Origin of the sequence: Pseudescherichia sp. (assembly GCF_032052675.1) — a bacterium.
Taxonomy (GTDB): Bacteria; Pseudomonadota; Gammaproteobacteria; order Enterobacterales; family Enterobacteriaceae; genus Pseudescherichia.
In genome coordinates this window covers 55,366-169,408 of sequence record NZ_DAMBWA010000004.1, presented here as the reverse complement: position 1 = coordinate 169,408, position 114,043 = coordinate 55,366, and the positions used below count along the sequence as shown (strand labels likewise).

The following is a 114,043-nucleotide window of genomic DNA, read 5'->3' as shown; positions in this document are numbered from 1 at the left end:
CTGGCTACCACCTGGTGCGCACCTGCCGCGAGGCGGGGATCCGCGTGGTGCCGCTCCCTGGCCCCTGCGCCGCGATTGCCGCTCTCAGCGCCGCCGGGCTGCCGTCGGATCGCTTCTGCTATGAAGGCTTTCTGCCTGCCAAATCAAAAGGCCGCCGCGACACGCTAAAAGCGCTGGAGGCTGAGCCGCGCACGCTGATTTTTTATGAGTCCACCCACCGCCTGCTCGATAGCCTGGAGGACATCTGCACCGTGCTGGGTGAATCCCGCTATGTCGTGCTGGCCCGCGAGCTAACCAAGACATGGGAGTCGATTCACGGCGCGCCCATTGGCGAACTGCTGGCGTGGGTAAAGGAAGATGAAAACCGTCGCAAAGGGGAGATGGTGCTGATTATCGAGGGGCATAAGGCCCAGGAGGAGGATCTGCCCGCCGACGCCCTACGTACGCTGGCACTGCTCCAGGCCGAGCTGCCGCTGAAAAAAGCCGCCGCGCTGGCCGCCGAGATCCACGGCGTGAAGAAGAATGCCCTCTATAAGTATGCTCTGGAGCAGCAGGCGTAAGATTTATGAGCCGCTATCAGCCGCCGTTTACCATTACGCCGCCAATCCTGAATGTGGTGATTGAAATAGGGGAGCTTCTTGGGCACTGGGCTGCCCAGACCGGGCGCGCCTCTCCTTTACTGCGTAAAGAGAACCGGATCCGCACTATTCAGGCTTCACTGGCTATTGAGCATAACAGCTTAAGCGCTGAGCAGGTCACAGCGATTATGGACGGTAAACGTGTGCTGGCCCCGGCAAAAGATATTCAGGAGGTCAGAAACGCTATCTTGGCATATGACCATCTCTCCAGCTGGGGTAAAGGGCGGCTTAGCGATCTACTTTCGGCGCACCGCATTCTCATGGCCGGGCTGGTTGATAATCCCGGCAATCTCCGACAAAACGATGTTGGTATCTATCGCGACAGGATGCTCATCCACATGGCTCCGCCAGCCTCACAGGTTTCCCGACTGGTCAGTGAGCTGCTTAACTGGCTGGACAGTACCGATCTGCATCCGCTTATCGCCAGCTCCGTTTTTCACTACGAGTTCGAGTTTATTCACCCTTTCGCCGACGGCAACGGGCGTATGGGACGTCTATGGCAAACGCTTATCCTGAGCACGTGGCGGCCCGAAATGGCCTGGCTACCTGTAGAGACGCTGATTCATTACCAGCAGGAGCGGTATTACCAGGTGTTAGGCGAATGCGATCGAGCCAGTGACTGCACCCTATTTATCGAGTTTATGCTGGGAAACATTGCAGCGGCGCTGAAAGAGGGACTGAATTCAGCGTCAAAAATGTCGGAAGAAATGTCGGAAGAAATGTCGGAAGAAATGTCGGAAGAAAAAGTGCTGGAGTTGTCACCTAAAGCGCAGGCGTATCTTGTTTGGCTACGTCGGCATCCGACCAGCACGATTGCCGACATGGCCACACGTTTTGGCGTAACGACACGTACGGTAGAACGTCAGCTCCAGACGCTGCAAAAACAGGGCAGGCTGGAGCGCATCGGTTCAACGAAAGGCGGTTACTGGCGTCTTATTGACTAGCGTACCGTAGGCCGGGCAAGCGCAGCGCCGCCCGGCAAAAGCATCACGTCATCGGGGCGAGGTTAGATAGCGTTAAAGATGTAGCGCGATTCGTTTACCGTCAGGCAAGGTGACATCCAATGTCAACTCACCGCCCAACGCGGCCACGTAGCGTTTTAACGTTGAAAGTTTTGGGTCGTTATCTACCTTCTCCATCTTAACGACAGAAGGCTGAGAAATGCCAAGTGCGGCAGCAAGCTGTACCTGTGATACGTGCAGCTCTTCCCGGAGTTTCGCAAGGGTAATTTCCTGGCGAACCTCTGCCGCACGCGCTGCGATCCTTTTCTGGCTTTCCGGTGAGCGTTGTGCAAGCAACTGTTTAAGCGTCGCCATTTTCTTTAACCTCCAGTAAAATCAGATGCGATTTATACTCAGCATCTGCTAACTTAATCATACGTTTATAGAACATTTTTTCGTTTTCGCTCTTCTTATTACCGGCACACAAAACAATGGCTCTTCGGACCGGATCAAATACGAAAAACACTCTAAATGGATGACCCTCAACCTGTACTCTTAACTCCTTCATATTTGGATATGATGAGCCTTTAAGATGGTCCACATAGGGTCGACCAAGCATGGGTCCTTCATGCTCTAAAACTGTTAAGACAGCTAATATTTCTTCCTGAACATTGTCATTTTGAATGGCTAACCAATGATCAAACAAATCTCGCGTAACGACTTCCCACATTTTTGGTTCATCCTATAACCTGGAAGTTATAAATGCAATATAACCTATGGGTTATAATGAAGTGTTGCTTTAGGTCAAGAGCATGTGGGATATAGAAGTTAGGTTATTCAATAAGATGGGTGAAATAACGAAATTTTGTTATTAATACAAAAAGCCGGGCAGCATCGCGCTTACCCGGCCTTTGAAGTCTAAAACCGTTTTATCACGTCACCGGAGCCGGGTTAAACACGGCCAGCTGGTTGTGCAGGCCCCACTGGTCCGAGAAGGTTTTCTTACGGCCGCTGGCGACGTCGAGAATAAAGTGGAACAGCTTCCAGCCCACGTCCTCAATGCTCTCTTCCCCCGTCGCGATCGTCCCGGCGTTGATATCCATCAGATCGTACCAGCGGTTAGCCAGCTCGGTGCGGGTTGCCATCTTGATAACCGGCACTGCCACCAGGCCGTACGGCGTACCGCGACCGGTAGTGAACACCTGAACGGTGATCCCGGAAGCCACCTGCTGGGTACCACAGACAAAGTCGCTAGCAGGCGTAGCCGCGTAGATCAGTCCGCGCTTGGTTGGGCGCTGGCCCGGCGAGAGCACTTCCACGATGGCGCTCTGCCCGGACTTGGCAATAGAGCCCAGCGCTTTCTCCACTACGTTGGCCAGACCGCCTTTCTTGTTACCCGGAGAGGGGTTAGCGCTGCGGTCGGTTTTGCCCATATCGAGATAGTTATCGTACCAGGCCATCTCCTCCAGCAGGCGCTTGCCTACCTCCTCATTGATAGCGCGCGGGGTGAGCAGATGGATCGCATCGCGCACCTCGGTCACCTCCGAGAACATTACTGTCGCACCGCAGCGGACCAGCAGGTCAGAGGCGTAGCCTACCGCCGGGTTCGCCGTCACGCCGGAGAAGGCGTCGCTGCCGCCGCACTGCATCCCGACGACCAGCTCGGAGGCCGGGCAGGTTTCGCGCTGGCGAGCGTTGAGCTTGATCAGATGACGCTCGGCAACCTGAAGAATATCGTCGACCATCGAGCGGAAGCCGACGTGCTGCTCATCCTGCAGGCGCACGATGCTGGCACTGTCAACTGGGATCGCCTGCACGTCTTCCGTTCCCTGTAGCAGACGCTCCGGCTGGAGCTTTTCACAGCCGAGGCCGACCACCATCACTTCGCCGCCAAAGTTGGGGTTGAGGGCGAGGTTATGGATAGTGCGGATAGGCACCACTGCCGCCGGGGCGTTGATCGCTACGCCGCAGCCGTAGAGGTGGTTCAGACCGACCACGCCGTCAACGTTGGGGTATTTCGGCAGCAGGTCGCGCTCGATAATTTTGACCACGTAGTCCACCACGCCCGCGACGCAGTGTACGCTGGTGGTGATACCCAGCAGGTTTTTCGTCCCGACGCTGCCGTCGGCGTTGCGGTAGCCTTCAAACGTGTAACCCTCGAGGGCAGGCAGCGGCTCCGGCACCTTGGTTGCCAGCGGTAGGGTGTTCAGCGGTGGCGCTGTAGGCAACTCCACGGTGGATTCGTCGATCCAGCTGCCCCGGGCAATATCGCGCACCGCATAGCCGATGACTTCACCGTAGCGGACAATGTCACCGTGCGCGGGAATATCCACCAGCGCCACTTTATGCCCCTGCGGGATATGCTCAATGAGTTCAAGCCCATCCGGGAAACGGGTCCCGGCTCTTAAGCCATTGTCATTGACAATAATCGCCACGTTGTCGGTTTCATGAACCTTAATATAAAACGCCGTTGGCGATTCTTGTCTAATTTCGATATCGGCCATTGTCCAGTATTCTCCAGCCAGGTGTGGGATAACAAAAACGGGAAAATGATTATCGTGTTTCTTGTTATCTGAAATAAACAACATTGCTATGGAATAAATAGTGTCAGGAGTTTCACGTTAAGAATGTGATCCAGATCACTCATTATTGCTGTAGCAGGCCCGGCGGCAGGGCGAATGCCTAAATCTGTGGATCAGCGCCCAGCAACTTGTGCATATGCTCAATATAATCACTTAAAACATTTTATTAATTGAGCAAAACAACAATGCGGGACGTTCGTGCCCTGATTATACTGATTGACGATTACATTGCATCTGGTTAGTTACCTGATATTACCTGCTATCGATAAATAATCAGGAAAATACACCTCATATAATAATAAAAATAGAGTTCTGTGCCCGAGGATAAATAAATGATACTGGATACTACCGTTGAAGCAAAAAAGGGTATGCCTACCCGCTATTTAATCTTGCTCATTATCTTTATTGTTACGGCAATTAACTATGCAGACCGTGCGACGCTCTCAATCGCTGGCACCGAAGTCGCTAAAGAGCTGCAGCTTAGCGCCGTCTCAATGGGTTACATCTTCTCCGCCTTCGGCTGGGCCTACCTGTTGATGCAGATCCCCGGCGGCTGGCTGCTGGACCGCTACGGTTCAAAGAAAGTCTATACCTACAGCCTCTTTTTCTGGTCGCTGTTCACCTTCCTGCAAGGGTTTGTTGATATCTTCCCGCTGGCCTGGGCCGGTGTGTCGATGTTCATCATGCGCTTTATGCTCGGCTTCTCTGAAGCGCCCTCATTCCCGGCGAACGCCCGTATCGTCGCCGCCTGGTTCCCGACCAAAGAGCGCGGCACCGCATCGGCTATCTTTAACGCCGCCCAGTACTTCTCGCTGGCGCTCTTTTCACCGCTGCTGGGCTGGCTGACCTTCGCCTGGGGCTGGGAGCATGTATTTACCGTAATGGGCGTCATTGGCTTTGTGCTGACCGGCCTGTGGGTGAAGTTTATCCATAACCCTACCGACCACCCGAACATGTCGGCTAGCGAGCTGGAGTACATCACCAAGGGCGGCGCGGTGGTCGATATGGACCACAAAAAGCCGGGCGCGGCGGCTGGCGGTCCTAAAATGCACTACATCAAGCAATTATTGACCAACCGCATGATGCTGGGGGTGTTCTTCGGCCAGTATTTTATCAACACCATCACCTGGTTCTTCCTCACCTGGTTCCCTATCTACCTGGTGCAGGAGAAGGGCATGTCGATTCTGAAAGTGGGCCTGGTGGCCTCCATCCCGGCGCTGTGCGGCTTTGCCGGTGGCGTATTGGGTGGGGTCTTCTCGGATCACCTGATCAAACGTGGCGCAACCATTACTCTGGCGCGTAAGCTGCCTATCGTTCTGGGCATGCTGCTGGCGTCGAGCATCATTCTGTGTAACTACACCAATAACACTACCCTGGTGGTCACGCTGATGGCGCTGGCGTTCTTTGGGAAAGGGTTTGGTGCCCTCGGCTGGCCGGTGATCTCCGATACCGCGCCAAAAGAGATTGTTGGACTGTGCGGTGGGGTGTTCAACGTGTTTGGCAACGTGGCCTCTATTGTCACCCCGCTGGTAATTGGTTACCTGGTCAGCGAGCTGCACTCCTTTAACGCTGCTCTGGTGTTCGTCGGCTGTTCAGCCCTGATGGCGATGTTCTGCTACCTGTTCGTGGTGGGCGACATCAAGCGTATGGAACTGCGGAATTAAGCAACGGTTACTTCAAGGTATAGATGATGACTAACGATATCTTCCCAAACAAATTTAAGGCTGCGCTGGCAGCGCATCAGATTCAGATTGGCTGCTGGTCCGCGCTGGCCAGCCCAATCAGCACCGAAGTGCTGGGCCTGGCGGGCTTTGACTGGCTGGTACTCGACGGTGAACACGCGCCGAACGATGTCACCACCTTTATCCCACAGCTGATGGCCCTGAAGGGCAGCAGCAGTGCGCCAGTGGTTCGCGCTCCGGCTAACGATCCGATTGCCATTAAGCGCCTGCTCGATATCGGCTTCTACAACTTCCTGATCCCCTTTGTCGAGAGTGAAGAGGAGGCCGTGCTGGCGGTCGCGTCTACCCGCTACCCGCCGGAAGGCATTCGTGGCGTATCGGTCTCCCACCGCGCCAATATGTTTGGCACCGTGCCGGACTACTTCGGCCAGGCGAATAAAAACATCACCATTCTGGTACAGATTGAGAGCCAGCAGGGCGTAGATAACGTTGATGCTATTGCCGCCACCGACGGCGTGGATGGGATCTTCGTTGGCCCAAGCGACCTGGCCGCTGCGCTGGGTCACTTAGGCAACGCCTCGCACCCGGAAGTACAGCGCTGCATTCAGCACATTTTTGCCCGTGCCAAAGCGCACGGTAAGCCGAGCGGCATTCTCGCGCCGGTAGAAGCCGATGCGCGCCGTTACCTGGAGTGGGGCGCCACCTTCGTTGCCGTTGGCAGTGACCTGGGCGTATTCCGCGCCGGCACCCAGCGTTTAGCTGATTCTTTTAAGAAATAACCACCACCGAACTGAAGAGAGAGACGCACTATGACACTGAAAGTTGGTTTCATTGGCCTGGGCATTATGGGTAAACCAATGAGTAAAAACCTCATTAAAGCCGGTTACTCGCTGGTGGTTTCTGACCGTAATCATGAGGCGGTTGCTGAAGTGATTGCCGCCGGTGCAGAAACTGCCTCAACGGCAAAAGAGATTGCCGAGCAGTGTGATGTGATCATCACCATGCTGCCGAACTCCCCGCATGTAAAAGAGGTGGCGCTGGGCGAAGGCGGCATTATCGAAGGGGCGAAAGCGGGCACCGTGCTGATCGACATGAGCTCCATCGCACCGCTGGCCAGCCGTGAAATCAGCGACGCGCTGAAGGCGAAAGGCGTGCAGATGCTGGACGCGCCGGTCAGCGGCGGTGAACCGAAAGCGATCGACGGCACGCTCTCCGTGATGGTGGGCGGTGACAAGGCGCTGTTCGATAAGTACTACGACCTGCTGAAAGCGATGGCGGGCTCGGTGGTGCACACCGGCGACATCGGCGCGGGCAACGTGACCAAACTGGCAAACCAGGTGATCGTGGCGCTGAACATTGCCGCCATGTCTGAAGCCCTGAGCCTGGCAACCAAAGCTGGCGTAAATCCGGATCTGGTGTTCCAGGCTATCCGCGGCGGCCTGGCTGGCAGCACCGTGCTGGAAGCGAAAGCGCCGATGGTGCTGGATCGCAACTTCAAGCCGGGCTTCCGTATCGATCTGCACATCAAGGATCTGGCCAACGCGCTGGATACCTCTCACGGCGTGGGCGCGCAGCTGCCGCTGACCGCGGCAGTGATGGAGATGATGCAGGCGCTGCGCGCTGACGGTCACGGCAACGACGACCATAGCGCCCTTGCGTGCTACTACGAAAAACTGGCGAAGGTAGAAATCTCTCGCTAACAAGAAACGGGCGCGGCAACGCGCCCGGCATCTATGCCGCGTGCAGTAACAGGCTACTGATATGAAAATCGTAATCGCCCCAGACTCTTATAAAGAAAGCCTCTCTGCTACCGAGGTAGCCCAGGCGATAGAAAAAGGCTTCCGGGAAATTTTTCCGGATGCACACTATGTCTCCGTTCCGGTCGCCGACGGCGGCGAAGGAACGGTTGAGGCGATGATCGCCGCTACCCAGGGCGCTGAGCATACGGCGTCGGTGACCGGCCCGCTGGGCGAGCGCGTAGACGCCTGCTGGGGCATGTCCGGCGACGGGAATACCGCCTTTATCGAGATGGCCGCCGCCAGCGGACTGGCTCTCGTTCCCCCTGAGTTACGTAATCCGTTGATGACTACCTCGCGCGGCACCGGGGAGCTTATCCTGCACGCGCTGGAGCACGGCGCACGGAATATCATCATCGGTATCGGCGGCAGCGCCACCAACGACGGCGGCGCGGGCATGGTTCAGGCGCTAGGCGCTAAGTTGTGCGATGCCAACGGTACCGAGATTGGCCACGGCGGCGGCAGCCTGATGAGCCTTAACACCATCGATATTAGCGGGCTGGATCCGCGTCTGGCCTCGTGCACTATCCGCGTCGCCTGCGATGTCACCAACCCGCTGACGGGGGAGCAGGGCGCATCGCGTATCTTTGGCCCACAGAAAGGGGCTACCGACGCGCAGATCGTTGAGCTGGATAACAACCTCAGCCACTATGCCGACGTGATTAAAAAGTCCCTGCGCGTGGATGTTAAAGATGTGCCTGGTGCGGGCGCAGCGGGCGGCATGGGCGCAGCGCTGATGGCTTTCCTTGGCGCAGAGCTACGCAGCGGCATTGAGATCGTCACCCAGGCGCTGAACCTGGAAGAGCATATTCACGACTGCACGCTGGTGGTTACCGGCGAGGGTCGAATCGACAGTCAGAGCATTCACGGCAAGGTGCCCGTGGGCGTGGCGAAGGTGGCCAAAAAATACCATAAGCCGGTGATCGGCATTGCGGGCAGCCTGACGCGCGACGTGGGTGTAGTTCATCAGTACGGCATCGATGCAGTATTTAGCGTGCTGACCAGCATCGGCACGCTGGAAGAGGCCTTCCGTGGCGCATTCGACAACATCTACCGCGCTTCACGCAACATTGCCGCCACCCTGCGGGTCGGGATGTTGACAGAGGGGTGACAGCAGGACGTAAACCCTCTATACTGCGCGCCGAAGCTGACCAGACAGTCGCCGCTTCGTCGTCGTCCTCCTTCGGGGGAGACGGGCGGAGGGGAGGAAAGTCCGGGCTCCATAGGGCAAGGTGCCAGGTAACGCCTGGGGGGTGTCACAGCCCACGACCAGTGCAACAGAGAGCAAACCGCCGATGGCCCACGCAAGTGGGATCAGGTAAGGGTGAAAGGGTGCGGTAAGAGCGCACCGCGCGGCTGGTAACAGTCCGTGGCACGGTAAACTCCACCCGGAGCAAGGCCAAATAGGGGTTCATAAGGTACGGCCCGTACTGAACCCGGGTAGGCTGCTTGAGCCAGTGAGCGATTGCTGGCCTAGATGAATGACTGTCCACGACAGAACCCGGCTTATCGGTCAGTTTCACTCTTTACACAGAACCCCGCCTCGGCGGGGTTTTTTGTTTTTAGCGGTAAATAATCCTGCGTGATCCCCTTCACACATACATCGGCGTTAGAATACTTTTATTATTTAATATCAAAATAAAGCCGCCGTTTCTCTTCCTGTCCCGTTCAAATTAAACAATAGCCAAGTTTTTCTCTCGCTTCCTGATTACGATGAATTTACAGCATGCGCCGCACTATTAGCGGCAGCGATAATAAAATCTGTCCCTACACTAATAAGCGAGAGCGTTATGAGCATGAATAATATTGATGTGATGCAAGGCACATCAGCAGCGGCTAAAAAGGCCGGCATGACGGAGCAGGCGTGGCGCGAGGCCATTAAATTCGACAGCACCGACACGGGCTGGGTCATAATGAGTATCGGTATGGCCATCGGCGCGGGGATCGTTTTTTTACCGGTGCAGGTGGGGTTAATGGGACTATGGGTATTTCTCCTCTCCTCTATTATTGGCTACCCGGCAATGTATCTTTTTCAGCGCCTGTTTATTAATACGCTTGCAGAGTCACCGGAGTGCAAAGACTATCCCAGCGTCATTAGCGGCTATTTAGGTAAAAACTGGGGCGTTTTATTAGGCGCGCTCTACTTTATTATGCTGGTGATCTGGATGTTCGTTTACTCTACCGCCATCACTAACGATAGCGCCTCCTACCTGCATACTTTTGGCATCACTAAAGGGCTGCTCTCCAATAATCCCTTCTATGGACTGGTGCTGATCTGCATTCTGGTCGCCATCTCCTCGCGCGGTGAACAGCTCCTGTTTAAGGTTTCGAGCCTGATGGTGCTGACCAAGCTGCTGGTGGTCGCGGCGTTGGGTCTCAGTATGGTGGGGCTATGGCATCTCTACAATGCCGGCACGCTGCCGCCTGCTGGCCTGCTGATTAAGAACGCTATCATTACGCTGCCCTTTACGCTGACCTCCATTCTTTTTATCCAGACCCTCAGTCCGATGGTTATCTCCTATCGCGCTAAAGAGAAGTCAATTGAGGTTGCGCGCTATAAAGCCCTGCGGGCGATGAATATCGCCTTTGCCATTCTCTTTATTACCGTCTTTTTCTACGCCGTCTCATTTACGCTGGCAATGGGCCACGATGAAGCGGTAAAAGCTTACCAACAAAATATCTCCGCGCTGGCCATTGCCGCCCAGTTTATTAGCGGCGACGGAGCAGGTTGGGTAAAAGTGGTCAGCGTTATTTTAAATATTTTTGCCGTGATGACCGCTTTCTTTGGTGTCTATCTCGGATTCCGCGAGGCGACCCAGGGCATCGTTATGAACCTGCTGCGGCGTAAATTCCCCACCCGGCAGTTTGATGAGAAATATGTGCAGGGTGGGATCATGATCTTTGCCATTCTGCTGGCCTGGAGCGCTATTGTCCTTAATGCACCGGTGCTCAGCTTTACCTCAATCTGTAGCCCTATATTCGGCATGATTGGCTGCTTAATTCCCGCCTGGCTGGTCTATAAGGTGCCAGCTCTACACAAGTACAAAGGCCTGTCGCTGAAGATCATTATTATTACCGGTCTGCTGCTCTGTATTTCACCGCTGCTGGCCTTCGCCTGATGCTATTAACCTCATGAAACAGATGGACGCTATTATGTCAGATGCAAAATGGAACCCGGAATGGGAGCGGTTTATTCAGATCGTACGCCAGGAGGTTAAACCCGCGCTGGGCTGCACCGAGCCGGTATCGCTGGCGCTGGCCAGTGCCACTGCCGCCGCGCAGCTCTCCGGCAGGATCGAGCGCGTGGCGTGCTTTGTCTCGCCTAACCTGCTGAAAAACGGAATGGGGGTTACCGTACCGGGCACGGGCATGGTGGGGCTGCCGATTGCTGCCGCCCTCGGTGCGCTGGGAGGGGATGCCGCAGCTGGACTGGAGGTACTCAAAGCCGCGTCGCCAGAGGCGATAGCGGATGCGAAAGCGATGCTTGCCGAAGGGCGAGTATGTGTCAGGCTACAGGATCCGTGTAGCGAGATCCTCTACGCCCGCGCCTGCGTCTATACGGCGAATAGCCATGCCAGCGTGACGATCGAGGGGGATCATACCCGCATCGTGCGGATCGAAAAGCAGGGCGAGACGGTTTTCCAGCTCTGTGACCAGGTCGATGAGAGCCGCGAGGATCCGCTGGTGTCGCTGTCCCAGGCGACGCTGCGCGACATTCTGGCCTTTATTGAACAGGCTCCGTTTGAGCGGATCCGTTTTATTCTGGATGCGGCCCGCATCAACGATGCACTCTCGCGGGAAGGTTTGTCGCGGGAGTGGGGCCTGCATATTGGCACCACGCTGCAAAAGCAGTGCGATCGCGGCCTGCTGGCGAAGGATCTCTCTTCGGCGATTGTGATCCGCACCAGCGCAGCCTCGGACGCGCGGATGGGTGGCGCATCGCTGCCAGCAATGAGCAACTCCGGCTCCGGCAACCAGGGGATCGCCGCCACGCTTCCGGTTGTGGTGCTCGCCGAGTTTTTAGGTGAGGGCGACGAGCGGCTGGCGAGGGCACTCATGCTCTCCCATCTCAGCGCGATCTATATCCACAGTCAGCTGCCGCGCCTGTCAGCGCTCTGCGCCGCGACAACGGCGGCAATGGGGGCGGCGGCGGGGATGACGTGGCTGATGGACGGACGCTATGACACCCTTGCCAGCGCTATCAGCAGCATGATTGGTGACGTTAGCGGCATGATCTGTGATGGGGCCTCGAACAGCTGCGCGATGAAGGTGTCAACCAGCGTCTCGTCAGCGTGGAAGGCCGTGCTGATGGCGCTGGATGAGACCGCGGTGACCGGCAAGGAGGGGATTGTGGCGCACGACGTTGAGCAGTCGATTGCTAACCTCTGTGCGTTGGCCTGCCGGGCGATGCAGGAAACCGATCGGCAGATCATCGATATCATGGCGCACAAAGCATAGAAATGTAGGCCGGGCAAGCGCAGCGCCGCCCGGCATCTCAGCTATACAGGCAAATCGACCAGCAGGGCCCGCAGCGGCGTATCCGCCACCAGCGTAATAGTTGCCTCGTCGCGAATAAACGCCCCGTCACCGCAGGTCAGCGCCTTCTGCTCCTCCTGCGGCGTCAGGGCATGGAACCTGCCATGAATCGACTGCAGGTAGGCGCGCGGGCCATGCAGCTGAAAGCTAAGCTGCTCACCCTTATCCAGCTCAATATGGTGCAGCCAGACCTGCTGGCGTAGCTGCAGGCTATCATCGTTTCCGTCAGGGGAGGCCAGCAGCAGCTGCTGACCCGCGATAGCTATTTTTTGCACCGGCGGGTTCTCCCGCTCCGGGCAGGCGTCCAGCCAGAGCTGCATCCGCGTCAGGGACTTATCTTTGCTCAGGTTGTGCTCGCTGTAGCTAATCCCCGGCTGGGTCGCTATCAGCAGCGCTTCTCCTGCCTTCGCCTGTACGTGATGACCTTCACTGTCGCGGTACTCGGCTTCTCCCTCAAGGATCAGGTTGAGAATATCCACTTTAGGATAGGTACGCGGCTGGAATGACGCCCCGGGAGCCAGAACCTCCTGGTTCAGCACCCGCAGGGAGGCATAGCCCAATAGCTTAGGGTCAAAGTAGTGTCCAAAGGAGAAGGTGTAACGGGCCTGCAGCCATCCGAAATCTGCCTGTCCGCACTGTTTGGCTGTTCTGGTAGTAATCATAATTCTGACCTCTCTTTACACTAAATCAATGGTAAAGGTATGGACGCTGCATTGTTAGCCAGATATTCTGCCCGGTATGTTCAAATTTCCTGAATGAGAACGAGATGGCTAAAGAGAGAGCTTTGACGCTCGAAGCGTTGCGCGTCATGGACGCCATAGACAGGCGCGGCAGCTTTGCCGCAGCGGCGGATGAGCTGGGCCGGGTGCCCTCCGCGCTAAGCTATACCATGCAGAAGCTGGAGGAGGAGCTGGACGTTGTGCTCTTTGACCGCTCCGGGCACCGGACGAAATTTACCAACGTTGGGCGAATGCTGCTGGAGCGGGGACGCGTGCTGCTGGAGGCCGCCGACAAGCTCACCACCGATGCCGAAGCGCTGGCCCGTGGCTGGGAGACGCACCTGACGCTGGTAAGCGAAGCGCTGGTACCTACTCCCTCATTTTTCCCACTGGTGGAGAGGCTAGCGGCTAAAGCCAATACCCAACTCTCTATTATTACCGAAGTGCTGGCAGGGGCATGGGAGCGCCTGGAGCAGGGCCGGGCGGATATCGTTATTGCCCCGGATATGCACTTCCGCTCGTCGTCGGAGATCAACTCGCGCAAGCTCTACACGCTTCTCAACGTCTACGTCGCCGCACCGGATCATCCGATCCACCAGGAGCCAGAGCCGCTCTCTGAGGTGACGCGGGTGAAATATCGCGGCGTCGCGGTGGCCGATACCGCCCGGGAGCGTCCGGTACTTACCGTACAGCTGCTGGACAAGCAGCCGCGCCTGACGGTCAGCAGCCTGGAGGATAAGCGCAACGCGCTGCTGGCCGGACTGGGGGTAGCCACCATGCCTTACCCGCTGGTGGAGCAGGACATTGCCGAAGGGCGTCTGCGGGTCGTTAGCCCGGAATCCACCAGCGAGGTGGATATCATTATGGCCTGGCGGCGCGACAGCATGGGCGAGGCGAAAGCCTGGTGCCTGCGAGAGATCCCCAAGCTTTTTGCCGGGAAATAGGAAGTAAAAAGGGCACCCTGAAGGTGCCCTGATAACTTAGCCGAAGCGAATATCGCGCCCGTGCGGCTCATCCAGATCCTGCCAGGGTCCGATGGAGATAATCCCCGTCGGGTTGATGGTCTTATGGCTGCGGTAGTAGTGGTTGCGAATGTGGGCAAAGTCGACGGTTTCGGCAATGCCAGGCATCTGGTAGATATCACGCAAAAAGCCATGCAGATTCAGGTAGTCGCTGATCCGATGCTTATCACACTTGAAGTGCGTAACGTACACCGGGTCAAAGCGTACCAGCGTCGTCCACAGGCGAATATCCGCTTCCGTCAGCTGGTTACCGGTCAGATAGCGGTGCTGGCCGAGGATCTGCTCGAGGCGCGCCAGCGACGAGAAGAGATTCTCTACCGCTTCGTCGTAGGCTTCCTGGCTGGTGGCGAAACCGGCTTTGTAGACGCCGTTATTCACATTGTCATAGATCCAGCTATTCAGTTCATCAATCTGCCCCCGCAGCGCCGGCGGGTAGTAGTCACCGGCTTTTGCGCCGTGCGCATCGAAGGCGGTGTTAAACATCCGAATAATATCCGCTGACTCATTGCTGACGATGGTGTGGTTTTTCTTATCCCACAGCACCGGCACGGTGACACGCCCGGTATAGTGCGGGTCGGCGTGGAGATAGAGCTGGTAGAGGAAATCGTGCTGATAGAGCTTGTCGCCGGTGGCGGCGGGGAAGCTATCATCAAAGGTCCAGCCGCTCTCCAGCATCAGCGGGTTAACCACCGACACGTCGATAAACGGCTCAAGGCCTTTCAACGTGCGCAGGATCAGGGTGCGGTGCGCCCACGGGCAGGCGAGAGAGACATAGAGATGGTAGCGATCTTTCTCGGGTGCAAAACCGCCTTCGCCCGTCGGGCCTGCTTCGCCGTCCGCGGTTAGCCAGTTACGGAACGCGGACTCCGAGCGTTTAAACCGTCCGCCGGTTGACTTGGTGTCGTACCAGACGTCATGCCAGACGCCGTCAATAAGCTGTCCCATCTTGCTCTCCTTACTGCCGGAAAAAGGTTAAGCGGGAAGAGCTCGCTCTCCCCGCCTTGAATTGCTTTCAGTATAGAAGCCTTACCACTTTTTATTCAGGACGCGGTCGATGCTAAATGCGCCTGGACCGGTAATACCCAGCAGGAGGAAGCCGCCGGCGATGGTCAGGTTTTTCATGAACATGATAGAGTTCACGCCTTCAGCAAAGTTGCTGTGGAAAAGGAAGGCGGTGAGCAGCGTAAAGACGGCGGTGATCAGCGCAGTGGTACGGGTCAGGAAACCAAACAGGATCGCCAGGCCGCCGCCGAACTCAAGCAGAATAACCAGTGGCAGCATGAAGCCCGGTACGCCCATCGCTTCCATATACTGCTGGGTGCCTGCATACCCGGTAATTTTGCCCCAGCCAGCGGTAATGAACAGGATCGGCATCAGAATACGCGCTACCAGAATGCCAACATCTTCTAATTTTTTCATTTTACTCTCCATGAAGCCACAGGGGCCGCTAATGTCATTTTTCCAGCGCTGGCAGGCATCTGCTGCCCGTTCGCTGTCGATGGAGAGGATAATAAACGCGGCGGTGGGGGATTGTTAGCAAGGAAAACTGTCAATCTTTATCAAATAATCTGAGGTATTTGCTGAGAGCTACGCCGGGCGGCGCTGCGCTTGCACCGGCCTACGAAAGACGTGGGCCGGGCAGGGTGGGGGGTTAACGCAGGCGTTGCTGTTTGATGGTGGACTGCACCAGACGCCAGGTGCTCCACGCGGCAAACCCGCGCTTCGCCCAGCGCAGCAGCATGTTGGGGTGGCGAACGGTGCGCACCGCCATCAGACTACTGCCCACCAGCAGCCACGATCGCATACTGAGAAAAGTATTCCAGCCGCGATCGTAAGCGCCGGTCGTCTCCAGCCAGTCACGTCGGCTGGCCGTCAGATCGAGGCGCTGCTGCTGGATCTGGCTTAGCAGCATCGCTTTGCGTTTAAGACGCTCCGCTTTAGTACTGCTCACTTTTTATCCTCCTCCAGCAGAGAACGATCGTTAGCCAGTTCGTCGCGCGTATGGCGCAGGAAGGTAGATTGTCGGGCCTTATGCAGCGTCCAGAAACCGCCGATGATTGCGCCTACCAGCAGAACCACAGTGGTAGCGATCATCGCGTTAAGACGGTATTGAGGGTCGATAGCCCAGATGATGAGAACCATCAGGCTCATCAGGCCAAAGGCAGCCAGCAGCATGGTGAGCCCCAACATCAGGAGCATCTGGATGACGTTTGCTTTCTCTTCTTCCAGTTCCACCACAACCAGTCGCAAACGCGTTTCCACCATCTCAACGAGGATGGTCATAATGCGTTGCCCAATACCCAGGACGCTTTTTCCTGGTCCGCTTGTATGACGTAAGTCAGCCATAATCAGCGTCGCGTCAGCAGCACGCCCAGCACCACACCGGCGGCAGCGGCAATCCCTACACCAGTCCACGGGTTCTCGCGCACGTATTCATCGGCGCGCGTGGCGGCTTCACGGGTTTGCTTGGCAATAACATCGCTGGTTTCACCCAGACGATAGCGGCTTTCGTGCAGAGCACGTTCTGCTTTGGTGCGCAGCTTACTCAACTCTTCTTTCGATCTGTCCCCGGAGCTACTTAATACCTCTTCCAGGGTATCCGTCAGGGATTTCAACTCAGCGCGCAGATGATCGGCAGTAGTATCTTTAGACTTAGACATAGTTCTCTCCAGGTGAGCGAGTGGTAACTTCCTTTAATAATCACGGGCCTCAAGCGTACGCAGCTCTTCCTGCGCCTCTCTCAGCTTGTCTTCACGTTTGGTCACTTTATCCGCATCGCCTTTTTGCTGTGCTTCAGTCAGATCCTGCTGGCGTTCAGCAACCTCTTCCTTCTGTTCAGCAATTTTTTTCTGGTGGTCTGCGCGCAGCTTGCTGTCAGTGCAGTTGGCTCTTAACTCTTTGAGTGCCGTATTCAGTCCGTCAACACGGCGCTGATTGTTATGCTTCTCGGCGTAGCTAATTTCGCGCAGGATATCCTATTCCTTCTCCTGGCAAAGCGATACGGCCTGCGAAGCGGCGCTCAAAGATAAAAGGCTTAACGCCAGTACGATGCGGTATCTCATTCTTATAACTTTCCCTTGTTTTAGCGGCATATCACCATGAAACGCCGAAAATGCAGTCAGTAAAAGAGTGACACTGTTCCCGTCTACTCAAGCATAGTAAGTAAACGCGAAGATCACCAAAGTAAGTGAAAAGATTCGGATTAGTAGAAGGTTAGCCCAGACGGTGAGGCGTATCCCGCAGGCGGGTGAGCCATGCTGACGTCTGGTCGTCGTCGTCCTGAAGGGCGATGATATAGCCCTGCGGCAAGGTGCGATCTAAAACCACTTTTGCCGCCGCACTTTGCGCGCTGGAGTCAAAGGTAATGACCAGGGTGTCATTTTTCGGCGTGATGCTTTTAAAGCGGATCCCATTGGCGTCAAGGTGGTGCCAGACGGAGAAGCCGTCCGGCACGCTGACGCTCTGGTTACCCGGGCGAATGGCCAGCGTTGACTCACGCTGCTGCAGCGTTACCCAGGCAGAGAAGAGCAGAGTGAAAAGCATAATGGTTGCCAGCGCAAAGGCGCACTGGTGCATCAGCGCGCGGCGCGAGCGTGGATTACTGCCGATTTCCATATTTTTTCTTCCATAAAACGAACAGCGAGCCAACCAGCCCAACTACCAGCAGAACCACCGGCAGCAGCATCAGGCAGGACATTAACGCATCTTCATATTTGCGAAACACGGGCGTCTTGCCCAGCAGATAACCAAAGGTCGTGAGGATCACCACCCACAGCAGGCCACTCATCCAGTTAAAGAACTGAAAGCGGGCGTTATTCAGACCGGAAAGGCCGGCAATAGTGGGCAGCAGGGTGCGTACAAAGGCAATGAAGCGGCCAATCAGCAGCGCAGAGAGCCCGTGCTTGTGGAACATATGGTGCGCCCGCTGGTGGTAGTGCGCAGGCAGGTGGGACAGCCAGTTCTGCACGATGCGCGTGTTGCCAAGCCAGCGTCCCTGTATGTAGCTTACCCAGCAGCCGAGGCTGGCGGCGGCGGTGAGCAGCAAAATGGTTTGCGGATAGCCCATCGCCCCTTTCGCAATCAGGACGCCCACCAGCACCAGCAGGCTATCACCCGGTAGAAATGCCGCGGGCAGCAGGCCGTTTTCCAGAAACAGGATCATAAATAAAACAAAATAGAGCATGCCGATCATGGAAGGATTCGCCAGCGTTTCGAAATCCTGGTGCCATAAAGCGTTCAGTAACTGGGTAAGTAGTTCCATTCAGTGTTCCTGGTACATCGGTTAACGAATATCGGGGTTAACGCCGCTGGAGAGAAATTGCATCTAATTGTAACAAACGCCAGAGATCTGCGTCACTGAAAATGCGTATTTTAGGAATTGATTTTGCTTGCCGGGGAGGGGGGTGACAAAGGTATTTACAAAGGCTGACACTCTATACGGTTGCTGACCGCGTTATGTCATTGATTGAACAGCGCAGGCGCGTCCGCGCCCGCTGCTAAAAAAGAAGTCTGTTATTTCACGGCGGTTGCGGCAGTATCGAGGTGAACCACCGGATTTTCAGCAAACAGATAGCGGTCAGCGTTAAACTCAAAGTCATCGCTGGTTTCATTAAACAGCATCAGCTTGGTGTTCTCAAGGTGCTGCCACATTGCCACTTTCGCTGCATGTGGATCTTTACGAATCAAGGCCTTAAGGATTTGATCGTGATCGTCACACCAGTTGTCCACGGTGCGGGCATCAATGTGATCGTGCAGTTTTTTCCAGTATGGGTTGTGTGTGCGCTGAGTCCACATTTTTTCCACGATTGCTGCCAGGGCGGTGTTCTGCGTGGCCAGCGCGACCTGCACGTGGAACTGCAGATCCCACTCGGAGTCGCGGAAGCACTTCTCCTGGCGCGCCTTGTCCTGGATCTCCATCAGCTTCATGATGTCCTGCTTGGTCACCTGGGTGGCGGCAAACTCGGCGATATTGCTCTCAATAAGCTGACGCGCCTGTAACAGCTCAAACGGGCCGTAGTTAGCAAACTCCATAGACTCGTCGGGGATCTGCTGATATTTCGCCTGGTTAGAGATGACATGGATACCCGAGCCCTTGCGGACCTCTACATAGCCTTCTACTTCCAGCATGATAATCGCTTCGCGCACCACGGTGCGGCTAACGCTCTTCTCATCGGCAATAAAACGCTCGGCGGGCAGTTTGTCACCGACCAGATACACGCCGTCCTCGATGCGGCTTTTTAGCTCAGCGGCCAGCTGCTGATATAAACGGCGTGATTCGGTGATTTCCATATGCGCTCCAGGCGAGACAGGATAGATAGATTTGTTATACCACTTTTCCTAAATTCTCACCATACCAGTAACGAAAAAGCCGCCCGAATAGTGCAGGCGGCTGTGGATCAACGACGTGATGGGTTACTGCATTTTACGAGTGTTGAGTGGCAGGGCCACCGACGGCGCGCTTCTCTTCTTCGAGTTCCGCCGCGGACTTGCTCTTCAGCACGGTCCAGATAACGATAGCGCCCAGCACATCGAACACGGCCAGTACGGCGAACAGCGGGCTGAAGCCGATGGTATCCGCCAGCGCACCAACGACCAGAGCAAACATGGTGCTCGCTGTCCAGGCGGCCATACCGGTCAGACCGTTGGCGGTAGCCACTTCGTTACGACCAAATACGTCTGAGGAGAGGGTGATCAGCGCACCAGAGAGAGACTGGTGAGCAAAACCGCCGACGCACAGCAGGGCGATAGCGACATAAGGGCTGGTGAACAGGCCGATCATGCCTGGGCCGATCATCAGTACCGCACCCATCGTCACCACCATTTTACGGGAGACAATCAGGTTCACGCCAAACCAGCGCTGGAACAGCGGCGGCAGATAACCCCCAACGATACAGCCAAGGTCTGCGAACAGCATGGGCATCCAGGCGAACATGGCGATCTCTTTCAGGTTAAAGCCGTAGACTTTAAACATGAACAGCGGGATCCAGGCGTTGAAGGTACCCCAGGCCGGCTCTGCCAGGAAACGCGGCAGGGCGATGCCCCAGAACTGACGGGTGCCCAGAATCTGCCATACGGACATTTTCTTACCGTTGTTGGTCTGGTGCTGTGCTTCCTGACCGCCAATGATATAGCCACGCTCTTCTTCGGTTAATTTTTTCTGATCGCGCGGATGTTTGTAGAAAATCAGCCAGGCCATCGCCCAGGCGAAGCTCAGCACGCCGGAGATGATGAAAGCCAGCTGCCAGCTGTGCATCACGATAGCCCACACCACCAGCGGCGGCGCAATCATCGCACCAATAGAGGAACCGACGTTGAAGTAGCCCACGGCGATAGAACGCTCTTTCGCCGGGAACCACTCGGAGGCAGCTTTCAGGCCGGCCGGGATCATCGCCGCTTCAGCGGCACCCACCGCACCACGCGCCAGCGCTAAACCACCCCAGCTGCCTGCCAGCGCCGTAGCGCCGCAGAAGATTGCCCAGGTTACAGCGAAGACGGCGTAGCCAACTTTAGTACCCAGAATATCCAGCACGTAGCCCGCAACCGGCTGCATGATGGTGTAGGCGGCGGAATAGGCCGCGATGATATAAGAGTACTGCTGCGTGGAGATGTGCAGCTCTTCCATTAGCGTTGGCGCAGCCGCAGCAATGGTGTTACGGGTCAGGTAGCCAAGCACGGTGCCCAGCGTCACCAGCGCTATCATGTACCAACGTAAACCTTTAATTTTACGCATGTAAAACCTCATCGTTATGTTATTTCCGCCTTGGGCGGCCCCTCCTCCGGATCGAGCCGGGGGAGGTGTAACGGGGGGCGTAGCCGGGAGTAACTCCCGAAACGGCCCGGACCTTGCCATCAGTGTGCGTGCACAAGTCGGTATCCGTACCGGTAAACTCAGTGATAAATCACCTGTAATGCATTCCGTCGGTATATGTTTCGCGACGGCAGAAAGATAACTTGTCATACAACTTTAAAAGGTGAGTGACATCACAAAAGTGCTTTTCTCTGTGTGGTCATTATTTCCCGCCAGCAAAGCCAGAGCTGGCGCGGGCTGGCGGCGAGTTTACCCCCTTGAGGGTAATTTTTTTGTCAGCGTTTATTGATCTAACTCACGAAAATATCTTCGGTCTATAGAAATTGGTGTGATAACTTTGTCAGCATTGAACGTACGCATCTAACGCACTCGTTTAGAGGAAGACGATAATGACCGCTTTTATGACCGAAGATTTCCTGCTGGATACCGAATTTGCTCGCCGTCTGTACCATGATTACGCGAAAGATCAGCCGATTTTCGACTATCACTGCCACCTGCCGCCGCAGCAGATTGCGGACAACTACCGTTTCAAAAACCTGTATGACATCTGGTTGAAAGGCGATCACTATAAGTGGCGTGCGATGCGTACTAACGGCGTGCCTGAGCGCCTGTGTACCGGCGATGCCTCTGACCGCGAGAAGTTTGATGCGTGGGCTGCTACCGTTCCGCACACTATTGGCAACCCGTTATACCACTGGACGCACCTCGAACTGCGCCGCCCGTTTGGTATTACAGGTAAGCTGCTCTCTCCGGCGACCGCCGATGAGATCTGGGAGCAGGGCAACGAACTGCTGGCCCAGGATAAATTCTCCGCGCGCGGCATCATGCAGCAGATGAATGTGAAGATGGTCGGCACCACTGACGATCCGATCGACTCTCTGGAGCATCACGCCAGCGTGGCCAAAGACACCTCTTTCAGCATTAAAGTGCTGCCGAGCTGGCGTCCGGATAAGGCGTTCAACATCGAGCTGGCGACCTTTAACGACTATATGGCGAAGCTGGGTGAAGTCTCTGATACCGATATCCGCCGCTTTAGCGATCTGCAAACCGCGCTGACCAAGCGTCTGGATCACTTTGCCGCCCACGGCTGTAAAGTCTCTGACCATGCGCTGGACGTGGTGCTGTTTGCCGAGGCGAGCGAAGCCGAGCTGGATAGCATTCTTGCACGCCGCCTGGCGGGTGAGACCCTGAGCGAGCGCGAAGTGGCGCAGTTTAAAACCGCCGTGCTGGTCTGGCTGGGTGCAGAGTATGCCCGCCGCGAATGGGTACAGCAGTACCACATCGGCGCGCTGCGTAATAACAACCTGCGCCAGTTCAAACTGCTGGGGCCGGACGTTGGCTTTGACTCCATCAACGACCGCCCGCTGGCGGAAGAGCTCTCTAAGCTGCTCAGCAAGCAGAACGAAGAGAACCTGCTGCCGAAAACCATTCTTTACTGCCTGAACCCGCGCGATAACGAAGTGCTGGGCACCATGATCGGTAACTTCCAGGGTGAAGGTATGCCGGGCAAAATGCAGTTCGGCTCCGGCTGGTGGTTTAACGATCAGAAAGATGGCATGGAGCGTCAGATGACCCAGCTGGCACAGCTTGGCCTGTTAAGCCGCTTTGTCGGCATGCTGACCGATAGCCGTAGCTTCTTGTCCTATACCCGTCACGAATACTTCCGCCGTATCCTGTGCCAGATGATTGGCCGCTGGGTGGCAGCCGGGGAAGCACCGGCAGATATCCAGCTGCTGGGCGAGATGGTGAGAAATATCTGCTTTAACAATGCGCGTGATTACTTCGCGATTGAACTGAACTAAGGCCGTTTGAGGTTGATATGCAATACATCAAGATCCATTCGCTAGATAACGTCGCAGTCGCCCTGGCTGACCTGGCGGAAGGCGCGGAAATTTCTGTCGATAACCACACCGTGCAGCTGCGCCAGCCGGTGGGACGCGGGCATAAGTTTGCCCTGCAGCCCATCCCGCAGGGGCAGAACGTGGTGAAATACGGTCTGCCGATTGGCCACGCCACGGCAGATATCGCAGCGGGTGAATACATTCACTCTCACAATGCGCGCACCAATCTGAGCGATCTGGACGAGTATAGCTATCAACCCGATCTTCAGGCTGTGCAGGCGCAGGCGGCAGATCGCGACGTTGAGATCTACCGCCGGGCCAACGGCGAGGTAGGGATCCGCAATGAACTGTGGATCCTGCCGACCGTCGGCTGCGTCAACGGCATCGCTCGCCAGATCCAGACCCGTTTCTTAAAAGAGACGCAGAATGCTGAAGGCACCGACGGCGTCTTCCTGTTCAGCCACACCTACGGCTGCTCGCAGCTTGGGGACGATCACGTCAACACCCGCACCATGCTGCAAAACATGGTGCGCCACCCTAACGCGGGTGCGGTGCTGGTGATTGGTCTCGGCTGTGAGAACAACCAGGTTGATGTGTTCCGCGAAACGCTGGGCGATTTCGACCCGGACCGCGTCCACTTTATGGTCTGCCAACACCAGGAAGACGAAGTGGAAGCGGGCCTTGAGCATATGCACCAGCTCTATAATGCAATGCGTAACGATAAACGCGAACCGGGCAAGCTGAGCGAGCTGAAGTTTGGTCTCGAGTGCGGCGGCTCCGATGGTCTCTCTGGCATCACCGCCAACCCGATGCTGGGCCGCTTCTCGGACTACGTGATCGGTAACGGCGGCACTACCGTGCTGACCGAGGTGCCTGAGATGTTTGGTGCCGAGCAGATCCTGATGAGCCACTGCCGCGATGAGTCCACGTTTGAAAAAACCGTCACTATGGTGAACGACTTCAAACAGTACTTTATCGCCCACAACCAGCCGATCTACGAGAACCCATCGCCGGGTAACAAAGCGGGCGGCATTACCACCCTGGAAGAGAAGTCGCTGGGCTGCACCCAGAAAGCGGGGGCCAGCCAGGTGGTTGACGTGCTGCGCTACGGTGAGCGTCTGAAAACCCACGGTCTGAACCTGCTGAGCGCGCCGGGTAACGACGCCGTTGCTACCAGTGCGCTGGCCGGTGCGGGCTGCCATATGGTGCTCTTCTCTACCGGACGTGGTACGCCTTACGGCGGCTTTGTGCCAACGGTGAAAATCGCTACCAATAGCGAGCTGGCAGCGAAGAAAAAACACTGGATCGACTTTGACGCCGGACAGCTGATCCACGGCAAACTGATGCCGCAGGTGCTGACTGAGTTTGTGGATACCATCGTTGAGATTGCTAACGGCAAACAGACCTGCAACGAGCGCAACGAGTTCCGCGAGCTGGCGATCTTTAAGAGTGGTGTGACGCTGTAAGCGTGGTGTCGGGTGGCGCTAACGCTTACCCGACCTACGGAACCCTGTAAGCCCGGTAAGGCGTAGCCGCCACCGGGCTTTTGTTTTTAGCTACGCAGGGCGTTTTTCGCCAGGCGTTCATCTTCCGCCATACAGGCTGCGGCGGTAAAGAGCACGTCGGTGGAGGAGTTCAGCGCCGTCTCGCAGGAGTCCTGCAGTACGCCGATGATAAAGCCTACCGCTACCACCTGCATGGCCACATCGTTCGGAATACCAAACATATTACAGGCCAGCGGGATCAGCAGCAGCGAGCCGCCCGCCACGCCGGAGGCACCGCAGGCGCACAGAGAGGCCACCACGCTCAGCAGCAGCGCCGTAGGCAGATCCACCGGAATACCCAGGGTGTGTACTGCCGCCATCGTTAGCACTGTAATGGTGATCGCCGCGCCCGCCATGTTAATGGTCGCGCCCAGCGGCACGGAGACAGAGTAGGTGTCGCGGTCCAGGTTTAGCTTTTTGCACAGCGCCATGTTAACCGGAATATTGGCCGCCGAGCTGCGGGTAAAGAAGGCGTAAACGCCGCTTTCGCGCAGGCAGGTAAACACCAGCGGATAGGGGTTGCGGCGGATCTTCCAGAACACCAGCAGCGGGTTGATGATCAGCGTCACCAGCAGCATACAGCCGATCAGAACCACCAGCAGCTGGGCATAGCCAAACAGGGTGTCGAAACCGGTGGTGGCGAGGGTAGAGGCAACCAGGCCGAAGATACCGATGGGGGCGAAGCGGATCACCAGCTGCACCATAAAGGTTACCGCGTTCGAGAAGTCGTTGATCAGATCCTTCGTGCTCTCGTTGCCGTGACGCAGGGCGAAGCCCAGACCGATAGCCCAGACCAGAATGCCGATGTAGTTGGCGTTCAACAGGGCGTCTACCGGGTTGGAAACCATGCTCAGCAGCAGGCCGCGCAACACCTCGACGATGCCAGACGGCGGCGTGATTTCAGCCGCGCCGGTGACCAGCTGCAGCGTCGAAGGAAACAGGAAGCTGAACACCACCGCCGTCAGCGCGGCGGAGAAGGTACCCAGCAGATAGAGAAACAGAATAGGGCGGATGCTGGTTTTCTGGCCGTGCTGATGGTTGGCGATGGAGGCCATAACCAGCATCAAAACCAGCACCGGCGCGACGGCCTTCAGCGCGCCAACGAAGAGAGTGCCGAGCAGGCCCACGGCAATCGCCGCAGGTTTCGAGATCCACGCCAGTAGAATACCGAACACCAGCCCGACAAGGATCTGTTTTACAAGGCTGCCCCGCATAATATGCTTGAGCAGGCCAGACGGTTGTGTCGCCATGATAGTTCCTTAAGTGAAATTGCGTTCCAGCCGAAGTGTGCTCTATGTCACGTTTATGTCCGGATGTAACTAAATGTTTGCCTGGTTGAGTATATGGAAAGAACTATTGAGGGGAAGTGCAACGTGCTGGATTTTACGTACTGCGTCAAAGTTTTTAACTAAGTATTTACATTTTTCCGGGCGGCGCTCACGCCGCCCGGCGTAATGGTTATGAGAGTCGCTGCTTCTTGTCGTTCTGATGGTTAACCCAGGCATTGATCAGCAGGGTCACCGCCAGGATGCCGCCCACCACGCCCAGCGAGATAGCGATCGGGATATGGTAGAAATCGACGATCAGCATCTTGATACCGATAAACACCAGGATCACCGACAGGCCATACTTCAGCATCGCAAAACGCTCCGCCACGCCCGCCAGCAGGAAGTACATCGCACGCAGGCCGAGGATCGCGAACAGGTTCGAGGTCAGCACGATAAACGGATCGGTGGTGACGGCGAAGATCGCCGGGATGCTATCGACAGCGAAGATCACGTCGCTCAGCTCAACGAGGATCAGCACCAGCAGCAGCGGTGTGGCATACAGCAGGCCGTTGTGCCGCACAAAGAAGTGCTCATTCTCAATGGTATCGGTCATGCGCAGATGGCCGCGCAACCAGCGCACCATCGGCTTGTCGCCAATTCCGGCTTCGTCCTCTTTCGCCAGCGCCATCTTGACCCCGGTAAAGAGCAGGAAGGCGCCGAAGACGTAGAGCAGCCACTCGAACTGGGAGATCAGCCAGCTACCGGCGAAGATCATGATAGTACGCAGCACAATTGCGCCCATTACGCCGTAGATCAATACCCGGCGCTGTAGGGCAGGCGGGATAGAGAAGTAGCTGAACAGCATCAGCCAGACAAAGACGTTATCCACCGCCAGCGCTTTTTCGATCAGGTAGCCGGTAAGGAAGGCGAGCGCCTGTGGGTCGGCCACCGCCCGGCCTTCGGTAGAGGCGAGATACCACCAGAAGGCAGCGTTAAACAGCAGCGAGAGGGTGACCCACAGGATCGACCAGCCGGCCGCCTGTTTCATGGTCATGGTATGGGTGCCACGACGGCCATGAAGCAGAAGGTCGATAGCCAGCATGATCACAACGACTACAGCGAATCCGCCCCACAGGAGCGGTGTGCCGACACTATTCATAGAGAGTTTCCTTGCAATAAAAACAAAAACGGCCAACGTCGAAAGACGGCAGCCGCTTGTTTTAGATGCACAGGGCCTCGCCTTTCGGCAAGGTCTCACTTACACCCTGTTCAGGATGCCCGGCGACCGGATGCGTAAACGCATCGTAATGACGACCTGCCGGCGAAGAAGTTACTCCCCTTTGCTAGTAACAAAATATGTCAGAGCAGAGAGGGCGTCAATGTCAGCCCCCTCCGGTTTTACATACCTTTACGCCGGTGAGCGAGTTGCAGGTGTGGTGTCTGCAGGGAACACCACGCCCGTCTGGCGACGGATCTCGGTAAGCAGATTCGCCGTAATGCGGCTCACCTCAAGACCCGCGTGGTTAACCGCGTTGTCATCCACCAGCTGAGCAAACCGCTCCGCTTCATAGAGCATGGTGTTGATATGCTGCGGCTGGGTGATCTCCTGCGGCTTGCCGCCGCGCGGCACAAACGACACGCGCTGGCACTCGGAGAGCTGCTCAATCACCAGCGCGCCATCTTCCCCCTGGATCTCGCTGGCCAACGAGGAGTCGCTGACCTTGGAGTGCTGCAACGTGACGCTGAAGTCACCGTAGTTCAGCACTGCCACGCCGTGGCCGTCAACACCGCTCGGCAGCAGGCTGGCGGTAGCCTGCACGCTCTGCGGCTCGCCCCACAGCGCCACCGCTGAGGCCAGGCAGTAGAAGCCAATATCCATGATCGAGCCGTTAGAGAAGGCCGGATTGAAGGTATTAGGGTTCTCGCCGTTGAGGTAGCGCTGATAGCGCGAAGAGTACTGGCAGTAGTTAAAGAACACCTTCCGCAGCTTACCTATCTTCGGCAGGGACTGCTGCAGCAGCAGGAAGTTGGGCAGCGCGCCGGTTTTAAAGGCTTCAAACAGCACTACGCCGTTCTCCCGCGCGACCGCGATGGCCGCCTCGACCTCTTGCAAGTTTGAGGCCAGCGGCTTCTCGCAGATCACATGCTTCTTATGACGCAAAAAGAGCGCGGTTTGTGAGAAGTGCAGAGAGTTGGGGCTAGCGACATAGACCGCATCAATAGCGTCACTCTGGGCCAGGGCGTCGAGAGAGGTAAAGAGGTGCTCGACGGGATAATCGCTGGCAAAGTGCTCGGCCTGCTCAAGGCTGCGGGAGTAAACGCCGGTCAGCTTCAGCTTGCCGGTCTCATGGGCGGCATCAACGAACTGGCGGGTGATCCAGTTGGTGCCAACGACTGCGAAACGTATCATAAATCCTTTATGCTCCATCGGGGACAGTCTGCCCAATGTAGCATGTCAGGATGACAAAACGAGTGCGCTATTGCGCAAAATCGCTAAGGGAGCGGTGGGTCAGCCACAGGCGGGTATCGAACTCCAGCTGGTGGTACTGCGGCTCCATATGGCAGCAGAGCTGGTAGAAGGCTTTGTCATGCTCCTTCTCCTTCAGGTGCGCCAGCTCGTGGACGGCGATCATGCGCAAGAACGGCTCCGGCGCGCTGCGGAACACGGTGGCGATGCGGATCTCTGCCTTGGCCTTCAGCTTGCCGCCCTGCACCCGAGAGACGGCGGTATGCAGACCGAGGGCGTTCTTCAGGACGTGGATCTTATTGTCGTAGGCCACCTTGTTAATCGGCGGCGCGTTGCGCAGGAACTCGCTTTTCAGATCCTGAATATAGCTGTACAGCGCTTTGTCGGTGGTGACGTTGTGCTGGCCCGGATAGCGCTTCTCCAGCACCTCGCCGAGGCGATTTTGCGCAATGAGCGACTGCACCTGGGCCAGCAGATTTTCCGGATAGCCCTGGAGATAGAGAAGATTGCTCATTATTGCCCCGCGATAACAGTTAAAAAAGGGTATACTCACGCCCCCGCTCAGGGGACAACACCGAATTTTACCATCCAGGAGGGCCGATGAGCCATTCAGACAACGGTTTCCGTTCACTTAATTTAAAGCGTTTTCCGGAAACGGACGACGTCAACCCGCTGCAGGCGTGGGAAGCGGCCGATGAGTATCTGCTGCAGCAGCTGGACGAAACCGAAATCAGCGGCCCGGTCCTGATTTTTAACGATGCCTTTGGTGCGCTGGCCTGCGCGCTGGTGGAACATACGCCTTTCAGCATCGGCGACTCCTACTTAAGCGAGCTGGCGACCCGGGAGAACCTGCGTCACAACGAGCTGGATGAGGGCAGCGTCACCTTCCTCGACAGCACCGCTGCGTATCCGGCCGCGCCGGGCGTGGTGCTGATCAAGATCCCAAAAACGCTGGCGCTGCTGGAGCAGCAGCTGCGTGCGCTGCGCCAGGTCGTGACGCCAGAGACGCGGATCATTGCCGGCACCAAAGCCCGTGATATCCACAACTCCACCCTGGAGCTGTTCGAGAAGATCCTCGGGCCGACCACCACCACGCTGGCGTGGAAAAAGGCGCGGCTGGTGAACTGTACCTTTAACGCCCCGGCATTAAACGATGTGCAAGAGACCCTGAGCTGGACGCTGGACGGTACGCCGTGGACTATCCATAACCACGCCAACGTCTTCTCCCGTACCGGGCTGGATATTGGCGCGCGCTTCTTCCTTCAGCACCTGCCGGAAAATCTGGAGGGGGAGATTGTCGATCTCGGCTGCGGTAACGGCGTGATTGGTCTGACTCTGTTGGAGAAGAACCCTGAGGCGCAGGTGGTGTTTGTCGATGAGTCGCCGATGGCAGTGGCCTCCAGCCGCCTGAACGTTGAGACCAACATGCCCGAGGCGCAGGATCGCTGCGAGTTTATGATCAACAACGCGCTCTCCGGCGTAGAGCCGTACCGCTTCAACGCGGTGTTCTGCAACCCGCCGTTCCACCAGAAGCACGCCCTGACGGATCATATTGCCTGGGAGATGTTCCACCACGCCCGCCGCTGCCTGAAAACCAACGGCGAGCTCTATATCGTGGCTAACCGCCACCTGGACTACTTCCATAAGCTGAAGAAGATCTTCGGCAACTGCACCACCGTTGCTACCAACAGCAAGTTTGTGGTGCTGAAGGCGGTGAAGCTGGCGCGCAGGCGTTAATTCCCATTACGTTGGGCCTCGTAATGTTGTAGGCCCGGTAAGCGCAGCGCCACCGGGCATGACTGAACTTCCGCCGGACGGCGCTACGCTTGCACCGGCCTACGTTGATCCGGCGTCGTCTTAAATTTCGAGAGCCAATTTTGTTCCCTGCGCGATGGCGCGGCGGGCGTCCAGCTCCATCGCCACGTCGCAGCCGCCAATCAGATGCACCGTTTTTCCTGCCGCCCGCAGCGGATCGGCCAGATCCCGGCGCGGCTCCTGACCGGCGCAAAGCACGACGTGATCCACCGCTAACAGCTGCGGTTCGCCGTCGATCAGCACGTGCAGCCCCTCGTCGTCGATCTTCTGATAGCTTACCGCCGGGATCATCTTCACCCCGCGCGACAGCAGCGTAGCGCGGTGGATCCAGCCGGTGGTTTTCCCCAGCCCCTCGCCGGGTTTACCTGGCTTACGCTGAAGCATCACAATCTGCCTCGGGCTTTTCGGCTGCAACGCCCCCTCGGGACGCAGGCCGCCCACCTCCTGCAGGCTGGTATCGATCCCCCACTCAACGCAAAACTCAGCGATATTCTGGCTGGAGGACGCTCCCGGCTGGCTCAGGTACATGGCGGTATCGAAGCCGATGCCGCCGCCGCCGATAATCGCCACCTTCGCGCCCACCGGCACCTTATCGCGCAGCACCGCCAGATAGGTCAGCACCTTCGGGTGATCGATCCCCTCGATCGGCGGGATCCGCGGCTCGATGCCGCAGGCGAGGATCGTCTCGTCAAAATCGATAAGATCCTCCGCGGTCACCAGCCGGTTGAGCTGCAAACGGATGCCGGTAATGTCGATCATCCGCCGGTAGTAGCGCAGGGTTTCATAGAACTCCTCTTTGCCTGGGATCTGCCTGGCGATAGTAAACTGGCCGCCGATCTCTGCTCCGGCATCGAACAGGGTGACCTGATGGCCGCGCTGGGCAGCGTTCACTGCAAAGGCCAGCCCCGCCGGACCTGCACCGACCACCGCCAGCTTTTTCGCTGTTGATGCCGGAACGATCGGCATGATCGTCTCGTGACAGGCGCGGGGATTAACCAGGCAGGAGGTCACCTTGCCAGCGAAAATTTGATCGAGGCAGGCCTGGTTGCAGCCGATACAGGTGTTGATCTCCGCCTCGCGACCGCTCTGCGCCTTCGACAGGATCTCCCCGTCGGCGAGAAAAGGGCGGGCCATCGACACCATATCGGCATCGCCGCGCGCCAGCACCTCGTCGGCAACGCCGGGATCGTTAATGCGGTTGGTGGTGATTAGCGGCAGCGAGACGTGGCCCTTCAGCTTGCGTGTCACCCAGCTAAAGGCAGCACGCGGCACCGGCGTGGCGATGGTGGGAATGCGCGCCTCGTGCCAGCCAATCCCGGTGTTGATCAAGGTTGCCCCTGCGGCCTCCACGGCTTTGGCCAGCTGCACCGTCTCCTCGAACGTGCCGCCGTCCTCGACTAAATCGAGCATCGACAGGCGGTAGATAATGATAAAATCGCTGCCCACGCGCTGGCGCACGGCGCGCACCACTTCGGTCGCAAAACGCATCCGCCGGGCGTAATCACCTCCCCACTCATCCTCGCGTTGGTTGGTACGGGCCGCGAGAAACTCGTTAATCAGATACCCCTCCGAACCCATGATTTCCACCCCATCATAGCCCGCCTCGCGGGCAAGCAGGGCGCAGCGGGCGAAATCATCGACCAGGGCCAGGATCTCATCGTGGGTCAGGGCATGGGGGGTAAAGCGGTTGATAGGCGCCCGGATAGCCGACGGGGCCACCAGCTGCGGCTGGTAGCTGTAACGCCCGGTGTGCAGGATCTGCAGGGCGATTTTACCGCCCTCCTGATGTACCGCCTCGGTGACTAACTGGTGATGCGGGAGCTGACTGGCATCACACAGCGCCGCGCCGCCCGCCATCGTCACCCCGGAGAGCGCTGGCGCCACGCCGCCGGTGACAATCAGCGCCACGCCGTGACGGGCGCGCTCGGCGTAGAAGGCCGCGAGGCGCGCAGGGCCGTCGGGGCGTTCTTCAAGGCCGGTATGCATCGAGCCCATCAGCACGCGGTTTTTTAGGGTGGTAAAGCCCAGATCGAGAGGGGCAAACAGCGACGAATAGCGCATTGTCTCTTCCAGTATAAAATTATTGTTATGTGGTCGGATGAGTTCTAATTTAGCCGTCGCAAGATAAAAGGGAAAAGGCGCGTGAAGCAGTTGTGATGAGATTCAAAGAATGGCGTTGGCCCCCATCCGCAAACAGGGGCCAACGTAGTCAGGCTTTTTCAGTCGAGACGCTCAGCGCCGCCAGCGCCAGCCCGGCGGCTTTCAGCACCTGCTCGCACTGCTCAACCGTCAGGGTTAACGGCGGTTCGATACGAATGGTTTTGGCATTGTTCAGCGTACCCGCTACCAGCACGCGCTGGCGGAACATCTCGCTGGCAAAGTTGTACCCGCTCTCGTTGTCGACAAACTCAATCGCCATCAGCATCCCTTTGCCACGCACGTCGTACACCAGCTCCGGGTACTGACGCGCCAGCAGGCGGAAGCCATCCAGCAGCATGTCGCCTTTCTGCTCGGCCTGTGCCGGTAGGTTCTCCTCCAGCAGCACGTTGATGGTCGCCAGCGCCGCGGCACAGGCCAGCGGGTTGCCACCAAAGGTAGTGGTGTGCAGGAACGGATTGTCGAACAGCACCGAGAAGACCTCTTCGGTGGCAATGGTCGCGCCGATGGGCATCACACCGCCGCCGAGTGCCTTAGCAAGGCAGAGGATATCCGGCTGCACGTTCTCATGCTCGCAGGCGAACATTCTGCCGGTACGGCCCATGCCGGTCTGCACCTCATCAAAGATCAGCAGCGCGCCAAACTCATCGCACAGCTTACGCACGGCAGGGAGGTATCCCGTCGGTGGCAGGATCACACCGCCTTCGCCCTGAATCGGCTCGAGGATCACTGCCGCCACGTCATCACCGGTTTTATGACACTCGGAGAGCAGGGTGCGCATGGCCTCGATATCGCCGAAGGGAACATGGCGGAAGCCCGGCAGCAGCGGCATAAAGGGTTTACGGAAGGCAGATTTTGCCGTCGCGGAGAGCGCGCCAAGGGATTTGCCGTGGAATGCGCCGCTGGTGGCGACAAAGGTAAACTTCCCGCGCGGCGACTGATAGGCCTTCGCCAGCTTGAGGGCAGCTTCAATGGACTCGGTGCCGCTGTTGCTAAAGAAGCTGTACTTGAGTTTGCCCGGTGCGAGGGCGGCGAGGGTTTTTGCCAGCATGGCCCGGAGCGGATCGAGCAGCTCCTGGCTGTGAAGCGGTTGTTTCGCGAGCTGATTCTGTACGGCGGAAACCACAACTGGATTACGGTGCCCCACGTTAAAAATGCCAAATCCACCCAGGCAATCTAAAAACTCCTGTCCCTGGGTGTCGACAAGCGTATTGAGACTTCCTGCTTGCCACTCTACGGCTCCGTAATCCCCGCCAGCAGTTACAGACTTGCGGTACTCTAAAAATCCAGGGTTAACATGCTCTTTAAAGTAATCAATCACCTCTCGGTTAAGTTCTTTCATCTCCTCATGATCAAGCGTTCGCTTCTCAATGAGGTTCAGGGCGTGTGCGCTGCAGGCGAGGGCCGATGCGCTGGAAGGTAACCTGTTCAAAATGAGCTCCCGGGGATGGCGTATCACGCGATACTGCATAAATTATTGCAGGGATTACGCCACTTCGGCATGGGTAGCAAAAATCGGGATAAACGCCAGGTCAAAACCGCGCTGCGCAAAATTTAATCATGCCAAATTATGTCAAGCGTAAGTCACCGCTGAGTCTTTTATAAAGGATTTTGCGAACTTACGTCGCGCCCTGCACCAACATAGTGCAAGGCGTGCTGTACAAACGGGCACGGCAGTTAAGACTTTTTAGGTAGTTTCATTCCGAAAGTATTTGAAATCAATATATTAGAAGGGCGCATAAAAAGTGCGGTTTAGTGATATTTTGCGATCGCGATCGGTTTTAACAACTAAAGATAAATTTTTTACCGCCGAAAAATGATTAGTCTAAAAAATTAACATATAACACCTGCAAGGAATGCCCGCCATGTCCTCTCAACGCTACGTCACCCAGAATGAGTATCCGCTGGACGATGACACGACCCTCATGTCGACCACCGATCTGCAAAGCTACCTGACCCATGCTAACGACACCTTTGTGCAGGTGAGCGGCTATACGCTGGATGAGCTGCTGGGTCAGCCGCACAACCTGGTACGCCACCCGGATATGCCGAAAGCGGCCTTTGCCGACATGTGGTACACGCTCCAGCAGGGTGAGCCGTGGAGCGGCATTGTAAAAAACCGCCGTAAAAATGGCGATCACTACTGGGTACGGGCTAACGCGGTGCCGGTGGTGCGTAACGGCCAGACTACGGGCTATATGTCGATCCGTAACCGGGCGACGCCGGAAGAGATTGCTGCCGTTGAGCCGCTCTACAAGGCGCTAAATGAAGGGCGCTGCAACAGGCGGATCCATAAAGGTCTGGTGGTGCGTAAAGGCTGGCTCGGCAAACTGCCAGCCATGCCGCTGCGCTGGCGGGTCCGCGGCGTGATGGCGGTGCTGTTTGCGCTGATGGCGGGCTCGCTCATGCTAAGCCATGCCGGATGGAGCGCGCTGGCGGCCAGCGCGGTGGTAATGCTGCTGGGTACGTGGCTGTTTGAGCAGCAGATCGTCCGTCCGGTAGAGAACGTGGCGCGTCAGGCGCTGAAGGTCGCCACCGGCGAGCAGAATAGCGTGGAGCATTTGAACCGTAGCGACGAGCTGGGGCTCACTCTGCGCGCGGTCGGCCAGCTGGGCCTGATGTGCCGCTGGTTAATTAATGATATTTCCGGTCAAGTGGCCAGCGTACGTAACGGCAGCGATCGCCTGGCACAGGGCAATGAAGATCTCAACGACCGCACCCGCCAGACGGTCACCAACGTTCAGCAGACCGTGGCCACCATGAACCAGATGGCGGCGTCGGTGCAGAGCAACTCTGAAACCGCAGCCGAAGTCGATAAGCTGTCGATGGCGGCGAGCACGGCAGCAAGCGAAGGCGGAGAGGCAATGCAGACGGTAGTGAAAACGATGGATGATATTGCCGACAGCACGCAGCGCATCGGCTCTATCACCTCGCTTATCAATGATATTGCTTTCCAGACCAACATTCTGGCGCTCAACGCCGCGGTAGAAGCGGCCCGCGCCGGGGAGCAGGGTAAGGGCTTTGCTGTCGTAGCCGGAGAGGTCCGACACCTGGCGAACCGCAGCGCCAACGCGGCAAATGATATCCGCAAGCTGATTGATGCCAGCGCCAGCAAGGTGCAGTCTGGGGCGGATCAGGTCCACGCCGCCGGACGTACTATGGATGATATCGTAGAGCAGGTGAAAAACGTCACGCGCCTGATTGCCCAGATCAGCCACTCTACCTCTGAGCAGGCTACCGGGCTGTCGGAGCTCACTCGGGCGGTGGCCGAGCTGGACGGCATCACGCAAAAAAATGCTGAGCTGGTCGAGGAGAGTGCGCAAATTTCGGCGATGGTTAAGCATCGCGCTAACCGTCTGGAAGATGCCGTTACCGTCCTGCATTAATTAGCATCGTTTATTCATGCCGCCGGGTTTATTGCAATCCGGCGGCTTTTTTTTGCAATTGTGTAATTGATTTTTAATATATTTGTTAAATCGTGCTACTAACGGTCATATAACGATCGATGCTTCGTAATTAATAGTCTCCGCCTATTTATCCTCGGAATTATCCAATATAAAAACGATCAAAGTCATAAAGTTAGCCGCTCCGTTACCGATAACGTGATCGTCATAGAGATAATCACCTTGATGGAGTATATATGTTCTTACATGACGTAAAGATTGGCACAAAGTTATTTCTGGCATTCGGGTTCTTTATTGTATTAATGGTAGCCAGCTCCTGCCTTTCACTATTTAGCCTGAACCGCGCAAATAACGGCATGCAGACTATTGTGAACAGTGATTATCCCACCACGGTCAAAGCGAACCAGCTTATCGACAAGTTCCAGACCTTTGTCAGCACCCAGCAGCTGATGCTGTTGGATAGCGAAGGAAAGTGGAACGAGAGCATGCAGCAGCAGCTGAGCGCCATCAGTGGCGAAATCACGGTGCTGCTGGATACCCTGACGAAACAGCTTGATGACCCCCAGTCACAGAAGATCCTCACCGATCTGCGCGGGGTACGCCAGCAGTATCTCGACTCCCGCTTTCGCATTTTAGAGGCGGTGAAGGTCGGCAACCGGGAAGCCGCCGTCCAGGAGATGATGAACACCACCGTCCCTATCCAGAACGCCTACAAGCAGAAGGTGCTGGAGCTGATCGCGATTCAGGACGCGCGGATGCGCGATGCGGGTAAACAGGTCGACAGCGACTTCAATACTAACCGCCTGATGCTGATCCTGCTGGCATTGGTCAGCATCGGTATCGCCGTGCTGATGGGAACCGTGATTGTGCGTGCCATTACCCGTCCGCTGGGGCAGGCGGTGGATCTGGCGGAGGCGATTGCCGCCGGGGATCTGACCCACTCGATTGAGGTTAAGCACCGGGACGAGACCGGCGTACTGCTCAGCGCGCTGATGGCTATGAAGAGTCGCCTGCTGGAGATTGTGCAGGAGGTACAGTATGGCTCAGAGAATATCTCCAGCGCCGCCGCGCAAATTGTTGCCGGTAATCAGGATCTGGCGGCCCGTACCGAAGAGCAGGCCAGCTCCGTGGAGCAGACCGCGGCCTCTATGGAGCAGATCACCGCCACGGTGAAAAATACCGCCAGCCATACTACCGAAGCGACCCAGCTCTCCGCCGACGCGGCGACGGTGGTAAAAACCAACGGCGCGATGATGAAGCAGGTGACGGAGAAGATGCGCGTCATCAACGATACCTCCAGCCGCATGTCCGATATCATCAACCTGATCGATGCCATCGCTTTCCAGACCAATATTCTGGCGCTCAACGCGGCGGTTGAAGCCGCACGCGCGGGCGAGCACGGACGCGGCTTCGCGGTAGTGGCCGGGGAAGTCCGCCAGCTGGCGCAGAAAAGCGCCTCGTCGGCGAATGATATCCGCCAGCTAATTGAGGACTCCACGACCCAGGCGCGGGAAGGGATGGCGCTGGTGGAAAAAGCGGGCGGGCTGATCAACGGCATGGTGAGCAACGTTGAGGAGATGGATACTATTCTGCGACAGATTGGCCACGCCAGCCATGAGCAGACGGAGGGGATCTCGCAGATCAACAGCGCCATCGGCCTGATCGACGCCACCACCCAGCAGAACTCCAGCCTGGTAGAGGAGTCCGTGGCGGCAGCGGCGTCGCTGAACGAGCAGGCGCAGCATCTGAAAGCCCTGATCAAGGTATTCCGCGTTAGCCAGGCAGAGGCGACCGCTTAATCCATCTGGGAGATCTCCAGCGCCGCCCGGTCGATCACGCCGATGATCTGCTTCAGCTGGGCGGGGCTGATCTCTTCATGGTTCACCTTCAGATCCAACACCGCCTTGAAGTTATCCAGGGCGCGTTTCATCTGCGGATTTTTGCGCAGCTGGTGCCCGACGCCGCGCGCTTTGATCCGCGCCTGAATATGCACAAGATGCTCCTGGTTCTCCTCCAGCCACTGCTGGCCTGCCTCGGTAATGGCAATCTTTTTACGTCCGCTCTCCTCTTCGCTAATCTCAATGAACGCCTGCTCCTGCAGGAAATCAAGGGTCGGGTAGATCACGCCGGGACTGGGGGTATAGTGGCCCTGGGTCAGGTTTTCGATCTCTTTGATCAGCTCATAGCCGTGGCTGGCGTTGCGGGTCAGGATCTCTAACACCACCAGCCGCAGCTCGCCGTGGCCGAAGAAGCGCTGACGGCGTCCACCGCCGTGGCCGTGATGATGATGGGGACGATCTTCAGCATGGTGCATGATTACAGCCTCTTTTTTGATATATCTAAATTATGTCTAAATTAAGTCTACATCCCGCAATAGCTGCTTGTCTAACGCTATCAAAAAAATTCTTGCAATCTCTCTAAGTAGCAATCATTATCATTTGAAATTTATTTAGATATATCGTATTCCACTTGGGATGGCTAATATGACGAAACAAGATCGACGTTATCCGCAGCGCGTGCGCAACGAGCTGCGCTTTCGCGAGCTGACGGTGCTGCGCGTGGAGCGCATTGGCGCAGGGTTCCAGCGTATCGTGCTGGGGGGAGAGGCGCTGGCGGGCTTTAGCAGCCGGGGCTTTGACGATCACACCAAGGTCTTCTTCCCGGAACCGGGCCAGCCGTTTGTGCCGCCGACGGTAACGGAAGAGGGCATTGTCTGGGGTGACGGCGTGCGTCCGGCCTCACGCGACTATACGCCGCTCTACGACGACGCTCGCCACGAGCTGAGCCTCGACTTTTTCATCCACGACGGCGGCGTCGCCAGTAGCTGGGCCGAGAACGCGCAGGTGGGTGATACCCTGACGATCGGCGGGCCGCGCGGTTCGCTGGTGGTGCCGGAAGATTATGCCTGGCAGCTCTACGCCTGCGACGAGAGCGGCATGCCCGCCCTGCGCCGCCGCCTGGAAACGCTGCGCCAGCTGGCGGTACGCCCGCAGGTGACGGCCATCGTTACCATTGGCGACGAGCGCTATAAGGAGTATCTGGCGCATCTGGATGAGTTTGCCATCGAGTGGATTGTGGGCCATAGCGAAGCGGTGCTGGACCAGCGTCTGGCGCAGGTTAGCGTCCCGCAGGATGACTACTTTATCTGGCTGACCGGGGAAGGGAAGGTCGTGAAAAACGTCAGCCGCCGGTTTGAGACTGACGCTATCGATCCGCAGCTGGTACGCGCTGCCGCCTACTGGCACGATAAGTAACGGCGTCAGGCCACCGCGTCGTACTGCGCCTCGCTGACCTGCCGCTCCAGCGAGGTGCACACCTCCGCCAGGGCTTTCTCCTGCTGCACGAAGTAACCCTCCTGATCCTTTAAGGAAGAGACCAGTTGCCAGGCGCTCTCGCCCTCCAGCTTGCTAAGCTCGGCCAGCAGCCCGGTGATATGGGCCTTCACTTCGGCGATCCGTGCCCGCAGGCGGGTGAGATCGTTAAGCCTGTCACTGGCCATCAGCGGTCCCAGCCCTTTCTGCAGGCGGGCGAAGAGCGAGCGGACGGCGGCTACGTCGCCGCGCTGCCGGGCCTGGTTAAGCTGGACCATCATCGCATTGGCCTCATCTTTTAGATCGTCATCCACCAGATCCGGATGGCACAGCTTGCTGGCCTGACGCCACAGTTTTTTCAGCTCCTGACGCTCGTCCTGAGAGAGCTTCTGCTCAAAGCTGAAGCGTGCCTGAGCATCGTGCTGCTGCTCCTGATACTCCTCATACTCCTGACGTGCCTCGTCCCGCGCCTGGCGGGCGGGCTCCTCCTCGCGGGTTAGCCCTTTTTCCAGCTCCTGGGCTTCGGCCAGCAGGGATGCGATCAATGCGTTTTGCTGCTGCACGCGACGGCGGGTATCAGCCGCCTGCGACGAGCTGGCGGGCAGGCTGCGCCAGCGCTGGGTCAACGAAGCCAGCTCCTCAACGGCCTGGGCCATATACTGCTGGCAGCGCAGGTAGTCCGCCTCCCGACGCCGGGCCTCTGCCTGCTGCCTGCGCAACGTGGCCTCCGCCAGCGCCTGACGAAGACGCAGGATCTGCGCCATCAGCGGCCCGAGACGCTTCATATAGCTATCGTTAAAGTCATCGAGGATCTGAATACGGGCGTTGCGTTTATCGATCAGCTCCCGCATCTGCTCTTCCAGCGCCTTTAGCTCCAGCTTGCTGGCCGCCACCTGCGGATCGTGCCACTGGGTCACCGCCCGCTGGCTCTGTAGCCAGGCGGCGATAGCCTGTAACGCCGCGGAGTAGTTCTTCTGCTCCAGCGCCGCAACGATAAACGCCAGCTCAGGATCCTGAGCGTTGCTTTTCAGCCAGCCAAGCTGGCTATGGATGATGATCTCATCCTCCAGCTCAATGGCGTTCTTTATGATCTCAAGCCGTTTGATAGGTTTGTTCATGGCGTTTCGCTGTGCGCCTGGGTAGTTGACTCAAGCGTAGTTGTTATTAAGAGAACAGGAAATAGTACCGTTTCGCTAGAGATTATCATTCGCCGCAGCAAAAATAGCATCAAAAATCGGGACGGCTTTTTCCAGGGTCTCCAGCGCGCTGCGCAGCGGGGCAAAGAGTTCATGATCGGGTGGGAATTCGCCGTTCTCCTGCCAGCACGCGGCCATTAAAGCGAGATCGAGCGTGACCGGCAGGAAGAATGCGCCTTTGCCTAAATCCTGAAAATTGCTTAATGCGATGCGGGAGGCCTGATCAATATTGCTGGCTATCGCCTTGAGTTTTTTGTCAGGGCCAAAAATGGCTTTCGAGGGCAGAAAGCGAAAGCCGAACTGCCCTTGCTCCGTACCGCAGCCGGTGAGCAGCGCCAGCTCGTAGTCCACCTCATCGCTGCGGTTAGAGAAGCTCTCATAGAAATATTTATAAACCGCGTCGTCAGTCATCCAAGCTTTTGGCGCAAACCAGAAGATACCGGACTCGGCAATGTCGGTCTCGCCCTCCCAGCCGCGTGCTTTAATAAACTCTGCGGTGCAGAGATCGATCCCTTTCCAGATTGCCGGGTCGATCTGCTGCTCAAAAACCACGACGGCTTCGTTGAACATTTTAAACTGGGAAAGCAGGAGGGTACCTGCCTGACGCTCTTCGTTATTGAGGGGGGACATAAAGGTTCCTGTTAAAACTGGCGCATACGGTCAAGAAAGCGAAACGCGGCGTGGGCCGCCATCTGTCGTGCGGGAGAGGCAGTCGGGGCGGCAAAAATCTGCCGCCGGGTGGGTTCCAGCGCCTGGGTCATCACGCTAGCCAGACGACGCCATGAGAGGCAGGGCACGTCGGTAACGTCAGCCTCTTCGCCAGCGCTGAGCGGCACGCGTCCCTGCGGGGTGAGATAGACCACTGCCCAGGGCTGCTCGCCGGCGCGTTTTTTTGCCTCGCCGATGTAGCGACGAATTTGATCCTTCTGCTCGTAAGCGTCTATCTTCACTTCGATCAGCATAAAAAAGTTATCGGCATCGACCTCGATATCTACACGGTTGGTTGCATCCCCGGTAGGGTACTTCTCAACGTTTACGCGACAGTAGCGGGTGAAGTTCTCCGGGAACGCTTCTCTGCCGCACTTCCGTACGGCGCCAAGCAGCGCCTTTAACGGCAGACTGCCAAAGCCGTGGTTACCGTGCGGATCGAGCAGCCAGGCGAGCACGGCGGAGTTGCGTACCTCGTTACGACCAAGCTTCGCCACCTCCCACGGATCGAAGGAAAAGGTGCCGTGCCGCAGAGCAGCGAGAGGCTGCTCCATCTCGGTAAAAAAGGCGCTAAGCTGTTGGGCGTCTACGGTTACGGCGAGAGGTTCCCTAAGCTGGGTATCCGGTGCCTGACGCGGCCACTCGGCAAAAAAATGCGGCAGCCATGCGGCAAGGGAAGGAGAACTATCATTCATGAATATAACTCATAAGCGTATTAAGCGTGATTGACTGGCTAGATTATGCCAGCCGTGTAGAATTTTTAGCGACATAATTTCCTTACATCACCTCATCCACCGCTATCTACTTCCGTAAGAGGCTATTACCATGAAAATTAAAGCAATTGGAGCGCTTTCCGCTGCTCAGGCGCTCGAACCGATGGACATCAGCCGCCGCGAGCCAGGGCCGCACGACGTGCAGATCGCCATCGCCTACTGCGGGGTTTGCCACTCGGACGTACACCAGGCTCGCGCCGAGTGGGCCGGGACGCTGTTCCCCTGCGTGCCGGGGCATGAGATCGTTGGTCGCGTGACCGCCGTCGGCTCAGAGGTCACCAGCCATAAAGAGGGCGACCTGGTCGGCGTAGGCTGTATCGTTGACAGCTGTAAGCACTGTGAAGATTGCGAAGAGGGGCTGGAGAACTACTGCGACCATATGGTCGGCACCTATAACGGTCCGACGGCGGATGCCCCGGGCCATACGCTTGGCGGCTATTCGCAGCAGATCGTGGTCCACGAGCGCTACGTGCTGCGTATTAAACATCCGGAAGATCAGCTGGCCGCCGTTGCGCCGTTGCTCTGCGCGGGGATCACCACCTACTCACCGCTGCGTCACTGGCAGGCTGGCCCTGGTAAAAAAGTGGGCGTAGTCGGTATTGGTGGGCTGGGTCACATGGGGATCAAGATTGCGCATGCGATGGGCGCACACGTGGTGGCATTCACCACCTCCGAGTCTAAGCGCGAAGCGGCAAAAGCGCTGGGCGCAGATGAGGTTGTGGTCTCCCGTAACCCGGAAGAGATGCAGGCTCACACCAAGAGCTTTGATTTTATCCTCAACACCGTGGCCGCGCCGCACAATCTCGATGCCTTCACCGCCTTACTGAAGCGCGACGGCACCATGACCCTGGTGGGCGCACCGGCTACTCCGCACCCGTCCCCGGAAGTCTTTAGCCTGATCATGAAGCGCCGCTCGATTGCCGGCTCGATGATCGGCGGTATTCCGGAAACCCAGGAGATGCTCGACTTCTGCGCCGAGCATGGGATCGTGGCCGATATTGAGATGATCCGCGCCGATGAGATCAACGAAGCCTGGGAGCTCATGATCAAAGGCGATGTGAAGTACCGCTTCGTCATCGACAGCGCTACGCTGGCCGAGTAACTCGCGGAACACGTGGGCCGGGTAAGCGCAGCGCCACCCGGCATAGGCCGCCTTCTGAAGTGGTGGAAGGCGGCTAACCGTTCAGCTCCAGTAGCAGACGTGTGTTGATATAAAGCTTTTCACGCCCGGAGACCACCTCCTCTAGCACACCTATGTCCACCAGTTGCTTAAGGTAGGTTGAAGCCGTCTGCCGCTTCGCAATGCCGCTCTCAACTAAATTATCGATACGACAATAAGGCTGTGAAAACAATGCCTGGACCAATTCCCATGAGTATATTTTAGGAAGGCGTTCCCGAACGTAGGCGGTAGTTGATTCAATAAGTGCGCGGACAACGGCAATTTTTTTCACAGTCCAGGTAGATGAGTTTTCAACTGCCTGGAGCATAAAGAGGATCCAGGCTTCCCAGTTCCCCTCCGCCGTGACGCCGCGCAGCAACGTATAGTAGTCGTTACGTCGCGCAAGAATGAATCGGGAAAGATATAGAATAGGGAGTGACAGAAGTCCGCTCTCTATCAGATAGAGAATATTCAAGATACGTCCGGTACGTCCGTTTCCATCAGGAAATGGGTGAATACATTCAAACTGATAGTGTGAAATGGCCATCTTTACGAGCGGATCTATATCATCCTCACTATGCAAAAAATTTTCCCAGTTTGATAACAGATTACGTATTGCAGCCTCACCTTCTGGCGGGGTGTAAACCACACGCATATCCTGATCGCGTAGTACTGTGCCAAGCGTTTTCCTGATGTCCGTATCCACGGCACGCAATGTTGTACAAATCTCTACGGCGGTACTGGTGCATAAAGGATATGTGATGAGGTGCTTAGCGCCGTTGTACAACGCGGTACGATAACGCAGCGCTTCTTTTGTTGCCGGATCGGCAAGTTCAGCCCGATCAACGTACTGGAAAAGCCGATCGCTGGTAGTCACGATGTTCTCAATGCGCGAAGAGTCTTTCGCTTCCAGCATTGGTAGCAGGTTTATCAGCAGGCCTTGATCCGGCAATAATTCTCCGGCGGTTTTTAATTCAGCCAGTGCGGCACGGGCTCTGATGCAGGCTTTTAGCACGCCTCGCGTTTCGATGGACGCCAAATCAGGAGGCAGCAACGGAAGCTGATTGTAAGGTTTGTCTGGCGTCCATAACATGTTTAAAAAATCCGATTTTATCGACATGTCCTCATAATATGTCGATACCATCGACATGTCACGACAACATGTTTAAAAAAAGCGATTTTATCGACATGTTTCACGATAAACGAAGAGCTTAGGGGAGGCCCTGATGATTAAGCAAATGCCCCGTAAACCCTCGCCCAATTGGGCGAGAATAGAAGAGAACAAGCAAAAGAGCCTTAAGCAGCGGCGCGGATAGTAAAATCAAAATGGATCGCATCATAGGGAAACAGCGTGCCGCGAGTGCCTTTTTCCAATAATCCGTAATTCAGCAGGGCGGTAACATCCGTATGGACGCCTTTGATATCGCGACCTACCCGAGCAGCAATTTCGCGGATCGTCATTTCACCGAAGCCAGCCATAGAAAGTAAGATCCCCATTCTGTTGGGTGATAACGTCTTATGCATTACCTCCCATGAAGGAAAAGAAATCACATCATCACCGGTGCTTCGTTCTCCTGCTGCTGCTGCGTTCAGAGCAGACAGCACGTTCGCCGAAAAATCTTTCATAGCTTCGATTTTAATCGTTACGGTTTTCATGTTATGCCTTCTCTTAATCGCTCTCCATGCGTGTTGTAAACTATTACAATAAGAGAGTCTGTTGTCAATGTTTACAACAGACTCTCATCAGCGCATCCTGCTTACCAAAATGCCAGGATAATCGTTACCAGCGCGTTCGCTGCATATCGATCACAAACCGGTACTTCACGTCACCTTTCAGCATACGTGCAAAGGCCTGTTCGATATTTTCCCCGGCAATCATCTCCACATCGGCGGTAATATTGTGCTTGCCGCAGAAATCCAGCATCTCCTGGGTCTCTTTAATGCTGCCGATCGACGAGCCGCTGATGCTCAGACGACGGAACACCATCGGCGTGACGTTAGGTGACAGGTGCGGACGGTCGGGAATGCCTACCAGCACCAGACGACCGTTGGTTTTCAGGGTAGCCAGATAGGGATCGAGATCGTGCGGGGCAGCCACGCAGTCGATAATGAGATCCAGCGTGGTTTGGGCTGCTGCCATCTGTGCGGCATCGCGGGAGACCACCACGTGACGCGCACCGAGACGGCGGGCATCCTCACCTTTTTCCGGGGAGGTGGTAAACAGAGTTACTTCCGCCCCCAGCGCGCTCGCCAGCTTAACGGCCATATGGCCCAGACCACCAAGACCCACCACGCCAACACGCATGCCAGCCTGAACGTTGTAGTGGCGCAGCGGAGACCAGACCGTCACACCCGCGCAGAGCATCGGTGCCACGCCCGACAGCGGCAGGTGCTGCGGCACGGAGACCACGAAATCCTGATCGACCACCACGTTCTGCGCGTAGCCGCCCCAGGTGCTCTCTCCAGTATATTTATCGATGCCGTTATAGGTTGCCGTGAAGCCCGCCTCGCAGTACTGCTCCTCCTGCTGCTTGCAGAAGTGGCACTCCCGGCAGGAGTCAACCATCACGCCGACGCCAACGATATCACCCGCTTTAAACTTATCGACCCCTGCGCCGATCTCGACGATGCGGCCAACGATCTCATGGCCCGGTACCAGCGGATAGCGGCTCACCGCCCACTCGTTACGTGCCATATGCAGATCGGAGTGGCAGACGCCGCAGTAGAGGATCTCAATCTTCACGTCCTGCTGTTGCAGCGGACGCAGCGCAATCTGGCCGCTGGAGAGGGGCTGTGCCGCGTTCGTCGCGACTAATGCATTAATTTTCATTGTGCCTCTGAAATAGGGTGCTTTTATTCAAGGAAGTCGGCAGACTTTAATTAAGTTGGTTCGATATTGATAGTAGTCACCAAATGGTGACCATAAACCGGAGAGTGAATAATGCCTGCATGGGTAAACGGTAAGCTGATGTTCTTTGCGGATTCGCCTCCGCGACGCCTGATGGATCTCTTCTCCGTCAAATGGAGCACGATGGTGCTGCATGCGCTCTATCACTGGCCCGGCGAGCGCGCCCGCACCGGGGAATTACAGCGCAGCCTGGAAGGCATCTCCAAGAAGATGCTGTTTCAAACGCTGAAGGAGCTGGAGCAGCGCGGCCTTATCGCCCGGCATGTCTATGACGTCATTCCGCCGAAGGTGGATTACCGACTGACCGCGCTGGGCAAGACTTTTGCCGAGCCGATAGAGCACATGTACCAGTGGGGGCTGGAGAACCAGGCGGCGCTGGATGAGATGGAGAGGAGGAATAGAGTGACAAATGTGAAGCAGAGTTAAATTTTTTCATAATGAACAATCTTCATTCTAAAAAGTTCAACGGATGCATTGAGCTTCGATCACTAGCGCTATAGGTATTCCACATGCTGCTTCGCCATTGTTAAACAATGATTAAAAACTATAAAAACATGATATTCATAACTATTGGTAATGGATTGTCCTATCATTACATTCACTATATTCAGTACATTAATAAGAAAGTGAGCTGAGCTAGTTCTAAAAATTTTAATTAGTATTATCAAATGTAAATAGTTCTGTCTTTTTCAAATTTAAAAAACAATTCACTCAGCATGTTGATATTTTTTAGTTTTTAACGATGCAACATATAAAAAGGTTGAAATATGTTTTGTTGTAATTTATTGATTCTGGTTAAAGTTACTAATCATAATAGAAGCTTTTTTTATTTTTAAGGGTATTATGAAGGTTTACGTATAAACATAGGGATGCAAATAATGTTCATTCATGAGTTGAAAATAGAAAATTTTAAAGGTTATAACGGGCACGATAATGAATTTAAGTTCAATGTCCCAGATGGTGAAAAAGAAGGAAGTGGTTTAAATATTTTTGTTGGAGAAAATAACTCAGGAAAATCAACCGTTTTTGAGGTAATAGAATTTCTTAAAGATGGTTCAAAAAAAGATATTGCAGATCTTATTAATAGGTCTTACCCAGAAGATATTGCGTCACACTTATCAGTTGAAATGACATTTACTGGTAGCTTACAAGAAGTTATAAATGCTCATGTACAACCTAATAAAATATCTGCTTTCAACTCTCGAGTTTATAATGTAGATGGGATGAGTTATTTTCGAGTAAAGCGAAGCAGTGAAGAAGATGTAAAAAAAATAATGTTTTGGAATAATGCTGAAGGAGGCTATTCAAATCCATCAGGAATCGATGCTCCTTTCAAAAAATTTTACGATAATAACTTTATTTGGGCTGACACTAATCCCAGCAATGAAGCTAAATTTGGCTCCACTACTATATGTGGTTCATTACTTAAAGAAATTGCAAGTGGCCATACCCAGACTGAAGAATACAAAGCTTTTTCAGCGAATTTCCAGAGCGTTTTTAACGATCCCGCATCAGAGTTGCGCCAAAAAATATCTACTGTTGAAAACAAGGTTAAAGAGGTTTTTTCTTCTCAGTTTGGAAATGCAAATATTTCTTTTATGTTCGAAGAGTTACAAGTCGAAAATTTCTTTAAAACTATTTCAATCATGATTGACGATGGTGTTAATGTGTCTATGGGCGAGAAAGGACACGGTATGCAGCGGGCTTTAGCATTGTCTTTAATTCAAGTTTATGCCGATATTACCTGTAATATCCAAGGCGTAGGTATTATAGGTAAACCTTTTTATTTGTTTATTGATGAACCTGAGATTTGTTTACACCCATCGGGCCAGCAAAAACTGTTAGAAGCGTTAATGGTAATTTCGAAAAGTAAGCAGATATTTCTTACTACTCATTCACCATTTATGTTGTCTTCTCCCCATCTTAAAAATGTTGGGTTATTTATATTCAAAAAAGAAAATAATAAGAATGTGGTTAGCAGAGCTGATACTTCACCGCTTTTCCCTTGGAGCCCTTCTTGGGGGGAAATAAATTACAAAGCCTACAATTTAGCTACTGTAGAATTACATAACGAGTTATATGGGTTACTTCAAGAGCAAAGTCAAAGGTTTTTTGAAAACGAATTTGATCAATGGCTTGTTGCACAAGGAATTACGCAGTCAAAGCAGTGGACTCGTGAAAAGAAAGGAGTGCCTGGGCAAGCCTGCGCCGTAACTTTACAAACATTTATTCGCAACCACATTCATCATCCAGAAAATTTCACTATGCAGGGAAATAAGTATAATCAGCAAGATCTTAATGATTCCATTGAACAAATGATCCATTTAGTATCATGATTGACTTTTCCTCACGTCAGAAGAATTCTTCTTCTGACGTGAGAATGTAATAGTAATAAATATTTACATTTAATTTTCTTATTTTATATTACAAAGTAATTTAAAAAAATGCTTGACGATTGATTTTAAAAGATAAAGAGGTAATTATAATTTGTATATTGTATGACGAGTGATTGTCAGAGTTAATAAGATAACTTTTACGAGGTAAGTAAGCGTTAATAGAAAAATTGTAAAGAGTAATTATAAGAGACGCTGTTTAAAAAAATCAATCTGACGTAGGGAAGTATTGTTTAGTGATTCTTTTATTAAGAATATAAAAATAATCTCCTTTTTAACCATATTTTTTGAAGGTTACCTAGTTCAGGTACTGTTCATCAGACGCTTTGCTTTATTTATAAGATTGTTATGGTTAAACTAATGATAAATAAATCAATGGCTTATAGGATATGATACAAATTTATTATTTGCATGTTTCTTATATTTTTTAAAACATTGCAAAATCTTCGTTATTATGCATCTATTATCTTTCAATGTTTTCAATGTTTTCAATGTCCTGATGCATATAATTTCTCCTATAAGTAATGCGTAGTATAAAATGTGAACTCTATACTCTGCATAACGATTAACACTGATTTTTCTAGGTGCACACAGGAATACCCTATAGTAGTCGTTGAGTAGCTAACGATTTATCATTAGGCAGAGAGTTTTAGAATTCTTTTCTAATTGGGGCGATACAATTTTTCCTGCTTTTTGTGTTTATTTAAATAATTTACTTTTCCGGGGTGGCTCTTTTTCATGCTCTGGGTCTCAGAATAGAGTACGCCAATCACAAGCAAAATGTTGTCATCGTATGTTTATCGCTAAGCACGCTTTGAAGGGATGTATCGTAGCGTTAAGTGAAAATGGTTTGGCTCTATTTCATCCCAACGTTGATGGGAGCCTGCAATTTTGTCGTTAAAGAGTTCTGGCTTAGATGAGTTTTTTATGTCAGTGGTAGAGGGAGTGAATTTTGTAAGCCACTTTTGCGACACTTTAAAAGCCAACAAAAAAGCCACCCTCTACAGGTGGCTTATCGCGCTGATTTTAAAGCTAAAATTTGGTGGCCCCTGTTGGGTTTGAACCAACGACCAAGCGATTATGAGTCGCCTGCTCTAACCACTGAGCTAAGGGGCCGTGGCGAGGGATTATAATGTAACTGGTGGCTGCAATCCAGTCATTCGGGTGTGCATGGTGCTTTTGTAAACAACCTATAATCAACCCGTTATACCTACATTTTGGACAATTGACCTGGAGCAATGATGATAAACGATATTCTCGCGCCGGGCCTGCGGGTGGTGTTTTGCGGCATCAATCCAGGCAAATCGTCGGCGCATACGGGTTTCCACTTCGCGCACCCCGGTAACCGCTTCTGGAAGGTGATCTACCAGGCGGGTTTTACGGAGCAGCAGCTGAAGCCGGAAGAGGAGCAGCGGCTGCTGGATACGCGCTGCGGCATCACCATGCTGGTAGAGCGCCCAACGGTGCAGGCCAGCGAAGTGGAGCTGCACGAGCTGCGTACTGGCGGACGGGACCTGATTAAGAAAATTGAGGACTACCAGCCGGACGCGCTGGCGATCCTCGGCAAGCAGGCCTTTGAGCAGGCGTTCAGCCAGCGCGGCGTGGCGTGGGGGAAACAGAACATTACCATCGGTGCCACCGAGGTCTGGGTGCTGCCGAACCCCAGCGGGTTAAACCGTGCAACGCTGGATAAGCTGGTGGAGTCCTACAGGGAGTTGGACCAGGCGCTGGTGGCTCGCGGGTTGTAGGCCGGGTCAGCGCAGCGCCACCTGGCAGAACGGCATTACGCCTGATGGCGCTACGCTTATCAGGCCTACATGTGCCACATGCCGATAATGTACATGCTCTTTCACAGCCAATAAAAAAGCCCTCCGGAGAGGGCTTTTCTTTAAAGTAACGATTAATCGTCGAGGAAGCTACGCAGCACTTCAGAGCGGCTCGGGTGGCGCAGCTTACGCAGCGCTTTCGCTTCGATCTGACGGATACGTTCACGGGTAACGTCGAACTGCTTACCTACCTCTTCCAGAGTGTGGTCAGTGTTCATATCGATACCAAAACGCATACGCAGCACTTTCGCTTCACGGGCGGTCAGGCCAGCCAGCACGTCGTGCGTGGCGGCACGTAGGCTCTCGGTGGTGGCAGAGTCCAGCGGCAGCTCGAGGGTGGTATCCTCGATGAAGTCACCCAGATGCGAATCTTCGTCGTCACCAATCGGCGTCTCCATAGAGATCGGCTCTTTGGCGATCTTCAGCACCTTGCGGATCTTATCTTCCGGCATCAGCATGCGCTCGGCCAGCTCTTCCGGCGTCGGCTCGCGGCCCATCTCCTGCAGCATCTGACGGGAGATACGGTTGAGCTTGTTGATGGTCTCAATCATATGCACCGGGATACGGATGGTACGCGCCTGGTCCGCGATAGAGCGGGTAATGGCCTGACGGATCCACCAGGTTGCATAGGTCGAGAACTTATAGCCACGACGATATTCAAACTTATCAACCGCTTTCATCAGGCCGATGTTGCCTTCCTGAATCAGGTCAAGGAACTGCAGGCCACGGTTGGTGTACTTCTTAGCGATAGAGATAACCAGACGCAGGTTCGCTTCCACCATCTCTTTCTTCGCACGACGCGCTTTCGCTTCGCCGATAGACATGCGACGGTTGATGTCCTTAACCTGCTCGATGGTCAGGCCGGTCTCTTCTTCAATCTGTTGCAGCTTCTGCAGGCTACGCTGTACGTCTTCGGCTACGTCATGCAGCTTCTCAGACCACGGCTTGTTCATCGCCAGCGCAGCATTGAACCAGGTCTCGCTGGTTTCGTTACCGGTGAAGAGAGTGATAAAGTTCTTCTTCGGCATTTTGCACTGCTCAACGCACATCTTCATGATGATGCGCTCCTGGGTACGCACGCGGTCCATCATGACGCGCATGCTGTTTACCAGGTAGTCGAACTGTTTCGGCACCAGACGGAACTGCTTAAACACCTCAGAGAGTTTCAGGATCTCTTCCTGCGCGGCGGCGTGGCTGCGGCCTTTCGCTTTGATGGTGTCGCGGGTCACTTCGTACTGGGCACGCAGCTCGCCGAACTTCTCGCGAGCCAGCTCCGGGTCGATGCTGTTATCGTCGTCGCTGCTGTCGTCGCTCTCTTCGTCTTCATCTTCGTCTTCGTCGTCATCCAGCTCTTCCTGGGAGAGCTCGGAGCCAACGTGCGTCGCGGTCGGGGCCAGATCCTCTTCGGCGTTCGGATCGACGAAGCCGGTGATCAGGTCAGAGAGACGCGCTTCTTCCGCTTCAACGCGATCGTACTGCTCCAGCAGATAGGTGATCGCTTCCGGATATTCGGCAACGGAGCACTGAACCTGGTTAATACCATCCTCAATGCGTTTTGCGATATCGATTTCGCCTTCACGGGTCAGCAGTTCAACTGTACCCATTTCGCGCATGTACATACGTACCGGGTCAGTGGTGCGCCCGATTTCAGATTCAACACTCGACAGAACCTGAGCCGCTGCTTCTTCCGCATCTTCATCCGTGTTATTTGAGTTTTCAGCGAGCAGCAGATCGTCGGCATCAGGTGCTTCTTCCATCACCTGAATGCCCATGTCGTTGATCATTTGGATGATGTCTTCGATCTGGTCGGAGTCGACGATATCTTCCGGCAGATGGTCATTGACCTCGGCATAGGTCAAATAGCCTTGCTCCTTACCACGTTGGACAAGAAGTTTCAGCTGTGACTGCGGGTTTTGCTCCATAAGACGGTATCCACACTTAATTCGTTTATTTGGTGTCGGCGTTACTGCTGCCAACCTTTAAAGCGAGGGCGTGCTTATATTTTTGCCGCTGCCCTCATGGCGGCTGTCGGGATCTACCCGAACGATATTCGGCACTTAAGCCGTTAAATTCACTTCCGGGCGCGTGCTTCAGTGATCACACGCACCTCTTCGCGCTCTGCTGGCGTTAACCCGTGGGTCCGCGAGCGGGCGATTAATTCAGAGAGCCGTAGCTCAAGCACCGTGTCGAACATATGGTTCAACGCATCGGTGAAGGTCTTTTCTGCGATATCCTTATCTGCTATATCGTCCCACATGGAGAGCTTTTCAAGGGTGGCGGCCTCATTTGTGCCGCGATACTGCTCTAAAAGCTGTCCGGTGGTCAGACCTGGCTGTGACAGACAAGTGTTAACCAACTGAACGAATAAGCCAAGTCCTGGCAGCCTGGCTGGATCCAGACCGTCCAGCGGTGGCACCAGCGGGGCCAGTTCAGGATTTTGCACCAGCAGTCCTATCAGTATACGCATGGTAGTCCGTTTTAGCTGCGGTGCCGGGCGTGGCAGGCCACTTTCGGACTGCTTAGGCATTAAACGTTCAAGCTGGTTATCGTCAAGAATGCCTAATTTATTACCCAGCTCTTGTCGCAGGTAGATGCGCAAGGTCTCGCCCGGGACCTGGCCTATCAGCGGCAGCGCCAGGGTACTCAGCTGCGCGCGACCATCCGGGGTGCTCAAATCCACCTGCGGCATCAGGCTGTTAAACAGAAACGTGGAGAGCGGCTGAGCCTGCTCCATCCGCGCTTCAAACGCCGCCTTGCCCTCTTTACGCACCAGCGTATCCGGGTCTTCACCGTCGGGCAGGAACATAAAGCGTAGCTGACGTCCGTCGGTCATGTACGGCAATGCCGTTTCTAATGCGCGCCATGCGGCTTCGCGGCCTGCACGGTCGCCGTCGTAGCAGCAGATCACGCTGTTGGTGACACGGAACAGCAGCTGGATATGCTCGGCAGTGGTGGAGGTGCCCAGCGAGGCGACGGCATAGTTAATGTCGTACTGCGCCAGCGCGACCACGTCCATATAGCCTTCAACCACCAGCAGGCGCGGCGGCTCGGCGTTATCCTGCTGCGCTTCATAAAGGCCATACAGCTGGCGGCCCTTATGGAAAATATCGGTTTCCGGGGAGTTAAGGTACTTCGGCATGGCATCGCCCATGACTCGCCCACCAAAACCAATCACCCGGCCACGTTTGTCGCGGATAGGGAACATCACGCGTTCGCGGAATCGATCGTAGGTACGCCCGCGATCGTTGGTCACTAACATGCCCGCATCGGTCAGCGACTGGCGATTCTCGCCGTTGCCGCCAAAGCGTTTTAAAACGTTGTCCCAGCCGGGTGGGGCATAGCCAATGGCGAAGCGTGCAATCACCTCGCTGCTTAAGCCGCGCTGGGCCAGATACTGGCGCGCAGGTTCAGCCGCTGGCTGATTCAGAGATTGCTGATAAAAGGCGCTTAGCCCGTCCATCAGCTGGTAGAGCGTCTGCCGCTGGTGGCGCTCGATCTGGCTTGGACCGCTGCCCGCTTCATACGGCACATCGAGGTTGTGCATCGCCGCCAGCTCTTCAACGGTCTCGACGAACTCGAGCTTGTCGTAGTTCATCAGGAAGTCGATGGCGTTGCCGTGGGCGCCGCAGCCGAAGCAGTGGTAAAACTGTTTCTCACCGTTCACGGTGAAGGAGGGGGTTTTTTCGTTATGGAACGGACAGCACGCGTGAAAATTCTTGCCCTGCTTTTTCAGCTTCACCCGCGCGTCGATAAGATCGACGATGTCGGTGCGTGCCAGCAGGTCATTAATAAAGACTCGTGGGATTCGTCCAGCCATAGGCCCCGTCTACCTTTAGCGTGATGCGTTAAGGTATGTCAGATTATAAACGAAAATAAGCCGCGCATTCCTTTCGGAAGCACGGCCTTACAACTACAACTCTGTCTGTAAACTGAGGGTCAACACCCTCAGCGAATTAGTACAGACGAGTACGGCGTGCGTTTTCGCGAGCCAGTTTCTTCGCGTGACGTTTCACAGCAGAAGCTTTGGCGCGTTTACGTTCGGTAGTCGGTTTTTCATAGAACTCACGACGACGAACTTCCGCCAGAACACCTGCTTTCTCACAGGAACGCTTGAAGCGACGCAGAGCTACGTCGAACGGCTCGTTTTCACGTACTTTAATTACCGGCATGTGCCTCTCACCTTTGATTAATTCGGTTTGCCGCTGGCATCAACGCCAGCTTATTTCAAAATGGTGCGGAATTTTACTGCAAATGCTGCTGCTTTGTAAAGCACCGCAGCCCTTTTTACAAGGGCGCTCTCATAAGGAGGGGGAGTATACACGACCTCTGCGCCTGGGTTGAACAATAGTTTTACAACCACCGCCGAGGACCCTACACTGCGCGGTATTGCAAAGAGGTAAAGAATAGCCATGCGTGTACTGGGAATTGAAACATCCTGCGATGAAACCGGCATCGCCATCTACGATGATGAAAACGGGCTTTTAGCCAACCAATTGTATAGTCAGGTGAAACTGCACGCTGACTACGGCGGCGTAGTGCCGGAGCTGGCCTCCCGCGATCACGTGCGTAAAACCGTGCCGCTGATCCAGGCCGCGCTGAAAGAGGCGAATCTGGCCGCCAAAGATATCGACGCCGTCGCCTACACCGCAGGCCCGGGCCTGGTCGGGGCGCTGCTGGTGGGGGCCACGGTCGGGCGCTCGCTGGCGTTCGCCTGGAACGTGCCGGCCATCGCGGTTCACCACATGGAGGGCCACCTGCTGGCACCCATGCTGGAAGAGAACCCGCCTGAGTTTCCGTTTGTGGCGCTGCTGGTCTCCGGCGGCCATACCCAGCTGATCGGCGTGACCGGTATCGGTCAGTACGAACTGCTGGGCGAATCCATTGACGATGCCGCGGGCGAAGCCTTTGATAAGACGGCGAAGCTGCTGGGGCTGGACTATCCCGGCGGGCCGATGCTGTCGAAAATGGCAGCCGAGGGCACGGAAGGGCGCTTTGTCTTCCCGCGTCCGATGACCGATCGTCCAGGGCTGGACTTCAGCTTCTCCGGCCTCAAGACCTTTGCCGCCAACACTATTCGTAACAGCGGTAATGATGACCAGACCCGGGCCGATATCGCTCGCGCCTTTGAGGATGCGGTGGTGGATACGCTGATGATCAAGTGCAAGCGTGCGCTGGATCAGACCGGCTTTACGCGCCTGGTGATGGCGGGCGGCGTCAGCGCCAACCGTACGCTGCGGGCGAAGCTGGCAGAGATGATGCAGAAGCGCCGGGGGGAAGTCTTCTACGCGCGTCCGGAGTTCTGTACCGATAACGGGGCGATGATCGCCTATGCGGGCATGGTGCGTTTGAAGGCGGGTAGTCTGGCCGACCTCGGCGTGACCGTGCGTCCGCGCTGGCCGCTGGCGGAGCTGCCTGCGGCATAATGTCCGTCCTTACTGCCCGGCGGCGCAAAGCTTGCCGGGCCTACTCTTCCTCTTTTACTTCCTTATCCTTCTCGCGCTTTTTCTTCAGCTTGGTCCAGATTTTGGTTTCCTGATGACGCCACAGGCGTTGAATGTTGTCGTGATGGCGGAGCAGGATCAGGCAGGAGAGCATGGAGACCGGGAAGGTAAACTGCGGCTTAAACCACCAGACGTAGAACGGGGCGATCAGCGCGCTGATAATCGCGCCCAGCGACGAGTAGCCGCTCAGCAAAATGGTCAGCAGCCAGGTTCCAGCCATCACCCCGGTAAGATCCCAGCCAATCGGCGCAATCGCGCCAAACGCGGTGGCAACGCCTTTGCCGCCTTTAAAACCAAAGAATACCGGCCAGATGTGGCCCAGGCAGGCGGCGATAGCAATCAGCCCAAGCCAGAACGGCGTGACGCCCAGCGCGTAAGCGCCCCACACCGGCAGCATGCCTTTCAGCACGTCAAAAATCAGTACCGCTACGGCCGCACCCTTGCCGCCAATTCGCAGGACGTTGGTCGCTCCGGGATTGCCGGAGCCACTCTCGCGAGGGTCAGGCAGACCCGCGATGCGGCAGACCAGAATGGCGCTGGAGATTGAGCCGCAAAGGTACGCGAGGAGGATCATTCCAGGCGCGATTGCACTCATAACGCTGTTCCGTTTTGAAAATGTCGTTTTATTCTCAGCATCCGTGGATAATACGCATAATTTTTTGAAAGTGGTATCCAGGTTAGCCAAAAAGCGGACGGTGCGTGATGGACATTGTATTTATAGAGCAACTTTCGGTAATCACCACGATCGGTGTTTATGACTGGGAGCAGACTATTGAGCAGAAGCTGGTGTTCGATATCGAAATGGCGTGGGACAACCGGGCGGCGGCGAAGAGCGATGACGTTAACGACTGCCTGAGCTATGCCGACATTGCCGATGCGGTGGTAGGCCACGTGGAAGGGCAGCGCTTTGCGCTGGTGGAGCGGGTGGCGGAAGAGGTGGCGGATCTGCTGCTGAGCCGGTTCAACTCGCCCTGGCTGCGTATCAAGGTGAGCAAGCCGGGGGCGGTCGCGCGGGCGGCCAACGTCGGGGTTATTATTGAGCGTGGCAATAGTCTGAAAGGAAAAGATTTAAATTCATAATTATTAAACCAAACGGCACTATATGGGTCTTACCTGCGTGCCTTTTCACGGCTTGCGGATGTAGAAGCCGTTTTTTATGTCTTTTAGGGGTTTAAGTGATGAGCGATATGCACTCCCTGCTGGTGGCGGCCATTCTGGGCGTTGTCGAAGGGTTAACTGAGTTTTTGCCGGTCTCCAGTACCGGCCACATGATCATTGTCGGCCACCTGCTGGGGTTCGAGGGTGACACGGCCAAAACCTTTGAGGTGGTGATCCAGCTGGGCTCGATCCTCGCGGTAGTGGTGATGTTCTGGCGTCGCCTGTTTGGCCTGATCGGCATCCACTTTGGCCATCCGCCGCACGAGGGTGAAGGCAAAGGGCGCTTAACGCTGATCCATATCCTGCTGGGGATGATCCCGGCGGTGGTACTGGGGCTGGTGTTCCATGACACGATCAAGAGCCTGTTCAACCCCATCAACGTGATGTATGCCCTGGTCGTCGGCGGCGTCCTGCTGATTGCCGCCGAGTGCCTGAAGCCGAAGACCCCGCGCGCACTAGGTCTGGATGATATGACCTATCGTCAGGCCTTTATGATTGGCTGCTTTCAGTGTCTGGCGCTGTGGCCGGGCTTCTCCCGCTCCGGGGCGACCATCTCCGGTGGGATGCTGATGGGCGTAAGCCGCTATGCCGCTTCGGAGTTCTCGTTCCTGCTGGCCGTGCCGATGATGATGGGCGCTACCGCGCTGGATCTCTACAAGAGCTACCACTTCCTGACGGCTGGCGATATTCCGATGTTTGCCGTTGGCTTTATCACCGCCTTTATCGTGGCGCTGGTGGCGATCAAAACCTTCCTGCAGCTGATTAAGCGGATCTCGTTTATTCCGTTTGCTATCTACCGCTTTATTGTGGCGGCGGCGGTCTACGTCGTTTTCTTCTAAGCGTTCAGGCGGCTGCCCTCACGCCTGTGGCTGAGGGCAGCGTGCCGCTTTCCACTTCGCTACCGCATCAATTCGCCGCTGGGTCAGCTCCTCGCGGATCTCTGCCCCCTTAAAGCCTGCCGCCACCACCTCTTTGGTCGATACCGCCTTCGCCACCTCCCACGCTTCGCGCAGCAGTCGTCCCTGCGGATAGTCTTTGGCTTCAAAGTGGGTGCGCCCGCGCACGTCGGCTTCGCTGGTCAGGGCGATCTGCTCCACACGCTGGGGCTTACGCCAGGCATCGATAGAGTCGAACAGCTTCACAATGGTCTGCGGTTTCAGGATAGGGAAGGTGTGAATGAGATCGTGGAACTCCGCCACCAGCTTAGCCAGATCGCGCAGCTCGTTAGGCACGCGCAGACGTTCGCACAGGTTGGCGACCAGCTTAACCCCTGCCAGGCCGTGTCCGTGATGGCGCGGCCATAGCGCCGGTGGGGTCAGGCCCTTGCCGAGATCGTGGCAGAGCGTGGCGAAGCGGACGTCGATATCCGGGCTGAGCATCGCCGCCATCGAGACCGTCATCAGCACGTGGATGCCGGTGTCGATCTCCGGATGCCACTTTGCCGGGGCAGGGATGCCAAACAGAACATCGAGCTCAGGGAACAGCACCTTCAGCGCGCCGCACTCGCGCAGCGTCATAAAGTAGACCTGCGGGTTGCGGCTGGCGAGGGCGTTCTCCGTCTCCTTCCAGACGCGCTCCGGCGTCAGATGCTCCAGCTCGCCAGCGGCGGTCATCTCGCGCATCAGCGCCATCGTTTCATCGGCGATACGGAAGCTGAGGTGAGCATAGCGGGCGGCAAAGCGCGCCACGCGCAGCACGCGCAGGGGATCTTCCCCAAAGGCGGGAGAGACATGGCGCAGGGTGCGGCTTTTAAGATCCGCCAGGCCATTGTAGGGGTCAATAATCTTACCGTCGGCGTCCTGGGCGAGGGCGTTGACGGTGAGGTCGCGGCGGAGCAGATCCTGCTCGAGGGTGACGTCGGGCGCGGCATAGCAGGAGAAGCCGGTATAGCCAAAGCCGGATTTCCGTTCGGTACGCGCCAGGGCGTACTCTTCCCGGCTTTTCGGGTGGAGGAACACGGGAAAATCGCGGCCAACCTGCTGGTAGCCTGCATCCAGCATCTCCTGTGGGGTCGCACCCACCACCACCCAGTCTTTATCTTTAACCGGTAGCCCTAACAACGCATCCCGAACAGCACCACCGACCAGATAACTCTTCACTACGCCACTCTCCTAACATACTTTTAACTGATGATACGTTAAGTGTAGAGAAAATGGCTAATCCGGTTCAGCTCATCCAGCGGTCTTTACGCTTGCGGCTAGGGATGATGTGCGGCAGCACCAGGCCCAGGAATAGCCCTGCGCCGAGCACGCCGCCGCCATACATAAACCACTGCATGATGATGGTGCGCTGCTTATCGTCCAGCTGCAGGTTCGCGGCGCTCACCTTCTTCTGCGCGACGATCAGCTGGTTTTTAAGCTGCTGATTCTCTTCTTTCAGGCCGTTGATCACGCTGTCGCTCTGGGCGACCTTCTGCTGCATGTCGGCGGTGCGCTGGTTCCAGGTATTATCGATGTTGGTCAGCTTATCGGTCAGGGTCTTAACCTGGTTCTCCAGATCCGGCACGCGGGTGCGCAGGCTCGGCTCACTGCTCAGCTCCTTCAACGGGATCCAGGCGGTACGACCGCTGCTGTCACGCACCTGACCGTAGTTTGAGTCACCGTTGGTTTGCAGCAGCGCAACCTCTTCGCCCGCGTTAACTGTACCCACGAGGCGATAGTTATCACCCGGGCCGCTACGAACCCAGGTATTTAGTTCATCCGAAACGTAACGCTTTTCTTCGGCATGGGCCACGGCAGAAACGCATACAAGTAAAAACAGTCCGGTCAGGCGTAATTTAGGCATTAGCAGTCATTTGTTGTCATAAAAAAAGTGGAACGATAGTAGTGGCATCAGTCTGACGACGCAAAGTATTCGGTATCAATCAGAATCATCTGGGTCGCAAACGATCGGCACCGTGGAAATTTGGCGCAAAATACTATCTACTGACAAACATCAAGGGCGTAAGTTCGCCGAAAATTTCACTGATGTGACATAACCATAAGTACAAGGCCATGACTCAAGAGATCGAACTGAAATTTATCGTTGACCCCTCCCGCGTGGATGCCCTGCGTAGTCATCTGCATACCCTGACGGATGAGCACGTTGCGCCTGCGACCCTGCTCAATATCTACTACGAGACGCCGGACAACTGGCTGCGTAGCCACGATATGGGCCTGCGCATTCGCGGCGCGCAGGATCGCTATGAGATGACGATTAAAACCGCCGGACGCACCGTGGGCGGCCTGCATCAGCGTCCGGAGTACAACGTTGCCATCGACAAGCCGGAGCTGGATCTTTCCCGCTTCCCGGCCGAGGCATGGCCGGAGGGCGGCCTGCCGGCGGATCTGGCTGAACGTGTGGGTCCGCTGTTCAGCACCCACTTCGATCGCGAGAAGTGGCTGGTTAACGTCGGCGACAGCCGGATTGAGATTGCGCTGGATCTTGGAGAAGTAAAGGCTGATGAGCTGGCTGAACCGATCTGCGAATTGGAGTTAGAGCTGCTGAGCGGCGCGGCGGAGGACGTCTTAAAGCTGGCGCGCCAGCTGGTGACCCAGACCGGCCTGCGCCAGGGCAGCCTGAGCAAGGCCGCCCGGGGCTACCATCTGGCGAAAGGCAACCCGCCACGCCCACTGCGGGCGACGGAGATCCTGACCGTCGCGCCGAAAGCGAGCGTAGAGCAGGGGCTGGAGGCGGCGCTGGAGCTGGCGCTCTCCCAGTGGCAGTACCATGAGGAGCTGTGGGTCCGCGGCGACAAAAACGCGCAGGCGCAGACCCTGGCCGCTATCGCCCTGGTACGGCATACCCTGATGCTGTTTGGCGGCATTGTGCCGCGCAAAGCGAGCGCTCGCTTACGCGATCTGCTGACTCAGTCGGAGGCGACCATTACGTCAGCGGTCTCTGCCGTCACGGCGGTGTACAGCCCCGAGATCGCCACGGCGAAGCTGGCCCTGACCGAGTGGCTGGTGACCCGCGCCTGGCGTACGTTCCTGGATGACAAGGCGCAGGCTAAAATCAACGACTCGTTTAAGCGCTTTGCCGATATCAACCTGGCGCGCCACGCCGCCGAGCTGAAACGTAACTTTGCCCAGCCGCTGATGGATAAGTACCAGGACCAGCTTCCGCGCCTGGCGCGCGACATCGACAGCATGCTGCTGCTGGCGGGCTACTATGACCACGTCCGCGCCCAGGCGTGGCTGGAGAACTGGCAGGGCTTGCAGCACGCCATCAAAACCCGCCAGCGCATTGAAATTGAACACTTCCGTAACGAAGCCATTGTGCAGGAGCCGTTCTGGCTGCACAGCGGAAAACGCTAACTCAGGCAAAGGATCCCCCTCATGATGCCGCTCTCTTCGCCGCTTCAGCAGCACTGGCAGACCCTGGTTGAACGTCTGCCGGATACACTCTCCGCCTCCACGCTTAGCGCAGAGGCGAAGTCAGTGCTTACTTTTAGTGATTTTGTGCAGGGCAGCGTTGCCGCACATCCCGAGTGGCTGACGGCGCTAGAGAGCGAGCCACCGCAGGCGGAGGAGTGGCAGTCCTATCCGGCGTGGCTCCAGGAGGCGCTGACGGCGGTCAGTGACGAAGCGTCGCTGATGCGCGAGCTGCGCCTGTTCCGCCGCCGCATCATGGTGCGCATCGCCTGGGCGCAGGCCCTGCGGCGGGTGCCCGAGGAGAGTACGCTTAAACAGCTTAGCGCCCTGGCGGAGACGCTGATTGTCAGCGCTCGCGACTGGCTCTACGACGCCTGCTGCCGGGAGTGGGGCACGCCGTGCAGCGCCGACGGCACGCCGCAGCCGCTGCTGATCCTCGGCATGGGCAAGCTGGGGGGCTTTGAGCTGAACTTCTCCTCAGATATCGATCTTATCTTCTCCTGGCCGGAGAACGGCGCAACCCGCGGCGGCCGTCGCGAGCTGGATAACGCCCAGTTCTTCACCCGCCTCGGACAGCGGCTGATCAAGGTGCTCGACCAGCCCACCCAGGACGGCTTTGTCTACCGGGTGGATATGCGCCTGCGCCCCTTCGGCGACAGCGGTCCGCTGGTCCTGAGCTTTGCTGCGCTGGAGGATTATTACCAGGAGCAGGGGCGCGACTGGGAGCGCTACGCGATGGTCAAGGCGCGGATCATGGGCGACAACGACGGCGTCTACGCCAGCGAACTGCGGGCCATGCTGCGTCCCTTTGTTTTCCGCCGCTATATCGATTTCAGCGTCATCCAGTCGCTGCGCAACATGAAGAGCATGATCGCCCGCGAAGTGCGGCGCCGCGGACTGAAAGACAACATCAAGCTGGGGGCGGGCGGCATCCGTGAGGTGGAGTTTATCGTTCAGGTCTTCCAGCTGATCCGTGGCGGCCGCGAGCCGTCGCTCCAGCAGCGCTCGCTGCTGCCGACCCTGACCGCCATCGATCAGCTTCATCTTCTGCCGGCGGGGGATGCCGACACGCTGCGGGCGGCCTACCTCTGGCTGCGTCGGCTGGAGAATCTCCTGCAAAGCATCAACGACGAACAGACCCAGACCCTGCCGGGAGATGAGCTTAACCGCGCCCGGCTGGCCTGGGGAATGGGCGTCGCCGACTGGCAGGCACTCAGCGACGCCCTGGATCGGCACATGGCCGCCGTGCGGCGTATCTTTAACGAGCTGATTGGCGATGACGATACCGACACCCAGGACGAGCAGCTGTCGGAGCAGTGGCGCGAGCTGTGGCAGGATACGCTGGAAGACGATGATGCCACGCCGGTGCTGGCGCATCTTTCGGATAGCGACCGTATCCGGGTGGTGGCGCTGATCGCCGATTTTCGCCGGGAGCTGACGCGCAGGACCATTGGCCCACGTGGTCGCCAGGTGCTCGATCACCTGATGCCGCACCTGCTTAGCCAGGTCTGCCCCCGTGCCGACGCACCGGTGCCGCTGGCGCGTCTGATGCCGCTCCTGACCGGGATTGTCACGCGCACCACCTATATTGAGCTGCTGAGCGAGTTTCCCGGCGCGCTCAAGCACCTGATCTCTCTCTGCGCCGCCTCGCCGATGGTCGCCAGCCAGCTGGCGCGCTATCCGCTGCTGCTGGATGAGCTGCTGGATCCTAATACGCTCTACCAGCCGACGGCGATGGACGCCTACCGGGACGAGCTGCGCCAGTATCTTCTCCGCGTGCCGGAGGAGGATGAAGAGCAGCAGCTGGAAGCCCTGCGCCAGTTCAAGCAGGCGCAGCTGCTGCGCGTGGCGGCGGCGGATATTGCCGGTACGCTGCCGGTGATGAAAGTGAGCGATCACTTAACGTGGCTGGCAGAAGCGATGATCGACGCGGTGGTCCAGCAGGCGTGGACCCAGATGGTGGCGCGCTTTGGTCAGCCAAAGCACCTGCGCGATCGGGAGGGGCGCGGCTTTGCGGTAGTAGGCTACGGCAAGCTCGGCGGCTGGGAGCTGGGTTACAGCTCCGATCTCGACCTGGTCTTCCTCCACGACTGCCCGGCAGACGTGATGACCGACGGCGAGCGGGAGATCGATGGCCGCCAGTTCTACCTGCGCCTCGCCCAGCGCATCATGCACCTCTTCAGCACTCGCACCTCGTCGGGCATTCTCTATGAGGTGGACGCCCGCCTGCGGCCCTCCGGCGCGGCGGGAATGCTGGTCACTACCGCTGACGCCTTTGCGGACTATCAGCAGAACGAGGCGTGGACGTGGGAGCACCAGGCGCTGGTGCGCGCCCGGGTGGTGTACGGCGATCCGCAGCTTAAATCCCGCTTCGACGAGATCCGCCGCACCATCCTGATGACCCCCCGCGACGGGGAGAAACTGCAAACCGAGGTACGGGAGATGCGCGAGAAGATGCGCGCCCACCTTGGCAACAAGCACCGGGAGCGTTTCGACCTGAAGGCCGACGCGGGCGGCATTACCGACATTGAGTTTATCGCCCAGTACCTGGTGCTGGGCCACGCTCACCAGAAGCCAAAGCTGACGCGCTGGTCCGATAACGTGCGCATCCTTGAGCTGCTGGCGCAGAACGACATTATGGATGAGCAGGAGGCGCAGGCACTGACCCACGCCTATACCACGCTGCGCGATGCGCTACACCATCTGGCGCTGCAGGAGCAGCCCGGTCACGTGCCGGAAACGGAGTTTGCCGAAGAGCGTGGACAGGTCAGTGCCAGCTGGCAGAAGTGGCTGCTAAAACCGTGCGCGCAAAATTAAGTATGATATTATCGCGCGCAAATTTTGCATTTCGAGGGGACAGGAATGAAAGTAACGCTGCCAGAGTTTGAACGTGCAGGGGTGATGGTCGTCGGTGACGTGATGTTAGATCGCTACTGGTATGGCCCGACCAGCCGTATCTCACCGGAAGCGCCTGTACCGGTGGTCAAGGTCGATGCGGTTGAGGAGCGGCCTGGCGGCGCGGCGAACGTGGCGATGAACATTGCCTCTCTTGGCGCCCACTCGCGGCTGGTCGGCCTGACCGGCATCGATGACGCCGCGCGCGCGCTGAGCAAGACGCTGGCCGATGTCAACGTCAAGTGCGACTTCGTCTCCGTTCCGACCCATCCTACTATTACCAAACTGCGCGTGCTGTCGCGCAACCAGCAGCTGATCCGCCTCGACTTTGAAGAGGGTTTTGAGGGCGTGGATCCCGAGCCGCTGCACGAACGCATTAACCAGGCGCTGGGCAATATCGGCGCGCTGGTGCTCTCCGACTACGGCAAGGGCGCGCTGGCCAGCGTGCAGCAGATGATCGCGCTGGCGCGCAAGACCAACGTGCCGGTACTTATCGATCCGAAAGGCAACGATTTCGAACGCTATCGTGGGGCGACCCTGCTGACGCCGAACCTCTCCGAGTTTGAGGCGGTGGCCGGGAAGTGTAAAAACGAAGCGGAGATCGTTGAGCGCGGCATGAAGCTGATCGCCGATTTCGATCTCTCTGCCCTACTGGTTACCCGCTCCGAACAGGGGATGACGCTGCTGCAGCCGGGCAAAGCGCCGCTGCATATGCCGACCCAGGCGCAGGAGGTCTACGACGTGACCGGCGCGGGCGACACGGTGATTGGCGTGCTGGCGGCAACGCTGGCGGCGGGCAACTCGCTGGAAGAGGCCTGCTACTTTGCTAACGCTGCGGCAGGCGTCGTGGTGGGTAAACTCGGGACCTCTACCGTTTCCCCTATCGAACTTGAGAACGCCGTACGCGGTCGCTCAGAAACCGGGTTCGGGGTGATGAACGAAGAGGAGCTGAAGCAGGCGGTGGCGGCTGCACGCAAGCGCGGTGAGAAGGTGGTGATGACCAACGGCGTGTTCGATATTTTGCATGCGGGTCACGTCTCCTACCTCGCTAACGCACGCAAGCTCGGCGATCGCCTGATCGTGGCGGTGAACAGCGATGCTTCAACCAGCCGGCTGAAAGGGCCGACCCGTCCGGTTAACCCGCTTGAGCAGCGCATGATTGTGCTCGGCGCGCTGGAAGCCGTGGACTGGGTAGTGTCGTTCGAAGAGGATACGCCGCAGCGCCTGATCGCTGGGATCCTGCCGGATCTGCTGGTGAAGGGCGGCGACTACAAGCCGGAAGATATCGCGGGCAGCAAAGAGGTATGGGCAAACGGCGGCGATGTGCAGGTGCTGAACTTCGAGGACGGCTGCTCAACCACCAACATCATCAAGAAGATCCAGAAAAACTGATCCTGTAGGCCGGGCAAACGCATTGCCGCCCGGCGTTGCAGTATCAGCACAGTCATGCCCGGTGGCGCTACGCTTACCGGGCCTACAACGTGCACCGCACCCACCGTAGGCCGGGCAAACGCATTGCCGCCCGGCGTTGCAGTATCAGCACAGTCATGCCCGGTGGCGCTACGCTTACCGGGCCTACAACGTGCACCGCACCCACCGTAGGCCGGGCAAACGCATTGCCGCCCGGCGTTGCAGTATCAGCACAGTCATGCCCGGTGGCGCTACGCTTACCAGGCCTACAACGTGCACCGCACTCACCGTAGGCCGGGCAAACGCAGTGCCACCCGACGTTATAGTATCAGCACAGTCATGCCCGGTGGCGCTACGCTTACCGGGCAATACGGACTACAGGATCAATCAATATTCTCCACCGGCGGAATAGCCGGTGCGGGCTTCACTTCGCTCGGCAGATCCTGCGCCTGAGCCGGTTCAGCCGACGTGGCCGCCGGGCGGTTCTCCAGATCGCTGATGCGCTGCTCCAGCGCGGTCAGTTTCTCACGGGTGCGCAGCAGTACCTGCGTCTGGACATCAAACTCTTCACGGCTCACCAGGTCGAGTCGCGCCAGCTGGGATTGCAGCGTCTGGCGGATCTTCTTCTCTACATCCTCACCGAATTCACGAATGCCTTTTGGCATGGACTCGTGAACCTGGCGGGCGATCTGTTCAATTTTTTTCGGGTCAATCATAGTCGTTTCCCTGAACTGGTAAGTATTAACATTAGTGTAGCGTGGATTAGTGTAACGTGGATTATGCTACGTGAAAGCAGAATTGTTACGGTGAATGGATTGCCGGAGATAATCAATAGCGTTATAGTTAATCCGCTTATTCTCAGGGCGGGGCGAAATTCCCCACCGGCGGTAAATCAGCTCAGGCTGAAAGCCCGCGAGCGCTCCACGCAGTGCATCATGTCATGCAGGGAGGTCAGCAGATCCGGTGTAATTCCGGGGCCGACGGTTAAAGTCCGGATGGGAGAGAGTAACGATCCAGCCGGGTTTGCGCCTGCTCACGTTATTTTTTTGCCGCTTGCGGTACTCCTAAGACTGCCCTGATTCTGGTAACCATAATTTTAATGAGGTTTTTATTACCATGAATCAGACGCTACTTTCCTCTTTTGGCACGCCATTCGAACGTGTGGAACACGCTTTAGACGCACTGCGCAACGGGCGCGGTGTTATGGTGCTTGACGATGAAGATCGTGAAAACGAAGGCGATATGATCTTCGCCGCAGAAACCATGACCGTTGAGCAGATGGCGCTGACTATTCGCCACGGCAGCGGTATTGTCTGCCTCTGCCTGACCGAAGAGCGCCGTAAACAGCTCGATCTGCCGATGATGGTAGAGAACAATACCAGCGCCTACGGTACCGGCTTTACCGTGACCATCGAAGCCGCTACCGGTGTGTCGACCGGCGTCTCTGCCGCTGACCGCGTGACCACTATACGCGCGGCGATTGCCGACGGTGCTAAGCCATCCGATCTCAACCGTCCCGGCCACGTCTTCCCGCTGCGCGCGCAGCCGGGTGGGGTGCTGACCCGCGGCGGCCACACCGAGGCGACCATTGATCTCGTGACGCTGGCGGGCTTCAAACCGGCCGGCGTACTCTGCGAGCTGACCAACGATGACGGCTCGATGGCGCGCGCGCCGGAGTGCATCGAATTTGCCAAAGCGCATGAGATGGCCGTTGTGACCATCGAAGATCTGGTGGCCTACCGCCGCGAGCAGGAACGTAAAGCCAGCTAAGCGCTGACGCGAGATAAAACAGAGCCGGGCATGCCCGGCTCTGTTGTTTCTGGTCTTTCGTCTGATTAGCCCGCAAAGCCGATGCTCTGCAGCAGCACCAGGCTTAGTCCCATCACCGACATGCCGCACAGCACGCCGTAGCTCGGGTTGTTGTGGGGATCGATCTCTTTTGCCAGCGGCATCAGCTCATCCACCGACAGCGCCACCATGATCCCGGCCACCGCCGCCATGATCGCCGCCATCACGACCGGCGAGACCAGGCTGCCAAGGATCAGCCACGCCAGCACGCCGCCTAAAATCTCCGCGAGTCCTGAGATCCCTGCCCACATCACCGCTTTACGCTTTGATCCCGTGGCGGCATAGACCGGCGCTGCCACCGCCAGCCCCTCGGGAATGTTGTGCAGGGCGACCGCCAGGGCGATGCCCAGCCCCAGCTCAAGGTTACTGCTGGCCGTCACGTAGGTGGCCACGCCTTCGGGGAAGTTGTGCAGGCTGATGCCGAGCGTCAGCAGGATCGCCGTGCGCTTGATATTGCTCGGCAGCGTTTTGCTGCTGGCGCGCATAAGATCCTGCGCATGGGCGTGGGGGAGCAGGCGATCGAGGCCATAGTAGCCCAGCAGGCCGACGATAAACATGCCGTAGCCAAGCACCGGCGACATCCCCTCGGTACCGAGCGCAGCGGGGAGCATCTCCATCAGCGAGATCAGCAGCATGATCCCGGCGGCAAATCCCAGCGAAAAGGCCAGCACGCGGTTGGAAGGCTTCTGGCCAAGCACGCCGAGGATCGCGCCAATAAAGGTGGCCGCACCGGCTAATAAGGTCAGAATCAACGGGACCGACATTCAGAACTCCTTGTGATAATGATTCTCATTAATATTATTGAACACTGCCCCGTAAGGCGAGAGGGTAAGTCACTCTTTACGCATTTCTTACATTCAAATTATCTGATGATCTTCATCATGCTTATCTGAGTTCATCCTCCACGGGAAAAGCGTACTCTGCTTCTATCAAAATGACACTTTTTCTGAGGATATCATCATGTCTGCGTCTCGTATGCCAGCGCTGTTTTTGGGCCACGGCAGCCCGATGAATGTGCTGGAAGATAACATCTATACCCGCGCCTGGGGCAAGCTTGGGCAGACGCTGCCGCGCCCGAAGGCCATCGTGGTGATCTCTGCCCACTGGTTTACCCGCGGCACCGGCGTGACGGCAATGGAAACGCCGAAGACGATTCATGACTTTGGCGGTTTCCCGCAGGCGCTCTTTGATACGCACTATCCCGCGCCAGGCTCCCCCGAACTGGCGCAGCGGCTGGTGGATCTGCTGGCACCGGTCCCCGTCGCGCTGGATAAAGAGGCGTGGGGATTTGACCACGGCTCGTGGGGCGTGCTGATCAAGATGTATCCGAATGCCGATATTCCAATGGTGCAGCTGAGCGTGGACAGCACTAAACCCGCCGCCTGGCACTATGAGATGGGCCGTAGGCTGGCTCAGCTGCGTGATGAGGGCATTATGCTGGTGGCTAGCGGCAACGTGGTGCATAACCTACGCACCGCACGCTGGCATGGGGAGAGCACGCCCTACGCATGGGCGGCATCGTTTAATGATTACGTGAAGGCTAATCTTACCTGGCAGGGGCCGGTTGAGCAGCATCCGCTGGTGAACTATCTGCAGCACGAGGGCGGCTCGCTGTCGAACCCGACGCCGGAGCACTTCCTGCCGCTGCTCTACGTGCTCGGCGCGTGGGATGGCGCAGAGCCGGTGACGATCCCGGTAGAGGGGATGGAGATGGGCAGCATCAGCATGCTGTCGGTGCAGGTGGGTTAATAACAAAACGCCCGGTGGCGCTACGCTTACCGGGCCTACGTGTTATAGCTATTCGACAAAAATATGCGGATAGAAGCGGGAGAGATCCTGAGTGATCAACGCCCGATCCTCGCGGATGCCAATCCCGGCGGGTTGATCGTTGATCAGCCAGCTGCCGATCAGCACATAGCTATCGCCAAATTTTGGTAACGGGTAGAACTGCTGGACGATCATGCCCTCTTCACCGTAGGGGCCCTCTACCTGCTCGATAGTCTGGCCGTTTTCCACGATAGAGACGTTGGCCCCTTCGCGAGAGAAGATCGGCTTCACGACGTATTTCTCTAACGGTGGATGGTCATCTTCGGCAAAGTAAGCGGGCAGCAGGTTCGGATGATCCGGGAACATCTCCCACAGCATCGGCAGCAGCGCTTTGTTAGAGATAATGCTCTTCCAGGCTGGCTCCAGCCAGCGCACGCCAGCATCCTCTAGCTTGGTAGAGAAGACTTCGCGCAGCATATACTCCCACGGGTAGAGCTTGAACAGGTTGCTGATCACCTGATCCTGCAGATCGGTGAACTGACCTTTTTCGCCCAGCCCAATATCTTCGATATAGAGAAACTCAGTGGCGACGCCCGCTTCGGCGGCGCAGTCCTGCAGATACTGCACCGTGCCGCGATCCTCAACGGTATCGCGGCAGCAGGCCAGATGGAGCAGGCTAAAGCCGTACTGCTCGCGCAGTTCGTCGAAGCGCTCGATCAGCTTCTCCTGCAGGCTGTTGAACTGATCGCTCTCCGGCGGCAGCTTGCCCGCGTTCTGCTGGTCTTCCAGCCAGATCCACTGGAAAAAGGCGGCTTCGTACAGCGAAGTAGGGGTGTCGGCGTTGTTCTCCAGCAGCTTGGGTTCACCCACACCGTCCCACGCCAGATCGAGGCGCGAGTAGAGCGATGGCTGCTGCGTCTGCCATGCCTGGCGCACAAAGCTCCAGGTGTGTTTCGGAATGCGGAATTTGGTCATTAGCTCATCGCTGGCGACGACCTTCTCCACTACCTTCAGGCACATCTGATGCAGCTCGGCGGTAACCTCTTCGAGCTTCTCAACCTGCGCAAGGCTGAATTTGTAGTAGGCCTCTTCACACCAGTACGGCTCACCGTACATGGTGTGAAAATTAAAGCCGTACTCGGTCGCTTTTTCGCGCCAGTCCGGGCGCTCGGCAATCGTGACTCGTTCCATGAGGCTTAACCCCCCATTGAGCGTGAAGAGGAGGTGCCGACGGCGCTACGCTGCATAGTGGACTGTTTGGCAACCGACTCACCGAAGCCGCCACGCGTTACCGTAGAGGTGGTCGCGGGTTTCGGGGCCAGCGCGGTTTTGGGTACGGTCGCGGTGCGGCCTGGCTGGGCTGCGCCGTAGCTTTTACCCGAGGCGTCGGTGTACTGGCCGTAGGCCGGGCTGGCTGGGTTACGCGAGCTAAACAGCGGCTGCTGGGCGAAGCCCGCACCGCCGCCCATCAGGCGTCCCATCATGTAGCCCGCCATCAGCGGCATCCAGAAGCTGCCGCTGCTCTGCTGGGCCTGAGCCTGGTTCTCCGGCGCGACGCCCGCCTGGGCAGGCGCCTGCTGGCACTGACCTTCACCAAACTCGGCGACGCACTCTTCACGCGTCTTATATTTCGGCGCGGTGCGCTCGGCCTCTTTCAGGGCATTGTTGTACGCGGTAGTACATTCGGCGCTTTTACCCGGATTTGCGGTCGAGCAGTCATCAGCGTTTTGATACATCGATACCGTCTCATCGCTCTGTTCGCAGCCCGCCAGCATAAATGCGGCGGTAAGGGCGAAAGCGACAGGGGTAAGGTGACGAGCGCCCCAGCTTTTGCGGAACGTCGCATGATTAATCGTTTTTGTCCGTTTCATATGTCTCTTTTAAAACCCAGAGTTAAAGCGAGGTAGCTACTGTTCAGGATAGAGGATGAGTGGTCGAAATTGAAGCGGAATGAGGCGGAATGCGGGTATGGAGCAGGGATCTTTACGTTGTCTTACGTTGAAACGGGGGCAAGCGCCCCCATCTCGTTTTCATAGCAATTTCAAACGCGCGCTTAGCGTGGCAGCGCGGCGTTGAGCAGGCCGTTACCGTTAGCATCACCGTTGCTATCCGGGGCGCTGTTCTGCACGCGCGCGTCCTGTTCAGGCGTGGACGGGGCGACGGCTTCCGGCGTGGTGGCGACCGGTTTACCCAAGGCGCCGTTCAGGGCCAGCAGGTCCTGCTCGTTCAGCGTACCGAGAGCAGATTTAATTCTCAGCTGGTTAATCAGGTAGTTGTAACGCGCGCTGGAGAGCTGCTGCTTGGCGTTATAGAGCGTAGTGGTCGCATCCAGTACGTCAACGATGGTACGGGTACCCACCGAGTAGCCTGCTTCGGTGGCATCCAGCGAGCTCTGGGCAGAGACCACGGACTGTTTGTAGGCGTTGATGCTGCTGATGGAGGCGTTAACGTTGTTATAGGAGGAGCGCACGGTCTGCACCACGCTGCGGTGGGCGGTCTCCAGCTGCTCGCTTGCGCCAACAAAGTTGTACTGCGCCTGTTTCACCTGGGAGTTCACCAGACCACCCTGATAGAGCGGCAGGGAGAAGCTCAGGCCGACCTTGTTCTGACCGATGTTGCTGTCGTCATAGGCCGAACCCTGGGCGCCGCTGGTGCGGGAGCCGCTGTAGGAGGTGTCAGAGACGCTGCTTGAGGCGGTTAAATCCAGGGTTGGCAGATGACCATCCTGCGCCAGACGGATCTGCTCGCGAGCCAGATCCTGGGAGAGGCGTGCCTGTAACAGGGAGAGGTTACGGCTCTCGGCCTCTTTCAGCAGGGCATTCACCGGCTGCGGCTTATCGGTCTGGAAGCGGTCGACGTTCAGCGACGCCAGCTCCGGATAGTAGTTACCGGTTACCTGACGCAGCTGCTCAACGGCGTTGTCCAGGTTGTTACGGGCGGTCACTTCGTCTGCCAGCACGGTATCGTACTGAGAGCGGGCGTTCTGCACGTCGGTAATGGCAACCAGGCCTACGTTGAAGCGCTGGGTGGTTTGATCCAGCTGGCGATAGATAGCCTGTTTCTGCGCTTGTGTATAAGAGAGCGCATCGATGGCGCTTAATACGTTAAAATAGGCAGTAGCGGTGTTAAGGATCAGCGTCTGCTGATCGGTCTGGAACGTGACATCCTGAATGCCCGCCGATTTCTCTTGCAGGGTCAGGGCACGCCATTTTGACATATCGAACAGGGTCTGCGTCAGCTGTAAAGAGGCGCTGGTAGAGTTGCTATCGAGACCATTCTGGTCGCGGAACCCGTTGCTGTAGGTGTAGTCTGCGCCTAAACCGAGCTGGGGCAGTAATGGGCTGCGCGCTTCGTTGATTTTCTCAAATGCGGCATCGCGATCCGCGGCAGATCTGCGCAGTTCAGGGTTACTGAGACGCGCTTGCTGATAAACCTGAAGCAGGTTCTCTGCCTGACTCATCGTACTGAAAGCGGCCAGGCTCAGGCCGATAAGCATGGGGAGCAATTTCTTCATTTGCATTCCTTGTTACGAAGCTTTGTTAGCGCTAATGAAATTAAAAAAATAAGGCCGATTCTAGCAGAAAGTGCCGCTGCAAAAGGTTGGCGTTAAGTGCCATCCGGCGTTAATTTGCACCAATCTACCATATAGCATGGGAAACGGCAGTCTTACAGACTGGAAATCCATAATTTCGTCATTATTTACCAGCAGGATGAAACCATGAAGAAACCAGCGCCATCAGCAGTGACTTTCACGAAAAATGATGTAGAAATTATTGCACGCGAAACACTCTATAACGGTTTTTTTTCACTGGAGCGCTGGCGCTTTCGCCATCGGCTTTTTAACGGTGAGATGAGCGGTGAGGTCACGCGTGAAATTTTTGAGCGCGGCCACGCTGCCGTCTTGCTACCCTATGACCTCGTGCGCGACGAGGTTGTACTGATTGAGCAGATCCGCATTCCGGCCTATGAGACCAGTGAAACGCCTTGGCTACTGGAGCTGGTTGCTGGCATGATCGAAGAGGGCGAGAGCGTGGAAGACGTGGCCCGCCGCGAAGCGGTAGAAGAGGCCGGGCTGCAGGTTGGCCGGGTAAAAGCGTTTATGAGCTATCTGGCCAGCCCCGGCGGCACCAGCGAGCGCTTATCGTTAATGGTTGGCGAAGTGGATGCCACCCAGGCCAAAGGTATACATGGCCTGGTGGACGAAAACGAAGATATTCGTGTTCATGTGGTGAGCCGGGAGCAGGCTTACCAGTGGGTTGAAGAGGGGAAAATAGACAACGCCGCGTCGGTCATTGCCCTGCAATGGCTGCAGCTGCACTACGAAAAGTTGAGAACTGAGTGGAAAAAATGAAGCGTTATACACCTGACTTTCCTGAAATGATGCGCCTGTGCGAAACCAACTTCGCCCAGCTACGCCGCCTGCTGCCACGCAATGACGCACCCGGCGAAACAGTGAGCTATCAGGTGGCCAATGCGCAATACCGAGTAACGATTACAGAATCAACCCGCTACACTACGCTGGTGGAAATCGTGCAGACAGCACCGGCGATCAGCTACTGGAGCATGCCGTCGTTAACGGTACGCCTCTATCACGATGCTATGGTCGCTGAAGTGTGTTCAAGCCAGCAGATCTTTCGCTTTAAAGCGCGGTATGATTACCCAAATAAAAAGTTGCACCAACGCGACGAAAAGCATCAAATTAATCAGTTTCTGGCCGACTGGCTTAGGTACTGTTTAGCACATGGAGCAATGGCGATTCCGGTTTGTTAGCATCGTGAAACCTACCTAAGGACACCATTTGGAAAGCCTGTTAAACCTGAATCTGGCGGGTGAGGCCAGTATCAGGATCTTACAAATAACCGATACTCACCTGTTTGCCGAAAAGCATGAAACGCTGTTAGGGGTCAATACCTGGGAGAGCTATCAGGCGGTATTGGAAGCCATCCGGGCCGAGCGGCGTCACTGCGATTTGATTGTCGCTACCGGCGATCTGGCACAGGATCACTCTGCTGCGGCCTATCAGCACTTTGCTGAGGGTATCGCCAGCTTTGACGTGCCCTGCGTATGGCTGCCCGGCAATCATGACTTCCAGCCCGCGATGTACAGCGCGCTGCAGGAGGCCGGCATCTCGGGTGCCAAGCGGGTCTTTGCCGGTGACAACTGGCAGATACTGCTGCTCGACAGCCAGGTGTTTGGCGTTCCACACGGTGAACTGAGTGAGTTTCAGCTGGAGTGGCTGGAGAAAAAGCTGGCGGAGGTGCCGGAGCGCTACACGCTGCTGCTGCTGCATCACCATCCGCTGCCGGCGGGATGCAGCTGGCTGGATCAGCATAGCCTGCGTAACTCGCAGGAGCTGGATAACGTGCTGGTGCGCTATCCCCGGGTCAGACACCTGCTGTGCGGCCATATTCATCAGGAGCAGGATCTCGACTGGAACGGCCGCCGCCTGCTGGCGACGCCTTCGACCTGCGTCCAGTTTAAGCCGCACTGCGCCAACTTTACGCTAGATACCATCGCGCCGGGCTGGCGCTGGCTGGAGCTCAACGCCGACGGCACGCTGCATACCGAAGTCAGCCGCCTGCAGAGCAGCCGCTTCAGCCCTGACACAGCGTCAGAAGGCTACTGATGGCGACGCTCCTCTATCTGCACGGGTTTAATAGCTCGCCGCGCTCGGCAAAGGCCGTGGCGCTACAGCAGTGGCTGGCAGAGCACCATCCGCACATTGAGATGGTGGTGCCGCAGCTGCCACCCTATCCGGCGGATGCCGCCGAGCTGCTGGAGTCGCTGGTGCTGGGGCACGGCGGCGAGCCGCTGGGGCTGGTGGGTTCCTCTCTTGGCGGTTACTATGCCACCTGGCTCTCCCAGTGCTTTATGCTGCCCGCGGTGGTCGTGAATCCGGCGGTGCGCCCGTTTGAACTGCTGGCCGATTATCTTGGCCGCAACGAGAACCCCTACACCGGACAGCAATATGTGCTAGAGTCACGCCATATTTACGATCTCAAAACCATGCAGATCGATCCGCTGGAGGCGGCAGATTTAATCTGGCTGCTGCAGCAAACGGGTGATGAAGTGCTGGATTACCGCCAGGCCGTCGCGTACTACGCCTCGTGCCGTCAAACGGTTGAAGAAGGCGGAAACCATGCCTTTGTGGGCTTTGACGATCACTTTTCACAGATTATCGATTTCCTCGGGCTGCACTGAGCCTCGCAGGGGACGATGCTGTCACTATCTACGAATACACCATGACGCAATCCTATAACGCTGATGCCATTGAGGTATTAACCGGGCTTGAGCCGGTCCGCCGCCGCCCGGGGATGTATACCGACACTACTCGTCCTAACCATCTTGGTCAGGAAGTTATCGATAACAGCGTGGATGAAGCGCTGGCCGGGCACGCCAAACGCGTGGAGGTGATCCTCCATGCCGATCAGTCGCTGGAAGTCATCGACGACGGGCGCGGTATGCCGGTGGATATCCACCCGGAAGAGGGCGTTCCGGCGGTTGAACTGATCCTCTGCCGCCTGCACGCGGGCGGTAAGTTCTCGAACAAAAACTACCAGTTCTCCGGCGGCCTGCACGGGGTGGGGATCTCGGTGGTTAACGCCCTGTCAAAGCGCGTTGAAGTTAACGTCAAGCGCGACGGCAAGATCTATAACATCGCCTTTGCCAACGGCGACAAGGTGAAAGATCTCTCCGTGGTAGGCAGTACGCCGAAGCGCACCACCGGAACCAGCGTTCACTTCTGGCCGGACGAAAGCTTTTTCGACAGCCCGCGCTTCTCGGTATCGCGCCTGACCCATGTCCTGAAGGCCAAAGCGGTGCTCTGCCCCGGTGTGGAGATTGTCTTCAAGGATAAGGTCAATGACAGCGAGCAGCGCTGGTGCTACGCCGACGGCCTCAACGACTACCTGGCCGAAGCGGTTAACGGCCTGCCGACCCTGCCGGAGAAGCCCTTTATCGGTGCCTTTGCCGGTGATACCGAGGCGGTGGATTGGGCGCTGCTGTGGCTGCCGGAGGGCGGCGAGCTGCTCACCGAGAGCTACGTTAACCTGATCCCGACCATGCAGGGCGGGACGCACGTCAACGGCCTGCGTCAGGGGCTGCTGGACGCGATGCGCGAGTTTTGCGAATACCGCAATATCCTGCCGCGTGGCGTTAAGCTGTCAGCGGAGGATATCTGGGACCGCTGCGCCTACGTGCTGTCGGTGAAGATGCAGGATCCGCAGTTTGCCGGGCAGACCAAAGAGCGCCTGTCTTCGCGCCAGTGCGCCGCGTTCGTTTCCGGCGTGGTAAAAGACGCCTTCAGCCTGTGGCTGAACCAGAACGTGCAGGCGGCGGAGATGCTGGCCGAGATGGCGATCTCCAGCGCCCAGCGTCGTCTGCGGGCGGCGAAGAAGGTGGTGCGTAAAAAGCTCACCAGCGGCCCGGCGCTGCCCGGCAAGCTGGCGGACTGCACCGCGCAGGATCTCAACCGCACCGAGCTATTCCTGGTCGAGGGTGACTCGGCGGGCGGCTCGGCCAAGCAGGCGCGCGACCGCGAGTTCCAGGCGATCATGCCGCTAAAGGGTAAGATCCTCAATACCTGGGAGGTCTCCTCTGACGAAGTGCTGGCCTCGCAGGAGGTGCACGACATTTCGGTAGCCATCGGCATCGATCCGGACAGCGAAGATCTCACTCAGCTGCGCTACGGCAAGATCTGCATCCTCGCCGATGCGGACTCCGACGGCCTGCACATCGCGACGCTGCTCTGCGCCCTGTTTGTGAAGCACTTCCGTACCCTGGTGAAGCATGGTCACGTCTACGTGGCGCTGCCGCCGCTCTACCGTATCGATCTGGGCAAAGAGGTCTACTACGCCCTGACCGAAGAGGAGAAGGCGGGCGTGCTGGAGCAGCTGAAGCGTAAGAAGGGCAAGCCTAACGTTCAGCGCTTTAAAGGGCTGGGGGAGATGAACCCGATGCAGCTGCGTGAGACGACGCTCGATCCTAATACCCGCCGCCTGGTGCAGCTCACCATCAGTGACGATGACGATCAGCGTACCAACGCCATTATGGATATGCTGCTGGCCAAGAAGCGCTCGGAAGACCGACGCAACTGGCTCCAGGAAAAAGGCGATATGGCCGATATCGAAGCCTGATACACCAGCCCCGCAGTGCGGGGCTTTTTTTTACCCCCTCCGCTACCCCTTTAGGCGACTCACTTTCCCCTTTTAACAGGTATATGATCTGCAAAAGAAGTTTCTCCAAAACCCTTACCAAGAGGATGAAACATGCAGCGCATTGTCATACCTACCCACTATGTTCACGTTCGCTCGACGCCCCTGTGGACAAAAGAGACCGCACCGGCCTCCATCTGGCAACGGCATCTGGACGCGGGGACCCGCCAGGGCGTTAACCCACGCCTCTGCGTCATGCGGGGCACTATCCGTTATTACGGGTATGCCGATGAGACCAGCCCGGAGCCGGTGGAGACCCTGACCATTGAAGCAGGGCAGTTTGGCGTCTTTCCGGCAGAGAAGTGGCACCGCATCGAAGCCCTGTCTGACGATACGGTATTTAACGTCGATTTTTGGGTCGATCCTAACGTACTCATTGAAGGTTGAGGTAGATATCATGACCACGGAAAACAGAGGCTACGCCTTAGCGATTACACACGGCAGCAGCGGCGCAACGGCAGAGAAGGTTTACCTGAAACCGATGTCGCTCTACGTCCCGGCTCTCGCCCATACGGCGGTAGCGGAGCTTATCAACACGCTGGCAGATAAAAGTGAAAGCGAGAAAGGTTTTACGTTGACGGTAACGAACAACAACAACGGCGTATCGGCCGATAAAGACTTTTCCCGCCTTGCTGAATTAGAAGACGCCACCACGGCGGCGGACACGGTGAAGGATCTGATTAATATCGTACGCGGGTATGAATCAGACGAAGAGACCAACGTCTGCGGCTGGTAAATGCCCTACGCCGCCGAGTGATTTTTCCGATACTGGAGCGGCGTCTCGCCGATGCCTCGCTTAAAAGAGCTAATAAACCAGGTCACGTCGGAAAAGCCCACCCGTGCGGCGATGTCACGCACGCTCTCATCGCTGTGCAGCAGGCACTCGCAGGCCTTGCGTAGCCGCAGCGTATTCAGATAGTCGTGGATCTTCTCGCCCGTTTCGGCATGAAACTTTCGTGACACGTAGCTGCGCGACTTGCCCAGCTCGTTCGCCAGGGCGTCGAGGCTAAATTTATGCTGATAGTGCTCATCGAGCCAGAACATCGCCTGGCTAGCAATGCTGCGGCTGTCGCCAGGCGTGCCGTCGCGATCGGCGGGCAGCATGGCAAACAGGCTGATGAGCAGGCTGGCGACGCTTTCGCTGTTCATCGGCTGCGGGTAGCAGCTAAACAGATAGTCGATATGGCTATGGCAGGCGGCAACGTCCGCCACCCACGCCGGGCCGCCGCGTCGGGAGAGCGTCTGCAACCGCTGCTGGGCCAGGGGAAAATCACGCAGCGCCTTCAGCACCGCGTGGTGATCGAGATGGATAATGGTGCGCCGGTAGATCGCCTCGGCCTGCTCATCCACCCTCACCTTGTGCAGGGTAAAGGGCGGAAAGAAGAAGAGCCGCCCCGGCCGCATGGTGTAGTGACGGTTATCGACGATCGCCACCCCGAAGCCCTCCTCAACGTAGAGGATCTCCAGGCACTGGTGCCAGTGATGATAGCGCACGGTATTAGCAAACAGGCGGCTGAACGATGCGACGGCATCGTTTAAGGTAATCAGCTCCAGATAGTCAGATTTTGGCTCATCGCGCATAGTGCAATAAAACTCAACTTTTACCCCTCTGCACGTCTTTATAAACCACCTTTTTAAATTTTCTCAACTGCGAGTTTATTCATCTCTCCCGGCTGTGACGTGGCTAACATTTCTACGCGCCAGCGATTCACTATCCTTGAGCCACTTTGTTAAGAGGCTGATGCGGAAATGGAAACATCAAATGTATTGTCATCCCGGCAGGACGTCGTTGAGCTGGTTGCGGAGATGCTGGGCGCGCTGGATAAGCAGTTTCCCAAGGGGCAGTCACGCTTCGCGTTAGGTAATACCTGCGCCCACTACAGCGTTGAGATCGCCAATATGGAAGGGCTGTCGCGGGCGCTGTGGGGCCTGTTTCCGCTGCTGGCTGGCGGCGAGGAGACGCCGCTTAGCGCCAAATACATCGCTGCCATCAAGCAGGGGACCGATCCGCACAGCCCAGGCTACTGGGGCGAGACCGGGCCTTACGACCAGCGGCTGGTGGAGATGGCGGCCTACGGCTTAGGTCTGGCGCTGATGCAGGACCGCCTGCTGGCCTGCTTTAGCCCGCGCGAGCAGGCGAACCTCCACGCCTGGCTGAATCAAATCACCGACGCCGAAATGCCCGACAGCAACTGGAACTACTTCGCCATTATGGTGCAGCTCGGCTTTAAACGCGCCGGGCTGCCCTGGGATCGCGATGCGGTAGAGCGGCGCTTTACGATGATGGAGGCTTACTACCTCGGTGACGGCTGGTACTCAGACGGTCCGGGGCGACCGAAAGATTACTACATCTCGATGGCGTTTCACTTCTACGGCCTGATCTACGCCACGCTGAACGCCGAGGACGATCCGCATCGTGCCGCCACCCTGAAGGAGAGGGCGCAGCGGTTCGCCCATGACTTTATCACTATGTCGGCGGCGGGCGGGGAGTCGGTGCCTTTTGGCCGCAGTCTGACCTACCGTTTTGCGATGGTGGCCTTCTGGAGCGGGGTGGCCTTTGCTGAGCTGGACGTATTTACGCCGGGGATAGTGAAGGGGATCGTTCTTCGCCACCTGCGCTGGTGGCTGGCGCAGCCTATCTTTGACCGGGACGGCATTCTGACCCTCGGCTTTGCCTACCCGAACCTCGCCATGTGCGAAGACTATAACTCTCCCGGCTCACCCTACTGGGCGCTGAAGGTGTTCCTGATCCTCGCTCTACCAGAAGGGCATCCGTTCTGGCAGGCAGAGGAGCAGCCTTTACCCGCGCTGGCGGCGCAGCGGGCGCTTCCCCATGCCGGACAGATCCTGATGCACAGCGAAGCCTCGCGGCACGTCTGCATGCTCGCCTCTGGCCAGCTTGAGCTGAACAACTACGTCAATACCGAGGCGAAATACACCAAGTTTGCCTATTCCAGCCGCTTTGGTTTCACCATCGAACGCGGGCGCTACGGCATCAAGCACGCTGCCTGTGACAGCATGCTGCTGCTGGCGGAGGGGGATGAGTACTACCGGGGCCGTCGCGGCTGCGACGAGACGGTGGTCAACGATGCGTACATCTTCTCGCGCTGGTCGCCCTGGCACGATGTGCAGGTTGCCACCTGGCTGATCCCCTGCGGCGACGGTCATCTGCGCCTGCACCGCATCGATACCGCGCGCCATCTGAATAGCGTTGAGGGCGGTTTCGCGGTGATGAAAGCCCCGCACCAGACCCAGGCCTCCGGCTGCGTAGTTCACGCCGCCAACGGCAGCAGCGCTATCTACGATCTCTCGTTTGGCCTTGAGCGTCACGGCGACTGCGTCATTACTCCGCCCAACAGCAGCGTGATGTTTGCCGAGTGTGCGGCGATCCCGGTCTTAACCGCCACCCTGAGGCCGGGGCGTCACTGGCTCTGCTGCGCGGCTATCGCGGGCGATCCGACATACAGCGATATGACCTCTCTCCCCGAGGTGCTTCTGGATAACGAAACGCTGACGGTGCGCCATGTCGGCCAGCCAACGGCGTTAGTCATTACGTTATAAAAAACTCTGACCCCTACATGCTTTCGTCGAGGATAGTATGGATAAAATAATTAAAACCAACCGGACTGAATATTACAAAATCAGCTCCTTTATCTTTCTCTACTTCTTTACCTGGTCAGCCAGTATTGGGCTGCTGGCTATCTGGCTCGGGCAAAAAGCGAACCTAAGCGGGACGGTGATCGGCACGGTATTTGCTGTTAACGGTATCTTCTCGGTGATCCTTAAGCCCATCTACGGCTACATTCTGGATAAGATCGGCATGAGCAAATATCTGCTCTATTTTGTGGTCGCCGTGTCGGCTCTGATGGCACCGTTCTTTATCTACGTCTACCAGCCGCTGCTGCTCTCCAATACGCTGCTGGGGATCGTCGTCGGCGCCATCTATTTAAGCTTCGCCTGGTACGCGGGCGTTGCGGCCTGCGAATCCTATACCGATCGCTACAGCCGGCTGAACGGCATGGAGTTCGGCCAGATCCGCATGTGGGGATCGCTGGGCTGGGCGGTGGCCTCCTCCTTCTCCGGGCTGCTGTTTAACCTCTCTCCGGCATACAACTTCATTATGGGCAGCGTCGCCTCCCTCGTGATGCTGGTGGTGCTGTTTAGCCTGAAGGTGGATACGCGAACCGAGCGTGCGGGCGAGGTGCTGGCGAAGGAGAAGATCGTTCCCGCCGACGTCTATGCCCTGCTGAAAAACCGTAAGTTCTGGGCCTTCTGCCTCTACGTGGCTGGCGTGGCGTGGATGATGTTTATCGCCGAGCAGCAGTTCTCCCGCTACTTCGTCACCTTCTTTGACGATGTGCACCAGGGCAACGCCGTGTTTGGCTATCTGGGTACCGTGCAGTCGGGAATGGAGTTTGTGATGTACATGATCATCCCGATGTTTGTGAACTACGTCGGGGCCAAGCGCGGGCTGCTGATCGTCGGTCTGGTGGTTGGCGCGCGGCTGATTATCTCCGGGCTGTGTGATTCCCATCTCTTAATCTCCGTGCTCAAGCCGCTCTATGGTCTGGAGATCTGCCTCCTGCTGGTGTCGGTCTTTAAATATATCGCCGAGCATTTCGATAAGCGCGTTAACGCCACCATGTACCTGCTGGGCTACCAGGCGATGCTCTACGTCGGCAACGTGGTGGTCTCATCCCCGGCGGGGATCCTCTACGACAAAATCGGCTTTGAGCAGACCTATATCATCATGGGCGCGATAGCCCTGACCTTTACCCTTATCTCAGCCTTTACCCTGTCGGCCTGTCAGAGCAAGCGTCGCGGTGCGCCTGCGGTCAACGTCGCCGGGTAGATCATTTATTCACAAGAAGAAGGACCGGAATATGTTAAATCGTATCGTTGAGGAGCGTCTGGGAGCGGTACCCGCGCCGGTGGATGAGCACGCCTTTCAGGATGAGCTGGTTACCGCCCGTCATCAGACCCTCGAACTGATAAGCCGTCATTTAACGGAGTTCGGTGAAAAGTTTCCAGCCGAAACCTGCGTCAAAGGCTGCTACCCGCTCACCGATAACGTGGAGTGGACCACCAGCTTCTGGACCGGCCAGCTGTGGCTGGCGTGGGAGATGAGCGGCGACGCGTCATATCGCACGCTGGCGGAGAAGCACGTGCGCTCTTTCGGGCTGCGCATTGCCGGACGCCAGGATACCAACACTCACGATCTCGGTTTTCTCTATACGCTCTCCTGCGTGGCGGCCTGGCGCTTGACCGGCAACCGAGACGCACGTGGCTTTGCGCTTCAGGCCGCTGAGGCGCTGCTGGAACGCTTCCATCAAAAGGCGCAGATCATCCAGGCGTGGGGCGATCTTACCGATCCGCAGCAGGCGGGAAGGATGATCATCGACTGTAACATGAACCTGCCGCTGCTCTACTGGGCCAGCGAGCAGACCGGCGATCCGCGCTTTGCCGAGGCGGCGAAAGCCCACGTTCAGCAGGCGGCGGAATATCTGATCCGCGACGATGCGTCGACCTTTCACACCTACTACATGGACGTGCAGACCGGCGCGCCGCGCTACGGCAATACCCAGCAGGGCTATGCCGATGATTCATGCTGGTCGCGAGGGCAGGCGTGGGGTATCTATGGCTTCCTGCTGAGCTACCTCTACACTGGCGATAAAACGATGGTGGCGCTGTCAAAAAGGCTGGCGAACTACTTCCTTAACCGCCTGCCGGAGGATGGCGTCTGCCACTGGGATCTGGCGCTGGTCGGCAGTGACGCGCTGCGGGACTCCTCGTCCGCCGCCATTGCCGTCTGCGGCCTGCTGGAGCTGGTCAAGCAGCTACCGGTAAGCGATCCCGATCGCGCCCGCTATCAGCAGTGGGCGATGCACATTATGTCGTCGCTGAATAAGCACTATCTGATGGGCATTAACGAACCCGGCAACGGGCTGTTGAAGCACTCGGTGTACCATCTCGCCAGTAACAAGGGCGTGGATGAGTGTGCCAGCTGGGGGGATTACTTCTACGTCGAGGCGCTGATGCGGTTTAGCCAGAGCTGGAAGCTCTACTGGTAACGGGTACGGGTGGTAAACGCCCGGTGGCGCTGCGCTTACCGGGCCTACGTCGTATAACATGCGGGGGCCTGGCCCCCGCCTGATTAAACCCCTTGCTCCAGAATGCGGATATGGGTTTCTAACACGTCGCTTTTTACCGCCTCGCCCCACGCTTTCATGTGCGGGGTTTGCAGGTGCGCTTCAAGGTGGGCCACGGTCTCCCACTGCTCCACCATCACGATTGAGTCCGGGTTAGTAGCCTGAAAGCTCACGTTAGCGGCGGTGTCTACCATCGGCGCATAGCCGTGGCAGCCCGCTTCCTCTAATACGGTTGGGATAATTTTCGCAAACTCGTCCAGCACGGCCTGGCGATGATGCTGGCCCGGACGGGTGCGAATCTCTGCAATCACTGTCAACATGGTCAACTCCTTCTTTGTACCGTCTGACAGTTAAGCAAAAATTTCCGCAAGATGCTTGCGATATTCTGCGGTATAGCGAGGCACGTCCGGCATTTTAATCACATCGTTAGCGATAAAGGTCGGCAGCGCGTCCATTCCAAGGAACTGATTCGCCTTGTGAAACGGCAGATAAACGCCATCAACGCCCACGCCGTGGAAGAACTGCTCTTTGTCGGTGAAAGCCTCCAGCGGTGCGTTCCAGGTCAGCGACAGCATGTAGGTTTTGCCCTGAATCAGGCCGCCGGAACCATATTTTTTCGCATCGTCGGAGCGGGTACGGCCATCGCTGGCATACAGGGAGCCGTGACCTTCGGTAAAGACGTCATCAATGTACTTTTTCACCGTCCACGGTGCGCCCATCCACCAGCCCGGCATCTGCCAGATTACGGTGTCGGCCCACAGGAAGTTCTGTACTTCCTCTTTCACATCGTAGTCGCCGTCGGTGCGGACCACTTTCACATCGTGGCCGCTGTCGCGCAGGAAGCTGGCGGCGACGTCGGTCATGGTGTCATTCAGCTGGCCGTTAGAGTGGCCGAATTTTTTAGCGCCGTTGATAATTAAGATGTTGCTCATTATTTGTCCCGTTAGAAAACGAATTTGCCGACTATTGTAATGGCCGGTACTAGAGAGAAAAATGAGCAAAATGTGCAAAGACTTTTGCATCTACAGCAATAATGGCGGCTGCATCCAGCGTCACCCAGGGTAAAAAAGGTTAAATTTTTCTGCCAGCCATGCATTTCGCTCTACCCTGTTAAGGGATAACGAAACAAGATGAAAGGGAGATACACGATGAAAAAATTAGCTGCTATTGCCGCCATCGCTATGATGGCCTCCGCCCCCGTTTTCGCCGCCGAGGGGGGCTTCAGCGGGCCATCGGCCACGCAAACCCAGACGCAAAACCAGACTCAGCAGGGTGGATTCGTGGATAACAGCGTAAGCCCGACCACAGCAGCGAAGGCAAAAGATCTGCAAGACGACAGCTGGGTGAAGTTGCGGGGTAACATCACCGAGCGCCTCTCTGACGATCGCTACGTTTTCCGCGATGCCAGCGGTACGGTAAACGTGGAAATTGAGCAAAAACGCTGGAACGGCCAGAACGTGACCCCGCAGGATCAGGTTGAAATTCAGGGTAAAGTTGACAAGGACTGGAACGAGTTTGAGATCGAGGTGAAGCAAATCACCAGGCTCGCCAAGTAAATCCCCGAAGGGCCGGTTATCCGGCCTTTTTCTTGTGACTCAGGAGGGCAGATAAGGTAAAATCTGCGGCAATATTGCCCCTGAATAATTGGGTGCAAACGCTGAGGAATCACACGTAATGAGCGATATGGCAGAGCGCCTCGCGCTACATGAATTCACTGAAAACGCCTACCTAAACTACTCCATGTACGTCATCATGGACCGCGCGTTGCCGTTTATTGGCGACGGCCTGAAGCCGGTGCAGCGGCGTATCGTGTACGCCATGTCTGAACTGGGCCTCAACGCCAGCGCGAAGTTTAAAAAATCCGCCCGTACCGTGGGCGACGTGCTGGGTAAATACCATCCCCACGGCGACAGCGCCTGCTACGAAGCAATGGTGCTGATGGCCCAGCCGTTCTCCTACCGCTATCCACTGGTTGACGGCCAGGGGAACTGGGGGGCGCCGGACGATCCGAAATCCTTCGCGGCGATGCGTTACACCGAGTCGCGCCTCTCCAAATATGCCGAGCTGCTGCTGGGCGAGCTGGGGCAGGGCACCGTTGAGTGGGTGCCTAACTTTGACGGCACGCTGCAGGAGCCGAAAATGCTGCCTGCCCGCCTGCCAAACATTCTGCTGAACGGTACCACCGGGATCGCCGTTGGCATGGCGACGGATATTCCGCCGCACAACCTGCGCGAAGTGGCCCAGGCGGCCATCGCCCTGATCGACCAGCCGAAGACCACGCTCGATCAGCTGCTGGATATTGTCCAGGGGCCGGACTACCCGACCGAGGCGGAGATCATTACCTCTCGGGCGGAAATCCGCAAAATTTACCAGAACGGCCGCGGCTCCGTGCGCATGCGTGCGGTGTGGAAAAAAGAGGATGGCGCGGTGGTCATTACCGCACTGCCGCACCAGGTTTCCGGGGCGCGCGTGCTGGAGCAGATCGCGGCCCAGATGCGTAATAAAAAGCTGCCGATGGTGGACGATCTGCGTGACGAGTCGGATCACGAAAACCCGACCCGTCTGGTGGTTGTGCCGCGCTCTAACCGGGTGGATATGGATCAGGTGATGAACCACCTGTTCGCCACCACCGATCTGGAGAAGAGCTACCGTATCAACCTGAACATGATCGGCCTCGACGGACGTCCAGCGGTGAAAAACCTGCTGGAGATCCTCACCGAGTGGCTGGCGTTCCGCCGCGATACCGTGCGCCGCCGCCTGAACCACCGCCTGGAGAAGGTGCTCAAGCGCCTGCACATCCTTGAAGGTTTGCTGGTGGCGTTCCTTAACATCGACGAGGTGATTGAGATCATCCGCGGTGAAGATGAACCTAAGCCGGTGTTGATGTCGCGTTTTGGCATCAGTGAAACCCAGGCTGAAGCGATCCTGGAGCTGAAGCTGCGCCACCTTGCCAAGCTGGAAGAGATGAAGATCCGCGGCGAGCAGAGCGAGCTGGAAAAAGAGCGCGACCGTTTGCAGAGCACGCTGGCCTCCGAGCGTAAAATGAGCACCCTGCTGAAGAAAGAGCTGCAGGCCGATGCCGACGCGTTCGGCGACGATCGCCGTTCACCGCTGCACGAGCGTGAAGAGGCGAAGGCGATGAGCGAGCATGACATGCTGCCGTCCGAGCCGGTGACTATCGTGCTGTCGCAGATGGGCTGGGTGCGCAGCGCCAAAGGTCATGATATCGATGCCCAGGGCCTGAGCTACAAAGCAGGCGATAGCTGGAAAGCATCCGCTAAAGGAAAAACCAACCAGCCGGTGGTGTTTATCGACACTACCGGGCGTAGCTACGCCGTCGATCCGCTGACGCTGCCGTCGGCGCGCGGGCAGGGCGAGCCGGTGACCGGCAAGCTGACGCTGCCGCCGGGTGCCACCGTTGAGCATATGGTGATGGCCAGCGAAGAGCAGAAGCTGCTGATGGCCTCCGACGCGGGTTACGGTTTTGTCTGTACCTTCAACGATCTGATTGCCCGCAACCGTGCCGGTAAAGCGCTGATTACTCTGCCGGAAAATGCGCACGTGTTGCCGCCGCTAGAGATTGTTGACGATAACGATCTGCTGCTGGCGATCACCGCCGCCGGACGCATGCTGATGTTCCCGATTAGCGATCTGCCGCAGCTGTCGAAAGGTAAAGGCAATAAGATCATCAGCATTCCGTCAGCCGAAGCGGCGAAGGGAGAGGATAGCCTGGCACACCTCTTTATCCTGCCGCCGCAGAGCACGCTAACCCTGCACGCCGGCAAGCGCAAAATCAAAATGCGCCCGGAAGAGCTGCAGAAGGTTCACGGCGAGCGTGGCCGTCGCGGGACGCTGATGCGCGGACTCCAGCGTATCGACAAGGTCGACATCGATTCGCCGCGTCGGGCAACGGCTGGCGACAGCGAAGAGTAATCCCTGTGTGCTTCTCCCCCTTCCCGCCGAAGGGGGAGCTACCCATAAAATTTCCCGTAAAGTCATTGTTAAATCGCAGGTTACGATTGACAATACGCTTTTTCACGGACCCGATGGAACAAAGCCGTGCACCGTCAGCCGCTACACTATAATGGGCGGGTGTCCAGGCTTTCGAGGTAGCTATGCTATTCATTTTACGCGCAATCATTGTTGTTATTTACAGCATCCTGGTCTGTATCTTTGGCTGTATCTACTGCCTGTTTAGCCCACGGAATCCAAAACACGTCGCCACCTTCGGCCATCTGTTCGGCCGTCTGGCGCCGGTCATGGGTATCAAAGTAGAGCTGCGCATGCCGCCTGATGCGGCAACGTACGGTAATGCGATCTACATCGGCAACCACCAGAACAACTACGATATGGTTACCGCGGCAAGCATTGTGCAGCCGCGCACCGTCACCGTGGGCAAAAAGAGCCTGCTGTGGATCCCGTTCTTTGGCCAACTCTACTGGCTGACCGGTAACCTGCTGATTGACCGCGATAACCGTGCTAAAGCGCACGGGACCATCGCTCAGGTGGTCAAGCATATTCAGAAGCGAAACATCTCTATCTGGATGTTCCCGGAAGGTACCCGCAGCCGCGGGCGGGGGCTGTTGCCGTTTAAGACCGGCGCGTTCCATGCGGCTATCGCTGCTGGCGTGCCCATTATTCCGGTATGCGTTTCGAATACCTCTAATAAAATTAACCTTAACCGTCTGAATAACGGTCTGGTGATTGTCGAAATGCTGCCGCCGGTGGACACCAGCCGGTTTGGCAAAGATCAGGTGCGCGAGCTGGCTACTCACTGCCGTGCGCTGATGGCGGAAAAGATCGCCGAGCTTGATAGCGAAGTTGCCGCCCGCGAAGCCGCTGGCAAGCGGTAGAGGTAGCCGTACCTTTTTACGCGCTTTAGTCCGTTTTACAGGGAGCAAGATATGTCACTCAGTCGGCGTCAGTTTATCCAGGCCTCCGGCGCTGCGCTTTGTGTGGGCGCGGTTCCGCTACGGGCCAACGCCGCCGGGCAGCAGCAGCCGCTGCCTGTGCCGCCGCTTATTGAATCCCGCCGTGGGCAGCCGCTGTTTCTGACCCTGCAGCGGGCGCACTGGTCCTTTACCCCGGGCACCCGCGCCCAGGTATGGGGCATTAACGGGCGCTACCTGGGGCCGACCATTCGCGTCTGGAGCGGTGATGACGTGAAGATGATCTACAGCAACCGGCTGGCAGAGAACGTCGCCATGACCATCAGCGGCCTGCAGGTGCCGGGTCCGCTGATCGGCGGCCCGGCGCGAATGATGTCCCCCAGCGCTGACTGGGCGCCGGTGCTGCCGATCCGCCAGAGCGCGGCGACGCTCTGGTATCACGCTAACACGCCCAACCGCACCGCGGAGCAGGTCTATAACGGCCTGGCTGGCATGTGGTTGATTGAGGATGAGGTGAGTAAATCGCTGCCCATCCCCAATCACTATGGCGTAGATGATTTTCCCGTCATTATTCAGGACAAGCGGCTGGATAACTTCGGCACGCCAGAGTACAGCGAGCCGGGCAGCGGCGGCTTCGTTGGCGATACGCTACTGGTTAACGGCGCGCAGAGCCCCTATGTCGAGGTGTCACGCGGCTGGGTACGCCTGCGCCTGCTGAACGCCTCTAACGCCCGACGCTATCAGCTGCAGATGAGCGATGGCCGGGCGCTGCACGTTATCTCCGGCGACCAGGGCTTTTTACCCGCGCCGGTGTCGGTGAAGCAGCTTTCGCTGGCCCCTGGCGAACGGCGTGAGATCCTCGTGAATATGACCAACGGTGACGAAGTGTCGATCACCTGCGGCGAAGCGGCGGGCATTGTTGACCGCATCCGCGGCTTCTTTGAGCCATCAAGCATCCTGATCTCCACCCTGGTGCTGACGTTACGTCCCACCGGGCTGCTGCCGCTGGTGACCGATACGCTGCCGCTGCGGCTGCTGCCGACGGAGCTGATGAGCGGTGCGGCGGTGCGCAGCCGCGATATTGCCCTCGGCGACGATCCGGGGATCAACGGCCAGCTGTGGGATATCAAGCGTATCGATATTACCGCCCAGCAGGGGACGTGGGAGCGCTGGACGGTGCGTGCCGACACGCCGCAGTCGTTCCATATCGAGGGCGTCAGCTTCCTGATCCGCAACGTCAACGGCGCGATGCCGTTCCCGGAGGATCGGGGGATGAAGGATACCGTCTGGGTAGATGGGCAGGTTGAGCTACTGGTCTACTACGGACAGCCTTCGTGGCCGCACTTCCCGTTCCAGTACTTTAGCCAGACGCTGGAGATGTCCGACCGTGGCTCTATCGGTCAGCTGCTGGTCAACCCGGCACCGTAAATCGCCGGGTGGCGGCTTCGCCTTACCCGGCCTACGCAACCTGTATGCCGGGTAAATATCCCGTACAAAATTCCTTCATTTCCCCCATTGTTCAAGCGTATAATCGCCGCCCTTTGACGACCTTTTTTTAATCACCCCGGAAGCATTATGAGCGCTATCTCCCTGATCCAGCCGGATCGCGACCTCTTCTCATGGCCGCAGTACTGGGCTGCCTGTTTCGGCCCCGCGCCGTTTTTGCCCATGTCACGTGAAGAGATGGATCAGCTTGGCTGGGACAGCTGCGACATCATCCTGGTTACCGGGGATGCCTATGTCGATCACCCGAGCTTCGGCATGGCGATCTGCGGACGCATGCTGGAGGCGCAGGGTTTCCGCGTCGGCATCATTGCCCAGCCGGACTGGAACAGCAAAGAGGACTTTATGCGCCTCGGCAAGCCGAATCTCTTCTTCGGCGTCACCGCGGGTAACATGGACTCGATGATCAACCGCTACACCGCCGATCGTAAGCTGCGTCATGACGATGCCTATACGCCGGATAACGTGGCGGGCAAGCGCCCGGATCGTGCCACTCTGGCCTATACCCAGCGCTGTAAAGAGGCGTGGAAAGATGTGCCGGTGATCCTTGGCGGCATTGAGGCGAGCCTGCGCCGTACCGCGCACTACGACTACTGGTCGGATACCGTGCGTCGCTCGGTGCTGGTGGATTCCAAAGCCGACATGCTGATCTTCGGCAACGGTGAGCGTCCGCTGGTTGAGGTTGCCCATCGCCTGTCACAGGGCGAGCCGGTGGCCAGCATCCGTGACGTACGCAACACCGCCATTATGGTCAAAGAGGCGCTGCCGGGCTGGAGCGGGGTAGACTCCCGCATCATTGATATGCCGGGCAAAATCGATCCAATCCCCCATCCGTATGGAGAGGATCTGCCGTGTGCCGATAACAAGCCTGTTGAACCCAAAAAAGCCGAAGCAAAAGCCGTGGTCATCCAGCCGCCGCGTCCGAAGCCGTGGGAGAAGATCTACGTTCTGCTGCCCTCCTTTGAGAAGGTGAAGGCCGACAAGGTGCTCTACGCCCATGCCTCGCGCATTCTGCACCATGAGACCAACCCAGGCTGCGCGCGGGCGCTGATGCAGAAGCACGGCGACCGCTACATCTGGATCAACCCGCCGGCGATCCCGCTCTCCACCGAAGAGATGGACAGCGTCTTTGCGCTGCCCTACAAGCGCGTGCCGCATCCGGCCTACGGCAACAGCCGCATTCCGGCCTATGAGATGATCCGTTTCTCGGTCAACATCATGCGCGGCTGCTTTGGCGGCTGCTCCTTCTGCTCCATCACCGAGCACGAAGGGCGCATTATCCAGAGCCGCTCCGAAGAGTCGATCATCAACGAGATCGAAGCGATTCGTGACACCGTGCCGGGCTTTACCGGAGTGATCTCCGATCTCGGTGGCCCAACGGCCAATATGTATATGCTGCGCTGTAAGTCGCCGCGCGCAGAGCAGACCTGCCGCCGCCTGTCGTGCGTCTACCCGGATATCTGTCCGCATATGGATACCAACCATGAGCCGACGATCAACCTCTATCGCCGCGCCCGGGATCTGAAGGGGATCAAAAAGATCCTTATCGCATCCGGCGTGCGCTACGACATCGCCGTGGAAGATCCGCGCTACATCAAAGAGCTGGCAACCCATCACGTGGGCGGCTACCTGAAGATTGCGCCAGAGCACACTGAAGAAGGCCCGCTGTCGAAGATGATGAAGCCGGGGATGGGCAGCTACGACCGCTTTAAAGAGCTGTTTGATACCTACTCAAAGCAGGCCGGGAAAGAGCAGTATCTGATCCCGTACTTTATCTCCGCCCACCCGGGAACGCGTGACGAAGACATGGTGAATCTGGCCGTGTGGCTCAAAAAACACCGCTTCCGCCTCGATCAGGTACAGAACTTCTATCCGTCACCGCTGGCCAACTCGACGACCATGTATTACACCGGCAAGAACCCGCTCGGCAAGATTGGCTACAAGAGTGAGAACGTCGTGGTGCCGAAGGGCGAGAAACAGCGTCGCCTGCATAAGGCGCTGCTGCGCTATCACGATCCGAAAAACTGGCCGCTGATCCGCCAGGCGCTAGAAGAGATGGGTAAAAAGCATCTGATCGGTAGCCGTCGCGACTGCCTGGTGCCTGCGCCAACCCTCGACGAGATGCGGGAGGCACAGCGCCAGAACCGCCATACGCGTCCGGCGCTGACCAAGCATACGCCGATTGTGCATCAGCGTTCGAACGGAACGGCACCTGCTGCGAACAAAAAACGCGGAAAAGTCGCCGGACGTTAATTTCGTGAAAATGCCCGGTGGCGATAGCGCCACCGGGCAACGCATTACCCGCCAAACTGGTCCGGATCGGGGCCGAGGCGTTTGCCTTGATCAAGCTTCGCGATCTCGCTCAGCTCATCTTTATCGAGGCGGAAATCCCACACCTTAAAGTTTTCCGCAATGCGTGCCGGGGTGACCGATTTCGGGATCACCACCAGGCCCTGATCCAGGTGCCAGCGGATGACGATCTGCGCCGGGGTTTTACCGTACTTGTCCGCCAGCTCGCGAATGATCTTCTGGTCAAAGACCCCTTCACCGCCCTGGGCCAGCGGGCTCCAGGATTCGGTCTGGATCTTATGGGTCGCGTTCCAGGCGTGCAGCTGACGCTGCTGCAGCAGCGGATGCAGCTCAATCTGGTTGATCACCGGCGTGACGCCAGTTTCGTCGATCAGGCGTTGCAGATGGCTAATCTGGAAGTTACAGACGCCAATGCTCTTTACCAGCCCCTGCTCCCGCAGTTTGATCATTCCCTTCCAGGCTTCAACGTAATGATCGATAGCCGGAACCGGCCAGTGCATCAAGTAGAGATCAACATGATCGAGTTTCAGCTTGTCGAGGCTGGCCTGTAACGCCTCCTGAGGGCGGGTCTGGTCGTCATTCCACAGCTTGGTGGTGATAAACAGATCGCTGCGCGGGATCCCAGCGCTTTCGATAGCTTTGCCGACGCCTTCTTCATTTTTGTAGGCTGCGGCGGTATCAATCGAGCGATAGCCCACCTCCAGCGCTTTATGAATGGCGGTGACGACCTCTTCGTTGCCCGCTTTCCATACGCCGAGGCCCAGCTGCGGCATTACGTTGCCGTCCTGAAGCTTAATCACGGTTGGATTTGCCATGCATTCCTCCTTATATGAAATCCACCCGGGCTGGCCCAGGTGGAGTTGAGTGACTTAAGTCTGGTCGAAAAGCCCAAAAACGAAAGTATTAGAAGAAAAAACCTTTAGCGTGCGGCTTCGTAGATGCGTCGGCTAACGTCGAGGGTAATATCCTGATGTTCGCCTAATTGGGTCATGCCGTGCTCGTTCAGCTTCTCAATCAGGGCGGGGATAGAGCTGCCGTCGAGGCCGTAGCCGGAGAGGCGGGTCGGGACGCCCATCTGCTCGAAGAAGCTACGCGTGGCGGCAATGGCCGCGTCGATACGCTCGTCGTCGCTGCCTTCGGTGATGTTCCAGACGCGTTCGGCGTACTGCAGCAGCTTGCCGCGTTTAGCCTCGCGTTTTTCATTCCACAGCGCGGGCAGCACCACTGCCAGCGTCTGGGCATGATCCAGACCGTGCATCGCCGTCAGCTCGTGACCCAGCATATGGGTGGCCCAGTCCTGCGGCACGCCCGCGCCGATCAGGCCGTTCAGCGCCTGGGTTGCCGCCCACATGACGTTGGCGCGCACGCTGTAGTTCTCCGGCTCCTGCAGCGCTTTCGGACCCTCTTCGATCAGCGTCAGCAGAATGCCTTCCGCGAAACGATCCTGAATTTTGCCATCAACGGGATAGGTCACGTACTGCTCAACGGTATGGACAAAGGCATCGACTACGCCGTTTGCCACCTGGCGCGGCGGCAGGGTGTAGGTGTAAACCGGGTCAAGAATAGCGAATACCGGCTGGACGAACGGAGAGTGGAACGCCTGCTTGTCGCCGGTGGCTTTACGGGAAACAACCGCGCCCTTGTTAGACTCGGAGCCGGTAGCCGGCAGGGTCAGCACGGAGCCCATCGGGATGGCGCTGTTGATCTCGCTGCCGCGGGTTTGCAGGATGTGCCACGGATCGATGCCGTCAGCATAGTGCGCAGCGGCGGCGATAAATTTTGTGCCGTCCAGCACCGAGCCACCGCCGACCGCCAGCAGGAAGGTGATCTTCTCTTCGCGGGCAATCGCCACCGCTTTCATCAGCGTTTCGTAAGAGGGGTTCGGCTCAATGCCGCCAAACTCCAGCACGTCGAGGCCGTTTAGCGCGCTATAGACCTGATCCAGCACGCCGGTTTTTTTAACGCTACCACCGCCGTAGGTGATCAGCACGCGTGCGCCTGCCGGGATCTGGTCGCGCAGATCGGCAATGGCGTTTTTACCAAACAGGATGCGGGTAGGGGTGTGGAGATTAAAGTTATTCATGACGCTTTCCCTTGTATCGGTGAAAAAACAGACGGCAGCGAACTGCCTGTTGAGGGTTATTGTGGTCTTCGCGCCCGACACGCTCAATGCACATTCCTGCCGATCTCTTGCCCATTCCTCCCGAGCGCTGGAGAAATCGCATAAAAACGCGCACACTGAGCGCAATAAAAAATGCGTGTGGAGTGGGATGAAATGAACCGCGAAGCGATCTGTCGCCAGCTGACGCAGCAGATTAAGCAGCTGAAAAATAATGAGAACAGGCTCAGTGCTCTACTGCCCGACGTACGGCTGCTCTACGGTACCCAGCCCGGGACGCGTACGCCGGTAATGTATCAGCCTGGCATCGTGATCCTCTTTTCCGGGCATAAAATCGGTTATATCAACGATCGCGTTTTTCGCTACGACACGAATGAGTATCTGCTGCTCACCGTGCCGCTACCTTTTGAGTGTGAAACCTTTGCCACCCCAGAGGTGCCGCTGGCGGGGATCCGCCTTAACGTTGATATTTTACAGCTGCAGGAGCTGCTGATGGATATTGGCGAGGACGAGCATTTCCAGCCCGCTATGGCGGCAAGCGGCATCAATTCGGCGACGCTGTCGGGGGAGATCCTCTGCGCTATTGAGAGGCTGCTGGACGTGATGGCCCGGCCGCTGGATGCGCGGATTTTGGGTAAGCAGATCGTACGCGAAATTCTCTATCACGTGCTGACAGGGCCGTGCGGCGGGGCGCTACTGGCACTGGTCAGCCGCCAGACCCACTTCAGCCTCATTAGCCGGGTGCTGAAACGTATCGAGAGCCAGTACACCGAGAACCTGAGCGTGGACCAGCTGGCCGCCGAAGCCAACATGAGCGTGTCGGCGTTTCATCATAACTTTAAATCGGTGACCAGCACCTCGCCGCTACAGTATCTGAAGACCTACCGGCTGCACCGGGCGCGGATGTTGATGATCCACGACGGCATGAAGGCCAGTGCGGCGGCAATACGCGTTGGCTACGAAAGCCCTTCGCAGTTTAGCCGCGAGTTCAAACGCTACTTTGGCGTGACGCCGGGAGAGGATGCGGCGCGGATTAGAGGGGTGTAGTGATTATGGAGGCCGGATAAGCGCAGCGCTATCCGGCATTTACTAGAGGGAAGAGATCAGGCGTTGCAGTACTTCTTCTTGATCACCACAACCAGCGTACCCAGCAGTCCGGCCACCAGCAGGAACACCGGCAGGATCATCAGGAAGGTCATGACCTGATCCTCATGGCGCTTGACGAAGGGGATCATGCTCAGGGCGTAGCCGAGGCCGGTGACGACGCCTACCCATAGCAGGCCACTCAGCCAGTTAAAGAGCTGAAAGCGGCGGTTCGACAGCCCGGAGATACCCGCCATAGTAGGCAGCAGGGTACGGACGAAAGCGAGAAAGCGCCCGGCCAGCAGTGCCAGAAGACCGTGTCTGTCAAACATACAGGTCGCGCGTTGGTGATACTTCGCTGGCAGCTGCGCCAGCCAGCCTTTGACCACCCGTGTATTACCAAGCCAGCGGCCCTGAATATAGCTCAGCCAGCAGCCGAGGCTGGCGGCAGTCGTCAGAATAACCAGCGCAGGGACAAAATCCATCACGCCGCGGGCGATCAGCGCCCCGGTCAGCAGCAGCAGGCTATCGCCGGGTAAGAACGAGGCAGGAAGCAGTCCATTTTCCAAAAACAGCGTTGCAAACATAACCAGGTAAACAACGCCAACAACATGTGGGTTAGCTAACGCTGCGAAATCGTGTTGCCAGAGCGCAGCGATAATTTCTTGAATAACAGCCATGGACATTCCTGTGGAACCGCGTAATTAAGGCTTATTGTACTCCTGAAATGCCCGCAGCACCTTGATCGTTAGCGCAAGAAATGCAGACAATTCCACTGGTATTGTCTAAATTTCTACCAGCCACATACACTTTACACGATACGCGCGGTATCTGCGTAACATTCGTTGACCTTCGTCAGTATGACTTACAAGTTTCAGCGTATTTTCTAAGTCCTATGAAACGCGCCTATAGATACCGGTTCTACCCAACGCCCGCTCAGGCTGAGCTACTGGCTCAGACGTTCGGCTGTGTGCGTTTTGTTTATAACAGCATACTTCGCTGGCGCACCGATGCGTACTATGAGCGTCAGGAGAAAATCGGCTATCCTCAGGCCGACAAGCGACTGACAGCCCTGAAAGCCATGCCGGAATATGCTTTCCTGCGCGATGTTTCAGCCGTGCCGCTCCAGCAAGCCATACGCCACCAGCAGGACGCGTTTAAAAACTTCTTTGCAGGTCGCGCCGGGTATCCGGCATTCAAGAGCAAGCGCCATAAACAGGCTGCTACCTTCATGAATACGGCGTTCAAATACCGCGACGGCAGGCTGTACATGGCAAAGAGCAAAGCGCCCCTTGATGTGCGCTGGAGTCGCCCGCTGCCGTCTGCGCCGTCCTCTATCAACATCACCCGCGATGCCGCCGGGCGATACTTCGTCTCTTGCCTCTGTGAATTTGAACCAACATCACTGCCAGTCACCGTTTCTACGGTCGGCATTGATGTTGGTTTAAAAGATGTGTTCGTCACCGATACCGGATTCAAATCCGGCAATCCCCGCCATACCGCGAAATACGCGGCACGTCTGGCGCTGCTCCAGCGCCGGTTAAGCAAAAAGGCCAGAGGCTCAAAAAACCGCGCCAAAGCCCGCTTAAAGGTGGCCCGGCTCCATGCGAAAATTGCCGATTGCCGTCTGGATGCCCTGCACAAGGCCACCCGCAAACTGATTAACGAGAACCAGGTTGTTTGCGTCGAATCCCTAAAGGTGAAGAACATGATCCGCAATCCGTCGCTGTCGAAAGCGATAGCAGACGCAGGCTGGGGCGAATTTGTGCGCCAGCTAAAGTACAAAGGCGAATGGGCGGGGCGGTCAGTGGTAGCGATTGACCCGTTTTTCCCGTCCTCAAAACGCTGTAGCTGCTGCGGTTTCATCCTGAAAAAAATGCCTCTTAATGTGCGTGAATGGCACTGCCCGGAATGCGGTGCAGACCACGATCGCGACGTTAACGCGGCCCGTAATATTAAAGCTGCCGGGCTGGCAGTGTTAGCCCACGGAGAGCCTGTAAATCCTGAACCGCATAAAGCGGCTCAGGTCCGGCTCCGTGAAGTGGGAATCCTCGTCCTTTAGGGCAGGGAGTAGTCAAACGATGCGCTGAAATCCTGCCGCTAAATCAGCAATCAGATCGTCAACGTTTTCTAAACCGATATGCACGCGGATCAGCGTTCCGGTGAAGTCGATCTCACCCTCAGGACGGATAGCGGCAATGTGCTCCGGCTGGTTGGCGAGGATCAGCGACTCAAAGCCGCCCCAGGAGTAGGCCATGCTGAACAGAGTGAAGTTGTCGAGATAGGCCGCCAGCTCATCGTTGCTCAGACGTTTGTTTAGCACAAAGGAAAAGAGGCCGCTGCTGCCGGTAAAGTCACGCTTCCAGAACTCGTGGCCCTTGCTGCCTGGCAGAGCAGGGTGGTTCACCTTCGCGACCTGCGGATGCGCCGCCAGCCACTCGGCAATCGCCAGGCTGCTCTCATGGTGCTGACGCAGGCGGACGCCCAGAGTGCGCAGGCCTCGGCTGGTCATATAGGCGGTGTCCGCATCCAGCATCTGCCCCATCAGGTAGGCGTTCTCGCGCAGCTGATCCCAGCAGCGGGCGTTGGAGACCGCCGTGCCAACCATCGCATCCGAATGGCCAATCAGGTACTTGGTCCCTGCCTGGATAGAGATATCAATTCCAAACTCCAGCGCCTTAAACAGAATCCCCGCCGCCCAGGTATTATCGATCATGATAATCGCCTCTGGCGCAACGCGTCTGACCGCCTCGACAATCGCCGGAACGTCGTGGACTTCCATAGTGATAGAGCCGGGCGCTTCGAGGAACACCACCTTCGTATTGGGCTGAATGAGATTTGCGATATCCGCGCCGATCAGCGGATCAAACCAGCCGGTAGTGACGCCGAGCTTGGCCAGAATTTTGCTGCAGAAATCCTGGGTTGGTTCATAGGCGGTGTTGGTCACCAGGACATGGTCGCCCTGCTCAACAAAGGCGAGGAGGGTATTCGCTACGGCAGCGGCGCCGCAGGGGAAGAGCGCGCAGCCTGCGCCGCCCTCTAGCTCACACATCGCCTCCTGCAGGGAGAAGTGGGTCAGCGTCCCCCGGCGGCCGTAGAACAGTTCACCTTTAGCACGGCCGCGCGTTGCCTGCTTCTTGGCTTCCACCGTGTCAAAAACCAGCGACGAAGCGCGCTGGATCACGCTGTTCACCGAACCCTGGGTGTATTTTTTGCTGCGTCCGGCATTCACCAGCGCGGTATCAATGTGCTTCGCTGTCATCTTCACGCTACCCTGATTTTTATACGTCTGGATGTCTAGACTACCACGATCGGGCAGAAGTTGACCCTGGCAAATGCCAAAAACAGGGAAATTTTTTTCTTCCTCCTGCCCAGCGCTATGGCGATGGTAGACAGCTTTCCCGCGACGTGTAATACCAAAAATAAAGATGTGTGACATCTGTACCAGTTATTAAAAAACATAAAAGGGGAGTGAAATTTAGCAATAGGCCGCAGCAGAAAAATAGCCGTAGATTGGCACAAACGCATTCTGTGGGAGATTGATTGTGGCAAATAATACAAGGTTGTCGATTGCAGAAAAATTAGGGTTTGGCATGGGGGACGCGGCCTGCGGCATTGTCTACTCCTCTGTAACCATGTTTTTAACCTGGTTCTATACCGATATTTATGGACTGTCAGCGGCGGCGGTGGGAGTCATGTTTTTAGTCACCCGCATCCTTGACGCTATTACCGATCCGCTAACCGGTATCGTTGCCGATCGGGTTAAAACCCGCTGGGGACATTTCCGCCCCTGGCTTATTTGGTTTGCCGTCCCTTATGCAGTGCTGGCCGTTATGACGTTTACGACTCCCGCATTTGGCGCATCCGGAAAACTGATCTACGCCTATATTACCTATACCCTCCTCATGCTCTGCTACACCTTTATTAATATTCCCTACTGCGCGTTGGGGGGAGTAATTACCCGCGATGAGAAGGATCGCCTGTCGGCGCAGTCTTATCGCTTTACCATCTCGTCCGCTGCCGGACTGATGGTGTCGGTCGCCACCCTGTTTCTGGTGGACTGGCTGGGTAAAGAGGATAAACAGTTTGGTTTTCAGGCCACGATGGGCATCATGGGCGCGATTGCTATTGTGATGCTGCTGTTCTGCTTTTTCTCTACCAAAGAGCGCGTCGCCCCGGCGGTGGAAACGCAAAGTAGCGTACGAGAGGATATTCGCTGTCTGCTGGCGAACGATCAGTGGCGTATTGTGGCAATTATCACTTTCTTTTCCAGTATGGCCGGAGTGATGCGTAGCGCGGCGACGCTCTATTATGCGACCTATTTAATGATGGGCGGCGTACAGACGGCGGCGGGTACGGTAATGAAGTCTGCCTTTGTCTCTACCAGCGTGGTGGGCACTATTATCGGTAGCCTGGCCGCAGGTTATTTAGCTAAGCGCTACCGAGCCGTTTCACTATTTAAAAATATTAACCTGCTGCTGGTATTTACCGGCGTGGTGATGTTCTTTATTCCGCCTACCTGGTTGGCAGTGGTGTTCCCGCTCTATTTCCTGGTCGGCTTTTTCCATCAAATGTACCAGCCTTTTAAATGGAATATGATGGCCAACGCGGCGGACTATGGCGAGTGGAAGTTCGGCCACCGTATTACCGGCTTATCCTATTCGGGAAATCTCTTTGCCTTAAAAATGGGGATGGCCGTGGCGGGCGCTGCCGTCGGGTTTGCTCTGGGCCTGTTTGGCTACCAGGCAGGCGTCGCTGAACAGACGCCGTTAGCCACCGCCGGTATTGTCGGGCTGCTGACCCTGGGGCCCTCGCTCTCCTATCTGATCCTCTGGTGGCTGGCGCGCTTCTATAAGCTCGATGACACCATGATGGCAACGATACAGCGCGATCTGGCCGCCCGGGAACAGGCTGCCCGCCCTGCAGCCAGCGATCGTCCGGTGCTGGTGGGTGACGAACTGAAAAACGCATAAGGGAACCGCATCATGTCGCAGAATACCTATCAAAATCCGATTCTTTGCGCCGACTATTCGGATCCGGATATCGTCCGCGTTGGGGATGACTTTTTTATGGTCTCGTCGAGCTTCAACCATATGCCGGCGTTGCCCGTACTGCACTCAACGGATCTGGTCAGCTGGCGGATTATCAACCATGTGTTTGCTTCCCTCGATCTTGCTGGCTACGACACCGTGCAGCCCGGAAAAGGGGTCTGGGCACCCTCCCTGCGCTGGCATAACGATCGCCTGTGGGTCTTTTTCAGCACCCCCGACGAGGGGATTTTTATGTGTCATACCCAGGATCCGTGGGGAGCGTGGAGCAAGCCGCACTGCGTCCAGCCCGCCAAAGGCTGGATCGATCCCTGTCCTTTCTGGGATGAGGATGGCAGCGCCTGGCTGGTTCACGCCTTCGCCCATAGCCGCAGCGGCATTAAGCATAAGCTACAGCTTTTCTCGATGAAGCCAGACGGTACGGCGCTACAGGGGGAGGGGCAGATTATCTATGATGGCAGCTGCGATCTCCCGACGCTGGAGGGGCCGAAGGTCTATAAACGCAACGGCCTCTATTACATCTTCGCGCCAGCGGGTGGGGTGGAGACCGGTTGGCAGACGGTACTGCGCGCGCCAGAGATGACCGGGCCGTGGGAGGCACGAAACGTGCTCTTTCAAGGAGAGACCGCCGTGAACGGCCCCCATCAGGGGGGATGGGTAGAGCTGAAAAACGGCGAGTGCTGGTTTGTCCATTTTCAGGATGCGCACCTCTATGGCCGTATCGTTCATCTCCAGCCGATGTCATGGGACGAGGATGGCTGGCCGCACATAGGCGAGCCTTTTGGTGGGGCAGGCGCCGGGCAGCCGGTTCTGCGCTGGCAAAAGCCAGGCGGCCTGCCTGCGGTGACGCCCTATGCGCCTCAGACCAGCGATGATTTTGCTACCGGCAGGCCTGGGCTACAGTGGCAGTGGCAGGCCAATCCTCAGCCGAACTGGCTGATCCCGGCTACGCAGGGTCTTCATCTACGCTGTATCCTGCTGCCCGAGTTTGCGGGTCAGCAGACGCTTTACGCCGCACCGCAGCTGCTGCTGCAAAAGTTTCCGGCATTTACCTTTACTGCCCGCACGCGCGCTACGCTCGCCGCCGCAGAGCCTGAAAGCTGCGGCGGGCTGATTATCTATGGCGAACGTTATGCCGCGCTGGTTATTGTCCGTCGTCAGCAGTGCCATCAGCTCTGTTATGTTCACGGCTGGATGAGTGATGCGGGCGTAATCAGAGAGCAATGCCAGGCCCTGCATATGCTCTCGTCCGCAACCTGTGAGCTTCAGGTTAGCGTAGGGGAGGGCGGTGTCAGCCAGTTTGCCTGGCGTGAAGATGGCGGGGCGTGGCAGCAGGTACCGCGCACCTTTGCTGCCGGTAAAGGAAAATGGGTTGGGGCTAAAGTAGGCATCTTTGCCGCTGCCACGGCAGACGCGCAGGATCCCGGCGAATGTCGCTTTGAAGATTTTGTGCTGGAAGTTCGATAATTTTCTGAAAATTGCGCTTACGGCATTTTTTACTGCGTAAGCGCAAGGAAAGTTTGTCAAAATTACGCCACTATGTAAATACTAATGAGAACTACTATCAATTCGATGCTGTTTTGATATTATTATGCTCAGATTTTGTGATTTGCGTCCGGAGATACAGAGTGGGTAATAATTTGATGCAGACGGATCTCTCCGTTTGGGGTATGTATCACCATGCCGATATCGTCGTAAAGCTGGTGATGATTGGCTTGATTCTGGCGTCCATTGTCACCTGGGCGATTTTCTTCAGCAAAAGCGTGGAGATGTTCTCGCATAAGCGCCGTCTTAAGCGCGAGCAGAAGCTGTTAAGCGAAGCGCGCACGCTGGATCAGGCGAGCGAAATCGCAGCCAGTTTCCACGCCAGTAGCCTGAGCACGCAGCTGCTGAACGAAGCGCAGAACGAGCTTGAGCTCTCCGCTGGCTCTGAAGATAACGAAGGCATCAAAGAGCGTACCGGGTTCCGTCTTGAGCGGCGCGTCGCTGCCGTTGGCCGTCACCTGGGCCGCGGTAATGGTTTCCTCGCGACCATTGGCGCTATCTCACCGTTTATCGGCCTGTTTGGTACCGTATGGGGCATTATGAATAGCTTTATCGGTATTGCCCAGACCCAGACCACTAACCTCGCCGTCGTTGCGCCAGGCATTGCTGAAGCGCTGCTGGCCACGGCAATCGGCCTGGTCGCCGCTATCCCCGCGGTGGTCATTTATAACATCTTTGCCCGCTCTATCGGCGGCTATAAAGCCATGTTGGGCGATGTTGCCGCGCAGGTGCTGCTGCTGCAGAGCCGCGATCTCGACCTGGCTGCCAGCCCGTCGGCTGCACCGGTTCACTCCGCACAGAAACTACGTTTAGGTTAATTCCGTATGGCAATGCGTCTTAATGAAAATCTGGACGATAACGGCGAAATGCATGAGATCAACGTGACGCCGTTTATCGACGTTATGCTGGTGCTGCTGATTATCTTCATGGTGGCGGCCCCGCTGGCCACCGTTGACGTGAAGGTAAACTTACCGGCCTCCTCCAGCCAGCCGCAACCGCGTCCGGAAAAGCCGGTTTACCTGTCGGTGAAAGCGGATAACAGCATGTTTATCGGTAACGATCCGGTGACCGAAGAGACGATGGTCAATGCGCTGAACGCCCAGACCGCGGGTAAGAAAGATACCACCATCTTCTTCCGTGCGGATAAAACCGTAGATTATGAGACGATGATGAAGGTCATGGATACCCTGCATCAGGCGGGTTATCTGAAGATTGGTCTGGTGGGTGAAGAGGTGACGCGCCCGAAATAAGCGCAGCATTGAGATAAAAAAAGGGGCCATCGCGGCCCCTTTTTGTTGCATGCAAAACTAGCTTAAGTGCATCCCGCCGGTGACACCGTGTACTTCGGCAGTCACGTAGCTTGACTCCTGGCTCGCCAGATAGACGTAAATAGCGGCGACCTCAGCAGGTTGCCCGGCGCGTTTCAGCGGCGTGGACTGACCAAACTTCGGTAGTTTCTCCTGCGGCTGACCGCCAGAGATTTGCAGCGCCGTCCAGACAGGGCCCGGTGCAACGCTGTTCACACGAATGCCTTTCTCTGCCACCTGTTTTGCCAGCCCGCGGGTAAAGTTGAGGATGGCCGCCTTGGTGGAGGCGTAGTCCAGCAGGGTCGCATTTGGCTGATAGGCCTCCACCGACGAGGTGGTGATAATGCTGGCACCCGGCTGCAGGAACTTCAGCGCCTCCTGGGTGATCCAGAACAGCGAGAAGACGTTAGTCTTATAGGTCTGCTCAAACTGCTCTGAGGTGAGATCGGCAATATCTTCTACGGCGGTCTGTTTCCCGGCGACCAGCGCCAGAATATCCAATCCGCCCAGGGCATCGCGCGCCTGGTTAACCAGCGAGCGGGTAAAGGCTTCATCGGTCAGATCGCCTGGGATCAGCACCGCTTTGCGCCCTTCAGCTTCAATCAGCGCTTTGACTTCCTGCGCATCCTCTTCTTCAGCTGGCAGGTAGTTAATCACGACATCAGCGCCTTCACGCGCGTAAGCGATGGCGGCAGCGCGCCCGATACCGGAGTCGCCCCCTGTCACCAGTGCCTTACGATCCTTAAGACGGCCGCTACCCACATAGCTCTTCTCGCCACAGTCGGGGACGGGATCCATTTTTGCCTGCACCCCTGGCGCGGGCTGCTTCTGTTTCGGGTAACCCTCAGTGTAATACTGGGTGGTGGGGTCCTGAATTTTCGTCTGATCGTTTGCCATAAGTCGTCTCCATCTGTGATACATCCTGATTAAGGATAGATGCTTATGCGGGAAATGCAGGCGAACCGGACGATTCCCTATGGTTATCGATCGCAACCAGAGGCTGGGGAGCTTATGGCTTGGAGGCGGTAGAGAGGCGCTCAGACGGGAGTTCCGGCTCCTCCTGGAGTGCCACTCTGTTAACGCTGCCGGTGCGGTATTCACCGTCGGCAAGCTTGCGGGTAAGACGCAAGGTGGCGGTTTCTCGTTCAAGAAGGTGCTGGTAGTTTGTTTCCAGCTTTGCCATGATCTTTTCCCGTAAGTCGGGATGCAGAGCGATGATTTCATCAATTGCCGCCCCGTAGATCTCCTCTTTAACCTGTAAGGCATAGATCTCACGGCGGTTCTGCCACTTTAGCCTGATCAGCGCCGCGGGAATAGAGAGAGACTCCCTGGCGATACGCTGGATCGTCTCATTTTTATTCTGGATTAATGCATCCAGATTTTGCTTTAAGATAAATTCATCGCTCTTTGTCTCATCTAAAGTCAAATAGACATTGTTATTATCAATCTCTTTATTCACGCGAATCGTCCTGTAGCGTATAAAACATAGGCGTATCTTTTTCGTGGGTTATGAGATTAAGCCAAATTTCTTTTCCCGCGCCATTTATGTCGGTCGTTTTTTTTGTGATTATTTGACTTAAAAGCTGGGGATCAATTTCGCCCGTGGCCTGAAGATCGTTCAGTACTCGGCAAAAGGTTTCAATTTTAACGACCCGGTATAGCCTGTCTTTTATATGCCGGTCGCGCTCTTCCAGCAGCATATTACGTGATTGCCGGGTACGGTTAACGTTGGTTAATATATCGCTTTCATAATCCGCGAGCGTTCTTTTTCCCTGAGCTAAATCGGCATCTTTTTCTGCTTCTCCCGCATCGGTTTTCACTGTGGAGACGTGAAAACGAGCCGGGACAAGATTCTCGGGCAACATCGCTAATATCCTGTTATTTCAACGGGGTGGAGATGGGCGGGCGTGAGTTGCGTTGACAATATCATGGCGCAATTTTAAAATCAAAAAAAATGGAGCCCGCTAATGAACAGTATTTTTTATTCTGTTATTGTCCTGCTGCTGCTGACCGGCGGCGTACTTTTAATGATGCGTGGGTTCAATAAAAGCTCGCCAGCAGAAGAGATAAGCCCCTCATACGACCCGCCTCCCTTAAGCAAAGAGGAGGGGGACGATCATTTTTCCCTGCTGATGAATGCCATTACGCCCATATGGTACTGGCGCGTCAATCATGAATATATTGATTTTCTGCATGCCACCATCAAGCGAATGAACATGGCGGACCTGAATCGTACGCCGGGGTTATTTGAGGCCCAGCGGCGCTGTAGCGATCTCAATTCAGCGGTATACCGCTACTACGACAATATTAAAAAGCGTTGCCTTAACGGTGAGAAAGTTTCTCATGCCGATCTGGACGTGCTCAATTTACGGCAATGCTTTCGTGAATTTAGCCTTGAGGCCTACCCGGCGCTGGTCGTGCTGGTGTGGCCCGAGTATCAGCGTCCGGAAGTCGATCCCGGTGAGGTGATAACTTTCCCCGCAGAGTAACCGTTCTGCTGACTGACAAACGCGTTGCGTTATGCTTTGCTTAAAAAGCATTCACTTTCCGGAGAGCAACGATGACGCGTCTGACCGCCAAAGACTTCCCGCAGGAACTGCTCGATTACTACGACTACTATGCCCACGGCAAAATTTCCAAACGTGAATTTTTACAGCTGGCAACCCGGTATGCGGTAGGCGGTATGACCGCGCTGGCGCTGTTCGACCTGCTTAAACCGAACTATGCCCTGGCCACGCAGGTAGAATTTACCGACCCGGATATTCTGCCGGAGTATATCCATTATCCTTCGCCGAACGGTCATGGTGAGGTGCGTGGTTATCTGGTTAAGCCAACCAAAACAGAGGGTAAGGTGCCGGCCGTGGTGGTGGTGCATGAGAACCGGGGGCTGAACCCCTATATTGAGGATGTGGCGCGGTGCGTTGCCAAAGCGGGGTATATTGCGCTGGCCCCGGACGGCTTAAGCTCGGTGGGTGGCTTTCCGGGTAACGATGATGAAGGCCGTGCGCTGCAGCAGAAGGTGGATCCCACTAAGCTGATGAATGATTTCTTCGCCGCCGTAGAGTTTATGCAGAGACACCCTGACGCCACCGGTAAGGTGGGCATCACCGGCTTTTGCTATGGCGGTGGCGTAGCGAACGCGGCGGCGGTGGCCTATCCGGAGCTGGCCTGCGCCGTACCTTTTTATGGCCGTCAGGCTCCCATTGCCGACGTGCCAAAAATCAACGCTCCCATTTTACTGCACTACGCCCAGCTGGATACGCGCATCAACGAGGGCTGGCCCGCCTATGAGCAGGCGCTTAAGGCAAATAACAAGGTCTATAAAGCCTATATCTACTCTGGCGTTAACCACGGTTTTCATAATGACTCAACGCCGCGCTATGACCAGGCCGCAGCGGAGCTGGCATGGCAACGTACCCTCGACTGGTTTAAATTATATCTTAATGGTAATAGTTAAGTTAAGTAATAGTTTAGCACCGCTAAAATAGTATAGTTTGTGATCGTTTCATGGTAAGCCAGCAAAACCTTTTGCTGGCCTAAATAACGCCTCTCCTGTCTGACTCTTTAGAGCAGATGGATTCCAGCTGGTTTGCCAGTTACGCTACCTACGGCTGTAAAGCCAGCAACAGTGCGGCCTGGTGGCGCGACGCTTCTCTTTTTTTAAGCCGCAGATAAATAAGTGGCCTCAACTTTCTTTTCTTACTGAAAATAAAAAAGTAAGCGCACGATATTATATTTTTATAGATATCTTGCGGGTCTTTTAAAGAGACGAAAATGCGATTTTACCGCAGCGTATCTTTTTCATTTTGGAAAATGTTAATTGTTATTTTTAAATAGTAAAGCAAGAAATAAATAATAGATGGCGTAAAAAAGCAATGTGATAGGCATCCTTTTTTTGTGCTTATTTTTCAGTGGCTTGTGATTAGGATTATTCTTAATGGTGAGCTTTTTCTATTAAATTTATGGGCATAAATGCAGGCCACACACTATTATGGTCCGTTAATCCTTGTTTTAAGCAAGGTAGCCCATAGTGCGTTTTTTGATCAAAAAAATGACGCGTTACCATACATATTATCATTAACATGCCGATAACTCTGTTAAGTCGCCTGCGACAAGAAGTATCCCCCTTATCGGCAAGGAATTAATTATGCGTGTGCTGCAAAACTTCACCATTCGTTTGGTGATGCTGGTTATTCTCGGCATCTTTTGTCTGATGTGGTCCGGCGTCGGGCTGTATAGCGTCTTTTCGCTCTCAAAAGTGGCTGACGGCAATGAGATAGACCGCCAGCTCGTTAACCAGATGACGCTGCTAAGCCAGGGCAACGATCAATACTTCCGCGTAGTGACCCGTCTGTCACGCGTGCTGGAGACAAAAGCCGCTGGCGGCAGCGCAGACTTCAACCAGGTTCAGCTGGCGCTGGACAACATGAAAACCAAGCTGGAGGCGCTGAAGGCCATCTCACCTGGTCCAATGGATGAAAAGATCTCTGCTCAGGCGATTGCCAGCTGGCAGGCGCTGTTGGATCAGGGGGTAACACCGCAGGTTCAACTGGCGCAGCAGGGCGCCCTGGACGCTTATCGCCAACAGGCAAACAACGTGACCCCTGCGCTGAGCCGCGCATTTGGTGCGGCGGCAGAGGCCTTTAACAGCGCTGCCAGTGCACGTCTGGACGATACACGCGTGATGGTTGACGGACAGACCAGCGTGACCCGCATCCTGATCCTGACGGCGGTGATCCTCGGTCTGCTGATCCTGCTATTTACCGATCGCTATCTGGTGAATCTGCTGGTAAAACCGCTGGCCATTATTCGTCAGCACTTCCGCGTTATTGCCCAGGGCGATCTCAGCCAGCCGGTAGAGGATCTGGGCCGCAACTGCGTAGGCCAGCTGGTACCTCTGCTGCGTGCTATGCAGGAGAGCCTGCGTGACGCGGTTAGCACTATCCGCCAGGGCAGTGACAACATCTGGCGCGGCGCGACTGAAATCTCCAGCGGCAATAACGATCTCTCTTCCCGCACGGAGGAGCAGGCGGCGGCGCTGGAGGAGACGGCGGCCAGCATGGAGCAGCTAACCGCGACGGTTAAGCTCAATGCGGACAACGCGCGCCAGGCCAGCGAGCTCGCAGACGTGGCTTCGACGCGAGCGAGTAAAGGCGGCGAGCTGGTCGACGCGGTGGTCGGTACCATGACCGACATCTCCGCTAGCTCGAAAAAGATCGCTGAGATCACCACGGTGATTAACAGTATTGCTTTCCAGACCAATATCCTGGCGCTCAACGCGGCGGTGGAGGCAGCACGGGCGGGCGAGCAGGGACGTGGTTTTGCGGTTGTCGCCGGGGAAGTGCGTAATCTTGCCAGCCGCAGCGCCGATGCGGCGAAACAGATCGAGTCGCTGATAACCGACTCTGTAAGCCGGGTCGATAAAGGGGCGCAGCTGGTTAATGACGCCGGTACGACAATGGAGGGCATTCTGCAAGCAGTGACGGAAGTGACAACTATCATGAAGCAGATTGCCAGCGCCTCCGCCGAGCAGAGCAAAGGCATCTCTCAGGTCGGCGTTGCGATTACCCAGATGGACAGCGTTACGCAGCAAAACGCCTCGCTGGTTGAAGAGGTTTCCGCAGCGGCGGCCGCTCTTGAGCGCCAGACCGAGGAGCTACAGCGTTCGGTACAGCGGTTCCGCCTCTCTGGCAACGATGAGCAAAAAGCGGGGAGCGCAGCGGTAAACGCTGTTGCTATGCCGCGTCCCGCCGTCGCGCATTCCGCTCAGGATGAGTGGGTTGCGTTCTAAACGCGTCCCTCTGAGCGACGTAGCGGTGGGTTGCCGTATCTCCGCTACGTTACTCATCCAGAGAGCAGCGTGGTACCGATAGCCGCACCGTTCTTACCGCTGTGTTTGATCTGATACATAGCCAGGTCGGCCTGGACGAGCGAGGTGACAAAATCATCCTCGTCCAGGGCTTGTTCGATGCCAATTGAGGCGCCCACGCTGGCTACGCCGTTGGCCAGCTCAAACGGGGTTAATGCGGCCTGCAGACAGCTCTGGGCAGCGCGGGTAACCTGCGCATCATGGAGAGCAAAAGGCAGCAACAGGACAAATTCATCTCCGCCAAGCCGTCCAACAACCGTGCCCGGCGGACAGGCGTCGCGCAGTCGCTGGCTAAGCTGCATCAGCAGCTCGTCGCCGCTGCGGTGGCCAAAGGTATCATTCACGTTTTTAAAATCATCAAGATCGATAAAGGCCACGCAGAGCGCACCCGCCATCTTTAATGCCTCAAAATGCTGAATCAGGGCATGACGGTTGGCAAGACCGGTGAGCGGATCGTGATTCGCCAGCAGGGCGAGCTGCTCCTCGTACTGCTTCTCTTTGGTCATATCGATATGCGTGCCGGTGACCTTTAGCGGCTGGCCGCTATCGTCCCACTCGCTGACGCGCCCCCGGTCAAGTACCCAGGTCACGGTGCCGTTTTTATGTTGCATACGGTGCAGCGCTTCATAGAAGGGCGTTTTGCCATGTAGATGACCGTAAAAAGCCGCCAGCACCCGCTCTCTGTCATCTGGATGCAGGTGCTCCTTCCAGACTTCAAAGCGCGCGCTAAGCTCTTTCGGCTGATAGCCCAGCATTGAGCCCCAGCGACGGTTATAGATAATCAGCTTGCCGCTGGGCACATCCAGCTGCCACAGGCAGAGGCCAGTACCGTCTAACGCCGCGCTGAGCTTGCTGCGGGCGTCACGCGCCAGCCGCACCAGACGGGCGTTGTGCTTCTTCAGATTCTGGATCTGCTGCTTAAGCGCGAGTTCAGACATACCGGCCGATTAGCTGTAAATAAAAAACATTCTTACTAGTTATTTTTTTGTTGTAAATACGGTAAGGGAAAAAGAGGAAACGTAATCGATTTCAAAAGGTGACCGGGCGGGAGATGCCCGGTCGGAAAGCGTCAGGCCTGGCGCTTATCTTCCGTGTTATTCGCAAAGTCGCTGGCGTCGTGGCGCTCATGCAGCTGCTCATTAAGCGGCCCATTAGCGCGGTTAACGATGCGGCCACGCTGTACGGCAGGGCGTCCCGCAACCTCTTTCGCCCAGCGCAGCACGTTTTTATAGCTGCCAGCGTCGAGAAACTCTGCCGCGTCGTAAACGTTGCCGAGCACAACGTTACCGTACCAGGGCCAGATAGCCATGTCGGCGATGGTATAGTCATCGCCCGCGACAAACCTGTGCTCGGCAAGCTGCTTATCGAGCACGTCGAGCTGGCGCTTGGCTTCCATCGTGAAGCGGTTGATGGCGTACTCAATTTTTACCGGCGCGTAGCTATAGAAATGGCCGAAGCCGCCGCCGAGAAAGGGCGCTGAGCCTTGCAGCCAGAAGAGCCAGTTCAGCGTTTCGGCGCGGCCAGCCGGATCGGTTGGCAGGAAGTGGCCGAACTTTTCTGCCAGATAGAGCAGAATCGAGCCGGATTCGAAGACGCGGGTGGGCGGGGTAGTGCTGTGGTCGCGCAGAGCAGGAATTTTGGAGTTCGGGTTTACCTCAACGAAACCACTGGAGAACTGGTCGCCCTCGCCGATGCGAATCAACCAGGCGTCATACTCCGCCTCGCTGACGCCTTTTTCCAGTAGCTCCTCGAGTAGGATCGTGACCTTCTGGCCGTTCGGCGTGCCGAGGGAGTAGAGCTGCAGCGGATGTTTGCCTACCGGCAACGTTTTTTCATGCGTCGGGCCGGAGACCGGGCGGTTGATGTTGGCAAACGCGCCGCCGCCGGATTTATCCCACGTCCACACTTTAGGTGGCTGATAGCTGTTGTCTGACATAGCGATTCCCCTTTCATTGATTTGATAAGCAGTGTAGCAGGCGCGTGATATCACCTGCCTCTCTTCAGGCCAGGATGCGCTCGGCCCAGACGCTTACGTCGTCGCCGCTGCCCAGATCGGCCTGTACCAGCCCGTTGACCATAAAGGTGGGCGAGACGTGGATACCGTTCTGACGGGCATACTTGCAATGCCACTTAATAACGTTTTGCAGATCGGCGCGGGCAAAGGGCTCGCTTACGTCGACGCCGCTGTACTTATCGAGGCGCGCGATAATCTGCCGCGGCGTAGCGTCCAGGTTAGGACCACCGCAGTGATCGGTAAACTCAAACTCCTCTCTATGGTCGGCTACCGCCTGCATGACTTTATGTGCGGCTTCCCTGCCGTTCGGCAGCGTGGAGGCAGCAAGGATGTAACGGACGATCAAACCGGAGTACATATGCCACGGCTGTGACTGCAGGCGGATTTTTACCGTGACCTTGTCCTCACCGACATGCTTAAGCAACGCGTCCAGTTTATTAAAGGCTTTAACCGAGAAGGGGCAGGTGGGTTCCAGAAAAACTTCAAAGGTACGTGGGCCATGTCCCCACGCCAGTGGCTGTGATTGTAGTGCTGTTTGCTGGTTCATCTCTTTTCCTTTTTTATCGATGTCGACAGGCAGTCTACTCCACTTTTTTGGCAATGGGGTTAGCGAAAAAATGCACATATTAGTGACTATTCCGGGCAAGGAGAAATGTTAGGATTTTACAACGTCTTTGACGGGCTAATGGCTTTCTGCAATGGCTTCAGAAAATAGGTGTTTAATAGAAAAACCCGATAATCGTATAAATTATCGGGTTATCCGCTATTAACGGTAACAACTTTAAGAAGAGAGCTTACGCAACGCTACCAATGGCTTGCACATAAGACTGACCCTCTTCATGCTCAACGTTTACAATGTGACCATTGCGCATTGCATTTTCCATAAACTGAGCAATATTAAACATATCATGAGCAAGCACGAAATCCGTGTCTTTAGAAACACTCATCTGGTCTGGTAATACGTTGAACGCGATCATATTGGTCGTTGTATTATATTGCATTAATGTAATACGGCCGGAAGTAACGGTGATAGCCATGATCTTTTTCCTCATTTAGATAGGTACTGTTTTTTTGCCTCCCAATAAGGGAGCCACGCAATAATGTCTTAATGAGGAGAGCTATATTGCTCTTCATTTGCCCGGTCTGAGGGCAAAAAAAATAAGTATTTTCTTAACCCGTGGATCGGGACGGGCAGGGCGGTGTGAAAGGCTCAAAAGCAAAAAACCCGCCATAGGCGGGTTCTTCTGAATAGTGGTGCCCGGACTCGGAATCGAACCAAGGACACGGGGATTTTCAATCCCATTGCCGGAAAGTTAAATTTTTTGCCTTTGTGTTACAGAGATGTGAATAATCGCTAACGCATACATCCAAACCATTGTTTTGGATGTGCAAAATGACAATACTTCCCGTTATCTCTCCCAAAGGTGGAGAAGGCAAATCCACGTTTGCTGCTTACCTTGCCGGTTTTCTTGCCGATGCTGGCCTGAATACCCTTCTTGTGGATGCAGACTATTCCCAGCCCACAGCCAGCAGTATCTTCGCGCTGGAGCATGAATCCCCATTCGGTCTCTATGAATTGTTGATGCAGATGGTCAGTGACCATACGCAATGCATTTCGCAGACCGCCATAAAAAATCTCGATGTCATCTACTCAAACGACCCGGACGAACTGTTGCCGACCGCGATGCTCCACGCTGCAGATGGCCGTCTTCGCCTGCGTAACATACTTCAGCATCCTTTCTTTAACCGTTATGACGCCATTATTGTGGATTCTAAAGGCGCAACAGGCGTTATGACTGAGCTTTCCCTCCTGTCCTCTACCGGTAATGTGATGGGCGTTGTTAAACCCATCCTTCCGGATGTCCGTGAATTTATCCGCGGCTCCCTTCACATGCTTACCCGCCTGAAAACCTATGAAAATTACGGTATCCGCCTTCCTGATATTTCCATTCTCGTCAACTGTATCGAAAACACTCTGCTTGACCGTGAAGCAATGGACGGTCTTGCCGCCATCATTAACGAAAAACATTACGACGCCTCTGCGCTGGGCAACCGTGACGTTTATCGTTTACTCAATACCCGTATCGAGGCGCTGGATATTTTCAAACTGGGGCACGTCAAGCAGCAGCCCGTGCATCGTCTGGAATACAAAACACGCCGCAAAGGTCCGGCCGCAGCCGTCACCATGCACGACCTCGCGTGTGAACTGTTCCCTGAGTGGCAGAGCCATTTCAGTGACGTTCTGACCCGGGAGGTGCGTCATGTCTGAGATGATGATGCCCTGCTCTTATGAGGCTGAGCAGGCCGTACTGGGCGGACTGATGCTTGATAACGACCGGTGGGATGAGGTGATACTGCAAATCTCCCCGGAAGATTTGTTTTCCCGGCCGCACCGTATGGTCTTCCGCGTCATGGCCGAGCTGGCCGGAGAAGGGCTACCGCTCGATCTCATCACTATTACGGAACGGCTGGAGAACAAAGGCGACCTTGAACAGTGTGGCGGCTTTGCTTATCTGGCTGAAATGAGTAAAAACACGCCGTCTGCAGCCAATATCCTTGCTTACGCCGGCGTGGTGGCGGAGAAAAGCCGCCTGCGGCAGCTGATGACAGTGGGTAACAGTCTTCTTTCCGATGTGCAGGCCCCGAAAGCCAGCTCGGCCGGCATCCTTGAGTCGGCCGAAGGTAAGCTGTTTAACATTGCCGAACAGGGAGCCATGCAGCTCAACAGTGAGACCGGCGTTAACGAGGCGCTGGATAAACTGCTGACGCATCTGGAAAGTATGTCCGCCAGTGACGGCCTCACCGGCACACCGACCGGTTTCAGTGAACTGGACGCGATGACCTGTGGTCTCCAGCCCGGCGATCTGGCCCTGCTGGCCGCCCGTCCTTCCATGGGAAAAACGTCGCTGGCCATGGCCGCCTGCACCGCGGCCGTGGGCGCAAAACCTGACGATCACGTCTTTGTGTTCAGTCTTGAAATGCCCTCAGAGCAGCTGATGATGCGCCTGCTGGCGATGGAAGGCCGGGTGGAACTGTCCCGGCTTCGCAGCGGCAACATGGATGATGAAGACTGGGCTCGCGTGTCAGCGGCTACCGGTCGCATTATTGAATGGAAAAACCGTCTGATCATTGATGATACCAGCTACCAGACCCCGGCTACACTGCGCGCCCGCGCCCGTCGCTATGTCCGCAAATACGGCAGACCCTCTCTCATCATGCTGGACTATCTGCAGCTTGTCCGCTCCCCCGAGCAGGAAAACCGCACGCAGGAAATAGCGGAAATTTCCCGCTCGCTTAAGGCGCTCGGTAAAGAGCTGGGCTGTCCGGTACTGGCGCTTTCCCAGCTCAACCGCCTGGTGGAGCAGCGGGCCGATAAACGCCCTAATAATGGTGACCTGCGTGACTCTGGTGCGCTTGAGCAGGATGCAGACCTCATCATGTTTATTTACCGGGATGAGGTTTATAACCCCGGCACTCCTGATGCCGGGGTGGCTGAGATCATTGTCGGCAAGCAGCGGCAGGGGCCAACCGGCACGGTGAAAGTCAAATTTGACGGGCGTTATACCCTC

At 56.5% G+C, this 114,043-nt stretch carries 104 protein-coding genes, 1 tRNA gene, 1 other RNA gene, 1 pseudogene and 1 riboswitch (2 of these 108 running past the window's edge); of the genes and pseudogenes, 54 read left to right on the top strand and 53 right to left on the bottom strand.

Annotated elements, in window-relative coordinates; translation table 11 throughout:
• Positions 1-560 carry the 3' portion of a 16S rRNA (cytidine(1402)-2'-O)-methyltransferase gene (gene rsmI / locus RTX96_RS07630; RefSeq protein WP_312670659.1) on the top strand. The gene continues 301 nt to the left of window position 1, outside the view, so 560 of the gene's 861 nt are visible here — the last part of the coding sequence; its start codon lies off the left edge, out of view; the stop codon is at positions 558-560.
• Between the two features lie 5 nt (positions 561-565).
• A complete protein-coding gene (locus RTX96_RS07625) occupies positions 566-1,582 on the top strand; it encodes a Fic family protein (RefSeq protein ID WP_312670658.1) in 1,017 nt (338 codons plus the stop codon).
• Between the two features lie 72 nt (positions 1,583-1,654).
• On the opposite strand, the gene RTX96_RS07620 is transcribed toward RTX96_RS07625, so the two are convergent.
• The 3 genes from RTX96_RS07620 to garD form a co-directional block, all read right to left on the bottom strand.
• Complete coding sequence (locus RTX96_RS07620; RefSeq protein WP_312670657.1) at positions 1,655-1,954, bottom strand: helix-turn-helix transcriptional regulator; 300 nt, start codon at positions 1,952-1,954, stop codon at positions 1,655-1,657.
• Positions 1,941-2,309 (bottom strand): type II toxin-antitoxin system RelE/ParE family toxin, encoded by a 369-nt coding sequence (locus RTX96_RS07615; protein ID WP_312670656.1) that lies wholly within the window; start codon positions 2,307-2,309, stop codon positions 1,941-1,943. The genes RTX96_RS07620 and RTX96_RS07615 overlap by 14 nt, the downstream gene beginning before the upstream one ends.
• A gap of 202 nt (positions 2,310-2,511) precedes the next feature.
• The gene (gene garD, locus RTX96_RS07610; RefSeq protein ID WP_312670655.1) at positions 2,512-4,083 is read right to left on the bottom strand and encodes a galactarate dehydratase; all 1,572 of its coding nucleotides are present in this window, start codon (positions 4,081-4,083) and stop codon (positions 2,512-2,514) included.
• A gap of 410 nt (positions 4,084-4,493) precedes the next feature.
• Here garD and RTX96_RS07605 point away from each other — a divergent pair, with 410 nt between their 5' ends.
• From RTX96_RS07605 to RTX96_RS07575, 7 genes are all read left to right on the top strand, one after another.
• On the top strand, positions 4,494-5,825 hold the full coding sequence (locus RTX96_RS07605; RefSeq protein WP_103821310.1) for an MFS transporter: 1,332 nt from the start codon (positions 4,494-4,496) through the stop codon (positions 5,823-5,825).
• Between the two features lie 26 nt (positions 5,826-5,851).
• Entirely contained in the window at positions 5,852-6,622 is a 771-nt protein-coding gene (gene garL, locus RTX96_RS07600; RefSeq protein ID WP_042390201.1) for a 2-dehydro-3-deoxyglucarate aldolase, read from the top strand.
• 30 nt (positions 6,623-6,652) lie between these two features.
• Positions 6,653-7,543: a 2-hydroxy-3-oxopropionate reductase gene (gene garR, locus RTX96_RS07595; RefSeq protein WP_103821308.1), complete on the top strand. Its 891-nt coding sequence runs from the start codon at positions 6,653-6,655 to the stop codon at positions 7,541-7,543.
• A gap of 61 nt (positions 7,544-7,604) precedes the next feature.
• Entirely contained in the window at positions 7,605-8,750 is a 1,146-nt protein-coding gene (gene garK / locus RTX96_RS07590; RefSeq protein ID WP_103821307.1) for a glycerate 2-kinase, read from the top strand.
• Between the two features lie 32 nt (positions 8,751-8,782).
• Positions 8,783-9,164: RNase P RNA component class A (rnpB, locus tag RTX96_RS07585), an RNA gene on the top strand.
• A 265-nt stretch (positions 9,165-9,429) separates the two neighbouring features.
• Entirely contained in the window at positions 9,430-10,758 is a 1,329-nt protein-coding gene (locus RTX96_RS07580; RefSeq protein ID WP_103821306.1) for an amino acid permease, read from the top strand.
• Between the two features lie 34 nt (positions 10,759-10,792).
• Positions 10,793-12,097, top strand: a complete 1,305-nt coding sequence (locus RTX96_RS07575) for an L-serine ammonia-lyase, iron-sulfur-dependent, subunit alpha (protein ID WP_312670654.1) — start codon at positions 10,793-10,795, stop codon at positions 12,095-12,097.
• 41 nt (positions 12,098-12,138) lie between these two features.
• Here RTX96_RS07575 and RTX96_RS07570 read toward each other — a convergent pair whose 3' ends face one another.
• Positions 12,139-12,837 (bottom strand): pirin family protein, encoded by a 699-nt coding sequence (locus tag RTX96_RS07570; protein WP_312670653.1) that lies wholly within the window; start codon positions 12,835-12,837, stop codon positions 12,139-12,141.
• 104 nt (positions 12,838-12,941) lie between these two features.
• Here RTX96_RS07570 and yhaJ point away from each other — a divergent pair, with 104 nt between their 5' ends.
• Positions 12,942-13,838 (top strand): DNA-binding transcriptional regulator YhaJ, encoded by an 897-nt coding sequence (yhaJ, locus tag RTX96_RS07565; protein ID WP_103821304.1) that lies wholly within the window; start codon positions 12,942-12,944, stop codon positions 13,836-13,838.
• A gap of 36 nt (positions 13,839-13,874) precedes the next feature.
• Here the strand turns inward: yhaJ and RTX96_RS07560 are convergent, their stop codons facing one another.
• The 10 genes and pseudogenes from RTX96_RS07560 to RTX96_RS07515 form a co-directional block, all read right to left on the bottom strand.
• On the bottom strand, positions 13,875-14,861 hold the full coding sequence (locus tag RTX96_RS07560) for a glutathione S-transferase family protein (protein ID WP_103821303.1): 987 nt from the start codon (positions 14,859-14,861) through the stop codon (positions 13,875-13,877).
• 81 nt (positions 14,862-14,942) lie between these two features.
• Entirely contained in the window at positions 14,943-15,335 is a 393-nt protein-coding gene (locus tag RTX96_RS07555; protein ID WP_312413984.1) for a DoxX family protein, read from the bottom strand.
• Positions 15,336-15,567: 232 nt separating this feature from the next.
• Positions 15,568-15,828, bottom strand: a complete 261-nt coding sequence (locus RTX96_RS07550; RefSeq protein ID WP_103821416.1) for a YqjK-like family protein — start codon at positions 15,826-15,828, stop codon at positions 15,568-15,570.
• Between the two features lie 35 nt (positions 15,829-15,863).
• Positions 15,864-16,262, bottom strand: a complete 399-nt coding sequence (locus tag RTX96_RS07545) for a phage holin family protein (RefSeq protein WP_103821301.1) — start codon at positions 16,260-16,262, stop codon at positions 15,864-15,866.
• Between the two features lie 2 nt (positions 16,263-16,264).
• Positions 16,265-16,576, bottom strand: a complete 312-nt coding sequence (locus tag RTX96_RS07540; protein ID WP_103821300.1) for a YqjD family protein — start codon at positions 16,574-16,576, stop codon at positions 16,265-16,267.
• Positions 16,577-16,609: 33 nt separating this feature from the next.
• Positions 16,610-16,978 (bottom strand): annotated as a pseudogene (locus RTX96_RS07535) (DUF1090 domain-containing protein).
• Between the two features lie 151 nt (positions 16,979-17,129).
• Positions 17,130-17,492, bottom strand: coding sequence for an EnvZ/OmpR regulon moderator MzrA (gene mzrA / locus RTX96_RS07530; protein ID WP_103821415.1), 363 nt, complete (start codon positions 17,490-17,492; stop codon positions 17,130-17,132).
• Positions 17,493-17,514: 22 nt separating this feature from the next.
• Entirely contained in the window at positions 17,515-18,177 is a 663-nt protein-coding gene (gene yqjA / locus RTX96_RS07525; RefSeq protein ID WP_103821298.1) for a DedA family general envelope maintenance protein YqjA, read from the bottom strand.
• Positions 18,178-18,428: 251 nt separating this feature from the next.
• The gene (gene exuR / locus RTX96_RS07520) at positions 18,429-19,205 is read right to left on the bottom strand and encodes a transcriptional regulator ExuR (RefSeq protein WP_103821297.1); all 777 of its coding nucleotides are present in this window, start codon (positions 19,203-19,205) and stop codon (positions 18,429-18,431) included.
• Between the two features lie 133 nt (positions 19,206-19,338).
• Entirely contained in the window at positions 19,339-20,646 is a 1,308-nt protein-coding gene (locus RTX96_RS07515) for an MFS transporter (protein ID WP_103821296.1), read from the bottom strand.
• A gap of 467 nt (positions 20,647-21,113) precedes the next feature.
• On the opposite strand from RTX96_RS07515, the gene uxaC reads away from it, so the two are divergent.
• A complete protein-coding gene (gene uxaC, locus RTX96_RS07510) occupies positions 21,114-22,526 on the top strand; it encodes a glucuronate isomerase (RefSeq protein ID WP_312670652.1) in 1,413 nt (470 codons plus the stop codon).
• A 17-nt stretch (positions 22,527-22,543) separates the two neighbouring features.
• A complete protein-coding gene (locus RTX96_RS07505) occupies positions 22,544-24,031 on the top strand; it encodes a UxaA family hydrolase (protein WP_144817534.1) in 1,488 nt (495 codons plus the stop codon).
• An 86-nt stretch (positions 24,032-24,117) separates the two neighbouring features.
• On the opposite strand, the gene sstT is transcribed toward RTX96_RS07505, so the two are convergent.
• From sstT to RTX96_RS07485, 4 genes are all read right to left on the bottom strand, one after another.
• On the bottom strand, positions 24,118-25,359 hold the full coding sequence (gene sstT / locus RTX96_RS07500) for a serine/threonine transporter SstT (protein WP_312670651.1): 1,242 nt from the start codon (positions 25,357-25,359) through the stop codon (positions 24,118-24,120).
• Positions 25,360-25,567: 208 nt separating this feature from the next.
• Positions 25,568-26,536: a TerC family protein gene (locus tag RTX96_RS07495; RefSeq protein ID WP_312670650.1), complete on the bottom strand. Its 969-nt coding sequence runs from the start codon at positions 26,534-26,536 to the stop codon at positions 25,568-25,570.
• Positions 26,537-26,785: 249 nt separating this feature from the next.
• Positions 26,786-27,787, bottom strand: a complete 1,002-nt coding sequence (locus RTX96_RS07490; RefSeq protein ID WP_312670649.1) for a Gfo/Idh/MocA family oxidoreductase — start codon at positions 27,785-27,787, stop codon at positions 26,786-26,788.
• Positions 27,788-27,854: 67 nt separating this feature from the next.
• Complete coding sequence (locus RTX96_RS07485; RefSeq protein WP_103821291.1) at positions 27,855-28,358, bottom strand: YgjP-like metallopeptidase domain-containing protein; 504 nt, start codon at positions 28,356-28,358, stop codon at positions 27,855-27,857.
• An 86-nt stretch (positions 28,359-28,444) separates the two neighbouring features.
• On the opposite strand from RTX96_RS07485, the gene rlmG reads away from it, so the two are divergent.
• Positions 28,445-29,581 (top strand): 23S rRNA (guanine(1835)-N(2))-methyltransferase RlmG, encoded by a 1,137-nt coding sequence (gene rlmG / locus RTX96_RS07480; protein ID WP_103821290.1) that lies wholly within the window; start codon positions 28,445-28,447, stop codon positions 29,579-29,581.
• Positions 29,582-29,701: 120 nt separating this feature from the next.
• On the opposite strand, the gene RTX96_RS07475 is transcribed toward rlmG, so the two are convergent.
• Both RTX96_RS07475 and ygjG read right to left on the bottom strand, forming a co-directional pair.
• A complete protein-coding gene (locus RTX96_RS07475) occupies positions 29,702-31,720 on the bottom strand; it encodes an NADPH-dependent 2,4-dienoyl-CoA reductase (protein WP_312670648.1) in 2,019 nt (672 codons plus the stop codon).
• A 148-nt stretch (positions 31,721-31,868) separates the two neighbouring features.
• Positions 31,869-33,248, bottom strand: coding sequence for a putrescine aminotransferase (gene ygjG, locus RTX96_RS07470; protein ID WP_312268609.1), 1,380 nt, complete (start codon positions 33,246-33,248; stop codon positions 31,869-31,871).
• Between the two features lie 433 nt (positions 33,249-33,681).
• Here ygjG and RTX96_RS07465 point away from each other — a divergent pair, with 433 nt between their 5' ends.
• Positions 33,682-35,202 (top strand): PAS domain-containing methyl-accepting chemotaxis protein, encoded by a 1,521-nt coding sequence (locus RTX96_RS07465; protein ID WP_103821287.1) that lies wholly within the window; start codon positions 33,682-33,684, stop codon positions 35,200-35,202.
• Between the two features lie 254 nt (positions 35,203-35,456).
• Positions 35,457-37,019, top strand: a complete 1,563-nt coding sequence (locus tag RTX96_RS07460) for a methyl-accepting chemotaxis protein (RefSeq protein WP_312268607.1) — start codon at positions 35,457-35,459, stop codon at positions 37,017-37,019.
• Here the strand turns inward: RTX96_RS07460 and RTX96_RS07455 are convergent.
• The gene (locus RTX96_RS07455; protein ID WP_312268606.1) at positions 37,016-37,534 is read right to left on the bottom strand and encodes a PadR family transcriptional regulator; all 519 of its coding nucleotides are present in this window, start codon (positions 37,532-37,534) and stop codon (positions 37,016-37,018) included. The genes RTX96_RS07460 and RTX96_RS07455 overlap by 4 nt on opposite strands.
• A gap of 169 nt (positions 37,535-37,703) precedes the next feature.
• Here RTX96_RS07455 and RTX96_RS07450 point away from each other — a divergent pair, with 169 nt between their 5' ends.
• The gene (locus RTX96_RS07450; protein ID WP_312670647.1) at positions 37,704-38,474 is read left to right on the top strand and encodes a siderophore-interacting protein; all 771 of its coding nucleotides are present in this window, start codon (positions 37,704-37,706) and stop codon (positions 38,472-38,474) included.
• 5 nt (positions 38,475-38,479) lie between these two features.
• Here the strand turns inward: RTX96_RS07450 and RTX96_RS07445 are convergent, their stop codons facing one another.
• The 3 genes from RTX96_RS07445 to RTX96_RS07435 all read right to left on the bottom strand — a co-directional run bounded on the left by RTX96_RS07445 (position 38,480) and on the right by RTX96_RS07435 (position 41,130).
• Complete coding sequence (locus RTX96_RS07445; protein WP_312670646.1) at positions 38,480-39,649, bottom strand: DNA repair protein; 1,170 nt, start codon at positions 39,647-39,649, stop codon at positions 38,480-38,482.
• A gap of 75 nt (positions 39,650-39,724) precedes the next feature.
• A complete protein-coding gene (locus tag RTX96_RS07440; RefSeq protein WP_312670645.1) occupies positions 39,725-40,357 on the bottom strand; it encodes a hypothetical protein in 633 nt (210 codons plus the stop codon).
• Positions 40,358-40,368: 11 nt separating this feature from the next.
• Entirely contained in the window at positions 40,369-41,130 is a 762-nt protein-coding gene (locus RTX96_RS07435) for a PD-(D/E)XK nuclease family protein (protein WP_312670644.1), read from the bottom strand.
• A 130-nt stretch (positions 41,131-41,260) separates the two neighbouring features.
• On the opposite strand from RTX96_RS07435, the gene RTX96_RS07430 reads away from it, so the two are divergent.
• Complete coding sequence (locus RTX96_RS07430; RefSeq protein WP_312670643.1) at positions 41,261-42,310, top strand: NAD(P)-dependent alcohol dehydrogenase; 1,050 nt, start codon at positions 41,261-41,263, stop codon at positions 42,308-42,310.
• A gap of 73 nt (positions 42,311-42,383) precedes the next feature.
• Here RTX96_RS07430 and fic read toward each other — a convergent pair whose 3' ends face one another.
• The 3 genes from fic to RTX96_RS07415 form a co-directional block, all read right to left on the bottom strand.
• Positions 42,384-43,460: a protein adenylyltransferase Fic gene (gene fic, locus RTX96_RS07425; RefSeq protein ID WP_312670714.1), complete on the bottom strand. Its 1,077-nt coding sequence runs from the start codon at positions 43,458-43,460 to the stop codon at positions 42,384-42,386.
• 203 nt (positions 43,461-43,663) lie between these two features.
• Positions 43,664-44,023, bottom strand: coding sequence for a glycosyl transferase family 1 (locus RTX96_RS07420; protein WP_312670642.1), 360 nt, complete (start codon positions 44,021-44,023; stop codon positions 43,664-43,666).
• A gap of 124 nt (positions 44,024-44,147) precedes the next feature.
• A complete protein-coding gene (locus RTX96_RS07415) occupies positions 44,148-45,197 on the bottom strand; it encodes an NAD(P)-dependent alcohol dehydrogenase (protein WP_312670641.1) in 1,050 nt (349 codons plus the stop codon).
• A 111-nt stretch (positions 45,198-45,308) separates the two neighbouring features.
• Here RTX96_RS07415 and RTX96_RS07410 point away from each other — a divergent pair, with 111 nt between their 5' ends.
• Positions 45,309-45,701, top strand: a complete 393-nt coding sequence (locus tag RTX96_RS07410; protein WP_312670640.1) for a helix-turn-helix domain-containing protein — start codon at positions 45,309-45,311, stop codon at positions 45,699-45,701.
• Positions 45,702-46,153: 452 nt separating this feature from the next.
• Positions 46,154-47,611: an AAA family ATPase gene (locus RTX96_RS07405; protein ID WP_312670639.1), complete on the top strand. Its 1,458-nt coding sequence runs from the start codon at positions 46,154-46,156 to the stop codon at positions 47,609-47,611.
• Between the two features lie 1,097 nt (positions 47,612-48,708).
• On the opposite strand, the gene RTX96_RS07400 is transcribed toward RTX96_RS07405, so the two are convergent.
• Positions 48,709-48,784, bottom strand: a tRNA-Ile gene (locus RTX96_RS07400).
• A 125-nt stretch (positions 48,785-48,909) separates the two neighbouring features.
• Between RTX96_RS07400 and mug the strand changes: the two genes are divergently transcribed.
• Entirely contained in the window at positions 48,910-49,416 is a 507-nt protein-coding gene (gene mug, locus RTX96_RS07395) for a G/U mismatch-specific DNA glycosylase (protein ID WP_312670638.1), read from the top strand.
• Positions 49,417-49,568: 152 nt separating this feature from the next.
• On the opposite strand, the gene rpoD is transcribed toward mug, so the two are convergent.
• The 3 genes from rpoD to rpsU form a co-directional block, all read right to left on the bottom strand.
• Positions 49,569-51,416: an RNA polymerase sigma factor RpoD gene (rpoD, locus tag RTX96_RS07390; RefSeq protein ID WP_103820800.1), complete on the bottom strand. Its 1,848-nt coding sequence runs from the start codon at positions 51,414-51,416 to the stop codon at positions 49,569-49,571.
• 149 nt (positions 51,417-51,565) lie between these two features.
• Positions 51,566-53,311, bottom strand: a complete 1,746-nt coding sequence (dnaG, locus tag RTX96_RS07385) for a DNA primase (RefSeq protein ID WP_312670637.1) — start codon at positions 53,309-53,311, stop codon at positions 51,566-51,568.
• Between the two features lie 136 nt (positions 53,312-53,447).
• On the bottom strand, positions 53,448-53,663 hold the full coding sequence (gene rpsU, locus RTX96_RS07380) for a 30S ribosomal protein S21 (protein ID WP_001144069.1): 216 nt from the start codon (positions 53,661-53,663) through the stop codon (positions 53,448-53,450).
• Positions 53,664-53,903: 240 nt separating this feature from the next.
• Between rpsU and tsaD the strand changes: the two genes are divergently transcribed.
• Positions 53,904-54,917 carry a tRNA (adenosine(37)-N6)-threonylcarbamoyltransferase complex transferase subunit TsaD gene (gene tsaD / locus RTX96_RS07375; protein ID WP_103820798.1) on the top strand — a complete coding sequence of 338 codons (1,014 nt, stop codon included), beginning with the start codon at positions 53,904-53,906 and terminating at the stop codon, positions 54,915-54,917.
• Positions 54,918-54,957: 40 nt separating this feature from the next.
• On the opposite strand, the gene plsY is transcribed toward tsaD, so the two are convergent.
• Positions 54,958-55,590 carry a glycerol-3-phosphate 1-O-acyltransferase PlsY gene (gene plsY, locus RTX96_RS07370; protein ID WP_103820797.1) on the bottom strand — a complete coding sequence of 211 codons (633 nt, stop codon included), beginning with the start codon at positions 55,588-55,590 and terminating at the stop codon, positions 54,958-54,960.
• Positions 55,591-55,697: 107 nt separating this feature from the next.
• On the opposite strand from plsY, the gene folB reads away from it, so the two are divergent.
• Together folB and bacA are read left to right on the top strand one after the other, a co-directional pair.
• Entirely contained in the window at positions 55,698-56,075 is a 378-nt protein-coding gene (gene folB / locus RTX96_RS07365; RefSeq protein ID WP_042390291.1) for a bifunctional dihydroneopterin aldolase/7,8-dihydroneopterin epimerase, read from the top strand.
• A 98-nt stretch (positions 56,076-56,173) separates the two neighbouring features.
• Positions 56,174-56,992 carry an undecaprenyl-diphosphate phosphatase gene (gene bacA, locus RTX96_RS07360; protein WP_312670636.1) on the top strand — a complete coding sequence of 273 codons (819 nt, stop codon included), beginning with the start codon at positions 56,174-56,176 and terminating at the stop codon, positions 56,990-56,992.
• An 18-nt stretch (positions 56,993-57,010) separates the two neighbouring features.
• On the opposite strand, the gene RTX96_RS07355 is transcribed toward bacA, so the two are convergent.
• Positions 57,011-58,252, bottom strand: a complete 1,242-nt coding sequence (locus RTX96_RS07355) for a multifunctional CCA addition/repair protein (protein WP_312670635.1) — start codon at positions 58,250-58,252, stop codon at positions 57,011-57,013.
• A gap of 67 nt (positions 58,253-58,319) precedes the next feature.
• Positions 58,320-58,937: a TIGR04211 family SH3 domain-containing protein gene (locus RTX96_RS07350; protein WP_103820794.1), complete on the bottom strand. Its 618-nt coding sequence runs from the start codon at positions 58,935-58,937 to the stop codon at positions 58,320-58,322.
• Positions 58,938-59,146: 209 nt separating this feature from the next.
• Between RTX96_RS07350 and RTX96_RS07345 the strand changes: the two genes are divergently transcribed.
• Genes RTX96_RS07345 through hldE form a run of 3 tightly spaced genes read left to right on the top strand, consistent with a single transcriptional unit; the run spans position 59,147 to position 64,792 of the window.
• Positions 59,147-60,448 (top strand): inorganic triphosphatase, encoded by a 1,302-nt coding sequence (locus RTX96_RS07345; RefSeq protein WP_103820793.1) that lies wholly within the window; start codon positions 59,147-59,149, stop codon positions 60,446-60,448.
• Between the two features lie 21 nt (positions 60,449-60,469).
• Complete coding sequence (gene glnE / locus RTX96_RS07340) at positions 60,470-63,322, top strand: bifunctional [glutamate--ammonia ligase]-adenylyl-L-tyrosine phosphorylase/[glutamate--ammonia-ligase] adenylyltransferase (protein WP_181016637.1); 2,853 nt, start codon at positions 60,470-60,472, stop codon at positions 63,320-63,322.
• Between the two features lie 45 nt (positions 63,323-63,367).
• A complete protein-coding gene (gene hldE / locus RTX96_RS07335) occupies positions 63,368-64,792 on the top strand; it encodes a bifunctional D-glycero-beta-D-manno-heptose-7-phosphate kinase/D-glycero-beta-D-manno-heptose 1-phosphate adenylyltransferase HldE (protein ID WP_312268588.1) in 1,425 nt (474 codons plus the stop codon).
• Between the two features lie 401 nt (positions 64,793-65,193).
• Here the strand turns inward: hldE and ubiK are convergent, their stop codons facing one another.
• Positions 65,194-65,526, bottom strand: coding sequence for a ubiquinone biosynthesis accessory factor UbiK (gene ubiK, locus RTX96_RS07330; RefSeq protein ID WP_312268587.1), 333 nt, complete (start codon positions 65,524-65,526; stop codon positions 65,194-65,196).
• A gap of 134 nt (positions 65,527-65,660) precedes the next feature.
• Positions 65,661-65,821: riboswitch (FMN riboswitch) on the top strand.
• A gap of 105 nt (positions 65,822-65,926) precedes the next feature.
• On the opposite strand from ubiK, the gene ribB reads away from it, so the two are divergent.
• On the top strand, positions 65,927-66,580 hold the full coding sequence (gene ribB / locus RTX96_RS07325) for a 3,4-dihydroxy-2-butanone-4-phosphate synthase (RefSeq protein ID WP_103820790.1): 654 nt from the start codon (positions 65,927-65,929) through the stop codon (positions 66,578-66,580).
• Between the two features lie 65 nt (positions 66,581-66,645).
• Here ribB and zupT read toward each other — a convergent pair whose 3' ends face one another.
• A complete protein-coding gene (gene zupT, locus RTX96_RS07320; RefSeq protein ID WP_103820789.1) occupies positions 66,646-67,422 on the bottom strand; it encodes a zinc transporter ZupT in 777 nt (258 codons plus the stop codon).
• Between the two features lie 196 nt (positions 67,423-67,618).
• On the opposite strand from zupT, the gene ygiD reads away from it, so the two are divergent.
• A complete protein-coding gene (gene ygiD / locus RTX96_RS07315) occupies positions 67,619-68,407 on the top strand; it encodes a 4,5-DOPA dioxygenase extradiol (protein ID WP_312670634.1) in 789 nt (262 codons plus the stop codon).
• 48 nt (positions 68,408-68,455) lie between these two features.
• Here ygiD and RTX96_RS07310 read toward each other — a convergent pair whose 3' ends face one another.
• From RTX96_RS07310 to tolC, 3 genes are all read right to left on the bottom strand, one after another.
• Positions 68,456-69,616 carry a glutathionylspermidine synthase family protein gene (locus RTX96_RS07310; RefSeq protein WP_312268584.1) on the bottom strand — a complete coding sequence of 387 codons (1,161 nt, stop codon included), beginning with the start codon at positions 69,614-69,616 and terminating at the stop codon, positions 68,456-68,458.
• 5 nt (positions 69,617-69,621) lie between these two features.
• Positions 69,622-70,296 carry a DUF1190 family protein gene (locus RTX96_RS07305; protein ID WP_312268583.1) on the bottom strand — a complete coding sequence of 225 codons (675 nt, stop codon included), beginning with the start codon at positions 70,294-70,296 and terminating at the stop codon, positions 69,622-69,624.
• 182 nt (positions 70,297-70,478) lie between these two features.
• The gene (gene tolC / locus RTX96_RS07300; protein WP_312670633.1) at positions 70,479-71,939 is read right to left on the bottom strand and encodes an outer membrane channel protein TolC; all 1,461 of its coding nucleotides are present in this window, start codon (positions 71,937-71,939) and stop codon (positions 70,479-70,481) included.
• A 204-nt stretch (positions 71,940-72,143) separates the two neighbouring features.
• Here tolC and nudF point away from each other — a divergent pair, with 204 nt between their 5' ends.
• The 7 genes from nudF to RTX96_RS07265 all read left to right on the top strand — a co-directional run bounded on the left by nudF (position 72,144) and on the right by RTX96_RS07265 (position 77,374).
• The gene (gene nudF / locus RTX96_RS07295; protein ID WP_103820784.1) at positions 72,144-72,776 is read left to right on the top strand and encodes an ADP-ribose diphosphatase; all 633 of its coding nucleotides are present in this window, start codon (positions 72,144-72,146) and stop codon (positions 72,774-72,776) included.
• Complete coding sequence (locus RTX96_RS07290) at positions 72,773-73,195, top strand: DUF1249 family protein (protein WP_042390317.1); 423 nt, start codon at positions 72,773-72,775, stop codon at positions 73,193-73,195. The genes nudF and RTX96_RS07290 overlap by 4 nt, the downstream gene beginning before the upstream one ends.
• A gap of 28 nt (positions 73,196-73,223) precedes the next feature.
• Positions 73,224-74,051: a 3',5'-cyclic-AMP phosphodiesterase gene (gene cpdA, locus RTX96_RS07285; protein WP_103820783.1), complete on the top strand. Its 828-nt coding sequence runs from the start codon at positions 73,224-73,226 to the stop codon at positions 74,049-74,051.
• The gene (yqiA, locus tag RTX96_RS07280; RefSeq protein ID WP_103820782.1) at positions 74,051-74,626 is read left to right on the top strand and encodes an esterase YqiA; all 576 of its coding nucleotides are present in this window, start codon (positions 74,051-74,053) and stop codon (positions 74,624-74,626) included. The genes cpdA and yqiA overlap by 1 nt, the downstream gene beginning before the upstream one ends.
• A 41-nt stretch (positions 74,627-74,667) precedes the next feature.
• Complete coding sequence (gene parE / locus RTX96_RS07275; RefSeq protein ID WP_312670632.1) at positions 74,668-76,560, top strand: DNA topoisomerase IV subunit B; 1,893 nt, start codon at positions 74,668-74,670, stop codon at positions 76,558-76,560.
• A gap of 132 nt (positions 76,561-76,692) precedes the next feature.
• Entirely contained in the window at positions 76,693-77,025 is a 333-nt protein-coding gene (locus RTX96_RS07270; RefSeq protein WP_103820780.1) for a DUF1971 domain-containing protein, read from the top strand.
• Between the two features lie 10 nt (positions 77,026-77,035).
• On the top strand, positions 77,036-77,374 hold the full coding sequence (locus tag RTX96_RS07265; protein WP_103820779.1) for a DUF1869 domain-containing protein: 339 nt from the start codon (positions 77,036-77,038) through the stop codon (positions 77,372-77,374).
• Between the two features lie 5 nt (positions 77,375-77,379).
• Here RTX96_RS07265 and RTX96_RS07260 read toward each other — a convergent pair whose 3' ends face one another.
• Positions 77,380-78,219 (bottom strand): AraC family transcriptional regulator, encoded by an 840-nt coding sequence (locus RTX96_RS07260; protein WP_312670631.1) that lies wholly within the window; start codon positions 78,217-78,219, stop codon positions 77,380-77,382.
• Between the two features lie 168 nt (positions 78,220-78,387).
• On the opposite strand from RTX96_RS07260, the gene RTX96_RS07255 reads away from it, so the two are divergent.
• From RTX96_RS07255 to RTX96_RS07245, 3 genes are read left to right on the top strand one after another with little or no spacing between them, the layout of a single operon-like run.
• The gene (locus RTX96_RS07255; RefSeq protein ID WP_312670630.1) at positions 78,388-80,199 is read left to right on the top strand and encodes a DUF2264 domain-containing protein; all 1,812 of its coding nucleotides are present in this window, start codon (positions 78,388-78,390) and stop codon (positions 80,197-80,199) included.
• A gap of 37 nt (positions 80,200-80,236) precedes the next feature.
• Positions 80,237-81,490, top strand: a complete 1,254-nt coding sequence (locus RTX96_RS07250) for an oligosaccharide MFS transporter (RefSeq protein WP_042390331.1) — start codon at positions 80,237-80,239, stop codon at positions 81,488-81,490.
• Between the two features lie 31 nt (positions 81,491-81,521).
• Positions 81,522-82,709: a glycoside hydrolase family 88 protein gene (locus RTX96_RS07245; RefSeq protein WP_312670629.1), complete on the top strand. Its 1,188-nt coding sequence runs from the start codon at positions 81,522-81,524 to the stop codon at positions 82,707-82,709.
• A gap of 83 nt (positions 82,710-82,792) precedes the next feature.
• On the opposite strand, the gene RTX96_RS07240 is transcribed toward RTX96_RS07245, so the two are convergent.
• Positions 82,793-83,107, bottom strand: a complete 315-nt coding sequence (locus tag RTX96_RS07240) for a putative quinol monooxygenase (protein ID WP_042390335.1) — start codon at positions 83,105-83,107, stop codon at positions 82,793-82,795.
• Positions 83,108-83,137: 30 nt separating this feature from the next.
• Positions 83,138-83,719 carry an NAD(P)H-dependent oxidoreductase gene (locus RTX96_RS07235; protein ID WP_103820775.1) on the bottom strand — a complete coding sequence of 194 codons (582 nt, stop codon included), beginning with the start codon at positions 83,717-83,719 and terminating at the stop codon, positions 83,138-83,140.
• 216 nt (positions 83,720-83,935) lie between these two features.
• Here RTX96_RS07235 and RTX96_RS07230 point away from each other — a divergent pair, with 216 nt between their 5' ends.
• From RTX96_RS07230 to RTX96_RS07210, 5 genes are all read left to right on the top strand, one after another.
• Positions 83,936-84,343, top strand: a complete 408-nt coding sequence (locus tag RTX96_RS07230) for a NirD/YgiW/YdeI family stress tolerance protein (protein ID WP_312670628.1) — start codon at positions 83,936-83,938, stop codon at positions 84,341-84,343.
• Positions 84,344-84,461: 118 nt separating this feature from the next.
• Positions 84,462-86,720: a DNA topoisomerase IV subunit A gene (gene parC, locus RTX96_RS07225; RefSeq protein ID WP_103820773.1), complete on the top strand. Its 2,259-nt coding sequence runs from the start codon at positions 84,462-84,464 to the stop codon at positions 86,718-86,720.
• Positions 86,721-86,902: 182 nt separating this feature from the next.
• Complete coding sequence (plsC, locus tag RTX96_RS07220) at positions 86,903-87,640, top strand: 1-acylglycerol-3-phosphate O-acyltransferase (RefSeq protein ID WP_268109113.1); 738 nt, start codon at positions 86,903-86,905, stop codon at positions 87,638-87,640.
• A 51-nt stretch (positions 87,641-87,691) separates the two neighbouring features.
• A complete protein-coding gene (gene ftsP / locus RTX96_RS07215; protein WP_312670627.1) occupies positions 87,692-89,104 on the top strand; it encodes a cell division protein FtsP in 1,413 nt (470 codons plus the stop codon).
• 147 nt (positions 89,105-89,251) lie between these two features.
• The gene (locus RTX96_RS07210; RefSeq protein WP_312268575.1) at positions 89,252-91,432 is read left to right on the top strand and encodes a YgiQ family radical SAM protein; all 2,181 of its coding nucleotides are present in this window, start codon (positions 89,252-89,254) and stop codon (positions 91,430-91,432) included.
• Positions 91,433-91,476: 44 nt separating this feature from the next.
• On the opposite strand, the gene dkgA is transcribed toward RTX96_RS07210, so the two are convergent.
• On the bottom strand, positions 91,477-92,304 hold the full coding sequence (gene dkgA, locus RTX96_RS07205; protein WP_312670626.1) for a 2,5-didehydrogluconate reductase DkgA: 828 nt from the start codon (positions 92,302-92,304) through the stop codon (positions 91,477-91,479).
• Positions 92,305-92,408: 104 nt separating this feature from the next.
• Positions 92,409-93,572, bottom strand: a complete 1,164-nt coding sequence (gene yqhD, locus RTX96_RS07200; RefSeq protein ID WP_103820766.1) for an alcohol dehydrogenase — start codon at positions 93,570-93,572, stop codon at positions 92,409-92,411.
• A 192-nt stretch (positions 93,573-93,764) separates the two neighbouring features.
• Between yqhD and RTX96_RS07195 the strand changes: the two genes are divergently transcribed.
• Positions 93,765-94,655: an AraC family transcriptional regulator gene (locus RTX96_RS07195; RefSeq protein ID WP_312268573.1), complete on the top strand. Its 891-nt coding sequence runs from the start codon at positions 93,765-93,767 to the stop codon at positions 94,653-94,655.
• Positions 94,656-94,711: 56 nt separating this feature from the next.
• Here the strand turns inward: RTX96_RS07195 and yghB are convergent, their stop codons facing one another.
• Positions 94,712-95,371 (bottom strand): DedA family general envelope maintenance protein YghB, encoded by a 660-nt coding sequence (yghB, locus tag RTX96_RS07190; RefSeq protein ID WP_103820764.1) that lies wholly within the window; start codon positions 95,369-95,371, stop codon positions 94,712-94,714.
• 215 nt (positions 95,372-95,586) lie between these two features.
• Between yghB and RTX96_RS07185 the strand changes: the two genes are divergently transcribed.
• Complete coding sequence (locus RTX96_RS07185) at positions 95,587-96,753, top strand: RNA-guided endonuclease TnpB family protein (RefSeq protein ID WP_312670713.1); 1,167 nt, start codon at positions 95,587-95,589, stop codon at positions 96,751-96,753.
• 12 nt (positions 96,754-96,765) lie between these two features.
• Here the strand turns inward: RTX96_RS07185 and metC are convergent, their stop codons facing one another.
• Positions 96,766-97,953 carry a cystathionine beta-lyase gene (gene metC / locus RTX96_RS07180; protein ID WP_312670625.1) on the bottom strand — a complete coding sequence of 396 codons (1,188 nt, stop codon included), beginning with the start codon at positions 97,951-97,953 and terminating at the stop codon, positions 96,766-96,768.
• 331 nt (positions 97,954-98,284) lie between these two features.
• Here metC and RTX96_RS07175 point away from each other — a divergent pair, with 331 nt between their 5' ends.
• The 4 genes from RTX96_RS07175 to exbD all read left to right on the top strand — a co-directional run bounded on the left by RTX96_RS07175 (position 98,285) and on the right by exbD (position 102,534).
• Complete coding sequence (locus RTX96_RS07175; protein WP_409418557.1) at positions 98,285-99,664, top strand: glycoside-pentoside-hexuronide (GPH):cation symporter; 1,380 nt, start codon at positions 98,285-98,287, stop codon at positions 99,662-99,664.
• Between the two features lie 12 nt (positions 99,665-99,676).
• Positions 99,677-101,206: a family 43 glycosylhydrolase gene (locus tag RTX96_RS07170; protein WP_312670624.1), complete on the top strand. Its 1,530-nt coding sequence runs from the start codon at positions 99,677-99,679 to the stop codon at positions 101,204-101,206.
• Positions 101,207-101,367: 161 nt separating this feature from the next.
• The gene (gene exbB, locus RTX96_RS07165) at positions 101,368-102,102 is read left to right on the top strand and encodes a tol-pal system-associated acyl-CoA thioesterase (protein WP_312670623.1); all 735 of its coding nucleotides are present in this window, start codon (positions 101,368-101,370) and stop codon (positions 102,100-102,102) included.
• A gap of 6 nt (positions 102,103-102,108) precedes the next feature.
• Positions 102,109-102,534: a TonB system transport protein ExbD gene (gene exbD, locus RTX96_RS07160; RefSeq protein ID WP_103820759.1), complete on the top strand. Its 426-nt coding sequence runs from the start codon at positions 102,109-102,111 to the stop codon at positions 102,532-102,534.
• Between the two features lie 57 nt (positions 102,535-102,591).
• Here the strand turns inward: exbD and RTX96_RS07155 are convergent, their stop codons facing one another.
• From RTX96_RS07155 to RTX96_RS07145, 3 genes are all read right to left on the bottom strand, one after another.
• Positions 102,592-103,488 carry an SDR family oxidoreductase gene (locus RTX96_RS07155; RefSeq protein WP_103820758.1) on the bottom strand — a complete coding sequence of 299 codons (897 nt, stop codon included), beginning with the start codon at positions 103,486-103,488 and terminating at the stop codon, positions 102,592-102,594.
• Between the two features lie 112 nt (positions 103,489-103,600).
• Positions 103,601-104,050, bottom strand: coding sequence for a cytoplasmic protein (locus RTX96_RS07150; RefSeq protein WP_181016635.1), 450 nt, complete (start codon positions 104,048-104,050; stop codon positions 103,601-103,603).
• Positions 104,043-104,456 (bottom strand): hypothetical protein, encoded by a 414-nt coding sequence (locus RTX96_RS07145; RefSeq protein WP_312670622.1) that lies wholly within the window; start codon positions 104,454-104,456, stop codon positions 104,043-104,045. The genes RTX96_RS07150 and RTX96_RS07145 overlap by 8 nt, the downstream gene beginning before the upstream one ends.
• A 102-nt stretch (positions 104,457-104,558) precedes the next feature.
• Here RTX96_RS07145 and RTX96_RS07140 point away from each other — a divergent pair, with 102 nt between their 5' ends.
• The 3 genes from RTX96_RS07140 (at position 104,559) to RTX96_RS07130 (ending at position 108,382) form a co-directional block, all read left to right on the top strand.
• Positions 104,559-105,080: an ESA_00282 family adhesion-associated protein gene (locus RTX96_RS07140; RefSeq protein WP_103820755.1), complete on the top strand. Its 522-nt coding sequence runs from the start codon at positions 104,559-104,561 to the stop codon at positions 105,078-105,080.
• A 71-nt stretch (positions 105,081-105,151) separates the two neighbouring features.
• A complete protein-coding gene (yghX, locus tag RTX96_RS07135) occupies positions 105,152-106,048 on the top strand; it encodes a YghX family hydrolase (RefSeq protein ID WP_312670621.1) in 897 nt (298 codons plus the stop codon).
• 690 nt (positions 106,049-106,738) lie between these two features.
• Positions 106,739-108,382 carry a methyl-accepting chemotaxis protein gene (locus tag RTX96_RS07130; RefSeq protein ID WP_103820753.1) on the top strand — a complete coding sequence of 548 codons (1,644 nt, stop codon included), beginning with the start codon at positions 106,739-106,741 and terminating at the stop codon, positions 108,380-108,382.
• A 53-nt stretch (positions 108,383-108,435) separates the two neighbouring features.
• Here the strand turns inward: RTX96_RS07130 and RTX96_RS07125 are convergent, their stop codons facing one another.
• From RTX96_RS07125 to RTX96_RS07110, 4 genes are all read right to left on the bottom strand, one after another.
• A complete protein-coding gene (locus RTX96_RS07125; protein WP_312670620.1) occupies positions 108,436-109,398 on the bottom strand; it encodes a sensor domain-containing diguanylate cyclase in 963 nt (320 codons plus the stop codon).
• Positions 109,399-109,529: 131 nt separating this feature from the next.
• A complete protein-coding gene (gene yghU, locus RTX96_RS07120) occupies positions 109,530-110,396 on the bottom strand; it encodes a glutathione-dependent disulfide-bond oxidoreductase (RefSeq protein ID WP_312670619.1) in 867 nt (288 codons plus the stop codon).
• 64 nt (positions 110,397-110,460) lie between these two features.
• Entirely contained in the window at positions 110,461-111,021 is a 561-nt protein-coding gene (locus tag RTX96_RS07115; protein WP_312670618.1) for a thioredoxin domain-containing protein, read from the bottom strand.
• A 247-nt stretch (positions 111,022-111,268) separates the two neighbouring features.
• Positions 111,269-111,511: a hypothetical protein gene (locus RTX96_RS07110; RefSeq protein ID WP_312670617.1), complete on the bottom strand. Its 243-nt coding sequence runs from the start codon at positions 111,509-111,511 to the stop codon at positions 111,269-111,271.
• A 356-nt stretch (positions 111,512-111,867) separates the two neighbouring features.
• Here RTX96_RS07110 and RTX96_RS07105 point away from each other — a divergent pair, with 356 nt between their 5' ends.
• Both RTX96_RS07105 and dnaB-PI read left to right on the top strand, forming a co-directional pair.
• Complete coding sequence (locus RTX96_RS07105) at positions 111,868-112,743, top strand: ParA family protein (protein ID WP_006777717.1); 876 nt, start codon at positions 111,868-111,870, stop codon at positions 112,741-112,743.
• A protein-coding gene (gene dnaB-PI / locus RTX96_RS07100) for an SPI-7-type island replicative DNA helicase (protein ID WP_006777718.1) crosses the window boundary here: on the top strand, positions 112,736-114,043 show its 5' portion. It continues 63 nt past the right edge of the window; 1,308 of the gene's 1,371 nt are visible here — the first part of the coding sequence; it begins with the start codon at positions 112,736-112,738; its stop codon lies off the right edge, out of view. The genes RTX96_RS07105 and dnaB-PI overlap by 8 nt, the downstream gene beginning before the upstream one ends.

Excerpts from the sequence above, each read along its gene's own strand:
- RTX96_RS07625 (WP_312670658.1), top strand. The coding sequence starts at position 566 with ATGAGCCGCTATCAGCCGCCGTTTACCATTACGCCGCCAATCCTGAAT.
- RTX96_RS07620 (WP_312670657.1), bottom strand. The coding sequence starts at position 1,954 with ATGGCGACGCTTAAACAGTTGCTTGCACAACGCTCACCGGAAAGCCAG.
- RTX96_RS07615 (WP_312670656.1), bottom strand. The coding sequence starts at position 2,309 with ATGTGGGAAGTCGTTACGCGAGATTTGTTTGATCATTGGTTAGCCATT.
- garD (WP_312670655.1), bottom strand. The coding sequence starts at position 4,083 with ATGGCCGATATCGAAATTAGACAAGAATCGCCAACGGCGTTTTATATT.
- RTX96_RS07605 (WP_103821310.1), top strand. The coding sequence starts at position 4,494 with ATGATACTGGATACTACCGTTGAAGCAAAAAAGGGTATGCCTACCCGC.
- garL (WP_042390201.1), top strand. The coding sequence starts at position 5,852 with ATGACTAACGATATCTTCCCAAACAAATTTAAGGCTGCGCTGGCAGCG.
- garR (WP_103821308.1), top strand. The coding sequence starts at position 6,653 with ATGACACTGAAAGTTGGTTTCATTGGCCTGGGCATTATGGGTAAACCA.
- garK (WP_103821307.1), top strand. The coding sequence starts at position 7,605 with ATGAAAATCGTAATCGCCCCAGACTCTTATAAAGAAAGCCTCTCTGCT.
- RTX96_RS07580 (WP_103821306.1), top strand. The coding sequence starts at position 9,430 with ATGAGCATGAATAATATTGATGTGATGCAAGGCACATCAGCAGCGGCT.
- RTX96_RS07575 (WP_312670654.1), top strand. The coding sequence starts at position 10,793 with ATGTCAGATGCAAAATGGAACCCGGAATGGGAGCGGTTTATTCAGATC.
- RTX96_RS07570 (WP_312670653.1), bottom strand. The coding sequence starts at position 12,837 with ATGATTACTACCAGAACAGCCAAACAGTGCGGACAGGCAGATTTCGGA.
- yhaJ (WP_103821304.1), top strand. The coding sequence starts at position 12,942 with ATGGCTAAAGAGAGAGCTTTGACGCTCGAAGCGTTGCGCGTCATGGAC.
- RTX96_RS07560 (WP_103821303.1), bottom strand. The coding sequence starts at position 14,861 with ATGGGACAGCTTATTGACGGCGTCTGGCATGACGTCTGGTACGACACC.
- RTX96_RS07555 (WP_312413984.1), bottom strand. The coding sequence starts at position 15,335 with ATGAAAAAATTAGAAGATGTTGGCATTCTGGTAGCGCGTATTCTGATG.
- RTX96_RS07550 (WP_103821416.1), bottom strand. The coding sequence starts at position 15,828 with ATGCTGCTAAGCCAGATCCAGCAGCAGCGCCTCGATCTGACGGCCAGC.
- RTX96_RS07545 (WP_103821301.1), bottom strand. The coding sequence starts at position 16,262 with ATGGCTGACTTACGTCATACAAGCGGACCAGGAAAAAGCGTCCTGGGT.
- RTX96_RS07540 (WP_103821300.1), bottom strand. The coding sequence starts at position 16,576 with ATGTCTAAGTCTAAAGATACTACTGCCGATCATCTGCGCGCTGAGTTG.
- mzrA (WP_103821415.1), bottom strand. The coding sequence starts at position 17,492 with ATGCACCAGTGCGCCTTTGCGCTGGCAACCATTATGCTTTTCACTCTG.
- yqjA (WP_103821298.1), bottom strand. The coding sequence starts at position 18,177 with ATGGAACTACTTACCCAGTTACTGAACGCTTTATGGCACCAGGATTTC.
- exuR (WP_103821297.1), bottom strand. The coding sequence starts at position 19,205 with ATGGAAATCACCGAATCACGCCGTTTATATCAGCAGCTGGCCGCTGAG.
- RTX96_RS07515 (WP_103821296.1), bottom strand. The coding sequence starts at position 20,646 with ATGCGTAAAATTAAAGGTTTACGTTGGTACATGATAGCGCTGGTGACG.
- uxaC (WP_312670652.1), top strand. The coding sequence starts at position 21,114 with ATGACCGCTTTTATGACCGAAGATTTCCTGCTGGATACCGAATTTGCT.
- RTX96_RS07505 (WP_144817534.1), top strand. The coding sequence starts at position 22,544 with ATGCAATACATCAAGATCCATTCGCTAGATAACGTCGCAGTCGCCCTG.
- sstT (WP_312670651.1), bottom strand. The coding sequence starts at position 25,359 with ATGGCGACACAACCGTCTGGCCTGCTCAAGCATATTATGCGGGGCAGC.
- RTX96_RS07495 (WP_312670650.1), bottom strand. The coding sequence starts at position 26,536 with ATGAATAGTGTCGGCACACCGCTCCTGTGGGGCGGATTCGCTGTAGTC.
- RTX96_RS07490 (WP_312670649.1), bottom strand. The coding sequence starts at position 27,787 with ATGATACGTTTCGCAGTCGTTGGCACCAACTGGATCACCCGCCAGTTC.
- RTX96_RS07485 (WP_103821291.1), bottom strand. The coding sequence starts at position 28,358 with ATGAGCAATCTTCTCTATCTCCAGGGCTATCCGGAAAATCTGCTGGCC.
- rlmG (WP_103821290.1), top strand. The coding sequence starts at position 28,445 with ATGAGCCATTCAGACAACGGTTTCCGTTCACTTAATTTAAAGCGTTTT.
- RTX96_RS07475 (WP_312670648.1), bottom strand. The coding sequence starts at position 31,720 with ATGCGCTATTCGTCGCTGTTTGCCCCTCTCGATCTGGGCTTTACCACC.
- RTX96_RS07465 (WP_103821287.1), top strand. The coding sequence starts at position 33,682 with ATGTCCTCTCAACGCTACGTCACCCAGAATGAGTATCCGCTGGACGAT.
- RTX96_RS07460 (WP_312268607.1), top strand. The coding sequence starts at position 35,457 with ATGTTCTTACATGACGTAAAGATTGGCACAAAGTTATTTCTGGCATTC.
- RTX96_RS07455 (WP_312268606.1), bottom strand. The coding sequence starts at position 37,534 with ATGCACCATGCTGAAGATCGTCCCCATCATCATCACGGCCACGGCGGT.
- RTX96_RS07450 (WP_312670647.1), top strand. The coding sequence starts at position 37,704 with ATGACGAAACAAGATCGACGTTATCCGCAGCGCGTGCGCAACGAGCTG.
- RTX96_RS07445 (WP_312670646.1), bottom strand. The coding sequence starts at position 39,649 with ATGAACAAACCTATCAAACGGCTTGAGATCATAAAGAACGCCATTGAG.
- RTX96_RS07440 (WP_312670645.1), bottom strand. The coding sequence starts at position 40,357 with ATGTCCCCCCTCAATAACGAAGAGCGTCAGGCAGGTACCCTCCTGCTT.
- RTX96_RS07435 (WP_312670644.1), bottom strand. The coding sequence starts at position 41,130 with ATGAATGATAGTTCTCCTTCCCTTGCCGCATGGCTGCCGCATTTTTTT.
- RTX96_RS07430 (WP_312670643.1), top strand. The coding sequence starts at position 41,261 with ATGAAAATTAAAGCAATTGGAGCGCTTTCCGCTGCTCAGGCGCTCGAA.
- fic (WP_312670714.1), bottom strand. The coding sequence starts at position 43,460 with ATGTTATGGACGCCAGACAAACCTTACAATCAGCTTCCGTTGCTGCCT.
- RTX96_RS07420 (WP_312670642.1), bottom strand. The coding sequence starts at position 44,023 with ATGAAAACCGTAACGATTAAAATCGAAGCTATGAAAGATTTTTCGGCG.
- RTX96_RS07415 (WP_312670641.1), bottom strand. The coding sequence starts at position 45,197 with ATGAAAATTAATGCATTAGTCGCGACGAACGCGGCACAGCCCCTCTCC.
- RTX96_RS07410 (WP_312670640.1), top strand. The coding sequence starts at position 45,309 with ATGCCTGCATGGGTAAACGGTAAGCTGATGTTCTTTGCGGATTCGCCT.
- RTX96_RS07405 (WP_312670639.1), top strand. The coding sequence starts at position 46,154 with ATGTTCATTCATGAGTTGAAAATAGAAAATTTTAAAGGTTATAACGGG.
- mug (WP_312670638.1), top strand. The coding sequence starts at position 48,910 with ATGATAAACGATATTCTCGCGCCGGGCCTGCGGGTGGTGTTTTGCGGC.
- rpoD (WP_103820800.1), bottom strand. The coding sequence starts at position 51,416 with ATGGAGCAAAACCCGCAGTCACAGCTGAAACTTCTTGTCCAACGTGGT.
- dnaG (WP_312670637.1), bottom strand. The coding sequence starts at position 53,311 with ATGGCTGGACGAATCCCACGAGTCTTTATTAATGACCTGCTGGCACGC.
- rpsU (WP_001144069.1), bottom strand. The coding sequence starts at position 53,663 with ATGCCGGTAATTAAAGTACGTGAAAACGAGCCGTTCGACGTAGCTCTG.
- tsaD (WP_103820798.1), top strand. The coding sequence starts at position 53,904 with ATGCGTGTACTGGGAATTGAAACATCCTGCGATGAAACCGGCATCGCC.
- plsY (WP_103820797.1), bottom strand. The coding sequence starts at position 55,590 with ATGAGTGCAATCGCGCCTGGAATGATCCTCCTCGCGTACCTTTGCGGC.
- folB (WP_042390291.1), top strand. The coding sequence starts at position 55,698 with ATGGACATTGTATTTATAGAGCAACTTTCGGTAATCACCACGATCGGT.
- bacA (WP_312670636.1), top strand. The coding sequence starts at position 56,174 with ATGAGCGATATGCACTCCCTGCTGGTGGCGGCCATTCTGGGCGTTGTC.
- RTX96_RS07350 (WP_103820794.1), bottom strand. The coding sequence starts at position 58,937 with ATGCCTAAATTACGCCTGACCGGACTGTTTTTACTTGTATGCGTTTCT.
- RTX96_RS07345 (WP_103820793.1), top strand. The coding sequence starts at position 59,147 with ATGACTCAAGAGATCGAACTGAAATTTATCGTTGACCCCTCCCGCGTG.
- glnE (WP_181016637.1), top strand. The coding sequence starts at position 60,470 with ATGATGCCGCTCTCTTCGCCGCTTCAGCAGCACTGGCAGACCCTGGTT.
- hldE (WP_312268588.1), top strand. The coding sequence starts at position 63,368 with ATGAAAGTAACGCTGCCAGAGTTTGAACGTGCAGGGGTGATGGTCGTC.
- ubiK (WP_312268587.1), bottom strand. The coding sequence starts at position 65,526 with ATGATTGACCCGAAAAAAATTGAACAGATCGCCCGCCAGGTTCACGAG.
- ribB (WP_103820790.1), top strand. The coding sequence starts at position 65,927 with ATGAATCAGACGCTACTTTCCTCTTTTGGCACGCCATTCGAACGTGTG.
- zupT (WP_103820789.1), bottom strand. The coding sequence starts at position 67,422 with ATGTCGGTCCCGTTGATTCTGACCTTATTAGCCGGTGCGGCCACCTTT.
- ygiD (WP_312670634.1), top strand. The coding sequence starts at position 67,619 with ATGTCTGCGTCTCGTATGCCAGCGCTGTTTTTGGGCCACGGCAGCCCG.
- RTX96_RS07310 (WP_312268584.1), bottom strand. The coding sequence starts at position 69,616 with ATGGAACGAGTCACGATTGCCGAGCGCCCGGACTGGCGCGAAAAAGCG.
- RTX96_RS07305 (WP_312268583.1), bottom strand. The coding sequence starts at position 70,296 with ATGAAACGGACAAAAACGATTAATCATGCGACGTTCCGCAAAAGCTGG.
- tolC (WP_312670633.1), bottom strand. The coding sequence starts at position 71,939 with ATGAAGAAATTGCTCCCCATGCTTATCGGCCTGAGCCTGGCCGCTTTC.
- nudF (WP_103820784.1), top strand. The coding sequence starts at position 72,144 with ATGAAGAAACCAGCGCCATCAGCAGTGACTTTCACGAAAAATGATGTA.
- RTX96_RS07290 (WP_042390317.1), top strand. The coding sequence starts at position 72,773 with ATGAAGCGTTATACACCTGACTTTCCTGAAATGATGCGCCTGTGCGAA.
- yqiA (WP_103820782.1), top strand. The coding sequence starts at position 74,051 with ATGGCGACGCTCCTCTATCTGCACGGGTTTAATAGCTCGCCGCGCTCG.
- parE (WP_312670632.1), top strand. The coding sequence starts at position 74,668 with ATGACGCAATCCTATAACGCTGATGCCATTGAGGTATTAACCGGGCTT.
- RTX96_RS07270 (WP_103820780.1), top strand. The coding sequence starts at position 76,693 with ATGCAGCGCATTGTCATACCTACCCACTATGTTCACGTTCGCTCGACG.
- RTX96_RS07265 (WP_103820779.1), top strand. The coding sequence starts at position 77,036 with ATGACCACGGAAAACAGAGGCTACGCCTTAGCGATTACACACGGCAGC.
- RTX96_RS07260 (WP_312670631.1), bottom strand. The coding sequence starts at position 78,219 with ATGCGCGATGAGCCAAAATCTGACTATCTGGAGCTGATTACCTTAAAC.
- RTX96_RS07255 (WP_312670630.1), top strand. The coding sequence starts at position 78,388 with ATGGAAACATCAAATGTATTGTCATCCCGGCAGGACGTCGTTGAGCTG.
- RTX96_RS07250 (WP_042390331.1), top strand. The coding sequence starts at position 80,237 with ATGGATAAAATAATTAAAACCAACCGGACTGAATATTACAAAATCAGC.
- RTX96_RS07245 (WP_312670629.1), top strand. The coding sequence starts at position 81,522 with ATGTTAAATCGTATCGTTGAGGAGCGTCTGGGAGCGGTACCCGCGCCG.
- RTX96_RS07240 (WP_042390335.1), bottom strand. The coding sequence starts at position 83,107 with ATGTTGACAGTGATTGCAGAGATTCGCACCCGTCCGGGCCAGCATCAT.
- RTX96_RS07235 (WP_103820775.1), bottom strand. The coding sequence starts at position 83,719 with ATGAGCAACATCTTAATTATCAACGGCGCTAAAAAATTCGGCCACTCT.
- RTX96_RS07230 (WP_312670628.1), top strand. The coding sequence starts at position 83,936 with ATGAAAAAATTAGCTGCTATTGCCGCCATCGCTATGATGGCCTCCGCC.
- parC (WP_103820773.1), top strand. The coding sequence starts at position 84,462 with ATGAGCGATATGGCAGAGCGCCTCGCGCTACATGAATTCACTGAAAAC.
- plsC (WP_268109113.1), top strand. The coding sequence starts at position 86,903 with ATGCTATTCATTTTACGCGCAATCATTGTTGTTATTTACAGCATCCTG.
- ftsP (WP_312670627.1), top strand. The coding sequence starts at position 87,692 with ATGTCACTCAGTCGGCGTCAGTTTATCCAGGCCTCCGGCGCTGCGCTT.
- RTX96_RS07210 (WP_312268575.1), top strand. The coding sequence starts at position 89,252 with ATGAGCGCTATCTCCCTGATCCAGCCGGATCGCGACCTCTTCTCATGG.
- dkgA (WP_312670626.1), bottom strand. The coding sequence starts at position 92,304 with ATGGCAAATCCAACCGTGATTAAGCTTCAGGACGGCAACGTAATGCCG.
- yqhD (WP_103820766.1), bottom strand. The coding sequence starts at position 93,572 with ATGAATAACTTTAATCTCCACACCCCTACCCGCATCCTGTTTGGTAAA.
- RTX96_RS07195 (WP_312268573.1), top strand. The coding sequence starts at position 93,765 with ATGAACCGCGAAGCGATCTGTCGCCAGCTGACGCAGCAGATTAAGCAG.
- yghB (WP_103820764.1), bottom strand. The coding sequence starts at position 95,371 with ATGGCTGTTATTCAAGAAATTATCGCTGCGCTCTGGCAACACGATTTC.
- RTX96_RS07185 (WP_312670713.1), top strand. The coding sequence starts at position 95,587 with ATGAAACGCGCCTATAGATACCGGTTCTACCCAACGCCCGCTCAGGCT.
- metC (WP_312670625.1), bottom strand. The coding sequence starts at position 97,953 with ATGACAGCGAAGCACATTGATACCGCGCTGGTGAATGCCGGACGCAGC.
- RTX96_RS07175 (WP_409418557.1), top strand. The coding sequence starts at position 98,285 with ATGGGGGACGCGGCCTGCGGCATTGTCTACTCCTCTGTAACCATGTTT.
- RTX96_RS07170 (WP_312670624.1), top strand. The coding sequence starts at position 99,677 with ATGTCGCAGAATACCTATCAAAATCCGATTCTTTGCGCCGACTATTCG.
- exbD (WP_103820759.1), top strand. The coding sequence starts at position 102,109 with ATGGCAATGCGTCTTAATGAAAATCTGGACGATAACGGCGAAATGCAT.
- RTX96_RS07155 (WP_103820758.1), bottom strand. The coding sequence starts at position 103,488 with ATGGCAAACGATCAGACGAAAATTCAGGACCCCACCACCCAGTATTAC.
- RTX96_RS07145 (WP_312670622.1), bottom strand. The coding sequence starts at position 104,456 with ATGTTGCCCGAGAATCTTGTCCCGGCTCGTTTTCACGTCTCCACAGTG.
- RTX96_RS07140 (WP_103820755.1), top strand. The coding sequence starts at position 104,559 with ATGAACAGTATTTTTTATTCTGTTATTGTCCTGCTGCTGCTGACCGGC.
- yghX (WP_312670621.1), top strand. The coding sequence starts at position 105,152 with ATGACGCGTCTGACCGCCAAAGACTTCCCGCAGGAACTGCTCGATTAC.
- RTX96_RS07130 (WP_103820753.1), top strand. The coding sequence starts at position 106,739 with ATGCGTGTGCTGCAAAACTTCACCATTCGTTTGGTGATGCTGGTTATT.
- RTX96_RS07125 (WP_312670620.1), bottom strand. The coding sequence starts at position 109,398 with ATGTCTGAACTCGCGCTTAAGCAGCAGATCCAGAATCTGAAGAAGCAC.
- yghU (WP_312670619.1), bottom strand. The coding sequence starts at position 110,396 with ATGTCAGACAACAGCTATCAGCCACCTAAAGTGTGGACGTGGGATAAA.
- RTX96_RS07115 (WP_312670618.1), bottom strand. The coding sequence starts at position 111,021 with ATGAACCAGCAAACAGCACTACAATCACAGCCACTGGCGTGGGGACAT.
- RTX96_RS07110 (WP_312670617.1), bottom strand. The coding sequence starts at position 111,511 with ATGGCTATCACCGTTACTTCCGGCCGTATTACATTAATGCAATATAAT.
- RTX96_RS07105 (WP_006777717.1), top strand. The coding sequence starts at position 111,868 with ATGACAATACTTCCCGTTATCTCTCCCAAAGGTGGAGAAGGCAAATCC.